This window comes from Paenibacillus sp. JT31N17 (assembly GCF_056269255.1).
In genome coordinates this window covers 1-107,414 of the sequence record NZ_JBWDNP010000021.1, presented here as the reverse complement: position 1 = coordinate 107,414, position 107,414 = coordinate 1, and the positions used below count along the sequence as shown (strand labels likewise).

Genomic DNA, 107,414 nt, shown 5'->3' with positions numbered 1-107,414 from the left:
CTGCTTACACGCACGCCAGCCCCTAGGTGGGGTCCTGTAAGCCGGAAAAACCTTATTGGGTGTACATACAGCCCCCTGCATATCCCAAATGGCAGCTCCAGCCGGGAAAAACCTGCTTACATGCACGCCAGCCCCTAGGTGGGGTCCTGTAAGCCGGAAAAACCTTATTGGGTGTACATACAGCCCCCTGCATATCCCAAATGGCAGCTCCAGCCGGGAAAAAGCTGTTTACTCGCACGCCAGCCCTGGTGAGGCCTAGTAAGCTGGAACCTTGTTGCGTATTCATACAGCCGCCTTCCCTCTTCCACGAAACATGTTGAGCCGTTACACGGCGCAGGGCAATACGGCCTCTGCTTCATCGCTCTAATGCTCACAAACCAAGCCAATCCTTCCTTCAATGAATTCCCTCATCCGGTATTCAGCCTTTTTCGGCAGAGCCTGTAGGGCGGGCTTCGTAACCCCATTCTTCGGCATCTTTTCACTTGTTGGCAGACTCCAAGTAAAGATTCCGGATACCTCTTCGCTTGTTAGAGATTGCGTGAATGCCCTGCACGCCGACCAGTACGAAGAAAGCTGGAGAAAAATGCACTTGTAATAATCAAAGGGCCTTCATGAGTTCGCATTGTATACCCTTCCCAAAGAGATAAATGGTCTATGCCATCGGACACCCGAATTAACGTTAGGGGACATGAGCAAATCTGAGACGGATAACGCCTTGATAAGACAAGCTTTCATTAAATTTCTTACTCCTCAATAGGTGGATAAGCCATGTTAAATTTATGTCCTTGAGAAGGTAGATTGGATTGTATGCCAGCCAGCAGACGCATGGAGGATGGCTATTAAACGGGATGAAGGAAGCTATAACGATGCCCCAGCAGTATTGTACGATGCGATAAAACCGCCGTATGCTTTCCCTTTACAGACATAAACGGGTTTGCTACAATGGCTTTACTTAATTGTTAACCACATTTTTAATTATGGTTAACAATTGAAATGCCTAATGGATGGTGATGTCTTGTGCATACGGATTACGAACGGCTTGCTGCTACAAGCCAGGTGCATCTATGGAATCCTTTTACCCAGATGAAAGACTATCATGCCTCGGAACCTCTCATTATCGAACGCGGCGAAGGCATCAGGCTGTACGATATTCACGGCAGGGCTTATTTTGACGGCTTCTCCTCGGTTTGGCTTAATATTCACGGACATAACGTGCCGGAGCTGAATCAGGCCATAACGGACCAGCTGGGCCGCGTCGCGCACTCCACCCTTCTTGGCATGGCCAATGTGCCCGCCATTGAGCTTGCCGGGAAGCTGGCCGAAATAGCTCCGCCAGGACTGACGAAGGTCTTCTACTCCGATTCCGGAGCAACCGGTGTCGAAATTGCCATCAAGATGGCTTTTCAATATTGGCATAACCGGGGTGTGCGGGGCAAAACGCAGTTTATCACGATGAATCAGGCGTACCACGGGGATACGATCGGCGCGGTCAGTGTCGGTGCGATTCCGCTGTACCATGATGTGTTCCGTCCCATGCTTTTTCCTTCCCATGTCATTCCTTATCCTTATGCCTACCGCTGCGAGGGCGGAGAAGCAGAAGCATTGGAAACTACGCTTACCGCCCTGCGCAGGCTGCTCCATTCGCAGGCGGCCAGCATTGCCGCTCTGATCGTAGAGCCGATTGTGCAGGGGGCTTCGGGCATCATCGTGATGCCGCCGGGCTGCCTGCGTGAAATCGCGAAGCTGTGCCGCGAGCATGATGTCCTGCTAATCGCCGATGAGGTGGCGACTGGCTTCGGCAGGACGGGAGAGATGTTCGCGTGCGACCTTGAAGGGGTTTCCCCTGATCTGATGATCATCGGCAAAGGTCTTACAGGCGGATATTTGCCTGTGGCGGCGACGCTTGCGACCGATGAAGTGTATGATGCGTTTTATGCCGATTACGAGGAGCAGAAAACTTTTTTTCACGGTCATTCCTTTACGGGAAACCCGCTTGGTTGTGCCGTGGCGCTGGCCAGCCTGAAGCTGTTTGAAGAGCGCAGTATGCTGTCAGGGGTTCGGGCCAAGGCATCTTTGGTGGAGCATAGGCTCGCAGCGCTTAAAGAGCGCCCTCATGTTGGGGACATCCGCCAGCAGGGACTGATGATCGGAATCGAGCTTGTACGCGACAAGAATACACGCGAACCGTACGAATGGGCGGAGCGAATCGGCGTCAGGACGAGTCTTAAAGCCAGAGAACTCGGCATGCTGACGAGGCCGCTCGGCAATGTGATCGTGTTCATCCCTCCGCTTGCCAGCAGCGAAGCGGAATTGGAGCTCATGACGGCTATTTTGGTGGAAGCGATAATTTGCGTCACCGAGAGCGGGCCGGCTGCATGAACCAAACGAATGCACAGCCAATTAGAGGACTATTCGTGACGGGTACGGATACCGGCGTTGGCAAAACGGTCGTCACAGCGGCTATCGCCGCTGCACTTCGCGCCGAAGGAAGGAATGTCGGCGTCTGGAAGCCGGTTCAATCCGGCAGCACTTTTGGCAGTGGAAGGACTGATGCCCAGCAGCTGTTGAAGAGCACCGGGATCGATGAACTGCCGGAGGCGGTGGCTCCCTTCTCGTTTGCCGCTCCGCTTACACCGCTGCTCGCAGCCCGGGAAGCGGGAGTTACCCTTACGCTGGAGAAGCTGATTGCATCCGGCGGACCGCTTGCCAAGCGTTACGAAGCGCTCCTTGTAGAGGGAGCGGGGGGCGTGGCTGTTCCGCTGGCAGAGGATGCCCTCGTCGCGGACCTGATGGTAGAGCTTCGTCTGCCCGCACTTATTGTGGCCCGATCCGGCCTCGGCACGATTAACCACACGCTGTTGACGGTGTCATACCTGAAGCTTCGATTAATTTCCATTGTCGGTATCATTCTGAACGATGGCGAATCGGCAGAAACGCATGACGATCCGAGCCTCTCCACAAATGCAGAGCTGATCGAACATTACAGCAGCATTCCGGTGCTTGGCCGTCTTCCCCGGATTCATGCCCCTGAGGATACGAACACGCTGGTACATACTGTACGGCAACATATTCAATTCGCACTGGTCAAAGAGGCGCTTTTGGCTGGAAATTAAGGAGATGACCGAGATGAACACAATTTCACTTCAAATGGAATGGCAATCGTTCGCCCAAAAGGCGTTAAATGGGGAATGCTTGACACTGGAAGAAGGGCTCGCCGTTCTGGAAGCCGGCAATGATGAGCTGCTGCCGCTCATGCATGCCGCGTTCAGTGTGAGGAAGTTCTTTTACGGCAGGAAGGTTAAGCTGAATATGATCATCAATGCCAAAAGCGGGTTGTGTCCCGAAGATTGCGGCTACTGCTCGCAGTCCATCGTATCGACGGCTTCCATACAAAAATACAGTCTGCTGGATAAAGATACCCTGCTCGCCGGAGCGCGCGAAGCCATGGCGCGCAAAGCCGGAACCTACTGCATCGTAGCCTCGGGAAAAGGACCGACGGACAAGGAACTGGAGCAGGTCGCGGACGCGGTACAGGAAATCCGCAGAACCATGCCGCTCAAAATATGCGCTTGTCTGGGCTTGTTGAAGGACGGCCAGGCCGAGCGGCTGGCAGAAGCGGGCGTGCATAGGTACAACCATAACCTGAATACAAGTAAAGCGAACTACCCGGCAATCACCACTACCCACACTTATGGACAGCGTGTAGAGACTGTGGAAAAGGTGAAAGCCTACGGCATGTCTCCCTGCTCCGGAGTCATTATCGGCATGGGCGAGACCCATCAGGAAATTGTTGAAATGGCTTTTGCGCTCCGCGAGCTTGATGTGGATTCCATTCCGGTCAATTTTCTAAATGCGATACCGGGGACACCACTGGAAAAAGCGAACCGTGTGCCGGCCTTAAAAGCGCTGAGGGTGCTGGCCTTGTTCAGATTTATATGCCCCTCCAAGGAAATCCGCGTGGCCGGCGGCCGCGAGGTCAACCTTCGTACGCTGCAGCCGCTGTCGCTATATGCAGCCAATTCCCTGTTTGTGGGCGATTATTTGACGACAGCCGGACAACATGTATCTGAAGATCATCAAATGATTGAAGATATGGGCTTTGAAATTGAAATTAGTGCTCTGTGAGGGCAGGGCGGAATGATCATGAACTGGATGGAAAAAGAGCTTGAGATGATGACTGACGCTTCGCTGGAACGCACCTTGCGAGCCAGCGCTCCGGTGCCCGGATGCCCGGGTTATATCATGCGCGGGGGAAGAAAGCTGCTCGATTTGTCTTCCAACGATTATCTGGGACTTGCGCAGCATTACGCGATTAATGAAGCGATGCGCGAAGCTCAGTCCGCCGAAGGGGCCGGCTCCGGCGCTTCCCGCCTGGTGACGGGCAACCGGCCGTCCTTCGGCCGCCTGGAAACTGCGCTGGCCCTGTGGCAGAACTGCGAAGCAGCGCTTGTTTTTGCCAATGGCTACATGGCCAATACCGGCGTCATCGCCGCGCTGGCAGGCAGAGGCGATGTTGTATTCAGCGATCAGATGAACCATGCGAGCATCGTGGATGGCGTCATACTAAGCCGCGCGGAGCATGCCCGATACCGCCATAACGATATGGAGCATTTGCGGGCCTTATTGAATAAGCACCGGGATAAAAAGAAGAAGCTGATCGTGACAGATGCCGTCTTCTCGATGGATGGCGACCAGGCTCCGCTGCGCGAGCTCGCAGCGATCAAGCGTGAATACGGTGCCATGCTGATGGTGGACGAGGCGCATAGCGGAGGGATATACGGCAGGCGCGGCGAGGGATTATGCCATGAGCTTGGCGTGCAGGCGGACGTGGATGTACATATGGGAACATTCAGCAAAGCGTTTGGCGTCTACGGCGCTTATGTCTGCGGCAGCCGTACGCTGATCCGATGGCTGATAAACAAGGCTAGAACCTTGATCTATTCGACCGCCCTGCCCGCATCCATAGTAGCTGGTATCGCCAAAGCGCTGGAGCTGGTTCAGACCGAGCACTGGCGCCGGGAACGGCTTAATGCTGCGGGCAGGAGACTGCGCTCTTCGCTTGGCGCCGCCGGTTTCAATATCGCTGCGGGAGATTCCCCGATCATCCCCGTCATTATTGGCGATAATGCAGCTGTCTTGCGTTTCAGCAGCGCTCTGGAGGCAGCGGGTATTGCATCGGCGGCAATCCGTCCGCCTACTGTGCCCAAGGGCACGGCGCGGATCCGCCTCTCCTTGTCCGCCGCCCACACGGAACGGGAGCTGGCCGATGCCGCGGCACTCATCTGTGCCGCTGCCCTTCAATCAGGGGTGGCAGGTGGATGAGGCATTCGGGTAGCGGGCCGCCCTTGCAGCAGAAGTCCAGGGGCACGATTTTGTGGCTGGCTGGATGGAGCATGCCGGATACGATTTTTGACCGGCTTCGCTCGCAGCTGCCGGATTTTCAACATCTTTCCGTACAGTACAGCGCTGCCGATTCCGAGGAGGCGATACTGCTTTTGACGGAAGCGGCAGTCAGGAAGGCTCTGTCACCAGACCGGGCTGCCAGTCAGACTGAAATTCACTGCGGCCCCCTTCTGATTGGAGGCTGGTCGCTTGGCGCTTTGCTGGCGCTGAGACTGGCGGCTGCGGGCTGGGCCGATGGTCTCGTCCTGTTTGCGGCCAACGCAAGATTTATCCGCTCCAGGGAAGAGTCTGACCGCGGCTGGGCAGATATCTACCTCAGGCAGATGATTACAGGTCTTGCGAAGAATCGGGATGCCGTAGAGGCCCGATTTCGACAGCTTCTGCTAACGGAGGCGGAATGGAAAAGCGGACTTGGCGCCAGCCTCCCGCCGGCAGGCAGCTGGACTACTCCTGCGCTCCTTGCAGGTCTTCAGATTCTGCGGAACGGGGAATGCCAGTCTCAGCTTCCGGCAATCCTTTGTCCGGCTCTGCTTATACATGGAATAGAGGATATAATTTGCCCATACGGCGCTGCGTCAGAGCTTGCGGCACAATTGCCGCGGGCAGAGCTGCTGGCCCTGCCCGCTTGCGGGCATGCGCCTTTCCTGGGAAGGGAAGCTGATCTGGCCGATGAAATAAGGAGATGGTGGTATGAGCAGCGGCAAGCAGGCAATCCGGCACCAATTTAACCGCAGCGCGGCGGGTATGTATGATATTCACTCCCGAGTTCAGCGCGATATGGCAGACCGGGTGGCGAGATCCCTGGTCCGATGGAAGAGTGAGACGGAGATGGCCGGGTTGGATATTCTGGAGATCGGCTGCGGCACGGGCGCGCTGACTGAAAGATTGGCCGGCCAATGGCCTCGCGCATCGATAACGGCTCTTGATATTGCGCCCGCTATGATCGATGCGGCTAAGCATAGGCTTCAGTTGGACAAGGCCAAACAGGAGGACGGAATTCGCAACCGGCGGGATCCTGTACGTTTTGTTCAGGCCGATGTCGAATTATGGGCGGCTGATGCACCGAAAGACGCATACGATCTCATCGTTTCCAACGCCTGTTTTCAATGGCTGGACAATCCAGGGCAGACGCTTGGCCACATTCAGCGGCTGCTCCGATCAGGAGGGCAGTTGACATTCGCCACCTTTGGGCCGGATACCTTCAATGAGCTGCATGCGTCCTTTCATGAAGCTTATACAGCCAGCGGGCATGCGCCGCAGCGGCACGGGCTTTCCTTTCAATCGGCAGACGGCTGGGCTGATATTCTTGATGAAGCGGGATTTGACAATATTCGCTGTGAGGGTTTTATTCAAAGGGAAATCTACGCCTCCCCCAGGGAATTTCTCCACTCGGTCAAGGCGATGGGGGCCAGCACATCCCGGGCCGACACAACACGCAGTATCGGGACGCGCCGCCTGTTTGCCGATATGTATAAGTCATATGAGGACAAATTCAGCATACAGGGGGGCATTGCTGCCACTTACGACGTTTTGATCATTCAAGCAGAAGCCTCCCGTTAGTGCCATGGTCACGAATTAGGCCCGGATTTTTCATGTAGCTTTCATGTTGGTTTCATATTTGCGTGCTACACTGGGAAAAAACAGTGAGGAGGCGAATGCATGAGGCCGTGGGCTGAGTTTGAAGATGTCATTACCCCGCATCTGAATCATTTACGGACCTATTGTTTTTATTTGACGGCATCTCATTGGGAAGCGGAGGATTTGCGTCAGGAGACGCTGCTCCGGGCTTTCAAGCATTACCGCAGCAAGGGTGATGTCCAATATCCGCGATCATTATTGTATAAAATAGCCCGAAACGTTTACATAGACGCATATCGCAGGCGCAGGGGCATTATGGTTCCTATAGATGAAGCAGGTGAGCAGTCCTATTGCGATGAGAATTATGCCTCCGTGCGAGGGCTGCTGGAGTGGGTAACGGAGCATTTGTCGGAGCGTGAAGTGGAAATGCTGCTGCTAGCCGAGGTATTTCGTTATTCCTATCAGGATATTGCAGATGAACTGGATTGTACCGTGCCTGCGGTCAAAATGGTGCTCCACCGTTCCAAGCAGGCTCTGCGCAAACGAGGCGCCCAGCATAAGGCTACGGGTGAACTGATCTCGCTCAAACCGCAGCTGAAGCCTCCCATGCGCATGCCCAGACGATCCTTCGTCGTCGACAGATGGACACGCGCCGTGATGAATTACGAAAGCAGATGAGCCGTAATGTCCGCGTAACATAAAGCGCGGACGGTCTTGCTCTGATCTGTCGAGCATCGTGTGAAGCTACCCATCTTATTCTTTTCATTCGAAATCATTGCGAAGCTACCTGTCATATTCTTATATTTCGAGCATCGAGCGAAGCGCGATCGATCTTGATCTATCGAGCATCATGCGAAGCTATTCGTCTTATTCTTATCATTAGAAGTCATTGCGAAGCGCTATCGGTCTTATTCTGAAAGGCTGGTGCAAAAGGCCTGGCTGCGCATGAGGAAATGTCTGATATTCGCGGGGAGTTAAAAAGGCGATTTAGCCTTATCATTAGATGAAATAGCGGTTGTGGCGCTGAATCGGCTAATAAAGCGCGTCAGCGCTCTTCTTTTTGTTGTATGGGTGGTGAAGTGCCATTCGGCTTGGCTTTGAATCTTGAGCGCGGAGCGGGCGGAATCGTTCTGGAGAAACGATAGTGGTCGCCTTTGTCTTTCGAAATTTACCGCTAAATGTTTTATCCAATCAAGAATTCCGAAGGACAACAGCGATCGTAAGAATGATCCGCCCGCGCAGCGTGCCTTTATCAATATAGAATGATCCGCACGTGCAGCGTGCCCTTATCAATATAGAATGATCCGCACGTGCAGCGTGCCCTTATCAATGTAGAATGATCCGCCCGCGCAGCGTGCCCTTATCAATGTAGAATGATCCGCCCGCGCAGCGTGTCTTGATCGATGAAATTGATCCGTCCGTGCAGCATTCCCTTAATAGTTTCGCCCCAAACCACCTTTCAGCGAACAATCGCGAAAAAGGTGGTTTTTTGTTCGTTCCTATCCCATTTTATCGCCAGTTGTAAAATATAATTTATTTTTATTATAAAAATGTAATAAAAAGGCGATTCAATTTATAATTATTGTTTATTTATCATAGTTGGCCTCTGATGTAAAACTCCTTGTGCAGGATCATACTGCAATATACGAGAGGAAAAAGGAGGATGGGGCGGATGAGGGTGGCTCTGCCTACGAGAGCCAAAAATAAGCAATTTTATCCTGAAATACTGGAAATGACCTCCTGCGGCAAAGATGTTAGCCTTATATAAGTCTTCTTAATAAATATAGACGAAGGGTTGTGTAAGCATTTGAAGAAGGTTTGGGCGATCGTCGTTTTGCTGCCAATGCTTTTATTGGCGGCATGTGGTCAGAACAGCAATGAACCGGCTGCCGGCAACAATACGGCTGGGACATCACCGGCAAATAACAATGCCAATGCATCCGGGGGGAACAGCGAGGCGACAGGGACCTTGGCTGACGCGCAGAAAAAAGGATCGGTAACAATCGGTTTTGCCAACGAGAATCCTTATGCATATAAAGATGCCGACGGAAAGCTGACCGGTGAGGCGGTGGAGATCGCCCGCGTTATCCTGGATCGGCTGGGCATTAAGGAAATAAAGGGAGAATTGACCGAGTTTACTTCCTTGATCGCTGGTCTGCAGGCCAAACGCTTCGACATGATTACGGCGGGGATGTTCATTAATCCCAAACGCTGCGAAGCGGTGCTGTTCGCTAATCCCGAGTACAGCATCGGCGAGGCGATAGCGGTGAAGCAGGGAAATCCGCTCAAGCTGGGGAGCTATAAGGATATTGCCGATAACGACAAGGCCAAGGTTGCCGTTATGGCCGGTGCCGTTGAGCTGGATTATCTGAAGGCGTCCGGCATTCCGGAAGATCGGATGGTTATTGTACCGGATCAGGATGCAGCCATCAGCGCGCTGCAGTCCGGACGCGCCGATGCCATGACGATGACGGGCCCGGCCCTGCAATCCAGACTGGACAGTGCGAAGGACGCCAAGCTGGAGCGGGTCATGGACTTTGAACAGCCAACGGTGGATGGCAAAGATGTTACGGGCTACGGCGCTACGGCCTTCCGTCCGGAGGATACGTCTTTCCAGGAGGCCTATAACGCAGAGCTTGAGAAGATGAAGGAATCCGGCGAGCTGCTGGAAATTCTCAAGAAATTCGGTTTTACGGAGCAGGAGCTGCCTGGAGATATGACCTCCAGCCAGTTATGTGAGGGATAATCATGACTCCGACCTGGTCGGCTATGTTTCCGCTCCTGTACGAAGGGATCAAGATTACGATTCAAGTTACGGTAATGGCCGGGATTGTCGCATTGATCGTTTCTGTGGCGGCTGGTCTTTGCCGGGTATCGAGCTATGCGGTTGTACGCGGTATTTCCCGCATCTACGTTGATCTGTTTAGAGCCTCCTCCCTTCTTGTACTTATGTTTTGGATCTACTTCGCTCTGCCGTTTGCGGGAATAGAGCTGAGCAAGATGGTTACGGCAGTGCTGGCTATCGGCTTGAACTGCGGGGCATACGGCTCGGAAATCGTACGAAGCTCCATATTGGCTGTTCCTTCCGGTCAGTATGAAGCCTCCTTGGCGCTGAACCTGACCCCTCGGCAGCGAATGTGGCGGGTGGTCATTCCGCAGGCCGTTGTCCGCATGCTGCCGCCTTTTGGGAATTTATTGATCGAGCTGCTGAAATCGACCTCGCTGGTCTATTTTATTACGCTGAGCGATCTAACCTATGAAGCCATGATTCTCCGCAATAATTATTTATCATGGACCCCGCAGATATTTGGTCTGCTGCTTGTGATCTATTTTGCCCTGTCTGCATGCATCACGGTCACGATCCGGCTGCTGGAACGCAAATTTGCGGCTTGGAGGTGAATGAGAAATGTGGAAATGGGATTATGTCTGGGAATTATTGCCTGAGCTGCTCGGCGCTCTGCGGGTAACGCTTTATGCGACCTTGTGCGGGTTTCTGGTTGCGGCTGCAGTCGGCTTGCTGCTGGCGGTTGGTTCCCGCTCCAGATTTGCCGTGTTGCGGTATACGATCCGCGGCTTCGTGGAGTTCGTGCGCAGCACGCCGCTGCTGGTGCAGGTGTTCTCGCTGTTTTATATTTTGCCGATGCTGTTTCCTTCGGCTTCCTTGTCCGCGTTCACGACTGGGGTAATCGGGCTGGGGCTGCATTACAGCACGTATTTGTCCGAGGTTTACCGCTCCGGCATCGACGGAGTGCCCCGCGGTCAATGGGAAGCGGCCAGCGCGCTTAATTTTACGAAAACGCAAACGTGGATCAAAATCATACTGCCTCAGGCTTTCCGGCCGATTGTGCCGGTGATGGGCAACTATTTGATTGTTATTTTCAAGGAAACTCCGATATTGATGGCGATTACGCTCGTTGAGCTGCTGCTCACCGCGAAGAATGCCGCCTCTGATTCTTATCGGGTGTTTGAACCCTATACCGTTGTAGGAGTGCTGTTCCTGATTATCAGCCTGATCATGACCGTGCTGTTCCGGTTTCTGGAGAAGAAGCTTAACGGGAAATACGCAGGGTAAGGAGTGAGGTCCGAATGAGCATGCAGTTGGAGAAACAAACAGAGGAGCTGGACGCACGGGAAGACCGGAACGGAAGGTTCGCGGATGTCCAGCCGATTGTGAAATATAACAATATAACGAAATCCTTCGGGGAGCTGGAGGTAATCAAGGGTGTGGATCTGGAGCTTTATCCGGGAGAGAAGATCGCTATGATCGGACCGAGCGGATCGGGCAAAACCACGCTTGGCCGCCTGCTCATGACGCTCGAGGAGCCGACTGGCGGAACAATCGAGCTGGATGGCGAGCTGCTGTGGCATATGGAGGTCAAAGGCAAGCTGGTCCGTGCGGACGAGAAGCATCTGCATCGGATGCGGGGCAAGGTGGGAATGATCTTTCAGCATTTCAATCTGTTCCCGCATATGAACGTTCTGCGCAATGTGACGATGGCTCCGCGTACCGTGCTGGGCTTGTCCAGGGAAGAAGCGCATGACCGCGCCATCACGATGCTGCGCAAGGTGGGGCTGGAGGAGAAGCTGGAGGTGTATCCTTCACAGCTCTCCGGCGGACAGAAGCAGCGCGTCGCCATTGCCCGGGCGCTCGTCATGCAGCCCAAGGTGATGATATTCGACGAGGTGACCTCTGCGCTTGATCCCGAGCTGGTCGGCGAGGTGCTGGAGGTCATTAAGGAAATCGCCCGCGAAGGCGAGATGGCGATGCTGCTGATCACGCACGAGATGGAGTTTGCAAGAGACGTGGCCGACCGGATCATCTTTGGCGCGGAAGGCAGAATTGTGGAGCAGGGAACGCCTGAGCAAATATTTGAGAATTCACAGAGCGAGCGCCTGCAGTCCTTCCTCGGACGCTTCGCCGGCGCTGCTTCCCCATCATCATGACAAAGGGGCAAGGGCCGATGGGAGGCAATCCGCCCCTCGATGAGGTTGTGCCAGGAAGAAATGACTGTCGCCGTCCTTTGGCGGAATTTCTTCCCCGGAACTTATAGAACACGGTAGAGGTGAAGCGTTATACAGCTTATAAATTTGAATAAACCGTCGGCCTCCGACGGCAAGCAGGTATGGCAGCTGGTGAAGGATGCAGGGACGTTGGATCTCAATTCCGTATACAGCTACATCATGCTGTGCGATGTTTTTCGCGATACCTGCGTCATCGCTGTCCAGGAGGAAAGAATCGTGGGGTTTATGTCCGCTTACAAGAGACCGGATCAGCCGGATACGCTGTTTATCTGGCAGGCCGTGGTCGGCAGCGCTTGGCAGGGTAACGGATTGGGCAAAAAAATGCTCCGCGAGCTGCTGAATCGGGAAGAAAATGGCCCGATCCGCTTTGTTGAGGCGACGATTGGACCGGATAATATGGCTTCACAAAGGATGCTCATGGGAATTGGCGAGGAAAATGGCGGACAATGTCATATTACGGAATATTATCCGGCCGCTTATTTTCCCGAAGAATCCGATCATGAGCCGGAGCTGCTGTTTCGTATCGGACCGTTTACAAATAATTCTCTAGGAGTGATTCGGTGAGCGAAGTCAAGAAGGACGCAGCGGATTTAAGGGTGTTCGACAAGATGGAGTCAGAGGTGCGCAGCTACTGCCGGAGCTTTGAGAAGGTGTTCCATAAGGCCAAGAACGCCAAGCTGTGGGATATCGAAGGCCGGGAATATATTGATTTTTTTGCCGGTGCGGGGGCGCTCAATTACGGTCATAACAACCCGGCTATCCGCACCCGGCTGGTTGACTACTTGCTGGAAGACGGAGTGACCCACAGCCTGGATATGGCGACAAAAGCGAAAGAAATGTTTCTGAAGCGGTTCACTTCATCCATTCTGAAACCGCGCGGACTTGATTATAAAATTATGTTTCCCGGCCCGACAGGGACGAATTCTGTGGAGAGCGCCATGAAGATTGCCCGCAAGGTTACGGGACGCAGGAATATTGTCTGCTTCACCAATGCCTTTCACGGGATGAGTCTGGGATCGCTTGCCGCTACAGGCAATGCGTTCAAGCGCAAAGGAGCCGGCGTCGATCTGCCCAACACGAATTTCATGCCTTATGACGGCTATTTCGGCGAAGGCATCAATACGGTGGATATGATGGAGAAATATCTCGATGATCCGGGAAGCGGGTTCGACCTGCCGGCAGCCATCATTCTGGAAACGGTGCAAGGCGAAGGCGGATTGAATGCGGCCAGCCCGGCCTGGTTGAAGAGAGTCCAGGAGCTGTGCCTGAAGCGGGACATTCTGCTGATTGTGGACGATGTGCAGATGGGCTGCGGCCGTACGGGGACTTTCTTCAGCTTCGAGGAAGCGGGCATTAACCCGGATATCGTATGCCTGTCCAAGTCGATTGGGGGTTACGGTCTGCCGATGGCGCTGACGCTCATTAAGCCGGAATACGATCTGTGGCATCCCGGCGAGCATAACGGGACCTTCCGCGGGAACAACCTCGCCTTTGTCGCCGCAGCCGAGGCGCTTTCCTACTGGGAGGACGGGGCGTTCGAGACGGAGCTTGCCGGGAAAGCCAGCCGTATTGAAGAGGCGCTGAGCCAGCTTCTGAAGGAGCATCCCGAGGTTAACGCCTACAGGAAAGGGAAGGGTCTGATTCAGGGCATTTCCTTCGACCCGCCGCAGCTGGCCGGACAGCTGAGCGCAGCCGCCTTCAAACGCGGCGTCATCATGGAAACATCAGGTCCGCATGACGAAGTCGCCAAGCTGATGCCCCCGCTTACCATTGAATCCTCCGTTCTGGAGAAGGGGCTGGCCATTCTTAAGGAAAGCTTTGAAGAAATCGTACAGTCGGAGCGCATTGGGGCGCTGGTATAAGTGCTTGCGATATGCAGGCAAATTCGAGAGGAGAGCGATAAATATGATTGTCAAGCATTTAGAGGACATTGTAGACTCCAAGTATGATATCGATACCGAAACCTGGAACGCCCGCAGGCTGCTGCTCCGCAAGGACGGCATGGGTTTTTCCCTGAATGATACGATTATCAAAGCCGGAACGGAAACGACCATCTGGTACAAAAATCATGTGGAGGCCGTTTATTGCATCGAAGGAGAAGGAGAGATTGAAATCGTCGCCACCGGCGAAAAGTTCCTCATCCGTCCGGGCATGCTGTATGCGCTGGACGGTCATGAGAAGCATTATTTGCGGGCAAAAACGCAGGTGCGGACGATATGCGTATTCAACCCTCCGCTAACCGGCAGCGAGGTGCATGACAAGGACGGGGTTTATCCGCTGATTGAAGAGGCTGAATTGGAGGCGAACCGCTAATGAGCATAAATCTGGCAAATTCCAAGGAGACTAGAGCAGATAAATATCCATCCCGGATATCCGACAAGCCTGCTATCGCGGAGCGCGCGGACCCTGTCGTCTACAGCACCTGGAAGTCAGGCAGCCCATTGACCCAAGAGCAATTTCGGTTCTACGACAGGAACGGCTATCTGTTTCTGGATCAGTTCTTCTCCGGTGAGGAGGTCGCCGATTGGCGCTCCGAGCTGAAGAAGCTCCAGCAGCATTACGGGCAGCGTGAAGCCGAGCATGTCATTCGCGAGCCGGGCGGGACGGAGGTACGCTCCATCTTCGCGGTCCATGAGCATAATGAACGCTTCAAGGAGCTCTCGGCCAATAAACGTCTGACCGCAATCATCAACGAGCTTCTCGGCTCGCAAACCTATATCCACCAGTCCCGGATCAACTTCAAGCCGGGTTTTACCGGCAAGGAATTTTACTGGCATTCTGATTTTGAAACCTGGCATGTGGAGGACGGAATGCCTTCCATGCGCGCGCTCAGCTGCTCCATTGCCCTGGAGGATAATTTTCATTTTAACGGTCCCTTGATGGTGGTGCCCGGCTCGCATAAGAAATTCGTTTCCTGTGTCGGGCAGACACCGGACGATCACTTCAAGCAGTCGCTCCGCCGCCAGGAATACGGCGTGCCCGATGACGGCAGCCTGGCCCGGCTAGTGGAAGAAGGCGGAATCGAAACGATTGTTGGCGGTATAGGCTCCATCGTGCTGTTCGATTGCAATATTATGCATGGCTCGAACAGCAATATCACGCCTCTGCCGCGAAGCAATGTGTTCATGGTCTACAACAGTGTGGAGAATGCCTTGGAGAAGCCGTACTCGGGGCAAACACCCAGGCCGAAATATATTGCTGCGCGCGGGTAACCCGGCGTGAGCGGTCTTATGCTTGTTCTCTCTATCATAGCGATCAACGTCGTCTATGTTTCGATTTTTACGCTGCGCCTGATTCTCGTGATCAAAGGGAGAAGAGGCGCAGCTTCTCTTATGGCGATGGCGGAGGTTTTTATTTACTTGGCAGGGCTCAATCTCGTACTCCAGAATCTGTCCAATCCCATCAACATGGCGGCTTACTGCCTGGGCTTCGGCATTGGCGTGTATGCGGGCAGCCGGATTGAGGAATATCTGGCACTGGGCTATTCGGTCGTACAAGTTATCGCCGATTCCGCCGCAACCGGCCTGCCGAACAAGCTCCGCGACTTTGGCTATGGCGTTACGTCCTGGATGGCGGAGGGACGCGACGGCAAACGGCTGGTCATGCAGGTTCTGGTTAAACGCAGCAATGAGAAACGGCTCATGCGGAGCATCGGCATGGTTGCGCCCAAAGCGTTTGTGATTTCCCATGAGCCTAGGCAGTTCAAAGGCGGCTTTTGGACGAAAATGATCGAGCGGTGAGCGTGATTTACTGCATTCATAACCCAAGCGGATGTCTTCTCAGGCAGCTGCTTGGGTTGTTTGAATTCGGATATTTTTTGACTAACCGAATGCATAACCACGGGCGGGGATAGCCTATTTTTTATTCGGCTTCAAAGCCAGAAGCAAGGCCAGCATACATAGAAACCGGAATGCTGCCGGCTGCGGCAGCCAGATTGCGGGAGAAGGTGCAGGAGGAGCGGGCATGGCTGCTGGATCTGATTGCCCGTAAATTTATGCCGTTACGTCCACTTGGCCGCCCAGAGCTTCATTTCCTTGAGGATTTGATGCAAATCAACGCCTTTGGGTGTAAGGGAATATTCAACGGTGACGGGGACGGTCGGAAATACATGGCGTTCAAGAACGCCCTGCTCTTCCAGATGGCGCAGGGTACTGGTCAGCGCGCGGGGACTTACCGCAGAGATGAGTCGCTGCAGCTCTCCGAAACGCTTCTTGCCGCCGAACAGCTCGCGAAGGACGAGAAAAGCCCATTTTCCGCCGATAACGTTAAGCGTTTTTTCAATATTGCAATCGATGCAGGCAGGTACTTTCGGAATATAGTTGTTTACGGACATGAGAATAAGCGCACTCCTTCTATGAAAGATTGATAGTAACTATTAGTATAGTATATATAGATAATATAATAAAATGATTAATATTTCACTACTTTTAAAATGATAGAAGCATGCGTACAATAGAAGAGGTACCAAGCGCAGGTAGAATCGAATAAAAATGGACAAAGCTTCGGCTTTGCCAAATAAGAGGAGGATTTTCCTTACATGAATTATCGTAAACTTGGTGGCAGCGGATTAAAGGTAAGCGAGATCAGCCTCGGCAGCTGGCTGACATATGGCGGTTATGTAGAGCGTGAGAATGCGGTGAAAGCCGTTCAGAAGGCTTATGAGCTGGGTATCAATTCATTTGATACGGCTAATGTATATGAACGGGGAGCGGCCGAGACTTTGCTGGGCGAAACGATCAAGTCGTTCCCGCGTGAATCCTATGTGCTGGCAACCAAGGCATTCTGGCCGATGGGAGACGGACCGAATGACCGCGGTCTTTCCCGCAAGCATGTGATTGAGCAGTGCAACGCCAGTCTGAAGCGTCTGGGCGTGGAATATGTAGATATTTTCTACTGCCACCGCCATGATCCCGAAACGCCTCTCTACGAAACGCTTCGCGCAATCGACGACCTGATCCGCCAGGGCAAGGTTCAATACGTCGGCGTCAGCGAGTGGACGGCAACGCAGATGGCTGAAGGATTGGGAACGGCAGACCGTTACCTGCTGGACCGCATCGTCGTGAATCAGCCGATCTACAATATGTTCGAGCGCTACATCGAGAAAGAGGTCATTCCGTTCGGCGAACGCAATGGCATCGGACAAATCGTGTTCTCGCCGCTTGCGCAGGGACTGCTGACAGGCAAATATACCTCGCTTGAGGATGTGCCCGCAGACAGCCGCGCAGCCAAGCTGGATTGGGTCCGCAAAGGAATTACTGAAGAGAAGCTTGCCAAAGTGCGCGCCCTCTCGGAAATTGCCTCAGAGCTGGATATCAAAGTCGGCCAGCTGGCTTTGGCCTGGATTTTGCGTCAGCCTAACGTGGCAAGCGCACTTGTCGGAGCAAGCAATCCTGATCAAGTGGTGGAGAATGTGCAGGCAGTTGGAATTGTGCTGACTGAGGATGTTATTGAGCGGATCGAACTGATCCTGAAATAAGAATGCTGTTATAGCAGCAGGGCAGCATGAACCGCTGAAAGCAGAAGCCGGGATTTACGATCCGGGCTTTGCATTCAGCGGTTTTTTAAATCTTATAAAATTTATAAGTTTTCACGCCTATAAATTTCTATAAGGTTGATGGAAGAAACAAACGATGCCGCTAAAGGACGGAGCCGCCGTTTCTTCTTAGCTTCAGATTTATAGAGATGTTTACAGGCTCGGGTCTTTTAAAGCGGCTCATCTTCGCTTGCGTTTGATCAACGACGGCAAAAACAGCATTCTCCCGCTGGTGCTGGTGATGAGAATCGTGGCAATAGCGCCTGCGGTTATCGTCAGTGCCGATAGGATGAAGGAGGTCGCGGTAATGAGCATGCCTCCAAGTCCAATCACGACAATATCCACCGCGAAGATCAACAGGCCGACATTGATGGAGGTATCCTTGGCTACCAGATGCGCCAACAGATCCGTGCCCCCTGTGCTGACCTTATGGCGCAGCATGATGCCAAGCCCCGATCCTACGAATCCGCCTCCAATAATAGCGCTGCTGATCGGCGGCAGGGGAATTTGATAGTGGTAGGGCTCGAACAGGTCTGTCAGAAAGGAAGACATCAGCATGCCAAGCAGGCTGCCGAGCGGAAATTCACGCTCATTATACCAGGAGACCAGAAATACGGGGATGCTGCATAGTATGATGACATTCCCTATCTTGAACCCGAAAAGATAGTGGAAGATGAGTCCGACCCCGATAAAGCCGCCGTCCATAATGTGGTAGGGGACCAGGTAGAAATCGATTCCGGTTGCGATCAGCAGACTTCCAACAATAATGGCCAAGCATTGTGCGAAGGACGGCACTTTATCAACTCCCGGGGATAGGCATGTCTAATATATATGCTCTATCCCGGGATAGCTTGCTTAAATTTATTATATATTTTAAATATAGAGAAAGGTTAGTACCTAGTCCTAACCTATTCTCATATTTTGTAGGAAGAAACCTGCTGTCACCGTCAGAAGGACGGAGCCTTCGATTTCCTCTTACTGGGCTTCAATAGAGACCGCATGGGCGATGCTTGGAATGCTCTCTCCCTGTTGAAAAGACAGCGGCGATAACAAGGCGCCTGTCGCAACGACAAGCAGCCGTTTCAGGTCCCCCTCGCGTATCCGTTTGAGCAAGTGTCCATACGTTACAGTAGCTGAGCAGCCGCATCCGCTCGCACCGGCCTGAACAGACTGGGTTTCATAATTGTAAATCATCATGCCGCAGTCACCGAAGACGGTCTGATGGATGGGGAAGTTATGCTTCTCGAATAATTTGGTGGCGATATTATGGCCAACCTTGGCCAAATCCCCGGTAACAATAAGGTCATAGTAATCCGGCTCGATTTGCAAGTCCCGGAAGTGAGCTTCAATCGTATCTACAGCGGCTGGCGCCATTGCCGCGCCCATATTGAATGGATCAGTAATACCCATATCAATGACCCGCCCGATCGTTGCCGACGTGACCACGGGTCCGGTGCCATATCTGGAGACAACGGCAGCGCCTGAGCCCGTAACCGTAAATTGGGCGGTAGGCGGCTTCTGCGAGCCGTATTCCGTCGGATAGCGGAACTGCTTCTCTACGCTGGCATTATGGCTTCCGGTCGCAGCCAGGACATGATGGGCCGAGCCACCATTGACAAGCGTAGCGGCGAGCGCGAGACTCTCCATAGACGTTGAACAGGCGCCGAACACGCCAAGATACGGAATTTCCATCGTACGTGCGGCAAAGCTGCTGCTGATGATTTGATTCATCAAATCTCCGCCGATATAGAACTGAATATCTTCCTTCGAGAGTCCCGCATTCTCAATGGCAAGCTTGGAGGCTTCCTCAATCAGTACCTTCTCGGCCTTCTCCCAGCTCTTTTCCTTCAGCATCAGGTCGCCGTGGATGATATCAAAGTCATTGGCAAGCGGACCCTGCCCCTCGAAGGGACCGACTACCGTAGCGGCTCCCCGGATGACCGGCCGATTCTCAAATACCCAGCTTTGATGTCCTTTCAACATATCAGGATCCCCCTCCCGAGCCTTCGATTATCCATGTCAGCACGCCCACCACAAAAGCTGCCACGGTGCCGAAGACGATGACAGCTCCCGCGACTTTAAACATATTCCCGCCAACCCCCAGCACCAGTCCTTCGCTGCGGTGCTCGATTGCGGCTGACGCCATGGAATTGGCGAAGCCGGTAACCGGCACGGCTGAACCCGCCCCGGCCCATTGGGCGATTTTATCGTACACGCCGAAGCTGGTGAGAATCACTGAAATCAGAATCAGAATAGCAACCGTGGGATTGGCGGCCTCCTCCTTGTCGAAATCGGTCCATCGGACGAACATGTCCTGTATGAACTGTCCAAGGATGCAGATGGCTCCTCCTACCAGAAAAGCGCGCAGGCTGTTAAGGACCGCAGGCCGCTTGGGCTCCAGCTGCGAGGCAAGCTCCTGGTAATCCCGCTGAACGGGCGTGGCATCTTTCAATTTCTCTTTAACCATCGGGTGATGTCCTCCTTTATTGTTAAGCCTTGGCTCCCATCTTATATAGAGAGCATCCAATGCGGGTCAGGCGATAGGATGTCAACGGGTCAAGAAAGGCTTGAGCTCGGCAATCGTGTTCTGGAGAGCATAGGAGCAGTCCTCGAACATATTTTTCGCCTGTGGATCCTGTGTGGAGAGACTGAACATTTCGATATCCGCTTCGCATTTTTTGAGCAGCGCAAAAAGGGCAGCTTTCTTGCTCGGCTTCGGAACGACAAGCGCATCGTCGAACAGGTCGACGTAAAGCTGCTTATCGGCGTCTACCTGACCGAGGAACACATTTTCAGGCGTAACGCCAATCGCCTCAAGCTCCGTATTCAACCATTGCCGGTTGAGCCCGATCGTGGCGAGCGGCTCATCCATGATTTTGCCGTCCATAATGACAGCCTGCGGCTCCTGCTCGGGGTTGACCTTCACGCCGATGTGCTTGGCTGTAAGCGGCTGGTTATCCCGGGTGAGCAGCACATTGATATCGCCGCTCGGCTCCATGATGGCGAATTCAACGTCAGATGCCAGGAACACATTTTTTCTGCGCAGCTGCTCCATCAATTCGTCCGTGGTGAGCCTTTCCTTCATCAGGTTCTTCTCCAGAACTTTGCCATCCTTAATAAGAATGGTTCCCTTCGTATCGATAAAATCCCTGACAGCCTTGCTCTTGAGCTGCAAAAATTCGATGCCAAGCGATACGCCGACCCAGACGCACAGCGAGACGATTCCGAGAAACCATTTGGTATCGACATCCAGCGATATATAGGCGGCCAAGCTGCCGATGGTAATTCCCGTTATATATTCGAATAAGGAGAGCTGGGAAACCTGTCTCTTCCCGAGCAATTTCGTCATCACAAAAAGCACAACAACCGCTAATAAGGTCCTTAACGCGACCAGCAACCATTCCGGCATATTCCCGCTCCTTTATAAGATCTGTCGTCTTCCATGGCAAATGTTTCTTTGTTAAATAGTCCCCCATGTCCTCCTCCTTAATTCCTTAATATCATTAATTAAAAGCTTGATTCCGGTGGGAATAAACCTATCCATATGGGGTAGAATACTCAGGGTAAAAAATGACTAGCCGTATGGAGGTGAAAAAGATGACCGTATCATCGGATGTAAAAACCTGTGTCGCTTCGCTAAAAAGCGCTCAAGCCAGTCTTGAGCAATTCGCGCTGAGCACAGAAAACCAGGACGCCAAAACCATCTACACCAATGCCGCAGAAACGACGCAGCAGGTCCTTCAGCAGCTGGAAAGCCGCGTGCAGCAACTGGAGAATGAAGAGCCTCAATATAAAGGGTTCTAGGCAAAACGGGCACATTTTTCATTGACCTGATGAGGGGTTCACGTTATGCTAGCCGAGTAGTCTTACTCTACTTCGGCTAGCCTAACGATTCCTACTAGAGGTGAATGATTTTGAATGCTGTATGGCATAAGCAATGGACAACCCATGTTAAAGTAAATGTGCTCGCGGGAATGACCGCCACGCTTGCGCTTGTCCCGGATTCACTGGCCTTTTCCCTGATGGCTGGAGTGCCGCCTACGGTCGGTATTTACGCCTCCATCTGTATACTGCTCGTTACCACCTTCCTTGGCGGAAGGCCCGGGATGATCTCGGCGGCCGCCGGCTCCATGGCCGTGCTGATGCTGACGCTCGTGAAGGAGCATGGTATTGCCTATTTGTTCGCCGCTACGATTCTTACCGGCATCATTCAATATTTGATGGGGGCCTTCAAGCTTGGCAAGCTGATGAATTTTGTTCCTCACGGAGTGCTGACGGGCTTCGTCAACGCTCTGGCGATTCTGATTTTTATGTCGCAGCTGCGGTATTTCCAGGGCGCAGCGTGGACGATGTATGCGCTCGTGGCTGCAACGCTTGCTATCATTTATGTGCTTCCGCGTTTTTTCAAAGCCATTCCATCGCCGCTCATTGCCGTAGCCGTGCTGACTTTGGCCGTATGGGCATTCGGGATGGGCGATGTTTCGCGTATCGGCGATATTGCCGTCATCGATGCCTCTCTGCCTTCCTTCCTGATCCCGGATATACCGTTCAACTGGGAGACCTTGATGATCATCCTCCCCTATTCCCTGTCCCTTGCTGTCGTCGGGTTCACGGAAACGCTGTTGACGCATAATTTGCTTGACGAGATGACGGAGGAGCGGACAGACAAGAACAAGGAAATGCGCGGTCAGGGCATTGCCAATTTTGTCGCCGGCTTCTTCGGGGGAATGGCAGGCTGCGCGCTGGTAGCCGAATCCGTGCTCAATGTGAAGATGGGCGGGCGCAACCGGCTGTCGACGCTGGTTGCCGCTCTGTTTCTCTTTCTGTTGGTGGTCATCGCAGGCGACTTGCTCGCGCTTGTTCCCATGGCTGCGCTGGTTGGAATCATGCTGATGGTTTGCGCGGCAATCTTCGATTGGCGGTCGGTATTCAAGCCGCGCGCCGTACCGGCAAGTGAAACGGTTGTCATGCTGGCAACGGTGGCCTCCGTTGTGGCGACTCATGACTTGGCGGTCGGGGTGCTGGTGGGGGTTCTGATCAGCTTTATCTGGTTTGCGGTCCGGGCCTCCCGCGTGCATGTGCACAGCGAATGGGAGGGCAGCAAGCGCACTTACCGGGTGGAAGGACAGCTGTTCTTTGCTTCCGCAGCCGAGCTGGACAATCGGATCGAGCATGGCTGTGCGGCCGAGGAAGTGCATATTGACCTGAGCGCGGCCAAGATCTGGGATCATACGGCGCGGATGTCGCTGCAGAAGGTGGTTGACCGGCTTACGAATGCCGGCAAGCGGGTAACCGTGCGTACCGATGAGAAGAAAGCTTTATAATACTGGCGGTGCTTCCCAAGGTTCGACGCCTTGGGCGGGCCGCCTTTTTGATCTTATAGAATGTATTAATTTCACATGCATCCATGTCTATAAGATCTGAGGGAAGAAACTAACGATGCCGCCAAAGGACGGCCAAGCCGTTGCTTCTTAATCGTGAGGAGGGCATTAATGGAGAATCTGTACAGCTTATTCAATCCCAAATGGGCGCTGGAGGAATATCGGCCGCAAATTCTTGCTTACTACTATAAACAGTGGATTGATTTCCATATGGGCTTTCACGCGCATCAAACCATTGAGATTATGTATGTCATCAGCGGCACCTGCACGGTTGTGGCCAGAGATCAGACGATTGCAATGCGCAAAGGCGACCTGATTATGCTGGACAGCGGCGTGGAGCATCGGCTGAGCGTGGACGGGAATCCCTGCCGGATGCTTAATGTGGAATTTGTTTTTGCCGAGTGCGGGGGCAGCTATCCGTCACTGGGCCAGCTTGCAGCCGGGAGCCCTGCACTGCGGCAGCTGCTGGACCGCGGGGAGCCATATCTTGTTCTCCGCGATCCAAGCGATGTCTACCATACGCTCAAAAATCTCGTTACAGAGCTGGATACCGGCAGCGGGGAACATACAATGATGGCCAATTTGCTCATTTCGCAGCTGCTGATTCGGGTTGCGCGGCTTGCCGCAGAGGATCGGAAGGGTAATTCCGTCCGCCAGATCGACCGTTATGTCCGCAAGGCGGCTGATTATATCCATCAGCATTACGACGGCGATATTCAAACCAGGGACATTGCTGCCGCGGTTAATCTGCATCCGGTCTACCTGCAGCGGATTTTCAAGGCGAGCATGAGCATGACCATGACGGAATATTTGTCAGAGCTGAGGATTGAGAAAGCGAAGATGCTGCTCGCAAGGACGGATGTTCCGATTATCGAAATCGCCGATTATATAGGGCTAAACAGCAGGCAGTATTTCAGCGCCATGTTTAAGAAGCATACGGGACTATCCCCGGCAGCCTACCGGAAATCCCGGGAGACGGTGCATGGATTCCATAATCAGGTTGCAATAGTTGACATACGCTAGCCGAACCTGTTGCAAAATTGAAAACGCCTTCCTTGGCGTCCTGCTACAATGGGGTCAAAAGGTTATGAAGCAAACCGCAAGCAGCGCAAGAGCTGATGGGCTTCTTGCGGTTTTGACCAGCCGGCGGGTCCGGAAACGATGAGGGAGGTTTTTTTTCATGACTTTTAAAGTTGCTTTTATCGGTGCGGGCAGTATCGGTTTCACACGCGGATTGCTTAGGGATTTGCTGGCAGTTCCGGAATTCAACCAAATGGAGGTTGCTTTTACGGACATCAATCCGCATAACCTGGATATGGTGACCAGGCTGTGCCAGCGGGATATTGATGAGAATGGCTTGTCCATCAAGATTCATGCGACTCCAGACCGCAGAGAGGCGCTCAAGGATGCCCGCTATGTGTTTACGGTTGTCCGGATCGGCGGCCTTGAAGCGTTTCAGCATGATGTGGATATTCCGCTCCGGTACGGGGTGGATCAATGCGTCGGCGATACGCTGTGCGCCGGGGGAATCATGTACGGCCAGCGCGGAATCGCAGAGATGCTGAATATTTGCAAGGATATCCGCGAGGTTGCCGACCCTAATGTGCTGCTGCTGAACTATGCGAATCCAATGGCGATGCTGACCTGGGCCTGCAATCAATATGGCGGCGTGCGCACGATCGGCCTCTGCCACGGCGTTCAGGGCGGCCACCGGCAGATTGCCCGGGCGCTGGGCCTGGAGAAGAAGGATGTCGATATCATCTGCGCGGGCATCAATCATCAAACCTGGTATATCAGCGTCAAGCATAACGGCGAGGATATGACGGGCAAGCTGCTGGAAGCGTTCGAGAATCATCCCGAATTCTCCAAGACGGAGAAGGTGAGGATCGATATGCTGCGGCGGTTCGGCTATTATTCCACGGAATCCAACGGCCATCTCAGCGAGTATGTGCCCTGGTACCGCAAGCGTTCGGATGAAATTATGGACTGGATTGATCTGGGCTCGTGGATCAACGGGGAGACCGGCGGTTATCTGCGTGTTTGCACGGAAGGCCGGAACTGGTTCGAGACGGAATTCCCGAACTGGATGAAAGAAGACCCGTTCGTCTATGCAGCCGACAAGCGCAGCGAGGAGCACGGCTCGTACATTATTGAAGGGCTGGAGACCGGGCGGGTCTACCGCGGTCACTTTAATGTGGTGAATAACGGCGTCATCTCCAATCTTCCCGACGATGCGATTATTGAAGCGCCGGGTTATGTGGACCGCAACGGCATCAACATCCCGCATGTGGGCGCTCTGCCGCTGGGCTGCGCGGCCGTATGCAATGTAAGCATTTCCGTTCAGCGTCTCGCTGTGGAAGCGGCGGTTCATGGCGACGACAAGCTGCTCCGTCAGGCGATGATGATGGACCCTCTTGTAGGCGCGGTATGCAATCCGAAGGAAATTTGGCAGATGGCCGATGAAATGCTCGTAGCGCAGGCGCAGTGGCTGCCGCAATACGGGCAGGCTGTTGAAGAAGCGAAGGCGCGTCTTGCTTCGGGCAATCTTATCCCTACCCGCGAGGGCTACAAGGGAGCGGCCCGCCTGAAGACGAAGACCGTCGAAGAGATGTTGGAGAACCGTGAAGCGGCTAACCGCAATGCCGGTGAGGCGGATAAAGCTCAGGAACGTCCCGCAGCGGCACATTAAAGTAATACCGCACGGATACCTGTAATGGTACATGACCATCCCCGCGCAGCGGCGGTTCCTGCTTCTGGAGCTGCGCGAGGTGCGAACGTGAGCAAACAACCCCTGAACGGACTACCGTTCAGGGGTTGTTTTGATCGTGCAGCATTCTGGCCTGGAGCGGCCGCTGTCCATATTAATGGACGCCGGCGGCATCAAACTCGGAGCCGCAGGGTCCGCCGCCTTCATTGCTTTCGATCTCGAATTCGCTGCCGTCAGAGCGGAACAACGGCTTGTAGCCTGCGCTGATCTTCGTGTCTTCAACACTGGCATAATGGCAGATGAGCGCTCTGCGGAACCGGTCCTTCGATACATTCGGGTAGGAGCCGTGAATAATGCTGCCGTTGAAGAACAGGACATCGCCGGCTTTCATATTTGTCTGTACAGGGCTGTAGCCCTCGGGTACATCCACTTCATGGCGGGTAAACGAAAGAGCGGGATCCGCTTCATGCGGGCACTGGATTTCCAGTTGATTGGACTTGGGCACGACGAGCATGCCGCCGTTATCCTGATCCGCATCGTCAAGCGCGATCCAGGCCGCAATGCAGGTGCCCGGTTCAACAAGCAGGTAGAAGTTATCCTGGTGCAGGGCCTGGCCTTTGGCTCCCGGAGGCTTGAAATACAGCATCGATTGGGCGGCCAAGGGATCTGTCCCGAACAGATCGGCCAGTATATTCATTAATTTCGGATGCAGCATATACGATTTGGACAGCTCGTCGAAGCGGTGGGGATGCATGATCCGCGGATACTGCTTCAGAATGTCGCCGGCTGCTTCCTCTGCGCTTGCCGCCTTGTAGAATTGGGGCGGCGCTTCTGTCCGCAGCTTCATATAATGCTCGCGCAGCATGGCCGCTTCCCCGGCAAACAATCCCGGTAGCAGCAAAAATCCCTCTTGATCAAACTGCTTCTTCTGATCGGCATTCAATACGTTTCCAAGCTTCGCTGACGTCATGGAAAACCCTCCTGATTTTACGGATTCATTGAATTCATGTATCCTTATTATAAGTTGACGATAATGATGGAGGAATATATAGAATGGCTGATAATCTGGTTGATCCTGCTGCGGACTCCTATTCGCTTAACTCCCGTATCATACTTGCGGGCGACTTTGAGCAGCCTGTCGGCTATCGGATAAGACGCCCGCAAGGGACGCGGGATTGGCTGCTGACCTTTACTTACGGGGGAGCGGGAAGTTTCGGGTTCGATGACGACCGCCATCCATGCGCCGCAGGTGATGTGGTGCTGATCAGACCGGGAGACCGGCATGATTATGAAACCCGCGAGGGTGAAGTGTGGAAATTTGTCTGGGCCCATTTTCTCCCGGAGCCGGGGTGGATCGATCTGCTGCAGTTTCCCAATAAGAAAGGGGAGCTGTTCGTGCTGCATATCGAGCAGTCCACCGTCCGGGAACGATTGCTGACCGCCTTCCGGCGCGTTGTGAGAGATAGCGTGAATGGGGATGTGCTGCAGCAAAGACTCGCGAATAATGCGCTCGAAGAAGTCATTTTGCTCCTTGGCCGTTATACCCGGCAGTTCGAGGGCGGGCTGATGGACTCGCGCATTGGACAGACACTGGATTACCTGAGCGAGCGGTTCAGGGAGCAGCACACCATCGCATCCCTTGCCGAGCGGGTGGCCCTGTCGCCTTCCCGGTTCGCCCATCTGTTCAAGCAGGAAACAGGGGATTCGGTGATCGAGACGCTGCTGAAAATGAGGCTGAATTACGCGGCCCGGCTGCTTGAGCGGACGGCGTTGTCCATCGCCCGGGTAGCGGAGGATGTCGGTTTTGCAGACTCCTTCTACTTCACGAAGCAATTCTCCGCCTTGTACGGGAAAAGCCCCACCGCGTACCGCAAGTCGATCGATTACGGATCTGCTGTGCAGGATGGTTCGGGGGACGAACCGGTGTAAAACCTGCCCTGCACAGGCATATTTTATTTTACCATTGACATTAAATGAATGATCTTTTATTATAGTGACATGGAACGAAGGCATGAGATTAAATGACGATGATCAGAATCGGGGGATATGAACGTTTTCGTCCGGGTAGATCTGCATAGGAACACATATCTATTTAAGTGAACGTTCATTATTCAATTAGGAGAGGTGGTGCTGCTGAAAGAGGAGTCTAATTTATAGGGAGCGTTCCGGATGTGATGTCGATTTTTTTTGATTATTATAAGTGTACGTTCATTTAATAATAAAGTTTGTTTGCTCCAAGGTAGGAAGAAGATGCACCATATCTATTGGTTATCTGCAAATAACTATATTGGACTAAAGAAGAGGAGAATGAACCCATGTCTGAACAAAAAGTATGGCTGGTAACAGGAAGCTCCCGCGGTTTGGGCCGCAGATTGGCTGAAGAGGTATTGAAAAAAGGTGACAGACTGATTGCGACTGCCCGCAAACCCGAGCAGCTGGCGGATCTGGTTGACCATTACGGCGGGCAGATCCACCCGCTTGCGCTCGACGTCACGGATCCGGAGGCCGTACAGGCTGTGGTGAAGGAAGCTGCCGCCTTGTTTGGCCGGCTGGATGTTGTCGTTAATAATGCGGGCTACGGCGATGTGGCTTCCATCGAAGACGTCACCCTGAGCGATTTTCGGGCTCAGATTGATACGAATTTCTACGGGGTCGTCTACGTTACCAAGGCGGCTGTGCCGATTTTGCGGGAGCAGGGTTTCGGCCATATCATCCAGATTTCTTCCATCGGCGGACGTATCGGGACGGTCGGCTTGGCGGCATACCAGAGTGCAAAATGGGCCGTAGAGGGCTTCTCCGAGGTTCTGGCACAGGAAATCGCCCCGTTCGGAATCAAAGTTTCCATTATCGAGCCAGGCGGGCTGCGCACCGATTGGGCAGGGTCTTCCATGACCATTCCGCCGGTCAGCGAGCCGTACGATCAGACCGTCGGCGCATTGGTGCGGATGTTCACCGGACATGGCGGACAAGCGCCTGGCGACCCCGTCAAGGCTGCGAAAGTCATCATCGGCATCACCGGGCTCGATGAGCCGCCGCTGCGTCTGCTGCTCGGAAGCGACGCCGTCGCCTTTGCGGAAACCGTCGGGCAGGCCCGGCTCCAGGCTGACGCCAAGTGGCGCCATCTTAGCGAATCCATCGGCTTCGACGAATAAAGAACGCTTTACGGCCGTTCAGGCTGCCGGACTTGCTGATAAAGAGGCAAGATCGCCCCTTTGTCTGGGATCAGGCTGAGGAATTAACGTGACAAAGTAGCTGTTTCTTGAGGTTGTTCCGACTCAAAGACAGCTTCTTTGTCATATAGGGCAAAGGAAGACAGTTTACGTGGCGGGCGGGGAGTCTAACAGGCCGGTGGTTAACCGCATGAACAGCCAGTATTTTTCACGTACCCGTCAAAGAATAGTCCGCACGCTATCGCGTTTTACGAGCTCCGTATTAAGCACAATATAGCGGTTGACATTGCGTCCCTCCAGCAGATCAACCAGCAGCTGGGCGGCTTGATAGCCTGTCTCGTATTTATGCTGATTGACGGTTGTAATGGCGGGCGTATGGTATGCCGCTATGTCAATGTTGTCGAATCCGACGATAGAGATATGCTCCGGCACGCTCCGTCCCAAGCCTTTGACGGCTTGTATCGCCCCTAGGGCCATCAGATCGCTTGCGCAAAATACCGCCGTCAGCTCCGGATAGAGCGAATGCATGCGGTACATCGCTTCTTTGGCGGCAGCCTCGGAAAAGGAACCGTCCATCACGTAAGATTCGTTGTACGGGATGCCGTAGCTTGCAAGCGCATCGATATATCCTCTCAGCCGGTGGCGGCTGACGTCTGCCTGTGTATGCCCGTTAATCATCCCGATATGGCGGTGGCCATTCTCCAGCAAATGGAGCATTGCCGTGCAGGCGCCCTTCACATTATCGGAAGTTACGTAGCCCACATTGGGGCCCTGCATCGGAATGTCAATGAGAACGCATGGAATTTCCGAGGATACGATTTCCTCGAGATAAGGATCGTCGAGGCGGATGCCCATGATAATGACGCCGTCGACGCCTCTTTCATTACAAAGCTTCTTATAGGATTTGGTTTTCTGCTTCTGCGGCGTTGTGCTGAACAGCACCAGATCGTAATCCAGTTCCCCGGCGCGGTCGTTCATGCCGCAGAGCACCTCGAAAGCGATGTTGTCCTTGGAGCTGTCTCTGGTCACATTGGAGAGCAGCAGTCCGATCGTTTTTGATTTCTTGGAAATAAGCGATCGCGCCGCTATGTTGGGGCTGTAGCCAAGCCGGTCGGCTACAGCCACAATTTTCTTGCGTGTTTCCTCGTTTACGTCACTGTAACCGTTTAACGCGCGCGAAACAGTGGTAATGGATACTTGAGCGGCTCTAGCGACATCTTTAATGGTTACCAATATAGGATTCTCCTTCGGTAAAAATATATAAGGCGGTAGATCGCGGATTGTGAAATGAACTTTAAAAAACAGTTGTAAATGCTTACAAGGCAAATTATAATACTTAGTATAGTCGATCCGAATCGTTTCGGAAAGGTCTCCGTCAAAAGGAGATATTTTTTTGGTAAAAATCCGAAACGTTTCGGAATAGCGATGGCATCATGACGACAAGAGAAATGAGGTTTTAAATTGGATTACCGTGTTATCAAAGAGAACAATTTATTTCTGATTACCGACAAGCTCGGCAATATTTCGCCAGAGAGCGGAAACGGCCTGTACACATCGGATACGCGCTTTTTGAGCCATCTGGACATTTTTGTCAATGGGCAAAAACCGATCCTTCTTTCCTCATCGGCAGATGAAAATTTCGTCGCTGTTATCCGGCTGACGAATCCGCATATGGAGCAGGATGGAGAACTGATTTTATGGCGCGAATCGGTAGAAATCGTAAGAGAGCGCTTTATTTACGCCGGAATTCTCTACGAAACGTTTCGGATTACCAGTTATTATCCAAAACCAGTCGATTTTGAATTTTCTGTTCGGATGGATGCGGATTTTGCAGATATGTTCGTTATACGGGGTTTTCAGTATGGGGAGCTCGGAACGGTTACCGGCCGTCAATCCGGTCCGGGAGAGCGCACGATTTCGTACATGGGCGCGGACCGCGTAACCAGAGAAACCCGAATCCGCTGGAAGGGTCCCGGGAGTGAGGTGGACGCCGACGGGACCGTTCATTTCCGGATCGGATTGTCCCATGCGGAATCGACTGAAATCTCTTTTGTCGTCATGCCTGTGATCGATGGAGCGGAGCCCAGGCTGCACGAAGCGCCGGAAGCTCTTGCGAAGCTGAATGCGTCCTACGGGGACTGGAACGCCAGCTCCACCTCCATCCACAGCGACCTGCCGGCATTTAACAATCTCATTGACAGGAGTCTGCAGGATTTGCGGGTGCTGCTGACCGATCTCGGACACGGGCCGTTTCCCGTCGCCGGTCTTCCGCTGTTCGCGGTGCCGTTCGGACGCGACAGCCTGATTGCAGCGCTGCAGATGCTTCCGCTGAATCCGGAAATCGCCAAAGGAACGCTGCTGACGATGGCTTCTTATCAGGGAACGAAAGTGGATGAGTGGCGGGACGAACAGCCAGGGAAAATTATGCATGAAATCCGCTATGGCGAGCTTGCGGGGACGAATCAGGTGCCTTTTACGCCTTACTATGGCACGATTGACGCTACGCCGTTATTCCTGCTGCTGGCTGCCGAGTACTTCCATTGGACGGGAGATGCCGCATTGATCCGGCAGCTGATGCCGAATGTGGATGCCGCACTGGAATGGATCGACCGCTATGGCGATGAGGACGGCGATCTCTTCGTCGAATATGTCCAGAAATCGTCCAAGGGCATCGCCAACCAAGGCTGGAAGGATTCTGCGGACTCTATCGTCCATGCCGACGGTGAATATGCGAAGGCCCCCATTGCTCTGGTTGAAGTCCAGGGCTACGTCTACCAGGCGAAAACAAGACTTGCCCCGCTGTTCCGCAGCTTCGGAAGCGCTGAGCGCGCTGACCGGCTTGAGAGCGAAGCTGCCCGGCTCAAGGAGAGGTTCGAGCAGCAGTTCTGGATGGAGGATGAGCAGTTCTACGCCATTGCTCTTGACGGCGAGAAGCGCCAGGTGCATTCCGTTACCTCCAACGCAGGCCACATCCTGATGAGCGGCATTGCTTCGCCAGAACGGGCGCGGGCGGTTGCCGGTCGTCTGGTAGCCGGCGATATGTTCAGCGGATACGGCATCCGCACGATGAGCACAGACGCTTCGGGCTACAACCCGATGAGCTATCATGATGGCAGCATATGGCCGCATGACAATTCGCTCAGTATAATCGGCATGAGCTGCAATGGTTTTCAGAGCGAAGCGCTCACCGTAATGGAAGGGCTGCTCAAGGCCTCGCAATCATTCGAGTATGCCCGTCTGCCTGAGCTGTTCTGCGGGTATGGCGAATCGCTGGGGCAGCCCGTTCCCTACCCGGTCGCCTGTTCGCCCCAGGCATGGGCAGCCGGCACATCGCTGGCATTTGTTCAGGCTTTGCTGGGAATTGTGCCGGATGCGCTGGAGAAGCGGATTATGCTGAAGCCCGCACTCCTGGCGGGCATGAACGTGCTTGAGATCAAACGCCTTCATATCGGCGATGGCCATCTTCACCTGCTGATTATGCGTGAAGCGGGAAGCGATGTTCCACAGGTTCGGGTAATGGCGAATGAAACCGGATATCAGTTGAACATCCTGTAAATGGGAACCTTCAGGTAATACCGGAAAGGGAGAGCCGCTTGAATCATGGAGAGGCTTTAGCTTTCCGAGCTATATATACTATATTTTAAGGGGATGTTATTCATTATGAAGAAAAAAGGATTATTGAGTCTGGTTTCTGTCCTGATTTTAACCCTGCTGCTTTCTGCCTGCTCTTCGGGCGGAAACAGCTCCAATGCCGGAAACGGGGAGGGCTCCGGGAACAGCGCCGAGAAAGTGAAGCTGACCTTCACCCTCTGGGGAGATGTAAACAGCGGCGCCAACGAGCAGACGCTGGCTGACGAATTCAATGCGGCGCATCCCAATATTGAAGTCAAATTCGAGCCGGTACCCGGTGACGGCTATGGCACGAAGCTGACTGCATCGCTTGCCGGCGGCACCGCGCCTGACGTATTTCTGGTCGGAGAAGGGGATTTCCGTTCTTTTGTGGACAAAGGGGTAATTGAACCTCTGGACGATTATATCGCCAAGGATGATGCATTCGATATCAACATTTTCCAGAAGAGCCTGATCGACATGGAGAAATTGGACGGCAAGCTGTATTATCTGCCCAAAGATTTCAATCCGCTGGCCTTGTGGTACAACAAAAAGCTGTTTGACGATGCTAAAATCGAATATCCGAGTGCGGACTGGACCTGGGATGACATGACCCAGGCAGCCCAAAAGCTGACCAAGCAGGAGAATGGCAAATTCACGCAGTTCGGATTTAATGCAGGCACATGGGAATATCCGATCTATACGTATTTGTGGTCCAATGGCACGGACATTGCCAATGAAGACGGTTCAAAAGCCGAAGGCTTTATGAATGGCGAGAAAACGGTTGCCGCGATGGAGAAATATGTAGCGCTCTCCAAAGGCGAGAACCGCGTATCGCCGACGCCTCAGGATACACAAACGCTGGGCGGCGACTCCTCGATGTTCATGACCGGCAAGCTGGCCATGATGATTACCGGCCGTTGGGTCAAATCCGATCTCGACAAGTCGGATGTGGAATATGGATCAGCGCTTATCCCTACCGGTGCAGACGGAACACGCGCCGGCATTATCGCTGCCGCAGGCTGGGCGGTCAATTCCAAAAGCAAACACAAGCAGGAAGCTTATGAGCTTGTGAAATGGCTGTCCGGCACGGATGCCCAGAAGCTCCGTTCCAAAGACGGTCTGGTGCTGCCGGCGACGGTTACGGAATTGGAAGCGGTCAAATCGGCGGAGCAAGCCGACAAGGCAGTCATTGAGATGATGGATTACGCCCAGAAACCGGTAACCATGCGCTCAGGCAACGGTCCGCTGTTCAAGGACGAATTCACACAGGCACTCGAAAAAGTGCTGCTGGGCCGCCAGGATATGAAGGCCGCTTTGGATGAAGCAGCCAAAAATGTGGATGCCAAAATTAAATAAATTCGTGGTTCAAAATAAAATAGGCGAAGGGTGAAGCGTTGTTCGCGCTTCACCTTCTTTTATCAAGGAGGTCATTATGAATAACGCCAAATCTGAACGCACAGGATATCTGTTTATTCTCCCGTGGCTGCTCGGGCTTGTGATTTTTACGCTTGGTCCGATGATCTTCTCGCTGGTGCTTTCTTTCAGTAAGTGGGATGTCATTACCGGTGTGGAATCGATCCAGTTCGTCGGCTGGGATAACTTTAAAGCTATATTTCAAGACGATTTGTTCTACCAATCTTTGAAGGTTACCTTTATTTTCGCCTTGGTTTCCGTGCCGCTTTTTCAGATCATGTCCATTCTGGTTGCGGTACTGCTGAATATGCGTTCACGGGGGATGAAGGTGTTCCGGCTTGTCTTCTTCATGCCGTCCGTCATTCCTGCAGTCGCAATCTCCATGATGTGGGTCATGATTTTTAATCCGGAGTATGGAATATTGAATCAGGCATTGGCCTGGTTTGGGATACAGGGTCCCGCCTGGCTGCAGGATCCAAGCTATGCGCTGGGCGCATTGATTGTAATGGGGCTGTGGGGCATTGGCAATACGGTCATTATTTATTTGTCCGGCCTGCAGGGCGTTCCCGAGGATTTGTATGAAGCTGCCGAGCTGGATGGCGCAGGTCCCTTCCGCCGGTTCTTCGGGATTACACTTCCGCTCATCTCGCCTACGGTGTTCTTTAATGTGATTATGGGGATTATCGGAGGATTTCAATATTTCACCCAGGCGTTCGTCATGACCGAAGGCGGTCCGCTCAATTCGACGCTGTTCTATAATCTGTATTTGTATAACAAAGCGTTCAAGGAATTCGATATGGGCTACGCGTCGGCGCTCTCCTGGATTTTGTTCCTGATTATAATGGTTTTCACGATGCTGGTCATTCGCAGTTCCTCCCTCTGGGTCCACTATCAGGGCGACGATCAACGAGACTAGAAAGGGGATTATATCATGCTGCTCAATAAATTCAATCCGCTGCGGCTTCTTGCTCTGGTTCTGCTCCTTGCCGGCTCGGCCGTGGTGCTGGTGCCGATGCTGTGGACACTGTCTACGTCGCTGAAGACGCCGGCCGAAGTATTTGGCACCCAATTCTTTCCGAAAAAATGGCTGTGGTCCAATTATGCGGATGCGATAACGGCCATCCCGTTTTTTTTGTTTCTCCGCAATACGCTGATTATCCTCGTGCCGGTCATGATCGGAACCGTCCTGTCGGCGGCAGTCAGCGCATATGGCTTTGCCCGCTTTAATTTCAAAGGGAAACGCACGCTGTTCCTCGTTCTGCTTGCGACCATGATGCTGCCAAGCCAGGTGACGATGATTCCTACTTTTCTCATGTTCAAGGAGGCGGGATTCTCGGATTCGTTCCTGCCGCTTATTCTGCCGGCTTTCTTCGGGGGCGGAGCGTTCAACATCTTCCTGATCCGGCAGTTTATGCGCGGAATTCCGCGGGAGCTGGACGAGTCCGCTTTCGTGGATGGAGCCAAAAGATGGCAGATTTTCACCAGAATCATGATTCCGCTCTCCAAGCCGCCGCTCATCGCGGTAGCGATCTTTACCTTTATGGGCGTGTGGAATGATTTTCAGGGTCCTCTCATTTATTTGAATTCCAATGATAAATATACGCTGGCGCTCGGACTGTCCATGTTCAAGGGCATGTACAACATCGAGTGGAATATGCTGATGGCCGCGACCATTCTCATTATGCTGCCGGCGCTCGTTGTATTCTTCGTGGCACAGAAATATTTCATAGAAGGCATCTCTATCTCTTCTGCCGTGAAGGGTTGAGAATGCCGCTTAAGGAGGCATCATTATGATCAATACAACGAGCAAGCATCCATTCAATCTCTATTATAATGCAGGCGAATATGTGAAAATCTGCGGGACGCAGGATGGCTATTTTCCCGATTTCGGGCATCATGTCGCCAATGAGATGGGCGGGGTATGGCTCCATCCCATCAAGCTGCTGGACGGCTTCTGGCTCAAAGTGACGGACATGGACAGGGGCATCTCCGTGTGGTCCAGAGCGGATGCCTTCACGAATGAATCCTGGGGCAGCACATTTGACTATGGCCACGGTCTGAGCCATATTCCGCTGAATATCAAACGTACCCAATTTGCGCCGGAGCTTGCGAAAGGCATGGTTGCCGGATACAAGCTTCATCATACAAGACAAGGAGAGCTCCGGCTGAAGCTGGAGCTGCTGGCGCGCACCGATCTGCGGCCGGTGTGGTTCTCCGATGAAATCGGTATCCATGACAGCGTGCAGGATGAAGCGGTGCAGCCCGGCAGCCGGGAGGTGCTGGTGAAGGACAGCAGCCACGATTGGTATGCGATGATCGGTACGGACCTGCCGGGGGACGGGATGGAATGCCGGCCGGATCTTTACGGTCCGGAGTTTACAGCCGGCAATGGCTGCGGCATCAAATTCAGCGCGGAGATCATCATTCCTGCGGAGGGGGAATTCGAGTTCCATTTGTTTGTCGCCGGCTCCTATGCCTCTGCGGAATCCTGCCAGGAGACCTACCGCAGCCTGGAGCTTGATCATGAACGCATGCTAAGCGATAAGAAAAGCGCTTATGACAACGTAGCCCGGCGGGCTCAGCTTACGATAGAAGGAGAAGCCGTGTTCAACGATGTCTTCACCTGGGTCAAATGGAATAATCAATGGCTCATTCAGCAGGTGGACGGCATCGGACGCGGACTTACGGCAGGAGGACCGACTTATCCATGGTGGTTCGGCTGCGACAATACTTATTCCCTTCAGGGCGTGCTGGCGATCGGTGATCACCGGCTCGCCAAGGAGACGCTGGATTTGCTGCTGCGCAAGTCCGAAGAAGTGAACGGCAATGGGCGCTTCATCCATGAGGCCACGACCATGGGCGCCGTGTCCAATCCGGGAAATACGCAGGAGACCGCACACTATATCGCGTTCGTATGGGAATTATTTCTTTGGACCGGAGATGAGGCGCTGCTGCGCAGGCATTATGACTATTGCGTGAAAGGCATAGACTGGCTGCTCGGTGAAATGGACCCCGACGGCGATTTATTCCCCTCCGGCTATGGAATCATTGAGATCGCCGGGCTCAACATGGAGCTGATCGACAGTGCCGTCTATACGGCCAAAGCGCTGCAGGCCATGACGGAGATGAGCCGCTGGCTGCAGGATGAAGAGGGTCATCACCGCTATAGCCTCCTGGCGAAGAGAAGCGCGGCCGCCATAAACGAACGGTTCTGGATGGAATCGGAAGGATTATATGCCGATGCGGTTGCGCCCAAAAAGGAGATTGAGCCGAAGCTCGATTATATGACAGCGCTTGCCCAAGAGCAAGGAATTACCGGATATCGCGAATACTTGACAGGGCTGCTTGACGATGTGGAGGATGAGGCGGAGGACCGCGGCTGGCTGCTGAACAAGAACTGGGTTATTGTCACGCCGATGGAGACCGGGATCGCCGATCCGGCCAAAGCGCAGCTGGCGCTTGAACATATGCGCAATGACACGTTTATCGGTGAATACGGTACTTATTTGTCCGGCATCTATCAGCAGGGCACGATGACAATTTCGACAGGGGTTCACGCGGTGGCGGAGGCGGCCAGCGGCAATCCGGACGCGGCGCTGGATTTGCTGGAGAGAATGTTCAGGAGCTTCTCTTATGTGCTGCCGGGTTCACTTTCCGAGATGTCGCCGGACTATGGCTGCGTGGTTCAGGCGTGGACGATCTATGCGGTTGCGGTTCCGGTCGTGAGGCATTTCTTCGGGATCACCCCGGCTGCCGCCCGCAAGGAGCTTGTGGTGAAGCCGCAGCTTCCCTCGGCCTGGAAGGGCAAACGCTGTTCAATGGAGCGGCTGGTGATCGGCGAGGCGGAATTCGATATCCACCTGGAAGAAAGAGAAGCTGCCCGCATCGTGTCCATCCGCAACGAAGCCTGCTGGAACGTGACGGTCGAGTGGAACAACCGCAGGGTGCAGAGCTCAGAGGCGCTCATTGAGCTGGAGCTTTAGGGTAAAGCTTATGCAGGGCCGTACCTGGAGGGAAGCCCAATGAGAGGAAATTGAATGGGCAAGGATGTAATTGAATCAGAAAGTAAATGAACAAGGCAGCAAATGAACAAGGCAGCAAATGAACAAGGCGGCAAATGAACAAGGCATGAAATGGATGAGGCAGTAAATGGAGCTTGTGGTCCTTGACTATATTCCTTGGCGGTTGTTTTTCCCGGCATAGCATGTTTTGGCGCTTCCGGTCAGCGTGCATTCTCTTCGAGAAGATTCGAGTCTGATTGCCGCACATCATTTGTCGGAGGACAAGAACAAATATTTATTAAAATCCGCGCGTTGCGCGGATTTTTTTGTCTTAAGGACCTCTGTTTGCTTTCTCTTCCCCATTATTTGCTCAAGAAGGTGGAAACCGGCAATGGCGGTGTAGGGAGGACCCAGCACCGCCATTGCTTTATTTTTGCAGGATGATTTGACCAAGCAAGCGATCCGTCAAGTGCGCAAACTTACTTTTGAGACATCCCATCTCACTAAGCAAAGAAGTTTATCCCATGTTTTTCGATATGACGATTTTTCCCCGTTTCGGCAATTCTTCGCTTTTGCGATACGCCTGAAGCAGGCCTTGAGCAGTAAAGGGATAGGTCCCATCGATATGGATACTCAATTTATTCTCTTTCATATGGCGAACAATGGATTCAAAATCGGTACGGTTAGGTCTTGCCTGGAAGAAACGTGCGTCAATGTCGCGGACCTTCGGATATTGATTGATCGCGAATGCCACCACTGAAATATAGGTTCCGCCATCCTTGATGACCGAGTAGTTCTTCTTTCCGATTTCTCCCGGCAACCCGGTACCGAAAGTGGATTGGTCCATAGCGGAATCCAATACGATATCAACAGGATCTGTTATTTGGGCGGCAAAGTCGGCTTTTGTGTAGTCGAACACCTCGTCCGCACCGAGTCCTTTGACGAAATCATGATTATAGTCCCTCGCGGTTGCGATAACATATGCTCCATGCTGCTTGGCCAACTGGACCGCCGCGTGTCCCACGCCTCCGGCGCCGGCTTGAACAAGGATGCGTTGTCCCGGTTGAAGACGGCCATGCTCAAAAAGCGCTTGCCAAGCTGTCAGGGCGACCGTAGGCGCGGCGCCTGCTTCTTCGAAGGAAAGACTCTCAGGGATAACAGCAAGAAGATCTTCCTCCACCGCAACATAGTCCATGTAGGAACCCCTCTGAACCATACCCATGACACGATCCCCCGGCTTGAAATGACGCACTTTTTCGCCAATCTCTTTTACGATGCCGGCTACTTCATTACCAAGAAAAAGCGGCAATTGAGCTGGAAATTTATCGGCCATCGGACTCTGAAGAATCGCGCCGCTGCGAAATAGAATATCTGCGGGATTGATGGAAGAGGCACGCATTTCGACGAGAACCTGTGTATCGGTGAGTGCGGGAATCGGCACTTCCAGTTCCTCTAGCACTTCGGGGATTCCAAAGCTTGTCAAAGCTATAGCTTTCATGATTATGCCTCCTCTTAAATTGAACATACGTTGATTTTTCAACTGCCGCTGTTTCTACTATGTTAACTGTGTCTTTCCTCGGGCCAGCATTGGGGCGTCCAGTTCCGACTGTGCAAATCTGAGTGCGTATATTGTCAATCACACCGGCGCCAACTATCAAAAGTCTATATTTGAAGTTCAATATTGTCCTTCTAACTAGTCACAGTTGTTTAAGCAACATCTGTCTGATACGATCATAGTACGGCAGTATGAGGATTTCAACCGGCAAAGTAAGTAAAACGTTGCATAGACAACAAATTTTGATATTTGATGTTTAAGAAGGGAAATATAGAATGACCGCCCCGCTCGTTTGCCCGAGCCGCGCCCGGATGCGATTCAATCCGTATTTTTTTTCCCTTCGCGGAATTTGCCCTCCACTGCATTGCGTTCGCTCGCATCTTGCTTCGCAATTCGCTTAATTTCAAGCTTTTTTTGAAAAGAGTTCTCCCTAATTATGGAAATATGCCTTGATATATCATTGTTATTGCTGTTCTTTCGTTACTAATTAAGAAAATACACACGAGGGGGATAACCGGGGTTAAGGCTGGTTGTTCCATGGAACGAGCGGTCCGTGCCCGTATTAGCGGCGTCGGCTCACCGGGGAGGAGAGCCGACGCCGCCTCTTGTGTTTGTCGATGGTTGTCCATGTCAGTCCATGGATCCTTGGCGGCAACCCCTGCTGCTATCGCGGCTAGAGCATCCTGACGAAACCTTCGCAGCGGACAGTCCACGACCCGTCCTGCGGAAATCCGGGAGCATGCGTATCCGGTCCGTCTTCCCAGCCTGAAGCCATCATGGCGACAGCGGTCAGCAGGCCGCCATTGCCGGGCAGATAGACGGACAGATCCGGCCGCTGATAATTATGTCCGTTGGGAAGATAGCTGTTTTTCCCCCGTTCCATTAATAGAGCCTCGACTGCCAATCGGCCTTCTCCAAGTCTGGCCGCTGTCATGGCAGTCATCGGATAATCCCATCCCCATGTATGATCCCAGTTCCAGTTCTTCCAGACCTCATGAAGCGTAAGTCTCATCGTTTCATGGTCAACCATCAGTCCCGGAAGCATACCGAGGGGGGCCAGCATCGTCGGGTGGTCGACAACGCCCGTTTTGTCCCGGAAGGTGTTCGGGGCGGTCTCCGCCGCTGTATATACCCCATCTACTACCGGCAGTCTGGACAGATGCTGCAGAATATGATCCCAATTCTCGTCCCTGGGCAGGCCAAGCCGCTCTCTCCACGTATTTGCGACCGATAGCCCGAATGCCCAATAGCCCAGCTCAAAGGTCGGATTGAAGGTGACGGCATGGTCGTAGATCTCCTGCGCGGGAGCAACCGGCGGACCAAGCACGTAGCGGCTGTGCTCCTCATCCCACTCCGCAAAAGAGGCCATGAAAGCGGCGGATTCCAGCACGATTTCGCGGTAGCGCGCAAGCGCCCCGTCTCCGCCTCCGCTCTTGTAGATAAGCTCGGCATAATAAATCGGATGGGGCTGCTGCCAAATTAGAAAAGGTTCAATGTAGCAGGGGCCGTTAACTCCATCGGGAGCGATGCATTTGGGCCATCTGGCGCCGTTGTAGCCCTGCGAAGCGGCCAGTGCCTTCGCCTGCGGCAGGATATCACTGTACCAGCCCATGTTATTTTCCAGGAGCTCCGTCCGGTTCCATAATGCAAAATGAACAGAATGCCACCAATGCATCTCCAAATGGAATTTCCCGTACCAGCTGTTATGCGTAAGGCCGGATTCCTGGGGAGGCAGCGACCCGGAGGACTGGATCGCGGTCAAATATTGGGATAATACGATGCGCCGCTCCAGCTCATGCGCCCGCGTGTCCGCGCTCCCGGCCAGCTCCACGGCGGCTCCGCTGCTCCAGAACGACTCCCAATGGCTGCGGCAGGCAGTCTCTGTCTCCCCGAAGGCGGGCAGCGGGCCCTCGTTGGCTTCAAGCCCGAAGCGGAAGCAAAGCTCGAATTCGCCGCCATGATCCTCCGCGGACGGCGTAAGCAGAAACTGATGCGGATCCGCTGAATCGCGGACGAATGATCCGCCGGACCAGGCCGCCGTCATATAATGGACATCCGCATCAAGCATCCGGCGAAGACGGATGGAAGAAGGCGTCTGCGCTTCAATCTCCGTTCGATGCGCGTCCGGTACATCCCACACCGGGCTGCCGGAGAAGGCTCCGCTTGCGTAAGGGAAACGGAAAGCGATGCGCAGCGCGCCATCTGCAATCAGCTCCGAGCCGATGCGTACGGCGATCAGATCGATATCCGGATGGCAGCAGGTCTCCACGACCGTCCGGCAACCGGCTGCGCTGAAGCGGCTGGTAATTTTCCCGGACCAAAGATCCAGCTCCTGCCGCATATCGGTCAGATCTCCGCTAGCGGCTTCGGCGCCGGAAGGCAGTGAGATCCGGAAGCCGATCTCTCCAAGCTGCAGCCGGTGCGGGTTGGCTTGAAGCCAATTGTATTCGGCGCTCCGCTGGCCGCGGGGCGAATAAGGGAAGCCGACGCTTCGTCCATTGAACGTGTCGTAATACGTAAGCGGATAATGATCCATGCGGTAGCCTTCCGGATTGGGCAAGGTATGCCAGGCCCAGTTGGAGAGATGACCGAGCGGAACGCCACCGTCCGCATAAAGCGCCGGAAACGACTGAAGGCCGGTGGCATCAACGGTGAAGGCATAGTTTCCATTGCCGACCGAGAGCGAAGCGTTTTTGTCAAAGCCTTGTATAACGGGATGATGGCGTCCAACGAGAGCCTGCCGGTTGATCATCTGTGTCGCATCTCCTTATCGGATGAAATGATTTACGCCACTATTATACGCGTGAAATGCCAGGATAAAAGGCAAAATCCCTATCTCCATAGCAATTGCACATTTCCCGGCAGAAGTTTATCGTCATGCGGCAAAGGTTATAAAATGCTGCACCATCCCGGTTTGCTGCACATTAGCTTCAATCTATTCCGGTGCACATTCCTTGGCACATTCATCTTGCGGATGCTCCACCCGTTTTTCTATACTTTGGTTGTCACGGCCGACGACAGCAGCTAAGGCAGCAAACAGGAGGGTCATATCCGCTTAAGAGGAGGGAGGGGTTATTGCAATGACCGGCATGAAGGCAACGGGAAAACATACATTCAAACAGATGGCCAAGGTATGGCAGCTGTATCTGCTTATCTTACTGCCTGTCATTTACATTGTTATTTTCAAATACGGCCCCATGTACGGGGCGCAAATTGCGTTCAAGGACTTCTCCGTGTCCAAAGGGATTATGGGAAGCGAGTGGGTTGGCTTCGCCCATTTCAAGGAATTCTTTCATTCCTATGAGTTTACGAGAATTCTGAAGAACACGGTCGGATTGAGTCTTTACACGCTGCTTGCAGGATTCCCGCTGCCCATTATTTTCGCATTGAGCCTGAATTATGTCGGCAACCGATCCTTTAAAAAATCGGTGCAGATGATTACATTCGCCCCCTATTTTATTTCGGTGGTGGTGCTGATCGGGATCATGCTGCAGTTTCTGGCGCCCAGAACCGGTATAATCAATATCATTATCGGCTGGTTCGGAGGCGACGCCATTAATTTCATGGGAACGCCGGGTTATTTCAAGACGATCTATGTCGCATCGGACATCTGGCAGACGATCGGCTTCAACTGCATCATCTATATTGCCGCCCTGACGGGCATCGATCCGTCCCAGCATGAGGCGGGCATTGTAGACGGGGCGACCAAACTGCAAAGAATTTGGTATATCGATCTGCCGGGCATTCTGCCGATCGCGATCACGCTGTTTATTTTGAATACGGGCCATGTTCTGGATGTCGGATTCGAGAAGGTGCTGCTGATGCAAAACCCGCTTAATATGAGAACCTCGGAAGTCATAGACACCTATGTGTACAAGCAGGGATTGACGTCCATGGTGCCCAATTACGATTATTCGACGGCAATCGGATTATTTAAATCCTTCATTGGTCTGGTTCTGCTGCTCACTGTAAACAAGATTGCCAAGAAAGTCGGACAAACCAGCTTATGGTAGGAATAGGAAGGCGATAACATGGAATACAAGTTTTCGCAGCAATCATGGGGTGACCGTTTGTTCTCCATTGTGAATTATGTGTTTCTGGCATTCATGGCGCTGCTCGTGCTTTACCCGCTTATCTATATTGTGAGCGCATCCTTCAGCTCCTCCAATGCGGTCATCTCGGGACGCGTCTGGCTGTGGCCGGTGGAGCCCAATATGGAAGGCTACAAGGCGATTTTCAAGAACAGCATGATTACGACAGGGTTCACAAATTCCATTATTTATACGGTCGCAGGCACCTCCATCAATGTCATACTTACGGTATTGGCTGCATATCCGCTGTCACGGCATGATTTTGTCGGGAGAAATTACTTTATGTTTCTGTTCGTCTTCACGATGATGTTCACCGGAGGACTCATCCCGACCTATCTGCTCGTTCAGGATTTGGGCTTGACGGATACAAGGTGGGCGATGCTTCTGCCGACCGCGCTATCCGTCTGGAATATGATTATTACCCGGACTTATTTCCAGACGACTCTACCAACTGAAATGCTGGAAGCGGCGCATCTGGACGGCTGCAGCGATCTCAAGTTTTTATGGAAGATCGTGATACCGCTTTCAGGTCCAATCCTCGCCGTTATTACGCTGTTTTATGCGGTGAGCCAATGGAATCAGTATTTCAATGCGTTAATCTATTTGAAGGACCGGGATTTATATCCGCTGCAAATTGTGCTGAGGGAAATTCTCGTGCAGAACCAGGTGGATCTTAACATGCTGACAGATGTGGAGCAGGCTGCGCAAAGAGAAGGACTGCGGGAGCTGTTGAAGTATTCGCTGATCGTGGTATCCTCCGCGCCGCTGCTGCTGATTTACCCGTTTGTCCAGAAGTTTTTTGTCAAAGGCATTATGATTGGATCGTTGAAAGGCTGATTCATTGAAAAGCGGGCTCGTCATCAAGTAAACGTTAACTGCCGCAAGGCAGCCATTTCTCTCATCATAGGAGCGTGTAACATGAAAAAGGTCGTCATGTCCGGAATTCTGGCTTTACTGTGCCTGGCCGTTATTCTTGCCGGATGTTCGAGCAATACAAACAGCAGCAATAATGCGGCGAATCAGCCGGCGGGATCGGATAACGGAACAGGTGAAAGCGCTAACGTCGTGACAGCGGCGGGCGAATTTCCGATTGTAAAAGAAAAAACGACATTAAAAGTAATGGTTATGGGCGACGCCAACGTGGAGTCGTTTGATGATAACGAATTCACCAAATGGTACGAAGAAAAAACGAATGTCCATGTGGAATGGGAAGTCGTACCCCCGATGAACGCGCAGGACAAATTGAATTTGACGCTTGCCGGGGGCGATCTGCCCGACGTTATTATGAACTTCAACGTGCCTGCGGCCCAGCAGATGATTTACGGACAGGATGGGGTTTTCCTTGAACTGTCGGACCTGATCGATAAATACGGCACCGAGACAAAGAAGATGTTCGAAGCGAATCCCTTGATCAAGCAGGTTTCTACCGCTTCAGACGGTAAAATCTATTCGCTTCCGTATGTCAGCGATTGCTACCACTGTACGGTTGTCCAGAAAATGTGGATTTACCAGCCATGGCTGGATAAATTGGGCTTGAAGATGCCGACCACAACGGATGAATTCTACAATGTGCTGAAGGCATTCAAGGAGCAGGATCCGAACGGCAACGGAAAACAGGATGAGATTCCGTTTGCGGGCTCCATTGCGACACCGGGCAACAATATAGACAGCTTTGTTATGAATGCGTTCATTTACGATAATCTAACGCATGATAACTTCGGCTTGCTGCTCCAAGACGGCAGTATCGATGCGGCTTTCAACAAGCCGGAATGGAAAGAAGGCTTGACCTACCTGCATAAGCTGTACCAGGAGGGACTTATTTCTCCTGAATCCTTCACCATGGATAATGACCAGCTGAAGCGTATTGGCGAAAACCCCGATGTGCCGATACTTGGAGTCGCTGCAGCTTTTCACATGGGCAACTTCACGCAGTTCAACGGGGAAAGCGGCCGCTGGCTGCAGTACAAGGCGGTTCCGCCGCTTAAGGGACCGGGCGGTCTGCAGGTTGCCAGCAATACGCCTTACACGGCTGTCAGCGGACGCTATATCATTACCAACGCCGCCAAGAATCCCGATGTCGCCATGCGCTGGGCAGATGCTTTCTATACGCAGGAAGTGCTGCTGAACGGGAAATATGGAAGAGAAGGCATCGAATGGAAGTACGCTGACGAAGGGCAGCTGGGCATTGACGGCAAGCCGGCGCTCTTCCAGGCGGTGACCCCGACAAGCGGAGCGCAGAGGATCAACTGGTACAACAGCTTCCCGATGAACGAAACCAATGAATTCCGCCTTGGCTGGGCTGTGACAGATCCGGAGGCTTCGGTTGAGCCGATTCTCTATAAGGAAACGCAGAAATACGAGCCGTTCAAGGTACCGGATCAGGATGTCATTCCGCCGCTGTACTTTACGACCGAGCAGTCCAATGAAATTGCCAATTTAAAAGCGACAATCGATGGACAGGTCCGCGAGATGAATGCCCGCTTTATTAGCGGCGACGCCGATTTGAACAAGGAGTGGGACGCCTACATCAAGCGTCTGGACAGCATGAATTTATCCCGGTATATCGAGATTTACCAGGAAGCGTACGATACGATGACCAAAAAATAAAGCTCCGCGAAACTGCGCAGGCATAAGCTCCGAGAGAAGAAACTTGGCTGGTGGCCGCTTAAAGAACGGCGCCAGCCCGTTCTTCTTTATCTTGTAGCAATGATTATTTCATTCCAACTAAAGGAAGAAACCGACTTTACCGCCGCAGGGTGGCGAAGCTATTTCTTCTTATTCAATATTCCATGGATATGAGGCGAATATGATGGTCGAACCCAGATCAAGCTCCACCTTTGCGCCAGCCGTTCAGGCTGCCCTGCATCCGATCGTCTGCAACCGGATCGCGCCGGATTTTTTCTCCGGGGCTCTGCTCGGCAACGGCGGCATGGGAGTCGTCGTCACGACCCGTCCCGATGCGGTTATTCTTCATTTTTCCCACAATAACGTATGGGATCAGAGAATCGCCGAACAGGATGCGGGGAAGGTTGGCACATTCAGCGAAGTATTCGAAAGATTGAAGCGGCTGCCCGATAACATCGGATCCTTGGTAGAGGACGAATGGTACCGGGAATACTGCCTGATGCTCAAAGAAACCTATAACAACCCGTACCCCCGGCCGATGCCTTGCGGTTCGGTTTTGCTTGGCTATGACCGCAGAAAAGCGGAGGTGCTCGGTCATACGGTTCATATTTCAAGCGGCTTATGCGAGGTGCGCTTCCTGGTGGAGGGCATTCCCGCAACGCTCCGGATTTTTGTCGAGGCTTCGCGGGACCGGCTGTGGATGAGCTTTGTGAATGAAGCCGGAATGCCGATTGCCGCTCCTTTCGACCGGGTGCGGCTTATTCCCGATCCGTCCACACCGCAGGAATTCCCTCCGACCGGATGTACGGCGGATATGGAGGCGGCATTCCTGTCCATGAGGCAGCTCCTCCCTTATCTGGAGAGCGGCACAGAGCGTCACAGCAAGGACAAGGCGTTCCGCCTGACACTGGGCTTGTCCGGCGGATCGCTTGCGCCGTTGTCGGTGAAGAATGAGACCCGCAGCGGCATTGTAGCGACGCATCTGGACGATTATATGAGCGGAGATAGCGCGAATATGCTGGAGTATAAGATAAAACCCGACGGTCCATTCCTGGCGGCAGTCGACCTGGAAGAAGGAATGGACGTGCAGGTTTCTTATTCGGCCGGCTTTTCCGGGGACATCCGGGAGGGGGAGATGGCTGCCTGTTTCGATAGAACCGGGGAGGCTTATGCTTCTTTCTGGAACCGCTCCGGCGTTCTGCTCGGCGACAAGGAGCTGGAGAAAATCTGGTACTGGAACCTGTACTTCTTCCAATGCGGCGTAAAAGAGGGGATTACCTGTCCGGGATTGTTCGCAAACTGGACCTATGACACTATCGGCTCCGCCTGGCATGGCGATTACCATCTGGATTACAATACCCAGCAGCCGTTCTGGCTGGCTTTTTCCAGCAATCATGTGGACCGTCATCTGCCGTATGTGGAGATGGTGCATCATATTACGCCTGTCAGCAGGAGATGGGCAGAGGACTATTACGGGCTGCGCGGCGCCTTCTATCCGGTCTCGGCCTTTCCCGTCGATATGGAAATCAATCCCAGTTCCGGACCTCCCTTCGGATGGGTCATGTGCACGACTCCGTGGGTGGTGCAGAGCTTGTGGTGGCATTATGTCTATACGATGGATAAGGAGTTTCTGCGGGATAAAGGCTTCGAGCCGATCAAGCTTGCCGTACTGTTCATGGCGGATTATATGAAACGCCCGGATGCCCGAAGCGCCCGGTGGGGAGATGACCGCTATCATATATTCCCGACGGTTCCTCCGGAGCTGTACGGATTGATGCCCGGATTCAAATATAATGCCGACAGCCTGACGGATATTACGCTGTTCAAATTCGTCTTTCGTGCCTATATAGAAGCCTGCGCGGCACTGGATATTGAAGGCGAGGAAGCCGCGCTCATCAGCGAGGTGCTGGATATACTGGAGCATCTGCCCGATTATCCGACAGCTCTGTCGCAGGAGCGGGGAGAAGTATTCGTATCCGTACGGGGAGAGGATCCGGAAATGGTGTACAACACCCCGAACAGCGCGTTCACCGTATTTCCGGGGGAGGATCACGGGCTGCATTCGCCTGAAGACATCTATGAGATCGCCTGCAATTCATACCGCAACCACCGCAACGAAGGCGGCAATGAGCTTGTTTTCCAAAATCTGCAGGGGGCCCGGCTCGGCATTCTGGATTTGGAGAAGTTCAAGCGGCAAATCGAATACTGCATGATGCCGAACGGGACCTGCACGGATATGGTGCTTCAGGTCGGCGGCCGCTATAAAGACACGCTGAATTTCGATTTTATGTCGCGCATGGGCATATGGTTCGAGAATACCGCCCTGCCGGTCGTGATTAATGAATGTCTGCTGCAGAGCTACAATGGCATACTCCGTCTGTTTCCCAATTGGCGGGGAGGGCAATATGCGGAATTCCGGACCCTGCGCGCCGCAGGAGGATTTCTGGTCAGCGCGGCATGGGAAAACGGGGCTGTGCAATGGCTTGAAGTGCAAAGCGAGGCGGGCGGGAAGCTTCGCATATACGCGCCATGGGAGAATGGGGCTGCTTGCGTCAGAGATATGAAGGAAGAGACGCTGCTGGGAGATATTGCACTGGATACAGTGGCAGGTGAAGTTATCCGCTTTACAAGGCATGGATAAACACGGATGTATTAAACAACTTCGGGGGGATCTTCAATGAATATTGCGCCTTATTTGACTCCTTATAAATATGGCAAGCCGGTGTTGACCGGATCGGGTCTGCCGGATCAATTTGACCAAAATGCGGTCGACTGCCCGTTTGTCTTTCAGCACCGGGACCGGTTTTATATGATGTATGTCGGGTTTAACGGCATCGGCTATCAGACCGCGCTGGCGGTTAGCGAGGATCTCCTGAACTGGGAGCACCACGGTGTCATTCTGGAGCGGAACGGACGGGCGGACTGGGATTCCAAAAATATAGCCGGCACCTGGATTCTCAGGGAAAATGAGCTGGAGGCGCCGCCCGTATTGAAGAAATGGGATAATAAATATTGGCTTGTCTATCACAGCTACCCCGAGGACGGTTATGAGGAAGGCTCGGCGAAGATTGGGCTGGCCTATACGGAGGACGAGAATTTACTGGTATGGAACCGCCTGCCTGACCCGATACTGACCCCCGAGGAGGGTGAGGACTGGGAGAAGGGCGGCTTGTACAAGGAATGCCTGGTTGAACATGAGGGCTTGTTTTATTTATTTTACAACGCCAAGAACAACAACACATCCGGTTGGGTGGAGCAGACCGGTCTTGCAACCTCCACGGATTTGAAGACCTGGACCCGGCATGGGGATAATCCGGTGCTTCGCGTATCGGAAGAAGGCTGGAAAAGCGCTTTCGTCAGCGATCCATGCGTTCTGCGGAGCAAGGGCGAGTGGGTGATGTTTTTCTTCGGTTATGATTACAGGCGCGCCCAGGAAGGGGTGGCTGTCTCTTCCGATCTGTTCAACTGGGAGGCTTATCCGGAGCCTATTATCCGTATCGGCGCCGAGGGAGAAATCGATTCGACCTATGCGCATAAACCAACAGTTATTACACATAACGGCGTGTTGTATCATTTTTACTGCTCGGCAAGACCCTCGCAGGACGGCGACCGGACACGCAACAACAACGGCAAGGAATTCCGCACGATAACGGTTGCAGCCTCCCGGGATGTATTTCAGCAAGCTTTACCGGGAGGGATGAGCGATGAAGCTTCATTATAACCATCCCGCGCGAAAGTGGACGGATGCGCTGCCGGTCGGCAACGGCCGGCTGGGGGCGATGATTTTTGGCAGCGTGGAGGCGGAGCTGATCCAGTTGAACGAAGATTCGTTATGGTCGGGAGGACGCCAGGAATGGGAAGCTCCCCATGCCCGGGAGTCGCTTCAGTCAGTGCGGGAGCTGCTGAAGGCCGGCAAATATGTGGAGGCGGGTCTCGGCTGCAAAGAGCTGATGGGTCCGTATAACGAAGCCTATATGCCCTTGGGCGATCTGCGCATTCAGTTCGAGCACGGCGATCTTGCCGCTTCTTATGAACGGTCGCTGGATCTGCGGGACGGGATTTCCCGCGTCAGCTACATGATCGGCGATGTCCGGCATACGCGGGAAATCTTCGCTTCTTACCCGGATCAGACGGTTGTCGTCCGTCTGGAAGCGGACAAGCCGGGGATGCTGAGCTTCCACGCCCGTATCGGAAGCCAGCTCCGCTGCCGGACTGCCGCTGCCGGGAATACCCTGATTATGCAGGGCAGCGCGCCGGAGTATTGCGGGCCTAACCATCAGAACCCGGACAATCCCATTCAGTATGGCGATTGGGATGAAACCGATGCGGTTCGCTTTGAAGGCAGATTGGGCGCCAGACATGAGGGAGGCTCGATGACCGCTGATCATGATGGCCTGCATATTTATGGAGCAACCTCTGCAACGCTGTATTTCTGCGCTGCGACCAGTTTTAACGGCTTCGACCGCCCGCCGCGCACGGAGGGGAAGAACCCTTCTGGTCTATGCGGGGATTATTTGACAAACGCGCTGCAGAAAAACTACGATCAAGTCCGTGGCGATCATATCGCCGATTATACCGCCTTGTTCAACCGGGTGGAGCTGCATCTGGGAGAGCCGCTTGCTCCTGCGGATATGACGACCGAGCAGCGGATCAAAACCTATGGCGGGCGCGACCCAGGTCTTGTTGAGTTGTTGTTCCAATATGGCCGCTACTTGATGATCGCCAGCTCCCGGCCCGGCTCCCAGGCTGCCAATTTGCAGGGGATCTGGAACAAGGACACGCGCCCGACCTGGAGCAGCAATTATACGATTAATATCAATACGCAGATGAATTATTGGCCGGCTCTGGCGGGGAACCTGGAAGCCTGCCATGAGCCGATGCTGGATTTCGTCGCGAATATGGCGAGAAGCGGGAGGAAAACGGCGGAGATTTATGGTGTACGGGGTTGGATGGCCCATCATTGCACCGATATCTGGTGCCTGACCTCGCCAAGCGGCGGCTACGGCAACGGCGAGGCCCATTGGGCAAGCTGGTCGATGGCGAGCCCATGGCTGTCCCAGCATCTATGGGAGCATTACGCTTTCTGGAAAGACGAGGCTTATTTGCGCGACACGGCCTATCCGATTATGAAGGAAGCCGCCTTGTTCTGTCTGGACTGGCTGTTCGAGGACGAGAGCGGTTATCTGGTTACCGGTCCGTCGACATCGCCGGAGCACAGATTTCAGACCGCGGACGGTTTGGCTGGCGTCAGTCTTGCCTCGACCATGGACATGCAGCTGATCTGGGATTTGTTCTCTAACTGCATCGCCGCATGCGAGGCGCTGGAGGCCGACGATGAATTCAGGCGGGAGCTGGCTGCCGCCCGCGACCGATTATATCCCATGCAGATCGGCCAATACGGACAGCTGCAGGAATGGTTTCGGGATTTTGAAGAGCAGGATGTGCATCACCGTCACATTGCCCATATGTTCGGCGTTTATCCGGGACGTCAGCTGACTCAGCGGGGCACGCCTGACTTGTTTGCCGCAGCCAAGCGTTCACTTGAGAGGCGCGGAGATGACGGGACGGGCTGGAGCCTGGCCTGGAAAGTTGGTCTGTGGGCCCGTTTCGGCGATGGCAACCGGGCGGCATCCTTCGTTCACAAGCTGCTGCAATTTTGCGAAACCGAGGAGAAAAACTACCACTCGGGCGGTGTTTACGCCAATCTGTTCGACGCGCATCCGCCGTTCCAGATCGATGGGAACTTCGGCGTCACGGCGGGTATTATCGAGCTGCTGATGCAATCCCATCAGGACTTTATCGAATTTCTTCCCGCTCTTCCCGACGAATGGCCTGACGGCTATATCAAAGGCTTAAGAGCGCGGGGAGGCTTCGAGGTCAGCCTGAATTGGAAGAGCGGCAGGCTGACGGAAGCGGAAATCGTCTCCCATGCCGGGGGGATATGCAGCATCCGCTGCGAGAACCCGTTCATTATCACGGCGAGAGACAGATCGGTTGCGACGGTATCAGTGGAATCGGATATTGTCGCATTCGCGACAGAGCAGGGCGCAACTTATCGAATTTCCCGGGAAATGGCGGAGGTGGGGCTCTGACGGAAACCGCAGAAACCGCATCACAGTTTCATACGGCTAATCCGGACTTCGGTCGGTGATATGCTGGATCCGGGATATGCTCGCGGTAAGGCGGAGGTAGTGGTGAATGGCATGCCAGCCAGCCGTGGAGAAGATAAGCTATTACCGCTATTCGCTGGGCAATCTGTCTTCGCAGGTCACCATCTATGGATCAGGCTCAAGAATATACCGGGACCTATTATGAGGAAGGATGCCCAATCAGTTTCGTTAACGGCAAGCCGGCTGTTAGCTACCGGGGAAATTGGCCGTCTCGACATTGGGGCAGGATATCTATCCCTCGGGTGGGATCCAGGGACCGTCCGAATCGGTCTCAAAAACGATTGAGGCATCTGCCTGCTGACAGGCAGGACAAGAAAAGGAAAGAGGCTGTCGCTCGTGCGGATTTCATCCGCGGGAAGCGGCAGCCTCTTGCTACTATCAGGCCAACTTGAGATTCCTGCCAGGCCCTTGCAGGAAAAACCGGCATAGTGGGGGAAGCGAACGGTGAAAATAGCTGCATGCCCATGCAGCAAGGTTTTTCCTTGCTGGAGCGTCGGGATAGAGCGGGAAGCACGCTGCAAGCAGGAAAAACCGGCATATAGGGGGAAGCGACCGGTGAAAAGAGCTGCATGGCCCATGCAGCAAGTTTTTTCCTCGCTGGAGCGTCGGGATAGAGCGGGAGGCACGCTGCAAGCAGGAAAAACCGGCATAGAGGGGGAAGCGCCCGGTGAAAAGAGCTGCATGGCTCATGCACAAGGTTTTTCCTCGCTGCAGTGTCGGGATAGAGCGGGAGGCACGCTGCAAACAGGGAAAAACGGCTTAGAGAGGAAGCGACTGGTGAAAAGAGCTGCATGGCCCATGCAGCAAGGTTTTCCTCGCTGGAGCGTCCGAATAGAGATCGAACTCGCTGCAAGCAGGGAAAAACGGCTTAGAGAGGAAGCGACCGGTGAAAAGAGCTGCATGGCCCATGCAGCAAGGTTTTCCTCGCTGGAGCGTCCGAATAGAGATCGAACTCGCTGCAAGCAGGAAAAACCGGCATAGAGGAGGAAGCGACCGGTGAAAGGAGCTGCATGGCCCATGCAGCAAGGTTTTTCCTCGCTGCAGCGTCGGGATAGAGCGGGAGGCGCGCTGCAAGCAGGAAAAACCGACATAGAGGAGGAAGCGACCGGTGAAAGGAGCTGCATGGCCCATGCAGCAAGGTTTTTCCTCGCTGCAGCGTCGGGTTAGAGCGGGAGGCGCGCTGCAAGCAGGAAAAACCGGCATAGAGGAGGAAGCGACCGGTGAAAGGAGCTGCATGGCCCATGCAGCAAGGTTTTTCCTCGCTGCAGCGTCCGAATAGAGGCGAAACGCGCTGCAAACAGGAAAAACCGGCATAGAGGAGGAAGCGACCGGTGAAAAGAGCTGCATGGCCCATGCAGCAAGGTTTTTCCTCGTTGGAGCGGCTGAATAGAGGCCAAACTCGCTGCAAGCAGGATCAACCAGCCAAGAGGATGGTGAGGCATTGGCCTTCGGTGCAAAATAACCGCCCTGTCTTTTTTGAAAAGGACAGGACGATTATTTTACTGCAACCGTTCCGTTTCAACAGCCAATTCACAGCATAAGGCGTGCTCAAACCGCCGATTCAAAATAATAAGTGCCGGAGTTCACCCGCAGCACGGCGCAGCCGCCCTCGTAGGCGACAACCTTGATATCCTGCGATTCCTCTAGCGCTGCATGGCTTTCGCTTACGCACGCGAGGGAAACCGCAGGCACATACAGAGTGCCCGTGCAGTTGACGGGAATCGAGATTTCGAGACCGATCCGGCGACCGCCGAGGAGGTTCCAGCTGATCCGCGCTTGCCCGCCAGGCAGCCTGCCTGTAACTTCAAGATGATCAAGCTCCAGATCAATGTAAGGCTTGAAGGTAAAATCATAGGTCTGCGCAGCGGAATTGAATTCGTAATCCAGACCGCCCAATCCCCGGTACAGCCATTCCTCCAGATGACCCAGCATAAAATGGTTTTGCGATTTGCCTACTGTCGGCCCGTCCCATGCTTCCGTCAACGATGTGGCTCCGTGTTCGATTTGGTACCCGTAGCTTGGATAGTCCGTCTGGGCGGCCATCTCGCAGATGATGTCGGACCGGCCATGACTCGCCAGCGCCAGCAGAACATAGCGGTGTCCTACATCCCCTGCAGTCGTATGGTTATGGCGGCTGTGAATATCCGCAACCAGATTGGCCAGCACCCTGGAGCGGTACTGCTCCTCGACCAGCCCGATAGCCAGCGACATCGCGTTGGAGGTCTGGCTGCCGGTTGCGTACTGGCAGGTCTCCGGATTGAAGAATGTTCGGTTATAGGCGTTTTTGATGGACCGGCTCATCACACGGCAGCGTTCTGCATCCTGTTCCCGGCCCAATTCACCGGCAATTCGGGCGAATACCGAGACAATCTGGTAAAACATGGCCGTCTCCGGCAGCGCAATGGGGGTGTTCTGCGCATAACCTGGGCCATTCTCGCCAATATCGTACCAATCGCCAAGGCCATCCTGGATAATGAACCCTTTCGAATTTGCCTCCAGATAACGGATATAGCGCTCCATACCGGTATAGTGCCCGGTTAATACCGTGGTGTTTCCGCAGGTCCGGAACAAATTCCAGCAGTTCATGATATAGGCGGCACCCCAGGAAACAGAATGGCGGTACTTGCTCAGCTTTCCGTCGAATACGACATATTCCGGTGCGGTAGTAGGGACCAGGCCGCTTGGGAGCTGGGCTTCGCGAATATCCTCCAGCACCTTCAGCATCAATGATTCAACCGGATAATTGTACAGGAGGGAAGGACCCATGAGATGGGTTTGCTCCAGCCAGCCGAGCTTCTCCCGGTGAGGGCAGTCCGTGAACACACTTTTCATATTGCTGAGGATCGCCCAGTTAATAATCTCGTGCGTTTTGTTCAGCATAGGATTTGAGCTCATGAAGCTGCCTGATGCCTCGATATCCGGATAGATCATTTGTCCTTCTGCGGCAATCAGAACGGGAAGCCCGCTGCCTGCCGGCTGCCCGCCTTCGACGGCAATATTCTCAATTTGCAGATACCGGAAGCCATAATACGTAAACCGGGGGCTCCACACCTCGGTTCCTTCCCCCTTGAGGATATAGTTGAATTCATAGGGGGAACCGGAATCCCGCTGATCGGCCGAACCGTCGGGATACAGCAATTCAGAAGGGAGCATACGGATCGAGGCGCCACGAGGACCTTTCACGGCAATTTGTGCCCAGCCCGAGAAATTTTGGCCAAAATCGATCGTATAAACATGGGGACGCTGCGGCACGATTGAGACGGGATGAAAAGTCTTCATGACCTTTAATGGCGGGAATTGCTGAGCCTTCAATACGCCTGCGGGAGCTTCCGCATTGGCTGCGCGTCTCCATCCGCTGCCGGGGATGAATCCGGGCAGATCCCAGCCGTCTTGCTCCAGCCGGGCATCATAGTCTTCTCCCCCATACATGCAGGAGAAGGTCAGGGGAGCGCAGGCGGTCATCCACTCGCCGCTGCTGGTAACGAATGCTTTGCTGCCGTCGGTATAAGAAAGCTCCAGCTGAATGAGACATTTGGGCTGGCCGAATGAATGCGTGAATTTCGTGTATCGTCCGCCGGTTATGTTATAGAATCCATTGCCGACTATCGCTCCAAGGGCATTTGGTCCCTGCCGCAATAGACCGGTGACGTCATGGACCGCATACAGACAGCTTTTATCATAGTGGGTCCAGCCCGGATCGAGCACGCGCTGCCCAACCTTCATACCGTTGAGCCGCAGCTCGTAATGACCTAATCCGCATATATATAGAACGGCTCCAGCCAGAGGCCTGTCCACGGTAAACTCATTGCGGAACAAAGGGATGCTCCCTGCATCCGCGCCCGGCCCAATTTCGGGCCTGCCGATCCATTGGGCAAGCCAGTCCGAAGAGCGGAGCAGGCCCATTTGCCACCAGGAGACAGCGCTCTCAGACAGGACATTGTCCTGATCCCGGACCTGAACCTTCCAATAATACCGTTTACGTGATTCCAGGGGTTTTCCTTCATAGGGAATGTGCACATTTCTCGCACTGCGGATTTCGCCGCTGTCCCATATTCCAGCTTTGCCGTCCTGCACTTCTTCTCGCGTCCCGGAGACGATGATCCGGTATGCGGTTTGCTTCACGGAGCGTCGCTGCGAAGAGCGGAAGCTCCATCCAAAGTCTGGATGACCGACATCCAGTCCAAGCGGACATTGCTGGCCTTCAACAAACAGGTCCTCTATCATCTGCTTATTCCTCCTTCAAACCCTGTGGATTTTCGACTCTGCTTATAGGGTGGAAACTTAACCTTGCTTATATTTTAAAAAATAAGCGCAGCTCAGGGATATATGGAAATGCTGCGAATGGTGCACATTCCCTGAATGCCGGATATGCAATAATTCGGGAATATACACGGCATACAAAAGGAATTTGCATTTGAAAATTAATGTGCATTACCCAATAATCGGGTTCGCCTCGCTATCCGGGATATGTTATTCTGGGTTCACAGAAAAAGAAGAGCCTGTAGAAGTATCAGAAAGCGCTTACTTATTTTCAAAGGGGGAGACAAAGAAGTGCTGAGAACAATTAGAGAGAACAATAAATCCATATGGCTGCGCTTTTTTGTTCCATATCTGATTATTTTGATCGTACCATTGCTCATAGGCCTGTTTGCCTATTCCAAGACATCCACGATTATGTCGAACGAAGCGGCCAAATCGAATCTGCTTCTGCTGGACCAAGCGAAAACGACCATAGACCGCAGACTATCCGATGTGGAAATGCTGGCCCAGCAGCTGATCACCAATACCGGCGTGCTCAGTTTTCAGGGGATCCGCGAACCGTTCAAGGATACGAATCTGATCCGGCTGCTGGAAACCAGGAAGAGCATCGCCGACTATAGCCTGTACAATAATTTCATACTGGACTATGCCTTGATGTTCAAGAACAGCGAGATTGCGCTAACCCCGCATAAAACCTATACGCTGCCCAAGTTTTATCAGGACTATATGACCTATACGGATATGGATTACCGGACCTGGTACGATCAATTTCTGAAGCCTTATCACAAAAGAGAATATTTCCCGGCTCAGCCGGTTCGTTTGGCGGGCAAGAATGTGGATTTGGTCACTTATATCCAATCGATGGGGCTCTCCAGCAATCCACAGGGTGCCATCATGGTGCTGATTGACAATAAGGAGCTTATGCAGCTGCTCAAGGGGGTGGACGTTTCCGGCGGGGGATGGGCATATATCGCCGATCAGAACGGAAACATCATCACGGGGGCCTCGGGCGCCGGAGAAGAAGGGGTGAAGCCGGTCAGTCTTGACTCCAGGCGGCCGTCCGGATTTTTCAATCATCAAATCGGTTCCAAAACAATGAGTGTAACGTACACGACCTCAACCTACAACGGATGGAAATTCGTAGCCGTTCAGCCCACTTATGTGGTCATGGACAAGGTCAATTATATTAAGCGGATCACATTGATCGTACTTGCGGTTTCCTTGCTGCTGGGCTTGTTCTGTGCGCTGTATCTTTCGTACCGGAACAGCAGGCCGGTGCAGACGATCATCGCCAGAATTTCCGACAAGCTCTCCTTCGAGCATATTCGGGGCAAGGACGCATACGGCTTCATTGAGAATACGATCGCCCGGCTGATCTCCAACAATGAGGAGCTGGAGACCGAGATTGAAGCCCACAAGCCTTTCCTCAGGGCGGCTTTCTTCCAACGGCTGCTTGCAGGAAGTTTTATGACACTGGAGGAAATCAAGGCGCAGCAAAACCATATACGAATCAACCTGGACGGCAGGTTTTATATGGTGGCGCTGCTGCAGTTCGAGAAAAACGATCATTTCGATAACGCGGATCTGCTTCAGGAGCTGGATATCAAAAGAGTTGTGGCCAAGGAGGTCATTCGCTCTTTGTTTGAATCGGATGTCTATTTTCATGACGCCGGCGAGAATAAAACCGCTATGCTGTTTGTATGCAATTTTGATGATCTCGATGAGTGCCGCCGGAACATTACGGGGAACCTCATGAAAGCGGAAGAACTGCTCGGTCATCAATTCCAGGCGAAATCAGATTTTGCCGTAGGCGGAAGCTACAGCAATCTTCTGGAGGTATCCCGTTCCTACGAGGAAGCTATGCGGGCTTTGAATTATAAGGTCTCGGAGCTTTCCGAGGGAATCGTCTGGTACAGCGACCTGCCAAAAACAAATGAAAATTATGTTTATCCCGGCGATGTCGAAATCCGGCTGATCAACTATGCGAAGGTGGGCAACAAGAAGGAAGTCAGTGAAATTCTCGAGCAGCTGTATAAGTGGAATTTTCGGGACCGCAAGCTTTCCGCCTATATGTTCAGGCTGTTTCTATATGAATTGTCGGGCAGCTTCATCAAGCTGATTGATCAGGCTTCCATATCCGAGGCGGAAATAAGCGAATTTGTTGACAATATGATCAGCCAGGATCAGGTACACAACCAGAGCCGGATGTTCGAGTCCGTGACGGATACGTTTCTGAAAATATGCGACACGGTGGAGCTTCGCAAAAAAAGCCATAACAACGAGATGATTCAGAATATCACTGCTTTTCTGCAGGAGGCTTATGTGGATGAATCGCTGAATTTAAGCGCTGTTGCCGACCGGTTTCACATCTCGGAGATGTATCTGTCCCAGTTCTTCAAGGAGCAATCGGGCGTCAACTTCTCCAGCTACATTGAGGATCTCCGCATGAATCAGGCGAAAAATCTGCTCGGCGCAACCAAGCTCTCCGTGAACGAAATCGCAGCTGCGGTCGGCTATAATTCCTCCAATACATTTTGCCGCGCATTTAAGCGCATACATGCGACAACGCCGTTGGTATACCGCAAAACGCTGGGGAAGAAGAAGGATATTCTGATTACCCAGGACCGGATACAAAAAGCTGTACAGGATAAATAGATATGATGTATATTGTTAAATGTTTAATTCATCACATGAATATCAGCAAGCGGTTTTCGTTTGGGGAATCATAAGGAGGAACGAAAGTATGAAATTTGGAGTGGATTATTATCCCGAACATTGTCCAAGCGATATTTGGGAATGGGACGCGGATCAGATGCGCGGCATGGGAATCGATCTTGTCCGCATGGCTGAATTTGCCTGGTCGAAGATGGAACCGGAGGAAGGGCGGTACGATTTCGGGTGGCTCGACAGATCTATCGAAATCCTGAACAGCCGGGGAATCAAAACAGTGCTGGGGACGCCTACCGCAGCTCCCCCCGTCTGGCTGATGGAAAAGCATCCCGATATTTTTCCCGTGAATGCGAGCGGAATGCGTGTGAGCTTCGGTGGCCGACATCACGATTGCCAGTCGAACGAGACATACCGCACGCATATACGCCGTTTTGTACGGGAGATGGCTCTGCATTACAAGGACCATCCCGCCGTTATCGGATGGCAGACGGATAATGAATTCGGCAACAGCCATCAGCAGCTGTGCTACTGCGATTCCTGCCGCAGCCGCTTCCAGCAATGGCTGGAGCTGCGGTATGGCACGATCGAAGCGCTGAATGAAGCCTGGGGCACCGTCTTCTGGAGCCAGACCTACTCACGCTTTGATCAGGTTCCGGCTCCCATGCCGACGCCGAATTCCCATAATCCGTCGCATCTGCTCGCCTGGAAGCGGTTTTGCTCAGATTTGATTGTCGATTTTCAGAAGGTACAGGTCGATATTTTGCGGGAAATCTGCCCTCATCATTTTATAACGCATAATTTTATGGGTTTCTTCGATAAAACCGATTATTTTGAGCTTGCCAGGGATCTGGATTTCATCTCACACGATCAGTACCCGATGCTGTTCCTGGAGGAGCGCATCAAGCGCAGTTCGCCGGCGCATCTGGGAATGGCGCTTGATCTGATGAGGGGAACCAAGGAGCAGTCGTTCTGGATTATGGAGCAGCTGGCAGGTCCGACAGGCACGGAAATTCTCGGCTCCACGCCCCGGCCCGGACAAATCCGGCTGTGGACCTACCAATCCATTGCGCATGGAGCGGATACAATCGTCTATTTCCGCTGGGATACGGCGCTTGTGGGCAGCGAGCAGTACTGGCACGGCATACTGCCCCACAGCCGGATTCCGGGGCGGCGCCATGCGGAGATCAAGCAGACGATTCAGGAGCTGGCCCCCCATATGGACGCGTTCAAAGGCGGTCTTCCGGGGTCCGAAGTGGGCATCGTGTTCAGCTACGATCAGGAATGGGCCATGCAGATTCAGCCCCATCATCCGGATCTGCACTACGTAAAGCATTTGTACAGCTATTATCAGGCATTCTTCGATAAGAATGTGCCGGTCAACCTGGTGTCCGACAAAGCGGATTTCTCTGCATACAAGGTGCTTATCGCCCCGCTGATGTTTCTGTCCAATCCGGGGCTCAGCTGCAAGCTTCGCGATTATGCTGCAGCCGGCGGCCATCTGGTGCTTGATATCCGGGCTGGCGTGAAGGATTGGGACAATGCGGTTCATGCCGCGACGCTGCCCGGCGATTATGCGGAGCTCGCCGGTGTGAAGATTGAGGATTACGATTGCCTGCGTCAATTCGGCCAGGGCATACGCTGGATCGGAAACGGGGAAGTCACGGAGAGCGCCAATCTATGGTGTGATATCATCACGCTTGACGGAGCTGAGACGCTTGCCGAGTATACGGAGGAATTTTATGCGAATACGCCGGCGATTACCAGAAATTCATATGGTAGCGGATTTGCCTATTATATGGGTACACAGCTTGGTCCCCTGACGATGGAAACGCTCGTCGCAGAGCTGGTCCGGGCGTCGGGAATTCGCGGCATTGCCAAATCCGTGGATGGAGTGGAGATCACGCGGCGCAAAGGGGACGCAGGTGAATATCTGTTCGTCCTGAATCATAACGCCTCAGCAGCGGAAATAGAAATCCCGGCCGGCTGGCAGGCTCTCGTGTGCGGCGCAGGACAGCTGCAGGATGGCGCATTGAAGCTCCCGGCCTACGGAGCTGCTTTATTTCATTCTGATAGCACAGAAGAGACGGCATAATTCTATCATCAGGGCAGGGTTATCTCCCCGGGGGACAGTCATTCAGGCTGCCCTCCAGGGAATAATCCTGTCCTTTTGCCTTGCTTGCTGCGATTTGCTTTCACCTCGCACGAATGCGTATATTTACTATTTTGGATGGGAGCGGGTAAAATAAGATATGGAAGCAATCTTGGATTATAAGGAGTTGGCATGATGACAAACAAGGAAACAATGAAAGCGGTAGGTCTTTATAAATATTTGAATATTGAGCATCCAGACAGCCTGATCGATATGGAGCTTGAGAAGCCGGTACCAACCGGGAGGGATATATTGGTCCGGGTTAAGGCCATTTCTGTCAATCCGGTCGATACCAAGGTGCGCGCTCCGAAAGACAAGACGGAAGACTCGCCAAAAATTCTGGGTTGGGACGTGGCTGGAGTCGTAGAGCAGACAGGGCCGGAATGTGCGTTGTTCCAACCTGGCGACGAGGTCTATTATGCCGGCAGCATTACCCGGCCAGGGGGCAACAGCGAGTTTCATCTCGTCGATGAACGGATTGCCGGTTCCAAGCCGGCATCGCTGGATTTTGCCCAGGCGGCTGCGCTGCCCTTAACGGCGATCACAGCCTGGGAAGGGCTGTTTGACCGGATGGGGGTGTCGCGGAATAAGGGCGATAACGCAGGCAAGTCAATCCTTATTATCGGAGCTGCGGGGGGTGTAGGGTCCATCGCCGTGCAGCTGGCCAAATATGCGGGGCTGACGGTTATTGGAACGGCTTCACGTCCGGAATCGGCGGAATGGGTCAAGAGGCTTGGGGCTGATTATATCATCGACCATTTCCAGCCATTCACCGACCAATTGAAGGCCAGCGGCTTGCCGGAGGCCGATTATATTTTCTGCTTGAACAGCACGGAGCAGCACTGGGGGAACATGGGAGAAGCGGTAGCGCCGCAGGGCAAAATTTGCTCTATTGTGGAGACGAAGGAGTCATTGGACCTCAATGTGCTTAAAAATAAAAGCGCAGCGTTCGTGTGGGAATTCATGTTCACCCGTGCGATGTTCCAGACGGCGGATATGATTGAACAGCATAGGCTGCTGAACGAGTTGGCCCAGCTCATTGATGCCGGCATCATCCGCACCACCTTGACTGAAAGAATGGAGCCGATTAATGCCGCCAACCTGAAAAAAGCCCATGCCACGATTGAAGCCGGCCGGACCGTTGGCAAGGTTGTTCTCGAGCATTTCCAATAGTCTATGTTTCTTTAAAGGCAAGAAAGGTTGAAATTCCATCAGACTTTGTTTATGCCCAGAAGGGAAGAAGCTTGACTGTGCGTCATAAGACGGCGACCGTCAAGCTTCTTTTTGAGCCTTTCCAGCCGTGCTTCTGAGGGCTGGGGCTGTCAGCTTGCAGCAATGATTTTGCTTGCCGTATGCCGGCCAGCGCCGTTCAGATCTGCGGGCCAGCTTTGGAAAACTTGCGTTTGGCCCAGTCGTCCAGCTGCTTGATTTTCTTGCGCCCCAGCGTGGAGCCATAGAGAATCAGGAGCACAATAACGAAGGTAAAGAGGTCCAGCTTCTTTTCCACAATGAAATTCACAATGCCGAGCGTAACCTGAGGCAGCACGCCTGTGAGAACGGTCAGTATGGCTCCGATCCGGAACAGAGGCTTGGAGCCCAGCCGGTATCTGGCAAACACCATAAAGAAGGTGGATGCCCAGGCGAGCACCTCGAGCATAAGCAGGATAAACCACTTATTATCCAATATAAAATTCATCATAAACCTCACTTTCTCTCCCGCAATCGTGGTGGACGTCTCCCTTTAGTATGGAAAGAAATCACCTGAACAAAACAAAAAAGCCTGGAAATATCGATCATAACGATATCTCCCGGGCTTTTATCCCTCCGTGTCGTCACGCGCACCGGTGAACCGGCTTACGTGGGTTTCCCTCGGTCCAGTCCGGCCGAAACGATGCCGCGGAACCCTAGAAACCTTACATATAAAGTTATATTGTTTTTAATATAAACGATCAGGACTGAAAAATCAACCCGGAATCTTCAGCCGGCATGCAGACTCTTTTCCCTCAGGAGCGTCCGAACAGGTTTATGAATTTCATATTGCGGACCCCGAAGGAGAAGATAAGCAGGCTGATAAGAAACAGCTGTGTATGTTGGATTGACAAATAAATAACCGGAAGCAGCAAAACAACCAGTAAAGCCAGCCGCATGACATTCATATCATCCATCGTCCTCTCCAGCACTCGTATGTTAGTTAATATAACATGTTAAAGAGCTTTAGTAAATCGGAGAGGAGATGGAAGGATACTTATTAGGCTATAGTCTTGATCTGATGACAGTTAATATTACTTCTATACTCAGCGTTTGGGGTGCAGCGGATAGTCAACGATCGTCGGGACCTCAATCAGAATGAGCCGCAGCGGCTCGGTGCCCTCACTTGCCGTTATGAGGACGTTCAGCTCCTCGTCAGCACGCACTACGACATAATCCTTATGCTGAAAATCCGTGTTTTTTGCTGCATCCTCTGCATAGGACCAGCTGCCTCCGCTCCGAATGGCAAGCGCTGATAAAGTACGTTCGGCAGGGACCTGATGGCGGTAGGATTGTCCGGCCGGTACGGTAATATCCCACATCCGGGCATCGGCAATGATGGAGATGGGCGATCCTTCGCCGATCACAGTTTTTCTGATAACGCCGTCCGCCTCCACAATCGGAAAAGCCTCATGATCATACTGATTATAGGTTGGCGCGGTTTTGTAGGCCGTCTCCAGGCTTGGCTCGAACCAAATCTGGAAAGCTTCCATATCCGGGCCTACAAAACGCTCCTGGTGGCTGACGCCGGAGCCGGTCTGCATGATTTGGACGCCGCCGGGACCAACAGTGCTTTTGGTGCCCAGAGTATCGCCATGCTCGGCTTGGCCGTTGACTACATAGGTCATAATTTCAAAGGCTTGATGGGGATGCAGCGGAATGTGCCCGCCTTCGGCCGAATGCGCCCATGCCCAATAGAACAAAGGGCCGAGTCTGCGGAGCACCGAGCCGTCCCCGGTAAAGCCGATTGGTTTCTGCTCTGTAATTTTGCCGCCGTCAAATGCGCCTCTGCCTTGTAAAGTTGGACCGTATATTAAGGTTTGCATAGAAATGACCTCCATTATTCGTTTTATATAAATAGGGTATAGCCTCAATATGGCAATTGAATCGTCTCAAAAAGCTGGATATCATACCGCGTATCAGGCGGAAACAGTCTGCAACGGGTTTTTAGACAAGTGACAAGCAGTGAACACGCTCATCACCCCTCGAATATCTGAAGACGGTTCCGCTCGCGCAGACGGTCTTCTTCACTGAAGCTCTGAATGCAAGCAGCTAACTAGATGAAGCTTGCCTGGGCTGCAAGGCCCAGCTTCTTAAGCAGTTGAATGGCCTGTGTCTGCTCTTCAGCCGTGAGACCGGCTACCGCCTTCTGAATCGCCACGGTATGCTCTGGAAAAATCCGCTCAAGCAGCTCGTTTCCCTGCTCCGTAAGCTCTGCGAAAATTACTCTCCTGTCCGTGGGACATGCCTTGCGCCGCGCTAATCCTTTGGCCGTCAGCTTGTCGATGACGTAGGTAATATTGCCGCTTGTCATCAATATTTTCTCGCCAATCTGCTGCAGAGGCTGCTCTCCCTTATGATACAGCAGCTCCAGTACACCAAATTCAGTTGGGTTCAACCCGTATTTGCGAATATCCTGCTGTATATGCGCGCTAACCCATTGATTCGCCCGTGATAAAGTAACGAATAGCTGTAAAGAAGTATTTGGAGGTTGACTCACGCTGCTCACCTCATTTTCTTTTAATTTAAATATCTTAATTTAAAGATAAATCAATTCGACGACGTTGTCAAGCGGCTGCATTCCGTTACAGGCAGGGAAATGCCAATATCTCCTCCAGATGACATGAGTAGCCGTTTCTTCTGGACCTTGTTTCTGCTATAATGACAGCATTGGAATAAGGGTCGCGTGCAACTGGCGCAGCGTGGATTAACCACGAGGAAGCAAGCGACTAAATGAGCGTATCCATGCTGACCTCCGCTATCAGTAAATTGGGGTGCAGCGGCCGCTCTGTCATAGCCGTACGCCTGGGCAAAGTATTTGAAGGAAGATGTGCTAAAGAGCACGGGTCCTTTCAGATGCTTTTTTTTGTTTACCTATTGCATGAGGGAGGCATTCGATCATGGCCAAGCTGTTGAAGGCAAAACCGCTCGCTGATGAGGCAGGCGGGCTCATCAAGACACAGGTTCAGGAATGGAAGGAAGCAGGGATTGCACCGGCAATAGCGGTCCTGATGGTAAATGGAGACCCGGCCTCGGCAGCCTATGCCAACGCCAAGGGGCGGCTTGCCGGGAAGCTGGGGATCGGCTTCGAGCTTCTGACTTTCGAGCAGAACGTCACGGAGGCTGAATTGCTCCGGGAGATTCAGCGGTTGAATGGGGATGACAGCATTCATGGCATCCTGATCGAGCTTCCGCTGCCAGCGGGATTGGATTCCAGCCGGCTTGCGGCTGCGCTTGATCCGCTGAAGGATATTGACGGTATTACCCCGGCCAATAAGCTGGCCTGCATGATGAATGAACCCGGTCTGCGGCCAGCCACCCCGCAGTCCTGCATCCGATTGATTGAGGCTGCGGGAATCCCGCTAAGCGGCAAGCATGTTGTCGTTGTCGGCAGGGGAGAGACGGTAGGCCGGCCTCTGATGCAAATGCTGCTGCACCTGAACGCAACGGTGACCGTATGCCATTCCCGTACGACTGATCTGGCTCGAATGATCAAGGGTGCGGACGTGCTGGTCACGGCTGCGGGCCGATTGAACCTGATTACCCCGGAGATGGTTCATACCGGGCTGACTCTCATTGACGCAGGCATCAATGTCAGTCAAGATGGCAGTGGAATTGCCGGTGATGCGGCTCCGGAAACGGCCGATCATGTAGCGGCTTCTTCACCGGTCCCTGGGGGTGTGGGCACATTGACCACGACGATATTATTCGAGAATGTCCTGCATGCATTAAAGCTGCAGCAGGATGCGGGGAGGCTGCAGATATGAGCGATTCATGGAAGCAATCGATCCATGCTTTTTTGGAGAAGGCGGGCTCCGCTTCTCCTACTCCAGGAGGAGGAAGCGTGGCTGCCCTCGCCGCGGCGCTTGGCGCATCCATGGGCTCGATGGTAACCCGGCTGACGACAGGAAACAAGTATGAAGATGTGCAGGCGGATATGAATTTCATCACCGGACAAATGACGGGGGCTGTATCGGCATGCGAGGCGGTCATGCTGCAGGATATTGAGAGCTTCGGGGAGTTTATGCGCGTTCTGGCTCTGCCAAGGACTACTGAAGAAGAGCGGGAGCTGCGCAAAAAGGCCCTTAGCGGAGCTGCTGTCCGCGCGGCCGAGGTGCCATTAGGCTTAATGGTGCTGTGCCATGAGCTGCTGCTGCTGCTGCATGATGCGGTTATGAAAGTGAACCGCAATGTCATCTCCGATTGGGGAATCGCCGCCCTGATGCTCGAAGCGGCGATCCAATCGGCTTGGCTCACAGTGGAAATTAATTTGAGCTCCATTCAAGATCTGGCTGCCGCAGCGCGCATTCGTGAACAGGGCGAAGCGCTTGAGCTTGCGGGTGCGAAGCTGAAGGCAGCGATCCTGACGGCAGTCAGATCTCGATTGTAAGCTGCTCCTTCTCATTTGAGACAAGATAATCTTGAGACCGCTATTCCAGATCGCGTACGGACTGGCCGATACCAACTGATTGGCCAGCGCCAACTAACTGGCTAATGCCAACGGACTGGCCAATACCAACTGACTCTGACGGGCTGCGCGTATGGGGTGAGGAGTTTGTAAATATAGACCTGATTTATCCTGATCAGGTCTTTAACACTATCAGGTCTTAATAGACCCGGTGAACGATTTCTTCAAAGTCGGGCTCCTCCATATGAACATCCTCGATCTCGCCCAGCTGCTCCAGCATCCGCAGCGCCTCCATGGCGCTGAGCTGATCGCGGTTGCACTCTACGGTAAGCGTATGACCGTCACTGCCCGTAAGCCGCAGGGGCCAACGGCGGTCCTGCGGTTCCTCAGCGGCGCTTCCCGGCCAGTCGGCCGGATTAAACTGGCCGTCTATCAGCGGAGAAGCCATACTGAGATAGGTTACCCGAATGATGGTCGGCAAGCCGATCCTCCGCCTTAACCCGCCGGTTGTCCCGTCGAATCCGAGACGGCCGTCATTGATCACAATGACGCGGCTGCACAGCTGTTCAATATCGTCCATATCATGAGTCGTGAGCAGGATCGTCTTGCCCAGCTCGCGGTTGATGGAATGCAAAAATTCACGGATGCTTCGTTTGGCGATTACATCAAGTCCAATGGTCGGCTCATCGAGAAACAGAATGTCCGGATCGTGGAGCAGCGCCGCCGCGATGTCGGCGCGCATCCTTTGTCCGAGTGACAGCTTGCGCACTGGGGTCTCCATGAACGGGGCAAGAGCCAGCAGTTCGCTCAGCTCACCAAGACGCCGCGATTTCTCTTCATCGGGCACACCGTACATGGCGGCCAAAATATCAAAGGAATCCCGTACCGGCAAGTCCCACCACAGCTGTGTCCGCTGTCCGAACAGCACGCCAAGTCTGCGTGCGACAGTGCGCCGCTCGCGGTGGGGGCTCATGCCGGCAATCCGCACTTCGCCCGCTGACGGATGAAGAATGCCGGATAGCATCTTGATCGTCGTTGATTTTCCCGCTCCGTTAGGCCCGATATACCCGACGAATTCCCCCTGATTAATCGTAAAGCTGATATCACGGACGGCTTCCTTCACCGTATAATCCCTTGAGAACATGGTGCGCAGCCCGCTGAACCGCCCCTCCTTGGGGACGGCTGATTTGAATTCCTTGGATAAGTGCTCGACCGTTATCATATGAGCGCTGGTCCTCCTATTTGAGAATATACGAATAGTGATGCTTGTTTAGCTGCCTGTACTCTGATAACGGGATAAACCGACCCGCCACATAAACAGACCAGCGGCAAACACCAGTACAGCCGCAGCGAATGCGGACAACAGCAGCCAGACTCCGCCTTCCCCGCGCAGAATAAACAATGAGGGGACATAATTGGCGAATGCGACCGGAATAACGCTGAGCAGCATGACCTGCATCCACTTGGGATAAATCGAAACAGGATACTGGACGGCTGTCCGCGCTGCGTCCTCTGTAATATTCTGCAGCTCTTCAATCCTCGTAATCCAGAAGCCCGCCGTAGCCGTAAGCAGTCCGATTCCGAATAATAGCAAAGCGCCTGAGAGGATAACCAGCAGCGTCAGCGGGATCGAAACCCAGGAGATTTGCCCGGAGGAAAATAAAGCCTGTATGCTGACAGCAAGCACGGCAGCGCCTTGAATGATCTCCCCGATCCGGAAGGATACATTGAACGACATCAGTCCGAGCAGCACGGGGACCGGCCGCAGCAGCAGACTGTCCAGGTCGCCGCTGAGCAAATATTTTTCCAGGTGATGCACATCAGAGGCTACCGTCCTGTATATCGCTTTGGACAGAGTCAGGATGGCATACAGATAGCCGGCTTCTGCCAGAGACCAGCCTTTAATATGGCCGAATTTCAGCAGAATAATGGCCAGCATGGCGAATTCCACGACATTGATCAGGGCAGCCATCAGGGAAGAGAACCAGAAATTGAATTTGTACTGCATTCGGCTGCGAAGGCTGGCGACTACCAGCAGATGGTACATGCGAAGCCATTTCATCCGCCCTGCACCTCCACTTTGCGCCGCATCGTCCGGGCAATCATCAGGCAGATGCAGGTGAGTCCGGCGCCCCAGCCAAGAGAGCCGAGCAGTGGGACGGGGCCGTCCATGCCCAGATAAATCCGGGTTGGCACATAATGCAGGAACGGGTAGAACGAAGCCCGGCTGATCAGCTCGAGCCAGTTCGGCAGCCACTCAATGGGAATGAGAAAGCCGGACAGCAGCATACTGAAGGCATAATTGACCCAGTACAGCCAGCGTGATTCGGTTGTCCAGAGCGCCAAGGCTCCAATCAGGAAATTGATGCAGATGGAAATATAGGCGGCGAGCATCAAAGCGACAGCGGTCCAGATGAAAGTAAGCAGGGATGAAGGGACATGAAGCGGAAGGACGAAGAGGTACAGCGTGTAAATCGGGAGAAACTTGTAGACAAACTGGTAGGCGATCTGCCCCCATTCCTTGCACATCAGCTGATAGAACAGGTGAACCGGACGCATGAGCTCAATGGCGATTTGACCGGTTCGGACGGATTGCTCCAGGCCCAGGCCGTTGTTCAGAAAAGCGGCGACCCACAAGCTGACCTGATTGAAGGCGACATAGCTGATCATGCCGCTCATTCCGTAGGCGCCAAGCGATTGGCTTACGCCAATGCCGGTCCAGATGGAAATGTAGATGAAGCCGAAAAGGGCGCTTGCGATATTATGTACCATATGTGCGCCGCGGTACTGCAGATTCCGTAAGTATGTCTTACGGGCCAAAACGAGGAAAAGCAAAATAGCACCTCCATCATGATAAGCTGCGGCGAAGAGCCGGACTGCCTGGATGCAAAGGTGAAATGCTCGTAGAGAGAGCGAGAGACCATCATATCCTAAATGGTGGAGGAAATGCAATGTTTTTTTATTCAGCCTTGGTACGGAAGCTCCTTGGAGCATCTCCAAACTTCCGTTTGAACATTTTCTCAAAATGGGTCAGCGTGTTGAAGCCGGAAATATAGCTGATTTCCGAGATCGGGAGGGAGGAGGACTGGATGAGAGATTTGGCAAAATTAAGCCTGAGGCTCTGCAAATATTGCTGAAAGGCAGTGCCTGTCGTTTTGCGGAAGCAATCGCTGAAATAATTGGGGGAAAGCCTTGCCTGTCTGGCGGCGGCTTCCAGAGAGAGCGGTTCGCGAAAATGATGGTGGATATACACGAGGCTATCCTGGATGCCGGCTGAATGGGCATGGGGCATTGGCTGCTGCTTCCTCTCCGCTTCCCCGGCTTCAGCCTCGCATGCGCGCAGCAATTCGATCAGTATGCGGTTCAGAGCGCTTCCCACCATGAGACGCCTGCCGGAGAATTGACTGCCTGATTCCTTCATAATAAGGGAGAAGCATGCAATCAGATCCGGGGTCATGCTCTCTGTCATCACTGCAGAAAGTTCAACGGGATTATGAAACAGCAGCTCGCGCATCTGAGGCTCCATCCACTCATCGGAAAATATGAGATTGTAAATCTCCAGGGAGTTCCCCCGCGAAGGGCCGATTATATGAAAATCCGCCGGCGTCAGCAGGAAGAGATTGCCTCTTGCGATCGTCATCGGAACTCCGTTGACAATATTATAGCCTTCACCTGACACGACGAAGGAAATCTCATAAAACTCATGCCAATGAAGATCCACCTGTTCCTCAATGTGCTGATGAAAGATACGGAAGGTCGAGGAGGAGAAATACTCGTCATTGGTCAGTCTTGTCGGCAGCGGGGGATAGACCATTTATTTCCTTCATCTCCTTTCATCTAAGTAGATTATATAGGAATTTATCATCAATCTGAAGATATGCGTATTATATCTGAATATAAAAGGAGAATTCGCAGGCCGAAACATTATAAAATAAGGACAACAGGCAAGGAAACACCAACAAAGGAGGCATTTTTAATGCAATTGTCTACGCTTTCAAAGGAACAGGTTGACTATTATCAGGAGAATGGCTATTTGCTCCACAATAAACAGCTTTTCAGCCCGGAAAAAATGCGTACTCTCACGGAAATCTTCGAGGAGCAGCTGGCTCAAAAAGGCAGCAAGCTGTCCGATGAGCTGGATACGCCGCATTTTCGCGATGAACGGCTGTTGGATTATCTGCTGAGCGAGGAGGTACTCGATCTGGTTGAGCCCATAATCGGGCCCAATATCGGACTCTGGTCGAGTCACTTTATATGTAAGGATCCTCTAGTTGGCCGCCCGACTCCCTGGCATGAGGATTCTACGTACTGGAAGGGACGTCTGAGCTCCTTCGATAAAATCATCACGGTCTGGCTTGCCATCGACCGCAGCTGGAAAGAAAATGGATGCATGCGCGTGATTCCCGGCACTCATCGAAACGGGTTCTCCGAATACGAGGATATCGACGCGGCCAAGAATCTGTTTGCCACCCAAATCAAGAACGTTGACGAGTCTGAAGCCGTTTATTTCGAGCTGGAGCAAGGAGAATGCTCGCTGCATGATTCCCGTATCATTCACGGTGCAGAAGCGAACAAGAGCCCTTACCGGCGCTGCGGCTACACAATGAGGTATTTCTCCACGGAAGCCAAGGTCGTGCCGGAGAAGAATCCCGGATTCAAGGTGTGGCTGGCCAGGGGCAAGAATATTGCGGGCAGCAAATTCGTGAACGAATAAACTGCCCGGGCCGGGTGTATCAGGCGGGGCAGCGTAATCTTATTGCATATATTATAGAAGAAATAAATTCACAATCGGCATTTTAAGCTTGCAGATCAAGACGGGGAAATGTGCGTCAGCGCATTCCTCAGTCTTGATCTTTATTTTGTTTGTGCGCGGCGGATCTGCACATCCAGCGGCTCGGGAACATCATCGCCGCCAACAAACTGATGCTTGACCAATTTGTTGAAGGAGTCTGTCCAAGGGGTGAGAGGGTGTCCTGCCCATGCTTCCTGGGCATACTGGACAAGGTGGTTTACAAACTGCTGGTTGGCCGATATATGAACTTCCTGAACAGCAGGCGCCAGTCTGCGTATATGAACGGCTATGGTCTGCTTGAGCTCGCCTGAAATTTCATTATGGTCATTGACGGACAACTGGGAATTATAAGGACCGACAATCCGCTGGTTGTTCCAGTACGGACTGCCGTTATCCGAATTATATACGCCGGAGTTCGACCCGGTATTGTTCTGCTCCCGGGTGCCTCTGCCGCCGGTTTTACGGGTATGGGTTGCGGTCCAGTCCAGCGTCATGCCTACATATGCGTTCTTGTCCGTCAGAAATACGAGCGCGGCTGCAACGCCGTTGATGTTGGACACTTCGGTCGAGAGCATGTTGCTGTATTCGAGCCACTGATTGTCATGCTGACCCGGCAAGCCGCTCATCGTCCCGTACATGCGGCTGCCGAGCATTTTCGGATCGTTCTTCTGCTGAGTGCCGTAATCGTAGGTGCTGTTCTCGGTTTGTCGTCTGTAATTGCAGCCGCTTGAGACGGTTAGAATGACGGCAATTGCGGTGAATGACATAAGAAGCTTGCGCAGCTTTTCCACGGTGGTTCGCCCCTTCCTTTAATCTGTTCTTAGCATGGGCGTCGAAACTTGAAATATGCATCACAATTTCATACATAAAGAACCATGGTTTAAGCAAACAATGAAGGATAGACATGGAGCTTCAAGAGGGTTACGGAGCAGGCTGTTGGCAAGCAAAAAAAGCGCTAAAATCGAGGTTTTTTCAGCTTTGAGAACAATTTGTGAACTCTCTTGGGAACATTGACAAATAGCACCTCCAACTTTATATTTAATAAAGTGATTAGATTGCGGAAGTTTGTCTATACACCTAGGAAAATCACGCAGCAGGCCGTATTTCCGCCATCCAAGGCTGCTGCGAAAAAGTCAAAAGTGGGGTTGATTGATGATGAATCGGTGGCACGTTCTAAAACGGCTTATGCCGCTTCTTGCGGGGATGGTATTGCTCCTGTCAGCATGCGGACGAGCTGACCTGTCGACTCTTAGACCGCAAGGACCGGTAGCCGAGGAACAATTCGGACTAATGAAGTTGACTATTATTATCATGGTAATTGTAGTCGTGGTCATCTTCGCAATTGCGTTCTATGTTATTATTCGCTATCGCCGTCGTCCAGGCGACAAAATTCCGGTTCAGGTTGAAGGTAACCACAAGCTGGAAATTATTTGGACCGTTATTCCGATCATTCTTTTGATCATTCTCGGTGTTCCGACAATCAAGACGGTTTTTGGACTCGCACAGGATTATTCCAAAGATCCCAACGCGATTCAGATCAAGGTTACCTCTCATCAATACTGGTGGGAATTTGAATACCCGAAATACGGATTGAAGACGGCCCAGGAGCTCTTGATTCCTAATGATGCCGTTATCTCCATCGAAGCCAAGACGGCTGATGTGCTTCACTCCTTCTGGATTCCTTCACTTGCGGGTAAGATCGATACGAACCCGGGCGGCAACGTCAACAGAATGTATTTTGAAGCGCCGAAGACAGGCGTGTACTTAGGGAAATGCGCCGAGCTTTGCGGACCTTCCCACTCACTGATGGATTTCAAGGTAAAAGTAGTCGACCGCGCTTCTTTTGATCGCTGGGTTGCACAGATGAAAGAGCCTGTTGCGCTGCCTGCCGATCAGGCAACTGCGGATCTCATAACGAACCAGTGCTTGTCATGTCATGCGATTGGCGCCAATGGCGGACAAACCTATCCGAACCTGACAGGTATCGGAAGCCGCGATGCGGTTGCGGGCATATTGGTCAATAGCGACGAGCCTAAATACAAGAATGAAGGATCGGTTGAGGATAATCTTAAGAAATGGATTTCGGATCCTCAAGCCGTTAAGCCCGGATCACTAATGCCGAAAGTAGAGCTCAACGATCAACAGATTGATGCCATTGCCAAGTACTTGGCTGACTTGAAGCTTAATTATTAATACTCGCGGATTGAAGGAGGTACCAACTTTGGCTCACGCACATGCGGTTAAACGGTATAGCGGCTTAATGGATTGGCTGACAACCGTTGACCATAAGAAAATTGGCATTCTGTATTTGATTTCAGGTGGCTTCTTCTTCCTTGTTGGCGGTTTGGAAGCTATTATGATTCGGATTCAGTTATGGCAGCCGCAAAATGATTTTGTCAGCGCTGATACATATAACCAGCTGTTGACCATGCACGGTACAACTATGATTTTCCTCGCCGCGATGCCGATGATTTTCGCGATGATGAATGCGGTTATACCGCTCCAGATTGGCGCGCGCGACGTTGCCTTTCCTTTTGTAAACGCACTTGGATTTTGGACATTCTTCGCAGGCGGAGTGCTGCTGAATGTCAGCTGGTTCACAGGTGGAGCTCCGGATGCGGGCTGGACATCATATGTACCGCTTGCAACCTCGACCTATAGTGCGGATCATGGCGTTGATTATTATGTCATCGGTTTGCAGATCGCTGGTATCGGAACACTGGTCGGCGGCATCAACTTCCTGGCGACGATTATTAATATGCGCGCTCCGGGCATGAGCTTCATGCGTATGCCGATGTTCACCTGGACCGCATTCATTACCTCGGCGCTCATTCTGTTCGCTTTCCCGGCACTGACGGTTGGTCTGGTGGCGCTGATGTTTGACCGCTTGTTCAGCGGTAATTTCTTCGAGGTCAATAATGGCGGTAACGCCGTTCTATGGGAGCATATCTTCTGGATCTTCGGACATCCTGAGGTATATATCCTCATTCTGCCGGCTTTCGGGGTTATATCCGAAGTCATCAGTACGTTCTCGCGCAAACGGCTGTTTGGATACAGCTCCATGGTTTTCGCAACGGTTCTGATCGGCTTCCTCGGCTTCATGGTTTGGGCGCATCACATGTTTACAACCGGTCTTGGACCAGTTGCCAACGCTTTGTTCTCAATCGCAACGATGCTGATCGCTGTACCTACCGGTATCAAAATCTTCAACTGGCTGTTCACGATGTGGGGCGGTTCCATCAAGTTTACAACAGCCAATTTGTTTGCCATCGGATTTGTGCCTACGTTCGTAATGGGTGGAGTAACCGGTGTTATGCTGGCTGCCGCTCCGGCCGATTACCAGTACCATGACACCTATTTCGTTGTTGCTCACTTTCACTACGTTATTGTCGGCGGTTTGATCTTCGGTATCTTCTCAGGTCTTCATTACTGGTGGCCGAAAATGTTCGGCCGCATGCTGAATGAAAATCTTGGCCGCTTAACGTTCTGGACCTTCTTCATCGGCTTCCACTTGACGTTCTTCCTGCAGCATTTCCTTGGACTGATGGGGATGCCTCGCCGGGTCTGGACATATTTGGATGGCATGGGCTTCAATAACTTGAATATGATTAGTACAGTCGGAGCCATGTTGATGGGTCTTGGCACAATATTCTTCCTGGTCAATATCGTCGTTACATCAATGAAACCGCAAAATGCCCTCGGCGATGCGTGGGAAGACGGCCGTACGCTGGAATGGTCGATTCCATCGCCTCCGCCAGAGTATAACTTTTTGCAGACGCCTCTTGTGCGCAGCTACGATCCTTTCTGGAAAGAAAAAATGGACGGCAATACCGGCATGACGCCGGCTGAACCGGTTGGACCGATTCATATGCCTTCACCATCTATTCTGCCGTTTATTATGTCGATTGGCTTGTTTATCGCAGGTCTTGGATTTATGTATCACCAAACGATTGTGGGTATCGTGGGCTTGGTTATCACGTTCGGCTGTATGTTCCTCCGCTCGGTCTTCGATGATCATGGCTTCCATATTGAACCGGAAGAACTGCATGACAAGGGGGTAAAAGCATGAGCGCACACTCGCATGTAGACGGAAAGCTGCCGCACGAGCCGGAGAAGGCAACTCTTGAGGGCCGCAATAAAGTGACCGGCTTCTGGCTCTTCCTTGGCGGGGAGACGGTCTTGTTCGGAACCTTGTTCTCCATGTTCCTGGCGCTTCGTCACCAGGTGGGAGACGGAAATCCGACATCGCAAGAGCTGTTCCAGCTTCCGACGGTTGCCGCGGCAACCTTCATCCTGCTGGTTTCCAGTTTGACAAGCGTGTTCGCGATTCAAGCGATGCACACCAATAAAGTTAAAGCGATGATCAATTGGCTCATCATTACGATTGTTCTGGGTCTTGGCTTCCTTGGACTTGAGATTTATGAGTTTACCGAATATGTCCATGAAGGACATAAATTCTCAACGAGCGCGTTCAGTACATCGTTCTATACACTGGTAGGCTTTCACGGTGCTCACGTAGCTTTCGGGGTATTGTGGATCGGATTGCTTATCGCGCAAATTTTCAAAAAAGGGTTAACTGTTGTAACTGCGCCGAAGATTTATGTTGCTGGTATGTACTGGCATTTTATCGATGTCGTGTGGGTTTTCATCTTCACTGTCGTTTATCTGATGGGAAAGGTGGGCTAACCAAATGTCAAGCCAAGACACAACTGTTGAAGAGCATGGCAAACGCCATAAGCATGAAGGACCACAGAAGCATATCGTCGCTTTTATTTTCTCTATCCTGCTTACGGTAATTGCCTTCTCCATGGTAGCCGCCGGTGAAATAAACGGAACGTTTATTTATATCATGCTGGTGTTTATGGCCATACTGCAAGTTATTATCCAAATGTCATTTTGGATGCACATGAAGGATCGCGGACATATTTTTCCGATAGTTGGTATCCTTATGGGAGTGTTCGTTGTGTTCACCATTGTTATCATGGCTGAGTATTGGGCATGGTGGTAGTACACGGATAAATTGAAAAGAGGGTGGTCCTTGCTGGCCCCCTCTTTTGTTGTAAATATGGGTAATGCTGGGAAGGGGGATCAAGGCATGCTAGGTTTGCAGTACTTCACCTTTGAAGAGCTATGGAGCCCAATCTTTTTCTTTTTTATTGCTGCGATTGTTATTCTGTTTTTCTATCTGGTGGGACCGTGGAAGCTGAAGCACGCGCCGCAGGAGCCGCCAGCGACTTGGCTCCAGAAAAGTTTATTTGTTTTCGGTGCCGTTTTGTATTATTTGGCACAAGGCGGGCCATTTGAGATGCTTGGTCATATGATGTTTACATTTCACATGATGAATATGTCCATCTCTTATCTGATCGTTCCACCGCTGATTTTGCTGGCTGTACCTGGCTTTGTATGGCGGAGGATGTTTAGCGGGGCATTCTGGAAGAAGTTGAATCCGCTGATGCACCCGATTCTGTCATTGGTTCTGTTTAATATGCTGTTCTCGCTGTATCATGTTCCTCACGTGCATGATTTTGTCATGACGCATTATACGGTTCATCGTATCTATTATTTGGTTATGCTGCTGGCAGCCTTTATGATGTGGTGGCAAATTGTCTGCCCTGTTCCGGAATGGAACCGTTTGACGGATCTGCGCAAAATGGCCTATGTATTTGCCAACGGGATCTTGCTCACGCCGGCTTGTGCACTGATTATCTTTGCCTCCTCACCCTTGTATGCAACTTATAATGATCCTGAGGTATGGGCACAGGCAATGGGATACTGTGTATCGGGCGATCCTACCCGTCTGCTTACGATGTTCGACGGCCCTTCCTTCTTTAATCTGATGAAGCCCGTTGAAGATCAGCAGCTTGGCGGAATCGTGATGAAGCTGGTTCAGGAGCTGATGTACGGCAGTATTCTCGCTTATGTCTTTTTTCATTGGTATAAGAGAGAGCAAGGCGATACAGAGGATGAGCTGCCAAGAACAGGTAGCGCAGGCCCCGCAGGCGCAGGGGTTTAACCTGCAGGAACCGCCGCTTATGGCAGTGTAAATCGGTTTGGGTTTGAATTGAAAGAATTGGTGGGATGTTCCTTGTCAATGTATGATTTATTGCCTGCAATCAGCACGTCGTTTATCTTTATAAGCGGAATATTGGTAGCTATCGGTTGGCGTCTGGCGATTAAGAGAAGACTTGAGACGCATAAGAAGGTCATGATTGCGGGCTCCATAGCGGCGCTTCTCTTCTTTATTATTTATGTGTCCCGCACGATCTTCGTAGGAAATACGGAATGGGGCGGACCGGATGATCTGAAGACCTATTATATGGTGTTCCTGTTCTTCCACATTACGCTTGCCACAGTAGCGGCTGTGTTTGGCATCACGACGCTTACGCTTGCTTTTCGAAACAGCTTCGTCAAGCATCGCAAAGTAGGCAGGATTACATCGGTGATCTGGCTTGTCACCGTTGTTACAGGTGTTATCGTTTATGTGCTGTTATATTTAATGTATCCGGGCGGTCATACCAAACCGGTGCTTGATGTTTTGTTTGGCTAACCCGTATTAACCGGGACAATGGAATTAGATTAGGTCAAAAAGAAAGAATCGGAGCCTGCTTCGGTTCTTTTTCTATTTTATGCGGATATACACTAGACCCGCCGCCTCATGTTTATGACTACCTGTTTAATAGTATAATGAAGATATATCTAAAGAACCAAGGAGGGATCCGGATGACTATACCTCCGTTAAACCAGGATCCGCATTTTGGGCATATTTATCACCATGCGATGAATGGTGTTGCCATATTAGCTGCAGAGGATTTAGCGGTGCTGTATGCCAACCCTGCTTATAGAGATTTGACAGGCTTCTCCGAGAGCGAGCTGCTTCACAGAACGTTCCCTGAGCTGATTGAACGGATAAATGGTGAATCACCTCTCCCCGAGAAGGAGCTTGACCGTCTGCTGGCCTCAGGCGACGCCTTTTATGATACCGATCAGATCGTTCGGCATAAGCTGGGCTATGGCATCCGTACCCATCAACGATGGGCGCGCTGCGCGGCAGAAAATGATGTGGAGCAGCCGGCTAAATTAGTAGTTGAACTGTCTGCGAAGGTACCGGATATGGCTCTTGAGGCGATGGTTCCATCGATGCCCGACTATCAGGATTTATACTCGTTGATCACTCGCAATGCACAGGATCTGATCTCGATCAGTACGCCGGATGGCGTCTTGATCTATCTTTCTCCATCCTCCTGGAGCCTGCTCGGCTACAAGCCGGAGGAGTTTGTCGGCAGAAAACGCATGGATTATTATCATCCGGAGGATGCCGCCCAGATGGAGCAGCCCGGCATGCTGTATTCCGATAAAGAGCGTTTTATCCGCAGGCTGCAGCATAGGGATGGGCGTTATTTGTGGTTTGAGATATGGTCGCATGTCGTAAGAGACAAGAATGGAATCCCGGAAAAAATCTTATCTGTCGGCAGAAATATAACGGAACGGAAGAAGTATGAGGATAGGCTGACCAAAGCCAAGCGAATTGCCAATATGGGCAGCTGGGAATGGGATTTGATCAAAGGGGAGCTGTCATTCTCGGAGGAAACACGCCGTATTTTCGGCTATGCGTTCCAAGCGGTTTCCAGCAGTATTGAGGTTGTATTGGAACGAATTCATCCTGATGACCGTCAGCAGGCGAGGAATGTCGTGGAGCAATCTCTTCTTGATGGGCTGCCGGCAGCTTATAAATGCCGGATTGTGCTTCCTGACGGGAGAATCAGGATGCTCCGCAACCAGTGGGAAACGGTAGTGATTAAAGACGGGAAGCCCCTGCAGATGATCGGCATGGTGCAGGATATAACCGATCAAACCCGGATGGAGGATCGTCTGCGCGAAAGCGAGCGCAATTACCGCATTATATCCGAGCATTCACTGGACTTTATCTCGCGTCATGCCGTGGACGACGCCTTGACGATCCTGTACGCTTCTCCGATTTGCCACCATATGCTGGGCTATGAGCAGAAGGAGATGATTGGTGCAAGCTATATCGATTATATTCATCCTGATGACAGAGTCCAAGTAAAGGCGGCTTTGGAAAACAATAAAAACGGGCGCTATCTGGAAACCTATGTATTCCGGTTCCGCAAGAAGGACGGGACATATGTCTGGTTTGAGACAAGCAGCCGATACACGTATGATGAAGATGATCAGATAAGTGAGCTCATTTCCATTTCCCGTAATATTACGGACCGTAAAATGTTCGAATCGAAGCTGAGTGAAAGCGAAAGCCGCTACAAATCGCTGTTCGATTATAATCCGTCGGGGATCAGTTCCTTTGATCTGGATTTTAAGTTTACTTCGCTTAATCCCAGTATGGAGAAGCTCACTGGCTACTCCAGAGAGGAGCTGCTGGCGAAGCCGTTCAATGAGCTGTCACATCCGGATGATGCTGCGGAAACCGTCCGCCGCATAAAGCTTGTGATGCAGGGTCAACCGCAGTCCTATGAAGCCCGAATGATCGGGAAGGACGGCAATGTACGGGATCTCAGCATTCATAATGTGCCGATCATGGTAAACGGACAGATCGTTGGTGTATATGGGATTGCATCGGATATTACGGAACGCAAGCAGTATATCAATCAAATCGAAAAGCTCAGCTATGAGCATGCGCTTATTCTGAATGCGGTATCTGAAGGGATTTTTGGCCTGGATATCACGGGCAGGCCGACCTTCATTAATCCGGCCGGAGCGCAGCTGCTGGGCTTCAGCTCCAGTGAATTGCTGGAATCGCTGGATCTGACCATGATTGAACAGTATGGCCCGCAGGGCTTGTCATCGGCGGATACCCCCATCTACCAGGCGATTCATAGCGGCCGTTCCCATCAGGAGAAGGAGGCTGTGCTGTGGAAGAAGGATGGTACCAGCTTTCTGGCGGAATATCAGGTGACTCCGCTCTTCGATAAGGGTGAACGCAAGGGTGCGGTCGTTGTGTTCCGGGATATTACCGGCGAGAAGGAAATCCTCAAGGCCAAGGAATCGGCGGAACGCGCGGACCGGGCCAAATCAGAATTTCTATCGGTGATGAGCCATGAGCTGCGGACGCCGATGAACGGCATTATCGGCATGACGGATTTGCTGCTGCAAACCTCATTGGATGAAGAACAGCGCGGATATGCGGGAATTATCAGCCAGAGCAGCGAAGCGCTGCTTCTGATTCTCAATGATATACTCGATATCAGTAAAATCGAAGCCGGCAAAATGGTGCTGAACCGGGAGCCTTTTCCGATTCATGAGACCATGTCCAATCTGCTGGATCTCTTTCTCCACCGCGCGGTGGAGAAAGAGATCCAGCTGACCTGTGAAATAGCGGATGACGTTCCGGCGATCATTGTCGGGGATCCCGTCAGGCTGCGCCAGGTGCTCGTTAATCTGGTGGGCAATGCGATCAAGTTTACCGATTCGGGAAGCATATCCCTGACGGTTGATGTGAAGAGCAGAGCTTTATCCCAAGGGATACTGCTGGAATTCAAGGTGACCGATACAGGGATCGGGATTCCGCTGAATAAACAGAATCAGCTTTTCCAGTCCTTCTCCCAGCTGCACACAGCTATTAACCGCAAATATGGGGGAACGGGACTGGGCTTGGCTATTTCAAAAAATTTGGTGGAACTGATGGGCGGCATAATCGGGGTCGAAAGTGCGGAGTCAGAGGGAGCTACGTTTTATTTTACAATCGCGGTTGGGCTTGCGGAGGATGAAGGAGAGCCTGTCTAGAGGTGAGCATACGCTGCAAAAACGAATATTGATACAAGTGTTAGATTTAAGCCGGTCCGGTAAGGGCCGGTTTTTTTTTGACCTTATCGAATTTATAAGTTTCACGCCTGTACATTTCGATAAACGTCTAAGGGGAAAAACGGAAGGAGCAGCAAAAGGATGGCAACAGCCGTTTCTTCATGACCGTACAGAATTATTTACGAGTTTTGCTATTAGATGTGTAAAGCTTTGTGGGGAAACTAACTCTGCAGCGGCCGAAGGAATGTATCAGCCTTGAAATTTTTTACAAACTAGGGATTGACAGAACTGGCCCTCTGTCATTATACTGTGTATAAAGATATATACAGTATAATGAGTGAAGGAGGAAGAGCATGACCAGCTGGCGGGGAGCACTTGTATTATTCCAGCATGAAATGCGCCGATCCTGGATTGGATTAATTGTTTCGATTTTATTTTTTCTATATGTCAGCTTATTTACATTCCCCTTGCTGCCTGTTTATGAGGAACCGAATCCTGCCTTCTCTTTCGATGCGTGGCTGGGCGATTTCTTCTACCTGAGTCTGATTCCCTGCCTGGGCTTTCTGATGGGGCAACATTCCTTTAAATTTTGGAAGAGGGATTACCTGAAAGAAAAGATCGCCTATTGGCGGACGATGCCGATTCAGATGAGCTCGATTGTTATCTTTAGAATCATTCAGATGCTCCTGGTCTTTCTGATAGTAGGACTGGTATTCTTTGCTTCACAGTATCTTGTCTCCGGTGAGCTTCGTCAGGCGCTCAGCCTTAGTGAGTACTTGGGATTCTTGCTGATCTGGCTGGGATATGGACTTGTGGTCGCCTCAACCTATATTTATTTCGAAATGGCGATCGGCGGGAGGATTTATCTCATTGTATGCTTCCTCTATATATTTATCTATGCCTTCGCCGTCCTGCTGCTGTGGTTAAATCACTTCTCGGTTCTGGAATATACGCTGAATGCGGCCAGACAGCATGAGCTGCTGCTGACCATCTGCATGCCGGTTGCCGGCATCCTGTCCATCCTTGTCATCGGATCGCTGGTCAAGAAGCGGCTGGATGTCAGTAATCTGGCGCAATAAGCAGTTCAAGCTGAAGTAAGAATAAAGAAGGTGTGCAAGGTGTGGATTCCCATTCAAATTAATGAACAAAGCGCAGAGCCCTTGTACCACCAAATCGAAGTGCAGCTGCGGGCTTTGATTGTAAGCGGACAGTTGGCTGAAAATACGCTTCTGCCTTCCATCCGGGAGCTCGCTCAGCATCTCAAATGCAGTGTGATTACGATCCGCCGCGTGTATCAGGATCTGGAGAACGAGGGTATTCTGCGGACACGGCAGGGTACAGGAACATTTGTCGCCAAGGTGGAGGAAGAGCAGCGCGATCTGCAGCGCCGCAGTGCGGTAATGGAGGCACTTGAAGCCGCTGTCGATGCGGGTCTGCGGGTGCAATGCTCGGATGAGGAGATGCTGGATATGCTGCGGGACATATTGAAGCGCAAGCGGCAGCCCGGCGCCACTGACGAATGAAAGGAGGTGAATCGTGTTGGAGCAATCGGTCATACGATTTAAAAAGCTCGTTCAAAAGAGAAAGCATTTTGAGCTGGGACCTGTCAATCTGGATATTCCCAGAGGTTATGTAACCGCTATAGTGGGTCCCAATGGCTCGGGAAAAAGCTCGCTGCTGCGCCTACTGCTGGATATTTCCAAACCGGATTCGGGACAGATCGAGGTGCTTGGCGAGAGAGTCGGCTCCGGCAACGATCAGCTGCTGAAGGAGAAGATCGGTTATGTGCCGGAGCAAAGCAATGAAATCGACGATCATATGACAGCGGACCGGAAAGCGGAATTCATCCGGAAATGGTACCCGCAGTGGGATATTACCCTGTACCGCGAGCTGCTTCGCCGCTTCGATGTGGAGACGGACCTGAAGCTGGGCAAAATGTCCAAAGGGATGCGGCGGAAGTTCGATCTCGCCATCGCCATGGCGCATCAACCGCAGCTGCTGCTGCTGGATGAACCCTCGTCCGGACTTGATCCCATTGCCTGGAAGACGATGATCGATGTCCTGCATCGATATATGGAGAGGGGAGAGCGGACGATTCTCATGGCTTCGCATATCGTTGATGAGGTCAGGCGCCTTGCAGACTATATCGTGTTCATGGTTCATGGGCGTATGCTTGGCCTGTACGAGAAGGATACGCTGCTGGAATCCTGGTATGTGCTGTATCTGGATGGCGGCAGTCAGGAGCGTCATGGAGTCAACTGGAAGTCGGTCCCGGGCTATTGCAGCATGGAGCATACCGGAGGAACCACCGTTAAGATTACGACAAGCGAAGCAAGGGAAGCGGAAGAGTGGTGTGCAGCACAGCAGGTGCATATTGTCGGAAGGCAGAAGCTGGAGCTGGATGATATTCTGGTTCTGCTGACGGAGAGAGAACGGCTGCGCATGCAGACTTGAGGCAGATCAACCCGAAATAGGAGAGGGGCTGGAAGGATCAATGAAGGCATTGAAAGTAAATCAGTTGATGAAGCAGTATGGGGACAAAACAGCCGTTAACGGGATCAATTTTGAAGTGGAGCAGGGAGAGATCTACGGGCTGCTGGGTGCCAATGGCGCCGGCAAGACGACAACGATGCGCATGGTGCTGGGACTCATCTACCCGGATGGAGGCAGCATTCACTACAGCGATAAGCCATACGATCTGGAGCAGCTGCGCCATCTGGGTTATTTGCCGGAGGAGCGCGGGCTGTATCCCAAGGTTAAGGTCAATGATCAGATCATCTATCTGGCCCAGCTCCGCGGCATGTCCCGCAAGGATGCCGACCGCAATCTGAAGAGATGGCTGGACCGGTTCAGCGTACCGGAGTATTACGGCAAGAAGGTGGAGGAGCTCTCCAAAGGAAATCAGCAGAAAATCCAGTTCATTGCGGCGGTTATCCATGAGCCGAAAATTGTCATTATGGATGAAGCGTTCAGCGGCCTTGATCCTGTCAATGTGGAGCTGCTCAAGTCGACAGTCAAGGAGCTGCGCGATGCGGGCACCAGCATCCTATTCTCTACACACCGGATGGAGCATGTTGAAGAGCTGTGCCGCAATATTACGATTTTGCATAAAGGCAATCAGGTGCTGCAGGGCAATTTGAAGAGCATCAAGAATCAATTCCCGCGTGAGCGCATTATTCTTTCGACAACCGGCGAGGTATCGGGACTGGAAACGCTTGAAGGCGTACAGAAGGTGAATCGTCATGAATATGGTTATGAATTGCTGATATCGGGCGAAGCGGCAGGCAGGCCGGTTCTGGAGCTGGCGATGGGGCAGACGGATGTCACGCGTTTTGAAGTCATGGAACCAACGCTTAACGAAATCTTTATAAAGACGGTAGGTGATAATCATGAGTAACGGATTCTGGACAGTTGTCGGATTTACGGTCAAGAACAAATTCAGAGGAAAAGCTTTTCTGATTACAACCGTTATTATTGCCATCATTCTTAGTGTGGTCATTAATCTTCCTTATCTCTTCGCCAAATTCAGCGGTGAGGACCAGCCGACGGCGGTTGGTTATCTGGACAGCACGCAGGATCAATTGAGCTCACAGATGTTTACCCCCGGCCATATCGCGGCGCAGCTGGGCGATTATTACAAAGCCCAGGAGAAGCCGGATATCGAAATGGTATCCATTCCCGATGCAGGGTCGGAAGAAGCCAATGAAAAAACTCTCAAACAAGCAGTCGCCGATGGGAAGATTGACGGCTATCTCGAATTTGAACCAGGTGCAGAAGGCGCGTTCCCGAATGTCGTGTACAAGTCGGAAGCGCTGCTCGATACAAGCTCGACGCAATCGCTTCAGGTTGCGCTGCTGTCGATCAAGAATGATGCCATATTAAGCGGTGTGGGTCTAAGCGATGAGCTGAAGCAGGTGCTGCAGGCTCCGGTGGTCATCGATTCCGTCCAAATCTCCACATCCGAAGGCGCGGGCTCGGTGGGGCAGGGGAAAACGGCCTCGGAGCAAGCGATGGATATCGGTCTTGTCTATGTCATTATCTTCATGCTGTTCATGGCTATTATGATTACGGGGCAGATGATTGCCAGTGAAATAACCGCCGAGAAAAGCTCGCGTGTCATGGAGATTCTCATTACGAGCGTATCGCCGCTTAAGGGGATGTTCGGTAAAATATTCGGCATGTTCCTGGTCGGGATGACTCAAATCTCGGTATATGTTATCGTCATTGTTGTCAATATGACGCTGCCGCATAATCTGGAGACTCTGAAGGACATGAATATCTCGCTTAGTGAAATCGATCCGGTGCTTCTGGTCTATTCAATCCTTTTCTATCTGCTCGGGTACTTCCTGTTTGCTACCATGTTCGCGGCGGTTGGTTCCATCGTCAGCCGTACCGAGGATCTCGGGCAGGCGGTACTGCCGATTACGATGCTTTCACTGGCAGGCTTCTATATCTGCATATTCGGGGGATTGAACAACCCCAACACGATGCTGGTCAAAGTGACGTCGTTCATTCCGTTCTTCTCGCCTTATGTCATGGTCACCCGCCTGGGGCTGTCCGATCCGCCGGTATGGCAGCTCTGGATCTCGATTGCGGTGCTGATCGTGTCGATACTTATCGTCGGTTGGCTGGCTGCGAGGATTTACCGCGCCGGGGTTCTGATGTACGGCAAGCGTCCGAGCATTCGTGAGCTGCGGAAGGCTATGAGGGCGTACAAAGGGTAAGGGACTGCGGTGCTGGAATGTAGGTAAGCTTCATGGTAAAATGACGCTAATTATATAGTATGATGCCGGTAATTTTATATTTAGAATGGCGGTCCAATGACGACGGATGCTTGTCGTTATTGGACTTTTTTTACTATTAATATTGAAAACTAATTGCCGGGCAGTTGGATGCCGCGCCAGCCGCTTACATCGCATTGGCCATATTCATTATCACCTACAGCAACCACCGTGCCGTCCGATTTAAGACCGACGGTATGAGCGCAACCCGCCGCAACCGCCACAATATCGCGCCAGCCGCTTATATTGCATTGACCTTGCTCATTCCAACCCACAGCCGCCACAGTACCGTCCGATTTAAGGCCGATGGTATGATTACTACCCGCCGCTATCGCCACAATACCGTGCCAGCCGCTTACATCGCATTGGTCATGCTTATTCCAACCCGCAGCTATCACCGTGCCGTCCGATTTAAGACCGACGGTATGAAGGTAACCCGCCGCTGCCGCCACTATGCCGCGCCATCCGCTTGCATGGCATTGGCCATACCGATTATTGCCCACAGCCGCCACGGTGCCATCCGATTTAAGCCCTACGGTATGCCAGTCACCCGCCGTTACCGCCGCCATATCACGCCAGCCGCTTTCATTGCATTGGCCTTCATTATTTCGACCCACAGCCACCACCGTGCCATCCGATTTAAGCCCTACGGTACGACGCCAACCCGCCGCAACCGCTACAATATCTCGCCAGTCGTTTACATTGCATTGGTCATGCTTATTCCAACCCACAGCCGCCACCGTGCCGTCCGACTTAAGCCCGATTGTATGGGCATTACCCGTGTTCACCGCCATATGAACATTACCAGCCGCGACCGCCACAATATCACGCCATCCGCTTACATCACATTGGCCATATTTATTATCACCCACAGCCGTCACCGTGCCGTCCGATTTAAGACCGACGGTATGACGGCGACCCGCCGCTATGGTATCTTTAGGCCACCTTTTCACCATGTCATTCCTCCTCGTATTCTTGTCTTTCCATCCGCTCATATTTGATCATACAACATTCATGCAAGATTTCGTTTCCTATTCCTTGAACCCTTGTGCAGAAACCTAATATTTCGTTTAATATTGTTGTAGAAGTTTAAGGTTGATAGGGAATAAGTGGGGATTCCATGGGCATAGTTATTATCTTTGCGTGCTTAGTAATCAATTTAGGCATACTCAGTATCGATGGGAAGTTGAAGAAAAATTTAGAGAATGATGAACGCATCATTAAAAGGCTTGATATTTTAATTAATATTCAAACCGATAAGGATTAGATGGATTGAACGAAAACCAGCCAATAGTTTGTCAACATTTCTCTCTTAAATTAAAATGACGATGGTAGTATACTAAATTGGGTGCACTAAAGAACCTTCCGTATGAACGTTGGAGGGTTTTTTGTTTGGATGATAATTATGGTAACTGGTTAAAGTCCATAAAGCATGCTCTCTTCACTAAAACAACGCGGTAGGGCTTTCCAGCTTCACGCTTCTTGCCTTAGAACTCACGGAGCAAATACACCACACAAACAAATGGTGGACCAGTAAAAACTGGCTGGCCTTATAATATGACGGAGAACGATAGTTGATTAATGACAACCTCATTTTCAAAATCTGCCGGATACCCTCTTGTTATGCGGGATTTTATCGTCTCATATGTCTCTCATTAAATTCTAATGTGCTTGCAAAGTCTTTCTCATCCGCTATGTTCTATGATTAGACCGATCAAAGAATATAGGAGGAATGAGAATGAAAGTTTTACCAAAAGTCATGTTGATAAGTGTTTCCCTAGGTGCGATACTGATTAACTCGGGATGTGGAAAGAATGATGGAGATATGAAGCAATCCGTGCAACCCTTGTCCATGCAAGCGTCGTCCGTGCAGCTTTCGTCCATGCAACCGTCGTCCGAGCAAACAGTTACCCCGCTTCAACAGGTTCAAACTAAGATGCCCGGATTATCTTTTGATAAAGGTATTACCCGTGTCAAGCCAGGAAACAGCACCCAAACGGTTTCGGTTTCGAACCAGGACGGTGCGATCAATATCAGGCAAGGGCAAGTCAAGGATATCGAAATTCAAACAACGGTGGTCGTGGATCATGCTGAAAAGAAGGAAGCAACGGCTGTCGCTAATAAAACTGCATTGCAAGTTACGGAGGGCGCGCATCTGGACATCAAGACACATAGCGAGCCTTATGGAGAGGGCAAGCGACTCAAGCCGAAAGTCTACTTGACGATTACATTGCCTCAAGGAATCAAGCCTGACCTGAAGATCAATCAGCAAAATGGAGAATTATCTATGTCAAGCGTTACTGGCACTGGCAAAATCAATATGTCAGTATCGAATGGCAACATTACGGCAACCGGCATCGGCGGAGAAATATCGTTACAAACGACAAATGGTAATATCCGTGTGTCCCATGTGAAGAAAAGCGTTCGAGCCTCCGTCACTAACGGAAATGTGCAAGCTGATCATATTTCGGGACCAATGGATATTAAAACAATAAACGGCAATTTGTCCTCAAAGGGCGCTGTTTCATCTATCAGAGCGGTCACCGCAACGGGAAACATTAATATCGAAACGGAGAAGGTTGGAGGTGATTGGAACGTATCCTCAACTGTAGGTGAAGTTTACTTGGCTTGGCCCGAGAAAGCGGCTGTAGAGGTAAACGGGAGTACGTTATTTGGAAAAATCCGAACTGACTTTCCGTTAGTGATCAAAGGTAAGAGTGTAAGCGGGAAAGTCGGTGATGGCATGTATCATATTCGCGCGGATTCCAATGCCGGGTTATCATTTATGAAAACGAGCTAAACTTGTTAAGAGGTGAATAAGAGTTTGAAGGAACGCGTCTTACTTATCGAGGATGAAATCGCAATGATACGCCTGCTGGAATTGGAGTTGGCTTATGAGGGGTATGAAATTGTGGTCGCGGGCGATGGCCTCGTTGGTGCAAATATGGCTCTTAATGAAAACTTTGATTTGATTCTCTTGGATTTGAATTTGCCTGGCATCAATGGAATAGAAGTGTGCAAGAGAATACGTACAGCGAAGCAAACGCCGATTATCATGCTAACGGCCAGGGATACGGTAAGGGACCGGGTGCGGGGACTTGATACCGGCGCGGATGACTATGTACCTAAGCCTTTCGCGATCGAAGAGCTTCTTGCCCGCATGCGATCCTTACAGCGACGACTTCAGCCTAAGGAAACCGAAGATGTGTTATATGCAAAGGATTTGACGTTGAACGTAACGGCGCATCGCGTCAGCCGCGGCGGGGTGGGAATTGAATTGTCGCAACGCGAATTCGAGCTTCTTCGGTGTTTGCTTACCAATAAAAATCGTCTGATGAACCGCGAAGCGCTGCTCAATAGCGTATGGGGCTATTCCTACGAGGGAGAAACGAACGTGGTGGATGTCTATATTCGGTATGTGCGTTTGAAAGTAGATGACGGGTTCGAGGAAAAACTGATTCATACCGTCCGCGGTAGCGGTTATATCTTGAGGGACTGAAGGTGATGAGAATGAACGCATGGACGTTCTCTCGCAAAGTCAGTGCATCCATTGCTGCAGCGACCCTTATAGTAGCGATCGTTGCTAACGGATTTGTATATGTGACATTCAAGCAATGGACAGAACGTCAAGAGGTCGCTTTGCTTGATTCAAAACTTAAGCAATTCGAACTTCAGCTTGGCGATGTGTCGTTTCTGCCCTCCTTGCTTCAACCGGGAACGGGAGAAGGCAGTGATACAGGAAACGTATTCAAGCCGGATTTATCAGCATTTCTCGCGGATCTTGAGGTTGGGCAGCGACTTGAAATGTTGGATCAGAACGGACAGGTGTTGGCTGAGGTTGGTAGTGAAAAATCCGGAAAGAAAATCGGATATATGGCTGAAAGAGATCTCACTTTGCCTGCATACGGCTCCGTAAAACTACTCCTTACAGAAGAGAGTGAGCATTCTCGCAGCGCAGCCGCCGAACGGGTGGTAGGCAGACTTCTTCTGTTTGGTTTATTGATTGCAGCCGGAATGGCTATCGTTGTGGGGGGGATCGTAGCCCGTTCGACGTTGAAGCCGATTCGGCGCATGATTAGTGAGGTACGGAGCATTAGGGCGAACGATTTGTCCCAGCGGCTGCATTTACCCGCAGCCAAGGATGAGCTTTATCAATTGGGGGAAACCTTCAACGTTTTTCTTCATAAGCTGGATGCTTCTTTTGACCAGCAGCGGCGTTTCGTCGCCGATGCCTCGCATGAGCTGAAAACGCCCATCGCCATCATTGAAGGGCATACGCATATGATACAGCGGTGGGGGAAAAAATCGCCGGAAGTGCTGGATGAGTCGTTGGCGCTCATGATGAATGAAACCAGAAGGATGAAGGAACTGATCGCACAGCTTCTCCTGCTTGCCGAAGCGGAAGAACCTCTGCCAGTCGAAGCTGCGGAGGTATGCGATCTCAAGATGACATTGGGTGAATTGCTTCCCCAAACCGTACACGTCAATCCCGAAGTTAAACTCGATTATGATGATAATCCGCGCGGGGTTGCCACTCTTATCAGGATGCCCGTCAGCGCCAGCTATCAGGTGCTGCGTAATATTATAGAGAATGCGCTGAAGTACACTCCCAAGGGCGGCACGGTAAGCATTAGAATTCAAGAAAAGGAGGGGCAGATAACTGTGTCAGTAGCCGATACGGGAATGGGGATATCCTCTGAACAACTGCCGCACATCTTCGATCGATTCTACCGTACGGAGAGTTCGCGGAACCGGACTCAAGGCGGATCGGGTCTTGGACTTGCTATCGCCAAAACAATCATGGAGCGTTATGGAGGTTCGATCACGATCGACAGTACCCCAGGACAAGGCACCACAGTGACGCTGCGGTATATCAAGGGTTAAAGGGAATTCACAACTTGATCATGCACAAATAGGGAGATTTCGGTGCGTATCATTTCCTTCCGTAGTCACTGTTATCTGTCAAATGTTGAGATAACAGATTGCGACATTGCTGGATTGAAAGTAAACGGTATCTTGATTGCAGATTTAATCAAAAACAAATAAAGGCAAGTGACAAAGTATATCAATAGTATAGGTAGAAATTGTTCGACTAACTGGGTAGCGCAGTCTGGGACAGATCAGTCAATTAACCGCCTCGTGTTGAGGCGGTTTTTCTTGTTGCATTCGCGGTCAAACCACAAAAATATTAAGAGGTTCTTCATAATTATCGTAAATGGATAATTATTTTGTGCTCGTTGTTGATGATGAAAAGGAAATACGGGACGTAATCGAAATTTATTTGAAGAATGAAGGCGGGCGTTAAGTGTTAAAGGCAAAGGATGGGATTGAAGCGTTAGAGATTATAAAGGATCACCAAATTCGTCTCATTATTATGGATATTATGATGCCCAGGCTTGACGGAATTGCCGCTACATACTGACTTGGTGAATCAAAAAATAATATCGAGAATCGGCACTAACGGATCACGATAGCTTAACATGCTTCCTCGCAAAGTTAGGCTTTTTTTATTGCATAAATCCCAGATTTAGGGAATTACGCAACCTTTCCCGTTTCGTATCGTCTAATGATTCATTGAATGCTCATTACGAACAGGGGGACGTATCCATGCTTCGCAAATTGCATCTGTTTTTCTTCCTCATCGCCATCGCCGTTGGGTTGACGGCGCTTACAGCGTCGGGGTTCCCGAAGTTCGCTTCGGCGGCCGCCGTCGACACAAGCGGCTCCACCTCGGCGAAAGGTATCAAAGTGGTAATGAACGGCAAAGTCTTTCAGCCGAATTCTTCGCCTTTCATCGATGTCGGTACCGTCTACTTGCCGGTGCGCGATATCGGGGGGCTGCTCGGAACGTCGGTGTCCTGGAACGCTTCGGCCAAGACTGTGGCGATGTATTACCCCGAGCTTACGGTCAAACTCGTTTACGGCGCGTCGAACGCGTCCGTGAACGGGAAGCCGGTCGCCTTGACCGCGCCGCTGCGCATCGTCGACGGCCGGGTTTTCGCCCCGCTCCGATTTTTCTCGGAAGCGACCGGCGCCGACGTTAAATGGGAGGCGTCGACTCGAACGGCAAACATCGCGCGAACGGATGACTTTATCCGTTCTTACGCGTCGGGTATTCTGTGGCTGAACCGGGAAACCGGCGATCTGTACTCGGCGAAGGACGACTCGTCCCCGGCTGTTGGCATCGGCCGGCTGGATATGATGCTGCAGGGCGAGGTGACGCTGCAAGGCGGATGGGGTCAAGGAGGAAATACGGTTCTGACCGTCGTCGACCATTTCGGGGAGCCCGCCGACCGATACGATGCGTACGGCATTCTCTTGCATGGCGGACGCGTCGTCGCGCAGACGAAGGCGAGCTATGAGGGGCGTTACGAACCGACCGCGACCGGCTTTCAAGTATACGATCCGGACGGCTGGATTCAGTATGCGGTGCTGACGGACGGCAAAATCGTCACGGTATACGACGACCAAGGGAAAGCGGTCAAGACGTACGACATGCCGAAGCTTACTGGGGCGGACGATAGCTACTTCGTGCAGGGAATCGGCGACGATTATTTGGTCATCCGGCCGAACCGGACCGGCCTGCTGACGCTGGTCGACCTGAAGGATGATTCCGTCGTCACGCTGGCGGATAAACTTCTGACCGGCAAGGATCTTGCAAACGCCCGCGGCGGCGAGACGCCTGTCCGCGGCGACGGGCTTCTGTATGCCGGCAACGATGAGAATGGCCAGTTGTATTTCTATTACGCAGATCCGGCCGGAAACGGAAACGGCGACTCGATGCGGTTGACCTACGAGCGGCCTTCTTACCAGGAAGAGCGGGACGCGCTGCCCAAACCGCGAACGTTAAATGAAATGGCTGCCGGCTGCTCGGCGGATACCGTCGCAACGGTCAATTTTCAGGAAGGCGATCAGCTTTATGTTCCGTACGTCGGCGCCGACAAGGAAGACAAAGACGGCATCGCCCTCGCCTGTGGCATTTTGAAGAAATTCGCGTCCAAAGGCGTCGAAGAAACGTTGCCGGCCTACTTTCTCGATCGGTTTTTCCATGGCATGTCCATCGACTTCAAGGAAGGCGACGGCGTTCAAATCTATGGAATCGGCGGGGGGAAGATGGCCATCGGTGCGGGCGAAGGCGGCAAAACCATCGTATTGAAGGACGACGACGCGGTCCGGGATTACGGGCGGCTGGAGGTGCTGCCGACGGAACTTGCCGTCACGCCCAATCCGGCGCATTTCGGAGAAAAGCTGCATTTCGAAGGGGATAACGGGGATTCACAGGCCTCCGCCTCCTTCGTCGTCACCTGGCAGCCGATTCTGGATCATTACTCAAGCACGGATCCCGATCCCTCTCTCGTCATCTACACGGGAACGACGACATTCGGCCGATACGATGTGACATTCGCCATACCGGCTTACGGCAAGGCGGCGGACGGCACGTTGAAGCCGATTCGGCCGGGCAAAGGCGAAATCCGGATCCCGAGCCTGAACGGCGGGCCATTTTCCACAACCAACATCGACCTGCTCCCGGCGGGCAAGCCGTTCCTGTCGGTCGACGGCGTGCCGGCGGCCGATCCGTCGCTTGCGCCGATCACGGTATCGGGCCATGTGCTCGTCCCGGTGCGCGGCGTCGCGAAGCTGGCCGGTCAACCCGTCGTCTGGGACGATGCAAGCGGAAGCGTGCTGATTCGCACGAAGCCGTCGGACGCGGCGGCTGGGGGCGCGCCCAAGGGCGCAGCGACGCTGTGGATCAACGGAAAGAAGGCAGCCTCCGATCTGCAGCCGGTCGTCCGCGGCGGCATCGCCTACATGCCGATCCGCGCGGTGACGGCCGCCTTCGGCCTGCCGGTCGTTTGGGACGGCGGCAGCCGGAGCGTGAACGTGACGACGACTAACGGGGAACGTTAGTTCAACACAAGTAGTGGCAGTCGACGATCATCAGGGACAGCTCGGTACACCGCCGAAGCAGGCAAAGCTGAGCGATAAGCCAGCTCCATGGGCGAAAGGGGTCCACTGCGTGGTAGCCACCAGAATGTACGGACCGGAAACAGCTACCGATACTGCCGGTGCAATCGATTACGATTCGGAGAAAGAAACCGATGCTTCGGCAGGAGGCCGCTGCGCTGCTCGCTAAATTCCCGAAGAATTTGCCCGGCATGTAAGATGAACAGCCGTACATCCTTCACTGTGATTTCCAGTGAAAGCTGTACGGCTTGTTTTTTTGCGAAAAACTGGTAGTTCTGGAAAGGCGCCGTGACGTTGCAGGCGCTGAAGGATCCAAGCTGGCACGTGTTCGCCTAGTATCCTGCGAAGCGCCGCCGTATGAACGGGCACGATAGCTTAATAAAGACTATTTGACGAAGAAGCTGCTCGCGGAAGCTCCTTTTGCCTTTTGCAAGACGTCTACTGGGCATTGAGATAACAGGTGTTTAGTTAAGTGGTATAACTTGTTGTGATTTCATATAAATATCAACTTAAGGGGGGAGGGATATGTACATATTGGTGTCAGCAATCGCATTCTCGACTTTAATCGGAATTGTAATTCTTTTTCAACTTGCATTAGCTGCAGGAATGCCTTGGGGAAGTTATGCAATGGGCGGGAAGTTTCCTGGCAAATATCCGCCTGCGATGCGTTTCACCGCTTTATTTCAGGTCATCATGCTGGCATTACTAGCGTCAATCGTGCTAAGCAAGTCAGGCTTCATGTTTACTGACTGGTACCCCTTTGCAAATGCGGCTATCTGGTTTGTTGTGATTTTTTCGGTGATTGCTGCTGTATTGAACATTATTACGAGGAGCAAATGGGAAAGAAGGATTTGGACACCTGTATCTTTGTTGCTGCTTATTACAAGTATAACTGTAGCCTTCGGATAGGATAGTTGATTATTCAACGATCTGGGCACGATAGCACAATGTGAAGGGCTGCCGCGCGGCAGCTCTTTACTGCGCTAACTGGCAGGATAATAAAGTCATTAGACGAATATTTATATGGAAATTAATATGTCAAAGGGGGCAGGATTATATGAAAAGAGTAGATGTTGCATATGTACTTCTCTACGATGAGATTGGCGAGAATATATTGATGGTAAAAAATAAAGGAGATAAATCTTCATACTACACACTCCCTGGAGGAGCGGTGGAACAGGGCGAAACATTACAACAGGCTGCTATTCGGGAAGTTAAAGAAGAAACAGGATTAGACGTTGAATTAGATGGTATCTTAACAGTGAGTGAAGCGTTTTTTGAGGAAAATGGACATCACGTTATTTTCTTTACTTTTAGAGGAAGGATAGTGGATGGGGAAATAAAAATTTTATTTCCGGAGGAAATTGAGGAAATTACTTGGCTGAAACCCCAAATAGCAGAAACGCATATGCATATACCTAGTGAATTAAGGGGGGAGATTAACAAATGGTCAGCCCCATATATCTTTAGGGGAACTGTTCTTCACAAATCTTAAATATTTGTTTCTTTGACTGACTGGGTACGATAGCGCAATCACGAGGGCATGAAAAATAATGATTCAGCATGGCGGAAGGGGAAATTGAAATTTCAGAAGGAGAAGAAGATGGGCTTGTTTTTTACGAAAATTTATGATGGTGCCCCTATATCTGCAGAGATGATTAAAATCTTAAATCCTGATTGTGATGTAAAGGATGTTCTTCATGAGTTAGAGTCACTAATGGTATAAAATGATTACGCTCCCTCGGTACGATTCCTTTCAACTTCAAGTATTCTCTCTCCACACATCCAACCCAAAGGAGCAAAACGATGAATAAAAACACATCGGGATATAAACAAAATAAAGCATCTGCCGAGAAGAAAGTGACCTGGCTGGAGCTATTTTATGATCTGCTGTTTGTTGCAGCAGTTTCAAAAGCGAGTCATGTCCTGTTACATGTCGAATTTGGTTCAATTCCAATTGAATACTTAACCAAATTCCTCCTCATATTTGTTCCGATCTGGTGGGCTTGGGTCGGGCAATCTCTTTTTGTCAATCGATTTGGAAAAGATAACTTATCACACCGAATATTTCTGATTATACAACTATTTTTTGTATTAATAATGACAGCCAGTCTATCAGTTGATTTTGATCAATACTATGTTCCTTTCCTAATAGGCTATGTTGGTTTAAGAGCTATGACAGCCATTCAATATATGTCGGTACATAAAAAAGAAGAAGCACATAGAAAAATCACTGCCCGTTATTTGGGGAGCCGCTTTTGGATCGGATTGGTGATATCTTCTTGCTCCCTTTTTTTTGACTCGTGGATTCGTTATGTCGTTTTGTATGCAGGAATCACAGTAGACATTTTACTCCCATTAATTGGTCGAAAATACTTAGTGAAAAGCCCAATTAATACCCATCATTTATTAGAACGCTTCTCTCTATTTACACTCATTCTTCTTGGTGAATCAGTAATCAGTATACTTGCAGTATTGCAGTCCAGCTACTGGACGTGGCAATCTATTTTATTTGCGTCTCTCACTTTTTTATTAATTATTGCTATGTGGTGGCAATATTTTGACAATGTCGAAAAGAAAGTGAACAAGACAATAGAGACTGCCGGGCAAATCATCATCTATGGCCATTTGTTCATTTATTTATCCATGTGCATGATTGCAGCCTCGATCCAATTGTTATTTTTGGAGCAATTAAATTATTCATTTATGTTAAGTTTTATTTTCGGATCTGTACTGCTTTACTTTTTTTCAACCACCTTGGTCTTTCATAAATACAGAAATTTTCATCAAAGATTGGGGATATATCATTTAGCGTTATTATTAGGGTTGCTTGGCGTTTTTTTCGCGGTGGATTTGTTTAGTCTGATGCCAAATTACATAATCATTGGAGAAGTGATGCTGTTCTTTGTTGTATATGCTAAATTAACGACTTGAAATCGAAACAGAGAGAAGGCAGATCCTCGGAGGGTCTGCCTTTTGATTCCAGCCGACCTGAGCAAGTAATGTCCCGCGACTCAGGTTTTAATGAATGCGCCGCTTTATTTTAATTTGAAGAAGATATGGGTAACATGTAGGAATGCAACATGATCGCAATTACAGGAGGAATTTAAAACAATGAAGGAGCTTTATTCGACAAGCGTCAAAGCGATTGGAGGCCGTGACGGCAGGCTGGAGTCGAGCGACGGCATGCTGACCCTTAATGTGGTACATCCGAAGGAGCTGGGAGGACCGGGAGGGGCAACCAATCCAGAGCAGTTGTTTGCGGGCGGATACGCGGCATGCTTCGAGAGCGCGCTGAATGTAGTGTGCCGGGAAAGGAAAATCAAGCCGGACAGTACGGATGTGACGGCGCACGTGACTCTTGGTAAAGATGAAGCAGACCATTTTAAGCTTGCAGTCAAGCTCGACATCGCCTTGGCTGGCGTGGAACGGGACGCGGCTCGGGAGCTCGTCGAAGCGGCGCATGACGTGTGTCCTTACTCAAGGGCGACTCGCGGCAATATAGACGTCCAATTAAACGTGATGTAAAAAAATCCGCCATCAAACCGCAATACTGATTGGGTTAGGGGGGCATGTCGCTTGTGTTGGCCTTTGCGATTTGGGCTTCAGTCCTGTAAGAATTAAACCAAATATATGCATGAGGTGATTATGACAGATGGCTTTATTCAACAATCACGGCGAAGAACTTCTCACGGAGTTCTGGGCCAAAGTCTACAACCTTCCGCAGGACCTCGACGCGATCGACCGTCTCTGCACCGATGACTTCATCCTCTCGAACCCGGATGGTGAAGTCGTGGGTCGCGCTGCCTTCAAGGAGTGGGCACGCACCTTCACCTCGAAGATCCGCGACATAAGGCTGGTGAGCCTCGACATGTTCAGCGGCGCCGACGGCACGCGCGTCGTTTCGCGCTGGATAGTCACGGGGTACAACCAAGGTGTACTCGGTTCCCCGCCCGACGATCGCCCGATTCAAATCTCCGGCATCGCGGTATGGGAGGTTCGCGATGGTAAGCTCGCCCACAACTGGGTAGAGCGAAGCGCATATGAGCTCTCGCAGCAGCTCGCGAAGCCCGTGAACTAGCAAGGCTGCGGACGCGGCCATTCCTCTCTAAGAGGTAAGAATAATTCGGAGCAAGTCTTTAATCATCTGGCGAAGCTCCGACGAGTTTCTGGCGACAATTTTAAAGCCGCGTAATGCGCTTGTTAAAAGATGCGCCAATTTCCCTGGAGAAAGGCTGCTTGGGCTAACGGCGGATTTCGATCGCGATTCCAAAATAGAGGTCAGAACAACTTCAAGTTTATTGTAGCTCGCGTTGAGTGCCTCCTGGGCGAATACGTAAGAGCTGTCGGTCATTTCTTTTACTTCCGGCGAGTTCAACGACTGATCGAAATTGTTTATAGACCACACTTCGAACGCATATAAAATTTTGTCTTCAGGCATTTTCCTGGAAGAAAGTCCTTCCATTATTTCTTCAATGAGAGTGTCGCCATAATGTAGAATCGTTGCGTTAAAAACTTCCTCCTTGTTCTTGAAGTGCAAATAGAGACCCGCACGCGAAATACCGGCGGCCTCTGCTATTTCATTCATTGACACTCGCTTATAGCCATACTTGAAGAACACGTCCAACGCAACGGATAGAATATGCAGCTTCTTTTTGTCGTCCATCATTTCATTATTATACACTTTACAAACTTTGTCTAGTCGTATAATATAGACGAATAGACAATTAACGTTTATTGTCTAAATAACAAAAAAGGGAGACCTGTTAATGATGACAACAATACAAAAACCTCTACATTCGGGGCTCGGACCGCAAACGACCGCCCAAGAGGCGCTTGCAGGCCGCGATCTCCGAGGAAAGATTGCGATAGTAACAGGCGGTCACGGAGGAATTGGACTTGAAACGACGCGAGTTCTTTCCAACGCGGGAGCCACCGTCATCGTCGGGGCCCGCGATGTTAAGAAGGCACAAGACACTCTTTCGGCAATGAAAACCGTCGAAGTCATCCACCTCGATCTTGCCGATCCCCAATCCATTGATCAGTTCGCCGCCGATTTTCTGAAGTCCCACCAGGCGCTTGATATTCTTATCAATAACGCAGGTGTCGCAAACCCTCCGGCGATTAAAGACGCTCGCGGATTTGATACCCAATTCGCGACGAATCATTTGGGGCATTTTCAACTGACGGCCAGGCTATGGGATGCACTAATAAAATCCGGAAATTCCCGCGTCATCACTCTTTCTTCCATCAGCCACATGTTGGGGCCAATCGATTTCGGTGATCTGAATTTTACCCAGAGGCCGTACAACAAAGACATTTCCTATGGAGAATCGAAGACCGCGTGCTCGCTCTTCGCGGTTGAACTCGATAAACGGGGCCAAGAGCACGGCATTCGCGCGTTTGCTGTCAATCCCGGCGCTATTCTTACCGGTTTGACCCGTCACCTGACTGATGAGGAATTAGCCGCTTGGGGTGTTCGACGAGGAGAAAACGGCGAATTTATATCTCCCGAAGGCTTTAAAACCGTTGAGCAGGGCGCTGCCACATCCATTTGGTGCGCAGTGAGTCCGTTGTTAGAGGGAAAAGGCGGAGTTTACTGTGAGAACTGCGACATCGCGGCTATTGTTCCTGCGGATAGCAAGCTTATGACTGGCGTACGTGAATGGGCCATCGATCAAACAGCGGCCAAAACGCTTTGGACCGTTAGCGAGGATCTCTTGCGCATTGGATCAATTCAGGGACTCTCCAAATAAACATTTAAGCAAGGCGAACGGCGCACGGGTGGTCAGAGGATGAATTTGAAGCTGCTCCCGGAACGAGCGTCGTGGTTCTCCGCGCCGTACCTCATGCGTGGGTTAACGTCGGATCTGAAACGGGACGTATCCTTTTTTTTACCTTTGCACCTGGCGGTATTGACGATTTCTTTCCTGAAATCGGCCGATATTCACTCGAGGAAATGGGGCGGCTGGCCGAGCAGAATGACACTCTGATTATTGGGCCTCCAATGCTTCAGCAATCCCGTTAACATTTGGAACCTGACTATTGGACTTCATATAATTAATCAAACAAAGAGAAACGGGACAGTCCAGGACTAAATCTGCGCTGTCCCGTTATTTATTGTGAAGACTGCCGGAATTGGAATAGAGGGAGAATTATATATGTTTCAGCGAGGATGAAGAGTTTAGAAATATGAAAGAACAAACTAAGCAATACGGGGCTTCTGGACCCAGGATCTACGGCAACAAATAAGTCTGGGCTGCCTGGATATTGCAGGCGGGTTGAAGCCAATCGACCATCCAACTCTCGGCAAAACCATGTCCCAGAGGTACGTTTTTTTGCCATTCAAATCGGTCTGTCGAGTTCGTTTTCCTAAAAAAGAATAATTGGTAATTCATGCGTACACAATACGGAAGACATATGGTCCAACCAATGGAGGCGTTCATAAATGGCAATGAAAGTACGCTACAGCTTATCGGATATGACACTTAAAGTTAGCAATGTCCATCCTCGCGAGACCCAGAGCAGTTATGTGCTGATTACAGCTTCAGACAGCATGGATAACGAAATCGTTCTTGAGTTATCAAATGATCAAGCTGAACGTCTCGAGGCGGAATTATTCGAAGCAAATAAGCGCCGAAACGATAACATCGCCGTGTCATATACAATGCATAGCGAGGAAAGAACGAGCGATCAGCCTCCAAACTAATGAAGGAAAGACGGAGAAAGAGAAAAGGAGCCATTTTATGCGTGCAATGTGGAAAGGCACGATCAGCTTTGGTTTGGTGAACATTCCAGTGAGTATGTATAAAGCAACGGAAGAACAAAAGACTCATTTCCGAAGTTTACATGTAACTTGCCAGCAGCCTATCCAGTATCGAAAATGGTGTCCCGCATGCCAGCGCGAAATCGGGCAAGGCGAGATCATTCGAGGCTACGAGTATGCGCAAGGAAACTTCGTCACATTGACCGAAGAGGAGATGGACAAGCTCCCGCTTCCCACGCTGAGGACCATCGGGATTCTTCACTTTACGAAGCAGGATAACATCGACCCGGTCTATTTTGAAAATGCTTATTATTTGGGGCCGGGAGAGTTTGGCGACAGAGCTTACAGGCTTCTGCATGCTGCCATGAGCCAAACAGGAATGGTCGCTGTGGCCAAAATCGCCTTTCGAACCAGCGAGCATTTAGCCGTTCTTCGACTGCATCAGAACTGTCTCATGCTCAATTTCATTTATTACCCCGCAGAAATACGGCCCGTGAGGGAAGTCCCCGGACTTCAAAGCGGTACGCCTTTTAACGAGTCCGAACTTCAAATGGCCGTACAATTAATTGACCAAATCAGCGCGGCTTTCCGAAACGACTACAGAAGTGACTATGAAGCTGCACTGCAAGAACTCCTAAATGCAAAGATACAAAACAGACCGGTCCAGCAACAACCGCAAATGACGCCGATTGTAGACCTCATGGAAGCACTTCAGCGAAGCCTCGCCGCGACGGGCCAGCCAGCTGCGGTGACTCCGGACAAATCCGCCTCCCCGGTTCAAACCTCTATGACTTCCGGAACACCGCCCGTGTCGGTGTCAGCAGATTTCATTAGCCCGGCAGGATCACCAGCCACTATTTCGGCCCCAAGGAATAGACGGCGGAGGCAGCGGTAATCGGGTATACAACTTGATGAGCGGAGGAGCCTTTTGGAGTGTGTACTATTAATAGGGATACATGTAACGTAACAAAAACATTATCTCATTACAGGTCGCGGCAATCGCGGCCTTTTTATGTACGGGATCAAGTTCTTGGTCAAAATAAATGACAAGAACTTTGTCTCATTCCCGACGTTTTTCAATTCGGATGTCGCAATTGAAGAAGACTTGACAGCACACAATATGATGAGTATATAATTATATAAAGGTTGTATCATTACAGTACTGAACTTATTTTAAAAAGGAGAGATATCGATGACAGTCTTAAACGATCAACAATTTGCCAGAATTTCTCGTGCGCTTGCTGAACCAAGACGCTATGAAATGTTAAAAGAAATCAGTGCATCCCATGATCCGTTGCCCTGCAGTGTACTGCAAGAAACCCATAATGTAAGTCCTGCAACCATCTCTCATCATCTCAAAGAGCTTGAAATCGCAGGATTAATTCAGAACATCCGTGAAGGTAAATATATGAGTCTCGTGTTTCAGCCTGACATTTTACGTGCTTATTTAGATAAACTTTCGGAACTCTCCGGTAAAGAACTTTCGTAACCTTAGAAAGTTCTTTCTTATTCCCGCGAATTTTTTAATGAGTCCAAGGTCTTTTTTACTCCTTGCCATCGCTGTGCTGGGGCAAGATGCCGCTTGAAGTATTCCAAAATAAACAGTTTTTCAGAATCATCCGCGGAATATCATCGCAATACCCTCCCATAGTTCAAATTCCAATGTATGCGTCCGAAAGACTCTCATTGCGTAGAATCTTGTGCATACACGGTTACCGTGATGCAAAATAGTTGGCCTCTTCTCCTTTTTGACAGAAAATACGTTTTTTGTTGGATATCGAAAATACCTTAAATTTTCTCCAATCCTTTTTCAATTCGTTATATTGCCTCCGTACTAAAAGAAAATAACAAATAAATGGCTCCTTACAGCAAAAGCTCGAAGAGGATATGAGTTTCCCTCTCTTGCTTTTGAAAGGAGCTATTTCGATGAGAACTCCGACAACTAAAAGCATCGTCTTCTTGCGGCAAAAACAGCCGGAAATAGCTATAGCCAATGCGAATAAACTAACAAGAATTCTGCCCAAGATACGATTCATTAACAGTTATACAATTTTCGAAGTATCGTATTGACAAATAGGAGTGAACCATGCAAAATAGTGACTACGACACTTTTATGATTGTCGAATTGAATGAGAGGTGGATTGGTTGAATGGGTAAACTGACTGGTAAAGTTGCCATTGTTACTGGTGCATCGAAAGGCATTGGCGTTGGGATAGCAAAGGCATTAGCAGCGGAAGGAGCAGCGGTTGCCGTTAACTATGCTTCCAGCAAAGAAGGAGCCGACCAGGTTGTAGCGGAGATCACCGCTAATGGAGGCGAGGCCGTTTCAATTCAAGGGGATATGACCAAGGCAGCGGATATCAAACGGCTGTTTGTGGATACGAAGAATGCGCTCGGAACACCGAGCATTCTGGTGAACAACGCGGGCATCTTCAAATTCGGCCCGTTCGAAGAAGTGACGGAAGGGGAGTTCCACCGGCATTACAATATTAACGTGCTTGGGCCCATGCTGGCGATTCAGGAAGCTGTGAAGTATTTTCCCGCAGAGGGAGGCAGCGTCATTAACATCGGCACGATCGCCAGCGCTAACCCTGTACCGTATTCGATGTTGTATGCTTCGTCCAAAGGCGCGATCGATACCTTGTCAATGGCGTTGGCGAAGGAACTTGGTCCTCGGAACATCCGGGTCAACATCGTTGCGCCTGGCTATACGGTCACGGAAGGGAACATGGAATCCGGCTTTGTTGACAGTGAGCACGGAAAAAACCTGGCTGCCGCCACGCCTCTCGGCGGACGGTTCGGGAAACCGGAAGATATCGCGCCTACCGTGGTGTTCCTCGCATCGGACGACGCTGCCTGGTTGACGGGCGAAAGAATCAGCGCATCCGGCGGTGTACACTAAGAAAATCAGCAATTAAAAATATTTATCTCCGCCTGTTCGGGGACAAGAACTGAAACCTTACTGAATCAAAGCGAAACCCACCGTTAGGCGACCAACCTTACGCGGTGGGTTTTCGCTTTTTTTAGCTTCCTTTCATCCATCGATAGAGCTTCCTGAAAATTGTAAGCAATAGGTAATCGTTTGAAGTGATCTCCGAATTTTCCCCTGTGCCACACGAAGTCGTGAGTCTTTCCACGCACGTTGCGTCTATCTATAAATCACATTCTATTGATAAAATCCGGAAACATGGGCCGCTCCCGCTTTTCAAGTAAGTCTTGTTGTTATCTTTGAGAACAGCAAAATAGCATCTCCTTAGACTTTGGGGCCATAATTCTTCATGTTTTATGAAACAGGCAACTTTTACTTATTCAAATCAAAGTTACATAAAGAATTAGTCCAAGGTAATACTAGGTCAGTCAATTGGTATTAGAAGCTAAAGGTTTAATGGTAAGGGTGGAGCAAAATGAACTCGGAATTGACTTATGGAGATGATTATCACTTCCTGCCTTTAACTTCAATCCAAAGTGGTGAAGATCAGGAAGTCGTTCCCGAATTATGCTGCCATACCGTTCAAATTGTGAATATCTGCTTTGTGGGCTGCCCAGTGAAAAGGACTGGGCTCTGGTGGATGCGGGTATGCCGAAATCGGCAGATCATATTATAGCTGCATCCGAGAAGCGGGTTCGGTTCTCACAAACCGAAGGGTACCGCAGCTTCCGGAAATGCCGAATGAGCATAGTCCGGGATTAGTCGATATGAGCAGATAGAAGGCGGCATGTGTTGTTGAATGTCAAGAAGTAGATGATTTTTGCATGTTCCGCACACTGGCCGGGAGTACCCAGTCTGATAATCAAGGTATAGCAAGGAGGATTCACATGGCAGAGAAAAGCATTCTGGCTTATTTTAGAAGTCCGGATCAAGCGGAGAACGCTTTGGCACGAATAAAGGTGCTGCGGTTGGTTGACAGTGCGATTGAGCGGTTTGACGGGTATGCCGGTGATGGGAACGATAGTATCAATAACCCCATAAATGGAAATTTCTCCAGTCTTGGTAATCTAACGCTTGGAGGCGACTTTTCTGATCGTGATGCGGGTGTTCTGGCTGCGGCCAATGTCAGTGCCAGCGGATACAGTTCAGGCGGTCCAGAAAACAGGGTATCAGGTTATGACATTTTATTGACCATGATTGTTCAGGAAGAAGATTACGAAGAAGCTCTGAAAATCGTTCAGGACGAGGGAGCTTTATAAGGTTGGCTGCAGAAAATCGGCCTACCGGCCGGCGCCGCAAGCATAAGCGCCGGCCGGTAATTCGCTAATTAGAAAGGAGCCGGAGCAATCAATGAAAGAAGCCATTCAAACGGTGCTTGATAAAATTCAAACGCTGTCTCAGCATTTAACGGGTATGGGCGAGAAGGAGCCCGTTCTTCAGCAGTTTAGCAGGAATTTGAATGATATGCCTCAGATTTTACAACAGCTGTCAGATGATTCAAACACCGATAAAACCAGAGAAATGTTAGCGGGATTCCGGTTTGATCTTTCCGGAATGATCAAAGAAATCGATAGACTGATGACTGATTCCGCTGAAGCATACCGTCTGTCGATAGGTGCTCGAAAAGATCAATTTGAGCTATTGTCAGACATCGAGCAGCAGAACGTTGACCCGCAAGCGTATCGTACTAAAAATGTATTCCGGCAGCTCGCAGACTGCAAAGATCACATTCGTTTGCTTACGGCCGGCATTATGGATCTCGAAGGCAGTCTGGAGCATGCGCAATTAGCTCAGAAAGGCTTAACGCCAAGCGACAGCATCAATGCCGATAATTTGGGTGTCCCCTCCGATCAACCTTCATTAAGTCCTTGAACAAGAGGGATGGTTCAAGCAGGGCCGATTATTCGGGAGCAGCAGTATAGGGACTGCTCTTGAAAAAAGAAGCAGTCCCTTGTCGTCACTTTGTATGTGAACCAGCCATTCCAGTTTTAGTGCCAGAAGTGGAGCCCGTGCTTGTCCTGGTGGTGGAAGCTTTTTTAAGGATATAACTTAAATCTTTGGCCAGCGTGCTCGATTGGGTTCGGAGAGAAGCACTGGAAGAAAGATTGCGGTTCACGCGATCGATCGCCTGCACCGCTTTTCGGTCAGATACTTTCAAAATTCGAAATTTCAAACCAAATTGGGTTTGCAGCGATGACATTGAGCTTCCGGAAAGATTTGAACCTGTGAATCCTGCAGAGTTCCTATCCGGGCGGCCCAATTCTGACGTCCCGCCAGTGCTGCTGTTCACAGGGCCCATACCCTTGGTGCCGAAGCCGCTGCTTGTACCGATGATCAATAAATTACCAAGAAGAAGAACATGGGAATTAGAGGCGTTCAGACTGCTAAGAGGACTGTTCACACTACCCGTTCCAGAGTTTGTACCGGAAGAATGGCTGTTCCCGTATGCGGATGTTCCGGAAATGTCATTCACGGATGTCCCATAACCCGTCATTCCGTTCCCGGAAGTGCCATAACCCGATCTGCCGTAGCCGGTCGTTCCGTCCGTTGGCCCCCTCGTTCCATCCGTCCCTGCCCCCATGCCTGATCTCGCTAAAATACCTGAATGCACGCGACTTCCATCTTTTTGAGTGTTGTTGCCGTTGATGATGTATTCGCTGCCTGTGTTCCTGGTTCCGACTCCGTTGTTGTTGTTATTTCCGGCACACCCGGTAAACAGGAGTGTCGACATCACTAACACACAAGCGATCCAAAGCGAATGATGCTTCAAGTATGATTCCTCCATTTTATTTTATAGCCCTTAATGGGCTCGATAATTATTTTTCGCTGTTAGACCGAACATAACCGAGTTAACTCCTGCAAAAGATGGACAATCTTCGGGCAATTAAACACCCTCAGCTATATAGATGAGAATATAGAATGAACGAGTTAAGGAAGCGAAGAACAATTGGAACCGCCATATCAGCTATTCGAAAGGATTAAGCGACAGGAACTTGGATGTATAACAGAAGTGTCCCAATATGCATGAAATTCCCTGTTGAAAGTAGATGAATAAGGGAGTAACCTATATTCCTGTACAGATTGACTTGCTTTTGGCGGTCAGCGGCAACAAGATTTATCGTAATTCTGACTAGCTGGGAATATAAAACAGTTGCAAGTGTCTAAGAGAATGTGATATATTCTTATTCCGGCCGCAAAATGGCCTGCAAGAAGAAGCATTTGTTCTTTGAAAACTGAACAATGAGCGACCTGTCAAACAGGTTTTAAAGAATGAGCTGTTTTAGCTTATCTGTAAGTAATGAGATCTTCGGATCTCTTTTATGGAGAGTTTGATCCTGGCTCAGGACGAACGCTGGCGGCGTGCCTAATACATGCAAGTCGAGCGGATTCTGTTGAAAGCTTGCTTTCAAC

At 51.6% G+C, this 107,414-nt stretch carries 93 protein-coding genes, 1 rRNA gene, 1 pseudogene and 2 riboswitches; of the genes and pseudogenes, 73 read left to right on the top strand and 22 right to left on the bottom strand.

Translation table 11 applies throughout. The annotated features are described in order from the left end of the window. Window positions 1-1,017 precede the first annotated feature (1,017 nt). The 16 genes from bioA (at window position 1,018) to AC0YOB_RS34955 (ending at window position 15,743) form a co-directional block, all read left to right on the top strand. Entirely contained in the window at window positions 1,018-2,379 is a 1,362-nt protein-coding gene (bioA, locus tag AC0YOB_RS35030; protein ID WP_475796724.1) for an adenosylmethionine--8-amino-7-oxononanoate transaminase, read from the top strand. Beyond that, window positions 2,376-3,113: a dethiobiotin synthase gene (bioD, locus tag AC0YOB_RS35025; protein ID WP_475796723.1), complete on the top strand. Its 738-nt coding sequence runs from the start codon at window positions 2,376-2,378 to the stop codon at window positions 3,111-3,113. Before bioA ends, bioD begins: the two co-directional genes overlap by 4 nt. A 13-nt stretch (window positions 3,114-3,126) precedes the next feature. Continuing rightward, the gene (bioB, locus tag AC0YOB_RS35020; RefSeq protein WP_475796722.1) at window positions 3,127-4,125 is read left to right on the top strand and encodes a biotin synthase BioB; all 999 of its coding nucleotides are present in this window, start codon (window positions 3,127-3,129) and stop codon (window positions 4,123-4,125) included. Window positions 4,126-4,143: 18 nt separating this feature from the next. Beyond that, entirely contained in the window at window positions 4,144-5,322 is a 1,179-nt protein-coding gene (bioF, locus tag AC0YOB_RS35015) for an 8-amino-7-oxononanoate synthase (RefSeq protein ID WP_475796721.1), read from the top strand. Further along, window positions 5,319-6,131 (top strand): alpha/beta hydrolase, encoded by an 813-nt coding sequence (locus AC0YOB_RS35010; RefSeq protein ID WP_475796720.1) that lies wholly within the window; start codon window positions 5,319-5,321, stop codon window positions 6,129-6,131. Before bioF ends, AC0YOB_RS35010 begins: the two co-directional genes overlap by 4 nt. Continuing rightward, window positions 6,094-6,963 carry a malonyl-ACP O-methyltransferase BioC gene (gene bioC / locus AC0YOB_RS35005; RefSeq protein WP_475796719.1) on the top strand — a complete coding sequence of 290 codons (870 nt, stop codon included), beginning with the start codon at window positions 6,094-6,096 and terminating at the stop codon, window positions 6,961-6,963. The genes AC0YOB_RS35010 and bioC overlap by 38 nt, the downstream gene beginning before the upstream one ends. Before the next feature lie 99 nt (window positions 6,964-7,062). Next, window positions 7,063-7,659, top strand: a complete 597-nt coding sequence (locus AC0YOB_RS35000; protein ID WP_210038836.1) for an RNA polymerase sigma factor — start codon at window positions 7,063-7,065, stop codon at window positions 7,657-7,659. 1,129 nt (window positions 7,660-8,788) lie between these two features. Beyond that, entirely contained in the window at window positions 8,789-9,727 is a 939-nt protein-coding gene (ehuB, locus tag AC0YOB_RS34995; RefSeq protein WP_475796718.1) for an ectoine/hydroxyectoine ABC transporter substrate-binding protein EhuB, read from the top strand. 2 nt (window positions 9,728-9,729) lie between these two features. Next, window positions 9,730-10,380, top strand: coding sequence for an ectoine/hydroxyectoine ABC transporter permease subunit EhuC (ehuC, locus tag AC0YOB_RS34990; RefSeq protein ID WP_475796717.1), 651 nt, complete (start codon window positions 9,730-9,732; stop codon window positions 10,378-10,380). 7 nt (window positions 10,381-10,387) lie between these two features. Continuing rightward, entirely contained in the window at window positions 10,388-11,053 is a 666-nt protein-coding gene (gene ehuD, locus AC0YOB_RS34985) for an ectoine/hydroxyectoine ABC transporter permease subunit EhuD (RefSeq protein WP_475796716.1), read from the top strand. Between the two features lie 14 nt (window positions 11,054-11,067). Next, entirely contained in the window at window positions 11,068-11,925 is an 858-nt protein-coding gene (ehuA, locus tag AC0YOB_RS34980) for an ectoine/hydroxyectoine ABC transporter ATP-binding protein EhuA (protein WP_475796715.1), read from the top strand. A 144-nt stretch (window positions 11,926-12,069) separates the two neighbouring features. Next, window positions 12,070-12,567 carry a diaminobutyrate acetyltransferase gene (ectA, locus tag AC0YOB_RS34975; protein WP_475796714.1) on the top strand — a complete coding sequence of 166 codons (498 nt, stop codon included), beginning with the start codon at window positions 12,070-12,072 and terminating at the stop codon, window positions 12,565-12,567. A 44-nt stretch (window positions 12,568-12,611) separates the two neighbouring features. After that, entirely contained in the window at window positions 12,612-13,865 is a 1,254-nt protein-coding gene (gene ectB / locus AC0YOB_RS34970) for a diaminobutyrate--2-oxoglutarate transaminase (protein ID WP_475796727.1), read from the top strand. A 43-nt stretch (window positions 13,866-13,908) separates the two neighbouring features. Further along, complete coding sequence (locus tag AC0YOB_RS34965; protein WP_475796713.1) at window positions 13,909-14,316, top strand: ectoine synthase; 408 nt, start codon at window positions 13,909-13,911, stop codon at window positions 14,314-14,316. After that, a complete protein-coding gene (thpD, locus tag AC0YOB_RS34960) occupies window positions 14,316-15,215 on the top strand; it encodes an ectoine hydroxylase (protein ID WP_475796712.1) in 900 nt (299 codons plus the stop codon). The genes AC0YOB_RS34965 and thpD overlap by 1 nt, the downstream gene beginning before the upstream one ends. An 18-nt stretch (window positions 15,216-15,233) precedes the next feature. Continuing rightward, window positions 15,234-15,743 carry a DUF2179 domain-containing protein gene (locus AC0YOB_RS34955; RefSeq protein ID WP_379113550.1) on the top strand — a complete coding sequence of 170 codons (510 nt, stop codon included), beginning with the start codon at window positions 15,234-15,236 and terminating at the stop codon, window positions 15,741-15,743. Window positions 15,744-16,003: 260 nt separating this feature from the next. Here AC0YOB_RS34955 and AC0YOB_RS34950 read toward each other — a convergent pair whose 3' ends face one another. Next, window positions 16,004-16,336 carry a winged helix-turn-helix transcriptional regulator gene (locus AC0YOB_RS34950; RefSeq protein ID WP_188994965.1) on the bottom strand — a complete coding sequence of 111 codons (333 nt, stop codon included), beginning with the start codon at window positions 16,334-16,336 and terminating at the stop codon, window positions 16,004-16,006. A 204-nt stretch (window positions 16,337-16,540) separates the two neighbouring features. Between AC0YOB_RS34950 and AC0YOB_RS34945 the strand changes: the two genes are divergently transcribed. Then, entirely contained in the window at window positions 16,541-17,479 is a 939-nt protein-coding gene (locus tag AC0YOB_RS34945) for an aldo/keto reductase family protein (protein ID WP_475796711.1), read from the top strand. A gap of 237 nt (window positions 17,480-17,716) precedes the next feature. On the opposite strand, the gene AC0YOB_RS34940 is transcribed toward AC0YOB_RS34945, so the two are convergent. From AC0YOB_RS34940 to AC0YOB_RS34925, 4 genes are all read right to left on the bottom strand, one after another. Then, window positions 17,717-18,331: a YitT family protein gene (locus AC0YOB_RS34940; RefSeq protein ID WP_475796710.1), complete on the bottom strand. Its 615-nt coding sequence runs from the start codon at window positions 18,329-18,331 to the stop codon at window positions 17,717-17,719. A 180-nt stretch (window positions 18,332-18,511) separates the two neighbouring features. Then, entirely contained in the window at window positions 18,512-19,519 is a 1,008-nt protein-coding gene (gene spoVAD / locus AC0YOB_RS34935) for a stage V sporulation protein AD (protein WP_475796709.1), read from the bottom strand. 1 nt (window position 19,520) lies between these two features. Continuing rightward, on the bottom strand, window positions 19,521-20,003 hold the full coding sequence (gene spoVAC, locus AC0YOB_RS34930) for a stage V sporulation protein AC (protein WP_210038848.1): 483 nt from the start codon (window positions 20,001-20,003) through the stop codon (window positions 19,521-19,523). An 81-nt stretch (window positions 20,004-20,084) separates the two neighbouring features. Continuing rightward, complete coding sequence (locus AC0YOB_RS34925) at window positions 20,085-20,945, bottom strand: DUF421 domain-containing protein (protein WP_475796708.1); 861 nt, start codon at window positions 20,943-20,945, stop codon at window positions 20,085-20,087. A 188-nt stretch (window positions 20,946-21,133) separates the two neighbouring features. Here AC0YOB_RS34925 and AC0YOB_RS34920 point away from each other — a divergent pair, with 188 nt between their 5' ends. The 4 genes from AC0YOB_RS34920 (at window position 21,134) to melA (ending at window position 25,606) form a co-directional block, all read left to right on the top strand. Then, window positions 21,134-21,340, top strand: coding sequence for a DUF1657 domain-containing protein (locus AC0YOB_RS34920; RefSeq protein ID WP_210038850.1), 207 nt, complete (start codon window positions 21,134-21,136; stop codon window positions 21,338-21,340). 110 nt (window positions 21,341-21,450) lie between these two features. After that, a complete protein-coding gene (locus AC0YOB_RS34915) occupies window positions 21,451-22,860 on the top strand; it encodes a SulP family inorganic anion transporter (RefSeq protein WP_475796707.1) in 1,410 nt (469 codons plus the stop codon). 168 nt (window positions 22,861-23,028) lie between these two features. Further along, the gene (locus AC0YOB_RS34910) at window positions 23,029-23,940 is read left to right on the top strand and encodes an AraC family transcriptional regulator (protein ID WP_475796706.1); all 912 of its coding nucleotides are present in this window, start codon (window positions 23,029-23,031) and stop codon (window positions 23,938-23,940) included. 157 nt (window positions 23,941-24,097) lie between these two features. Next, a complete protein-coding gene (melA, locus tag AC0YOB_RS34905; protein WP_475796705.1) occupies window positions 24,098-25,606 on the top strand; it encodes an alpha-galactosidase in 1,509 nt (502 codons plus the stop codon). A 172-nt stretch (window positions 25,607-25,778) separates the two neighbouring features. Here melA and AC0YOB_RS34900 read toward each other — a convergent pair whose 3' ends face one another. Next, a complete protein-coding gene (locus AC0YOB_RS34900; protein WP_475796704.1) occupies window positions 25,779-26,594 on the bottom strand; it encodes a phytanoyl-CoA dioxygenase family protein in 816 nt (271 codons plus the stop codon). An 83-nt stretch (window positions 26,595-26,677) separates the two neighbouring features. On the opposite strand from AC0YOB_RS34900, the gene AC0YOB_RS34895 reads away from it, so the two are divergent. Then, window positions 26,678-27,553: a helix-turn-helix domain-containing protein gene (locus AC0YOB_RS34895; RefSeq protein ID WP_475796703.1), complete on the top strand. Its 876-nt coding sequence runs from the start codon at window positions 26,678-26,680 to the stop codon at window positions 27,551-27,553. A 386-nt stretch (window positions 27,554-27,939) separates the two neighbouring features. Further along, a complete protein-coding gene (locus AC0YOB_RS34890; RefSeq protein ID WP_475796702.1) occupies window positions 27,940-28,776 on the top strand; it encodes an oxidoreductase in 837 nt (278 codons plus the stop codon). Window positions 28,777-29,013: 237 nt separating this feature from the next. Here the strand turns inward: AC0YOB_RS34890 and AC0YOB_RS34885 are convergent, their stop codons facing one another. Next, window positions 29,014-30,027 carry a LacI family DNA-binding transcriptional regulator gene (locus AC0YOB_RS34885; RefSeq protein WP_475796701.1) on the bottom strand — a complete coding sequence of 338 codons (1,014 nt, stop codon included), beginning with the start codon at window positions 30,025-30,027 and terminating at the stop codon, window positions 29,014-29,016. Between the two features lie 228 nt (window positions 30,028-30,255). Here AC0YOB_RS34885 and AC0YOB_RS34880 point away from each other — a divergent pair, with 228 nt between their 5' ends. From AC0YOB_RS34880 to AC0YOB_RS34860, 5 genes are all read left to right on the top strand, one after another. Further along, window positions 30,256-32,349: an amylo-alpha-1,6-glucosidase gene (locus tag AC0YOB_RS34880; protein ID WP_475796700.1), complete on the top strand. Its 2,094-nt coding sequence runs from the start codon at window positions 30,256-30,258 to the stop codon at window positions 32,347-32,349. Window positions 32,350-32,454: 105 nt separating this feature from the next. Beyond that, entirely contained in the window at window positions 32,455-33,762 is a 1,308-nt protein-coding gene (locus AC0YOB_RS34875; protein ID WP_475796699.1) for an ABC transporter substrate-binding protein, read from the top strand. A gap of 76 nt (window positions 33,763-33,838) precedes the next feature. Then, window positions 33,839-34,735 carry a carbohydrate ABC transporter permease gene (locus AC0YOB_RS34870; protein ID WP_475796698.1) on the top strand — a complete coding sequence of 299 codons (897 nt, stop codon included), beginning with the start codon at window positions 33,839-33,841 and terminating at the stop codon, window positions 34,733-34,735. Window positions 34,736-34,750: 15 nt separating this feature from the next. Further along, complete coding sequence (locus AC0YOB_RS34865) at window positions 34,751-35,584, top strand: carbohydrate ABC transporter permease (protein ID WP_210038861.1); 834 nt, start codon at window positions 34,751-34,753, stop codon at window positions 35,582-35,584. A 25-nt stretch (window positions 35,585-35,609) separates the two neighbouring features. Then, the gene (locus tag AC0YOB_RS34860) at window positions 35,610-37,802 is read left to right on the top strand and encodes an alpha-L-rhamnosidase-related protein (RefSeq protein WP_475796697.1); all 2,193 of its coding nucleotides are present in this window, start codon (window positions 35,610-35,612) and stop codon (window positions 37,800-37,802) included. Between the two features lie 535 nt (window positions 37,803-38,337). Here AC0YOB_RS34860 and AC0YOB_RS34855 read toward each other — a convergent pair. Then, window positions 38,338-39,318, bottom strand: coding sequence for an NADP-dependent oxidoreductase (locus AC0YOB_RS34855; protein WP_475796696.1), 981 nt, complete (start codon window positions 39,316-39,318; stop codon window positions 38,338-38,340). A 730-nt stretch (window positions 39,319-40,048) separates the two neighbouring features. Then, entirely contained in the window at window positions 40,049-42,127 is a 2,079-nt protein-coding gene (locus tag AC0YOB_RS34850) for a glycoside hydrolase family 65 (protein WP_475796695.1), read from the bottom strand. 328 nt (window positions 42,128-42,455) lie between these two features. Between AC0YOB_RS34850 and AC0YOB_RS34845 the strand changes: the two genes are divergently transcribed. The 9 genes from AC0YOB_RS34845 to AC0YOB_RS34805 all read left to right on the top strand — a co-directional run bounded on the left by AC0YOB_RS34845 (window position 42,456) and on the right by AC0YOB_RS34805 (window position 53,802). Then, a complete protein-coding gene (locus tag AC0YOB_RS34845; RefSeq protein ID WP_475770079.1) occupies window positions 42,456-43,388 on the top strand; it encodes an ABC transporter permease in 933 nt (310 codons plus the stop codon). Window positions 43,389-43,406: 18 nt separating this feature from the next. Beyond that, window positions 43,407-44,303 carry a carbohydrate ABC transporter permease gene (locus AC0YOB_RS34840; RefSeq protein WP_475796694.1) on the top strand — a complete coding sequence of 299 codons (897 nt, stop codon included), beginning with the start codon at window positions 43,407-43,409 and terminating at the stop codon, window positions 44,301-44,303. 81 nt (window positions 44,304-44,384) lie between these two features. Next, window positions 44,385-46,073 carry an ABC transporter substrate-binding protein gene (locus AC0YOB_RS34835; protein ID WP_475796693.1) on the top strand — a complete coding sequence of 563 codons (1,689 nt, stop codon included), beginning with the start codon at window positions 44,385-44,387 and terminating at the stop codon, window positions 46,071-46,073. Window positions 46,074-46,275: 202 nt separating this feature from the next. Next, window positions 46,276-48,732: a glycosyl hydrolase family 95 catalytic domain-containing protein gene (locus tag AC0YOB_RS34830; protein WP_475796692.1), complete on the top strand. Its 2,457-nt coding sequence runs from the start codon at window positions 46,276-46,278 to the stop codon at window positions 48,730-48,732. Between the two features lie 36 nt (window positions 48,733-48,768). Next, entirely contained in the window at window positions 48,769-49,812 is a 1,044-nt protein-coding gene (locus tag AC0YOB_RS34825; protein WP_475796691.1) for a glycoside hydrolase family protein, read from the top strand. After that, window positions 49,796-52,183: a glycoside hydrolase family 95 protein gene (locus AC0YOB_RS34820; protein ID WP_475796690.1), complete on the top strand. Its 2,388-nt coding sequence runs from the start codon at window positions 49,796-49,798 to the stop codon at window positions 52,181-52,183. The genes AC0YOB_RS34825 and AC0YOB_RS34820 overlap by 17 nt, the downstream gene beginning before the upstream one ends. A 633-nt stretch (window positions 52,184-52,816) precedes the next feature. Beyond that, window positions 52,817-53,242: a hypothetical protein gene (locus AC0YOB_RS34815; RefSeq protein ID WP_475796689.1), complete on the top strand. Its 426-nt coding sequence runs from the start codon at window positions 52,817-52,819 to the stop codon at window positions 53,240-53,242. A 127-nt stretch (window positions 53,243-53,369) separates the two neighbouring features. Next, on the top strand, window positions 53,370-53,540 hold the full coding sequence (locus AC0YOB_RS34810; RefSeq protein ID WP_475796688.1) for a hypothetical protein: 171 nt from the start codon (window positions 53,370-53,372) through the stop codon (window positions 53,538-53,540). 52 nt (window positions 53,541-53,592) lie between these two features. Then, window positions 53,593-53,802 (top strand): hypothetical protein, encoded by a 210-nt coding sequence (locus tag AC0YOB_RS34805; RefSeq protein WP_475796687.1) that lies wholly within the window; start codon window positions 53,593-53,595, stop codon window positions 53,800-53,802. A 7-nt stretch (window positions 53,803-53,809) separates the two neighbouring features. On the opposite strand, the gene AC0YOB_RS34800 is transcribed toward AC0YOB_RS34805, so the two are convergent. After that, the gene (locus AC0YOB_RS34800; protein ID WP_475796686.1) at window positions 53,810-56,485 is read right to left on the bottom strand and encodes a family 78 glycoside hydrolase catalytic domain; all 2,676 of its coding nucleotides are present in this window, start codon (window positions 56,483-56,485) and stop codon (window positions 53,810-53,812) included. A 327-nt stretch (window positions 56,486-56,812) separates the two neighbouring features. Between AC0YOB_RS34800 and AC0YOB_RS34795 the strand changes: the two genes are divergently transcribed. The 3 genes from AC0YOB_RS34795 to AC0YOB_RS34785 all read left to right on the top strand — a co-directional run bounded on the left by AC0YOB_RS34795 (window position 56,813) and on the right by AC0YOB_RS34785 (window position 62,513). Then, window positions 56,813-59,176: a helix-turn-helix domain-containing protein gene (locus AC0YOB_RS34795; protein WP_475796685.1), complete on the top strand. Its 2,364-nt coding sequence runs from the start codon at window positions 56,813-56,815 to the stop codon at window positions 59,174-59,176. Between the two features lie 88 nt (window positions 59,177-59,264). Beyond that, the gene (locus tag AC0YOB_RS34790; protein ID WP_475796684.1) at window positions 59,265-61,283 is read left to right on the top strand and encodes a beta-galactosidase; all 2,019 of its coding nucleotides are present in this window, start codon (window positions 59,265-59,267) and stop codon (window positions 61,281-61,283) included. A 192-nt stretch (window positions 61,284-61,475) separates the two neighbouring features. Beyond that, window positions 61,476-62,513, top strand: a complete 1,038-nt coding sequence (locus AC0YOB_RS34785; RefSeq protein ID WP_475796726.1) for a zinc-binding alcohol dehydrogenase family protein — start codon at window positions 61,476-61,478, stop codon at window positions 62,511-62,513. Between the two features lie 196 nt (window positions 62,514-62,709). On the opposite strand, the gene AC0YOB_RS34780 is transcribed toward AC0YOB_RS34785, so the two are convergent. The 4 genes from AC0YOB_RS34780 to AC0YOB_RS34765 form a co-directional block, all read right to left on the bottom strand. Continuing rightward, window positions 62,710-63,039, bottom strand: coding sequence for a hypothetical protein (locus AC0YOB_RS34780; protein WP_210038875.1), 330 nt, complete (start codon window positions 63,037-63,039; stop codon window positions 62,710-62,712). A 104-nt stretch (window positions 63,040-63,143) separates the two neighbouring features. After that, a riboswitch (guanidine-I (ykkC/yxkD leader) is annotated at window positions 63,144-63,259 on the bottom strand. A gap of 84 nt (window positions 63,260-63,343) precedes the next feature. Further along, window positions 63,344-63,505, bottom strand: coding sequence for a hypothetical protein (locus AC0YOB_RS34775; protein WP_475796683.1), 162 nt, complete (start codon window positions 63,503-63,505; stop codon window positions 63,344-63,346). Window positions 63,506-63,634: 129 nt separating this feature from the next. Continuing rightward, window positions 63,635-64,414: a pirin family protein gene (locus tag AC0YOB_RS34770; RefSeq protein WP_475796682.1), complete on the bottom strand. Its 780-nt coding sequence runs from the start codon at window positions 64,412-64,414 to the stop codon at window positions 63,635-63,637. Window positions 64,415-64,644: 230 nt separating this feature from the next. Further along, window positions 64,645-65,088, bottom strand: coding sequence for a MarR family winged helix-turn-helix transcriptional regulator (locus AC0YOB_RS34765; protein ID WP_475796681.1), 444 nt, complete (start codon window positions 65,086-65,088; stop codon window positions 64,645-64,647). A 178-nt stretch (window positions 65,089-65,266) separates the two neighbouring features. Further along, window positions 65,267-65,406: riboswitch (ZMP/ZTP riboswitch) on the top strand. 82 nt (window positions 65,407-65,488) lie between these two features. Here AC0YOB_RS34765 and AC0YOB_RS34760 point away from each other — a divergent pair. Both AC0YOB_RS34760 and AC0YOB_RS34755 read left to right on the top strand, forming a co-directional pair. Continuing rightward, window positions 65,489-66,355 (top strand): bifunctional 5,10-methylenetetrahydrofolate dehydrogenase/5,10-methenyltetrahydrofolate cyclohydrolase, encoded by an 867-nt coding sequence (locus tag AC0YOB_RS34760; RefSeq protein ID WP_475796680.1) that lies wholly within the window; start codon window positions 65,489-65,491, stop codon window positions 66,353-66,355. Continuing rightward, a complete protein-coding gene (locus AC0YOB_RS34755) occupies window positions 66,352-66,978 on the top strand; it encodes a cyclodeaminase/cyclohydrolase family protein (RefSeq protein ID WP_475796679.1) in 627 nt (208 codons plus the stop codon). Before AC0YOB_RS34760 ends, AC0YOB_RS34755 begins: the two co-directional genes overlap by 4 nt. 217 nt (window positions 66,979-67,195) lie before the next feature. Here the strand turns inward: AC0YOB_RS34755 and AC0YOB_RS34750 are convergent, their stop codons facing one another. The 4 genes from AC0YOB_RS34750 to AC0YOB_RS34735 form a co-directional block, all read right to left on the bottom strand. Further along, window positions 67,196-68,218 (bottom strand): ABC transporter ATP-binding protein, encoded by a 1,023-nt coding sequence (locus AC0YOB_RS34750; protein ID WP_475796678.1) that lies wholly within the window; start codon window positions 68,216-68,218, stop codon window positions 67,196-67,198. A 48-nt stretch (window positions 68,219-68,266) separates the two neighbouring features. After that, window positions 68,267-69,058, bottom strand: coding sequence for an ABC transporter permease (locus AC0YOB_RS34745; RefSeq protein ID WP_475796677.1), 792 nt, complete (start codon window positions 69,056-69,058; stop codon window positions 68,267-68,269). Then, the gene (locus AC0YOB_RS34740) at window positions 69,055-69,831 is read right to left on the bottom strand and encodes an ABC transporter permease (RefSeq protein ID WP_475796676.1); all 777 of its coding nucleotides are present in this window, start codon (window positions 69,829-69,831) and stop codon (window positions 69,055-69,057) included. Before AC0YOB_RS34740 ends, AC0YOB_RS34745 begins: the two co-directional genes overlap by 4 nt. A 124-nt stretch (window positions 69,832-69,955) precedes the next feature. Beyond that, entirely contained in the window at window positions 69,956-70,810 is an 855-nt protein-coding gene (locus AC0YOB_RS34735; RefSeq protein ID WP_475796675.1) for a helix-turn-helix domain-containing protein, read from the bottom strand. 162 nt (window positions 70,811-70,972) lie between these two features. On the opposite strand from AC0YOB_RS34735, the gene AC0YOB_RS34730 reads away from it, so the two are divergent. Next, complete coding sequence (locus AC0YOB_RS34730) at window positions 70,973-71,710, top strand: phytanoyl-CoA dioxygenase family protein (RefSeq protein WP_475796674.1); 738 nt, start codon at window positions 70,973-70,975, stop codon at window positions 71,708-71,710. 140 nt (window positions 71,711-71,850) lie between these two features. Here the strand turns inward: AC0YOB_RS34730 and AC0YOB_RS34725 are convergent, their stop codons facing one another. Beyond that, complete coding sequence (locus AC0YOB_RS34725; protein ID WP_475770063.1) at window positions 71,851-72,579, bottom strand: hypothetical protein; 729 nt, start codon at window positions 72,577-72,579, stop codon at window positions 71,851-71,853. Window positions 72,580-72,940: 361 nt separating this feature from the next. Here AC0YOB_RS34725 and coxB point away from each other — a divergent pair, with 361 nt between their 5' ends. From coxB to AC0YOB_RS34665, 12 genes are all read left to right on the top strand, one after another. Continuing rightward, window positions 72,941-73,981: a cytochrome c oxidase subunit II gene (coxB, locus tag AC0YOB_RS34720; RefSeq protein WP_475796673.1), complete on the top strand. Its 1,041-nt coding sequence runs from the start codon at window positions 72,941-72,943 to the stop codon at window positions 73,979-73,981. Between the two features lie 67 nt (window positions 73,982-74,048). After that, window positions 74,049-75,857 carry a cytochrome c oxidase subunit I gene (gene ctaD / locus AC0YOB_RS34715; RefSeq protein WP_475796725.1) on the top strand — a complete coding sequence of 603 codons (1,809 nt, stop codon included), beginning with the start codon at window positions 74,049-74,051 and terminating at the stop codon, window positions 75,855-75,857. Next, a complete protein-coding gene (locus tag AC0YOB_RS34710; RefSeq protein WP_210038888.1) occupies window positions 75,854-76,474 on the top strand; it encodes a cytochrome (ubi)quinol oxidase subunit III in 621 nt (206 codons plus the stop codon). Before ctaD ends, AC0YOB_RS34710 begins: the two co-directional genes overlap by 4 nt. Before the next feature lie 4 nt (window positions 76,475-76,478). After that, a complete protein-coding gene (locus tag AC0YOB_RS34705) occupies window positions 76,479-76,796 on the top strand; it encodes a cytochrome C oxidase subunit IV family protein (protein WP_210038889.1) in 318 nt (105 codons plus the stop codon). 87 nt (window positions 76,797-76,883) lie between these two features. Further along, window positions 76,884-77,801, top strand: coding sequence for a cytochrome c oxidase assembly factor CtaG (gene ctaG / locus AC0YOB_RS34700; protein WP_475796672.1), 918 nt, complete (start codon window positions 76,884-76,886; stop codon window positions 77,799-77,801). Window positions 77,802-77,879: 78 nt separating this feature from the next. Next, window positions 77,880-78,335 (top strand): DUF420 domain-containing protein, encoded by a 456-nt coding sequence (locus AC0YOB_RS34695; RefSeq protein WP_379113533.1) that lies wholly within the window; start codon window positions 77,880-77,882, stop codon window positions 78,333-78,335. A gap of 173 nt (window positions 78,336-78,508) precedes the next feature. Further along, window positions 78,509-81,544, top strand: coding sequence for a PAS domain S-box protein (locus AC0YOB_RS34690; RefSeq protein WP_475796671.1), 3,036 nt, complete (start codon window positions 78,509-78,511; stop codon window positions 81,542-81,544). 371 nt (window positions 81,545-81,915) lie between these two features. Beyond that, complete coding sequence (locus AC0YOB_RS34685; protein ID WP_475796670.1) at window positions 81,916-82,641, top strand: hypothetical protein; 726 nt, start codon at window positions 81,916-81,918, stop codon at window positions 82,639-82,641. 39 nt (window positions 82,642-82,680) lie between these two features. Continuing rightward, window positions 82,681-83,085, top strand: coding sequence for a GntR family transcriptional regulator (locus AC0YOB_RS34680; RefSeq protein WP_475796669.1), 405 nt, complete (start codon window positions 82,681-82,683; stop codon window positions 83,083-83,085). A gap of 13 nt (window positions 83,086-83,098) precedes the next feature. Further along, window positions 83,099-84,016 (top strand): ABC transporter ATP-binding protein, encoded by a 918-nt coding sequence (locus tag AC0YOB_RS34675; RefSeq protein ID WP_475796668.1) that lies wholly within the window; start codon window positions 83,099-83,101, stop codon window positions 84,014-84,016. A 40-nt stretch (window positions 84,017-84,056) separates the two neighbouring features. Further along, window positions 84,057-84,959, top strand: coding sequence for an ABC transporter ATP-binding protein (locus AC0YOB_RS34670; protein WP_475796667.1), 903 nt, complete (start codon window positions 84,057-84,059; stop codon window positions 84,957-84,959). Next, window positions 84,952-86,286 (top strand): ABC transporter permease, encoded by a 1,335-nt coding sequence (locus AC0YOB_RS34665; protein WP_475796666.1) that lies wholly within the window; start codon window positions 84,952-84,954, stop codon window positions 86,284-86,286. Before AC0YOB_RS34670 ends, AC0YOB_RS34665 begins: the two co-directional genes overlap by 8 nt. 149 nt (window positions 86,287-86,435) lie before the next feature. Here the strand turns inward: AC0YOB_RS34665 and AC0YOB_RS34660 are convergent, their stop codons facing one another. Then, a complete protein-coding gene (locus tag AC0YOB_RS34660; protein WP_475796665.1) occupies window positions 86,436-87,299 on the bottom strand; it encodes an RCC1 domain-containing protein in 864 nt (287 codons plus the stop codon). Between the two features lie 782 nt (window positions 87,300-88,081). Between AC0YOB_RS34660 and AC0YOB_RS34655 the strand changes: the two genes are divergently transcribed. The 10 genes and pseudogenes from AC0YOB_RS34655 to AC0YOB_RS34610 all read left to right on the top strand — a co-directional run bounded on the left by AC0YOB_RS34655 (window position 88,082) and on the right by AC0YOB_RS34610 (window position 98,389). Next, window positions 88,082-89,143 (top strand): DUF4097 family beta strand repeat-containing protein, encoded by a 1,062-nt coding sequence (locus AC0YOB_RS34655; RefSeq protein ID WP_475796664.1) that lies wholly within the window; start codon window positions 88,082-88,084, stop codon window positions 89,141-89,143. 24 nt (window positions 89,144-89,167) lie between these two features. Further along, on the top strand, window positions 89,168-89,842 hold the full coding sequence (locus AC0YOB_RS34650) for a response regulator transcription factor (RefSeq protein WP_475796663.1): 675 nt from the start codon (window positions 89,168-89,170) through the stop codon (window positions 89,840-89,842). Between the two features lie 11 nt (window positions 89,843-89,853). Next, a complete protein-coding gene (locus AC0YOB_RS34645) occupies window positions 89,854-91,227 on the top strand; it encodes a sensor histidine kinase (RefSeq protein WP_475796662.1) in 1,374 nt (457 codons plus the stop codon). Window positions 91,228-91,558: 331 nt separating this feature from the next. Next, window positions 91,559-91,762: pseudogene (locus AC0YOB_RS34640) on the top strand (response regulator); the annotation flags it as partial. Between the two features lie 188 nt (window positions 91,763-91,950). Continuing rightward, window positions 91,951-94,251: a copper amine oxidase N-terminal domain-containing protein gene (locus AC0YOB_RS34635; protein WP_475796661.1), complete on the top strand. Its 2,301-nt coding sequence runs from the start codon at window positions 91,951-91,953 to the stop codon at window positions 94,249-94,251. Window positions 94,252-94,833: 582 nt separating this feature from the next. Continuing rightward, entirely contained in the window at window positions 94,834-95,217 is a 384-nt protein-coding gene (locus AC0YOB_RS34630) for a hypothetical protein (RefSeq protein ID WP_475796660.1), read from the top strand. 148 nt (window positions 95,218-95,365) lie between these two features. After that, window positions 95,366-95,803, top strand: a complete 438-nt coding sequence (locus tag AC0YOB_RS34625; protein WP_475796659.1) for an NUDIX hydrolase — start codon at window positions 95,366-95,368, stop codon at window positions 95,801-95,803. 311 nt (window positions 95,804-96,114) lie between these two features. Continuing rightward, entirely contained in the window at window positions 96,115-97,242 is a 1,128-nt protein-coding gene (locus tag AC0YOB_RS34620) for a low temperature requirement protein A (RefSeq protein ID WP_475796658.1), read from the top strand. Between the two features lie 180 nt (window positions 97,243-97,422). Continuing rightward, complete coding sequence (locus AC0YOB_RS34615) at window positions 97,423-97,836, top strand: organic hydroperoxide resistance protein (RefSeq protein WP_475796657.1); 414 nt, start codon at window positions 97,423-97,425, stop codon at window positions 97,834-97,836. Window positions 97,837-97,963: 127 nt separating this feature from the next. After that, entirely contained in the window at window positions 97,964-98,389 is a 426-nt protein-coding gene (locus AC0YOB_RS34610; protein ID WP_475796656.1) for an ester cyclase, read from the top strand. 27 nt (window positions 98,390-98,416) lie between these two features. Here the strand turns inward: AC0YOB_RS34610 and AC0YOB_RS34605 are convergent, their stop codons facing one another. Then, a complete protein-coding gene (locus AC0YOB_RS34605) occupies window positions 98,417-98,977 on the bottom strand; it encodes a TetR/AcrR family transcriptional regulator (protein ID WP_475796655.1) in 561 nt (186 codons plus the stop codon). Between the two features lie 100 nt (window positions 98,978-99,077). On the opposite strand from AC0YOB_RS34605, the gene AC0YOB_RS34600 reads away from it, so the two are divergent. The 7 genes from AC0YOB_RS34600 (at window position 99,078) to AC0YOB_RS34570 (ending at window position 105,875) form a co-directional block, all read left to right on the top strand. Next, window positions 99,078-100,064 carry an SDR family NAD(P)-dependent oxidoreductase gene (locus AC0YOB_RS34600; protein WP_475796654.1) on the top strand — a complete coding sequence of 329 codons (987 nt, stop codon included), beginning with the start codon at window positions 99,078-99,080 and terminating at the stop codon, window positions 100,062-100,064. Window positions 100,065-100,756: 692 nt separating this feature from the next. Then, a complete protein-coding gene (locus AC0YOB_RS34595) occupies window positions 100,757-101,017 on the top strand; it encodes a hypothetical protein (RefSeq protein WP_475796653.1) in 261 nt (86 codons plus the stop codon). Between the two features lie 37 nt (window positions 101,018-101,054). Next, the gene (gene ku, locus AC0YOB_RS34590; protein ID WP_475796652.1) at window positions 101,055-101,969 is read left to right on the top strand and encodes a non-homologous end joining protein Ku; all 915 of its coding nucleotides are present in this window, start codon (window positions 101,055-101,057) and stop codon (window positions 101,967-101,969) included. A 297-nt stretch (window positions 101,970-102,266) separates the two neighbouring features. Then, window positions 102,267-102,563: an ArsR/SmtB family transcription factor gene (locus AC0YOB_RS34585; protein ID WP_475796651.1), complete on the top strand. Its 297-nt coding sequence runs from the start codon at window positions 102,267-102,269 to the stop codon at window positions 102,561-102,563. Between the two features lie 660 nt (window positions 102,564-103,223). Next, entirely contained in the window at window positions 103,224-103,976 is a 753-nt protein-coding gene (locus AC0YOB_RS34580) for an SDR family NAD(P)-dependent oxidoreductase (RefSeq protein WP_475796650.1), read from the top strand. Window positions 103,977-104,890: 914 nt separating this feature from the next. After that, a complete protein-coding gene (locus tag AC0YOB_RS34575) occupies window positions 104,891-105,262 on the top strand; it encodes a hypothetical protein (protein ID WP_475796649.1) in 372 nt (123 codons plus the stop codon). A gap of 91 nt (window positions 105,263-105,353) precedes the next feature. Continuing rightward, entirely contained in the window at window positions 105,354-105,875 is a 522-nt protein-coding gene (locus AC0YOB_RS34570; protein ID WP_475796648.1) for a hypothetical protein, read from the top strand. An 85-nt stretch (window positions 105,876-105,960) separates the two neighbouring features. Here the strand turns inward: AC0YOB_RS34570 and AC0YOB_RS34565 are convergent, their stop codons facing one another. Next, complete coding sequence (locus AC0YOB_RS34565; protein WP_475796647.1) at window positions 105,961-106,773, bottom strand: hypothetical protein; 813 nt, start codon at window positions 106,771-106,773, stop codon at window positions 105,961-105,963. A 547-nt stretch (window positions 106,774-107,320) separates the two neighbouring features. Here AC0YOB_RS34565 and AC0YOB_RS34560 point away from each other — a divergent pair. Continuing rightward, a 16S ribosomal RNA gene (locus AC0YOB_RS34560) occupies window positions 107,321-107,414 on the top strand; the annotation flags it as partial.

Coding starts and splice junctions, on each gene's coding strand:
- spoVAD (WP_475796709.1), bottom strand. CDS start 19,519: ATGTTGAAAGGACATCAAAGCTGGGTATTTGAGAATCGGCCGGTCATC.
- AC0YOB_RS35010 (WP_475796720.1), top strand. CDS start 5,319: ATGAGGCATTCGGGTAGCGGGCCGCCCTTGCAGCAGAAGTCCAGGGGC.
- AC0YOB_RS34600 (WP_475796654.1), top strand. CDS start 99,078: ATGATGACAACAATACAAAAACCTCTACATTCGGGGCTCGGACCGCAA.
- AC0YOB_RS34595 (WP_475796653.1), top strand. CDS start 100,757: ATGGCAATGAAAGTACGCTACAGCTTATCGGATATGACACTTAAAGTT.
- ectB (WP_475796727.1), top strand. CDS start 12,612: ATGGAGTCAGAGGTGCGCAGCTACTGCCGGAGCTTTGAGAAGGTGTTC.
- AC0YOB_RS34890 (WP_475796702.1), top strand. CDS start 27,940: ATGTCTGAACAAAAAGTATGGCTGGTAACAGGAAGCTCCCGCGGTTTG.
- AC0YOB_RS34780 (WP_210038875.1), bottom strand. CDS start 63,039: ATGATGAATTTTATATTGGATAATAAGTGGTTTATCCTGCTTATGCTC.
- AC0YOB_RS34830 (WP_475796692.1), top strand. CDS start 46,276: ATGGTCGAACCCAGATCAAGCTCCACCTTTGCGCCAGCCGTTCAGGCT.
- AC0YOB_RS34910 (WP_475796706.1), top strand. CDS start 23,029: ATGGAGAATCTGTACAGCTTATTCAATCCCAAATGGGCGCTGGAGGAA.
- AC0YOB_RS34660 (WP_475796665.1), bottom strand. CDS start 87,299: ATGGTGAAAAGGTGGCCTAAAGATACCATAGCGGCGGGTCGCCGTCAT.
- AC0YOB_RS34870 (WP_475796698.1), top strand. CDS start 33,839: ATGAATAACGCCAAATCTGAACGCACAGGATATCTGTTTATTCTCCCG.
- AC0YOB_RS34825 (WP_475796691.1), top strand. CDS start 48,769: ATGAATATTGCGCCTTATTTGACTCCTTATAAATATGGCAAGCCGGTG.
- AC0YOB_RS34690 (WP_475796671.1), top strand. CDS start 78,509: ATGACTATACCTCCGTTAAACCAGGATCCGCATTTTGGGCATATTTAT.
- AC0YOB_RS34945 (WP_475796711.1), top strand. CDS start 16,541: ATGAATTATCGTAAACTTGGTGGCAGCGGATTAAAGGTAAGCGAGATC.
- AC0YOB_RS34865 (WP_210038861.1), top strand. CDS start 34,751: ATGCTGCTCAATAAATTCAATCCGCTGCGGCTTCTTGCTCTGGTTCTG.
- AC0YOB_RS34820 (WP_475796690.1), top strand. CDS start 49,796: ATGAAGCTTCATTATAACCATCCCGCGCGAAAGTGGACGGATGCGCTG.
- AC0YOB_RS34695 (WP_379113533.1), top strand. CDS start 77,880: ATGTATGATTTATTGCCTGCAATCAGCACGTCGTTTATCTTTATAAGC.
- coxB (WP_475796673.1), top strand. CDS start 72,941: ATGATGAATCGGTGGCACGTTCTAAAACGGCTTATGCCGCTTCTTGCG.
- AC0YOB_RS34895 (WP_475796703.1), top strand. CDS start 26,678: ATGGCTGATAATCTGGTTGATCCTGCTGCGGACTCCTATTCGCTTAAC.
- AC0YOB_RS34875 (WP_475796699.1), top strand. CDS start 32,455: ATGAAGAAAAAAGGATTATTGAGTCTGGTTTCTGTCCTGATTTTAACC.
- AC0YOB_RS34705 (WP_210038889.1), top strand. CDS start 76,479: ATGTCAAGCCAAGACACAACTGTTGAAGAGCATGGCAAACGCCATAAG.
- AC0YOB_RS34630 (WP_475796660.1), top strand. CDS start 94,834: ATGTACATATTGGTGTCAGCAATCGCATTCTCGACTTTAATCGGAATT.
- ku (WP_475796652.1), top strand. CDS start 101,055: ATGCGTGCAATGTGGAAAGGCACGATCAGCTTTGGTTTGGTGAACATT.
- AC0YOB_RS34570 (WP_475796648.1), top strand. CDS start 105,354: ATGAAAGAAGCCATTCAAACGGTGCTTGATAAAATTCAAACGCTGTCT.
- ehuC (WP_475796717.1), top strand. CDS start 9,730: ATGACTCCGACCTGGTCGGCTATGTTTCCGCTCCTGTACGAAGGGATC.
- AC0YOB_RS34665 (WP_475796666.1), top strand. CDS start 84,952: ATGAGTAACGGATTCTGGACAGTTGTCGGATTTACGGTCAAGAACAAA.
- AC0YOB_RS34755 (WP_475796679.1), top strand. CDS start 66,352: ATGAGCGATTCATGGAAGCAATCGATCCATGCTTTTTTGGAGAAGGCG.
- ctaG (WP_475796672.1), top strand. CDS start 76,884: ATGCTAGGTTTGCAGTACTTCACCTTTGAAGAGCTATGGAGCCCAATC.
- AC0YOB_RS34610 (WP_475796656.1), top strand. CDS start 97,964: ATGGCTTTATTCAACAATCACGGCGAAGAACTTCTCACGGAGTTCTGG.
- AC0YOB_RS34645 (WP_475796662.1), top strand. CDS start 89,854: ATGAACGCATGGACGTTCTCTCGCAAAGTCAGTGCATCCATTGCTGCA.
- AC0YOB_RS34855 (WP_475796696.1), bottom strand. CDS start 39,318: ATGAAAGCTATAGCTTTGACAAGCTTTGGAATCCCCGAAGTGCTAGAG.
- AC0YOB_RS34760 (WP_475796680.1), top strand. CDS start 65,489: ATGGCCAAGCTGTTGAAGGCAAAACCGCTCGCTGATGAGGCAGGCGGG.
- AC0YOB_RS34575 (WP_475796649.1), top strand. CDS start 104,891: ATGGCAGAGAAAAGCATTCTGGCTTATTTTAGAAGTCCGGATCAAGCG.
- AC0YOB_RS34605 (WP_475796655.1), bottom strand. CDS start 98,977: ATGATGGACGACAAAAAGAAGCTGCATATTCTATCCGTTGCGTTGGAC.
- bioC (WP_475796719.1), top strand. CDS start 6,094: ATGAGCAGCGGCAAGCAGGCAATCCGGCACCAATTTAACCGCAGCGCG.
- AC0YOB_RS34850 (WP_475796695.1), bottom strand. CDS start 42,127: ATGATCAACCGGCAGGCTCTCGTTGGACGCCATCATCCCGTTATACAA.
- AC0YOB_RS34925 (WP_475796708.1), bottom strand. CDS start 20,945: ATGCCGGAATGGTTGCTGGTCGCGTTAAGGACCTTATTAGCGGTTGTT.
- AC0YOB_RS34955 (WP_379113550.1), top strand. CDS start 15,234: ATGCTTGTTCTCTCTATCATAGCGATCAACGTCGTCTATGTTTCGATT.
- AC0YOB_RS34655 (WP_475796664.1), top strand. CDS start 88,082: ATGAAAGTTTTACCAAAAGTCATGTTGATAAGTGTTTCCCTAGGTGCG.
- melA (WP_475796705.1), top strand. CDS start 24,098: ATGACTTTTAAAGTTGCTTTTATCGGTGCGGGCAGTATCGGTTTCACA.
- bioF (WP_475796721.1), top strand. CDS start 4,144: ATGAACTGGATGGAAAAAGAGCTTGAGATGATGACTGACGCTTCGCTG.
- AC0YOB_RS34735 (WP_475796675.1), bottom strand. CDS start 70,810: ATGGTCTATCCCCCGCTGCCGACAAGACTGACCAATGACGAGTATTTC.
- thpD (WP_475796712.1), top strand. CDS start 14,316: ATGAGCATAAATCTGGCAAATTCCAAGGAGACTAGAGCAGATAAATAT.
- AC0YOB_RS34685 (WP_475796670.1), top strand. CDS start 81,916: ATGACCAGCTGGCGGGGAGCACTTGTATTATTCCAGCATGAAATGCGC.
- AC0YOB_RS34635 (WP_475796661.1), top strand. CDS start 91,951: ATGCTTCGCAAATTGCATCTGTTTTTCTTCCTCATCGCCATCGCCGTT.
- AC0YOB_RS34965 (WP_475796713.1), top strand. CDS start 13,909: ATGATTGTCAAGCATTTAGAGGACATTGTAGACTCCAAGTATGATATC.
- AC0YOB_RS34670 (WP_475796667.1), top strand. CDS start 84,057: ATGAAGGCATTGAAAGTAAATCAGTTGATGAAGCAGTATGGGGACAAA.
- ehuA (WP_475796715.1), top strand. CDS start 11,068: ATGAGCATGCAGTTGGAGAAACAAACAGAGGAGCTGGACGCACGGGAA.
- AC0YOB_RS34580 (WP_475796650.1), top strand. CDS start 103,224: ATGGGTAAACTGACTGGTAAAGTTGCCATTGTTACTGGTGCATCGAAA.
- AC0YOB_RS34775 (WP_475796683.1), bottom strand. CDS start 63,505: ATGGATGATATGAATGTCATGCGGCTGGCTTTACTGGTTGTTTTGCTG.
- AC0YOB_RS34625 (WP_475796659.1), top strand. CDS start 95,366: ATGAAAAGAGTAGATGTTGCATATGTACTTCTCTACGATGAGATTGGC.
- AC0YOB_RS35000 (WP_210038836.1), top strand. CDS start 7,063: ATGAGGCCGTGGGCTGAGTTTGAAGATGTCATTACCCCGCATCTGAAT.
- AC0YOB_RS34785 (WP_475796726.1), top strand. CDS start 61,476: ATGACAAACAAGGAAACAATGAAAGCGGTAGGTCTTTATAAATATTTG.
- AC0YOB_RS34900 (WP_475796704.1), bottom strand. CDS start 26,594: ATGACGTCAGCGAAGCTTGGAAACGTATTGAATGCCGATCAGAAGAAG.
- bioD (WP_475796723.1), top strand. CDS start 2,376: ATGAACCAAACGAATGCACAGCCAATTAGAGGACTATTCGTGACGGGT.
- bioB (WP_475796722.1), top strand. CDS start 3,127: ATGAACACAATTTCACTTCAAATGGAATGGCAATCGTTCGCCCAAAAG.
- ehuD (WP_475796716.1), top strand. CDS start 10,388: ATGTGGAAATGGGATTATGTCTGGGAATTATTGCCTGAGCTGCTCGGC.
- AC0YOB_RS34770 (WP_475796682.1), bottom strand. CDS start 64,414: ATGCAAACCTTAATATACGGTCCAACTTTACAAGGCAGAGGCGCATTT.
- AC0YOB_RS34620 (WP_475796658.1), top strand. CDS start 96,115: ATGAATAAAAACACATCGGGATATAAACAAAATAAAGCATCTGCCGAG.
- spoVAC (WP_210038848.1), bottom strand. CDS start 20,003: ATGGTTAAAGAGAAATTGAAAGATGCCACGCCCGTTCAGCGGGATTAC.
- AC0YOB_RS34710 (WP_210038888.1), top strand. CDS start 75,854: ATGAGCGCACACTCGCATGTAGACGGAAAGCTGCCGCACGAGCCGGAG.
- AC0YOB_RS34790 (WP_475796684.1), top strand. CDS start 59,265: ATGAAATTTGGAGTGGATTATTATCCCGAACATTGTCCAAGCGATATT.
- AC0YOB_RS34800 (WP_475796686.1), bottom strand. CDS start 56,485: ATGATAGAGGACCTGTTTGTTGAAGGCCAGCAATGTCCGCTTGGACTG.
- AC0YOB_RS34730 (WP_475796674.1), top strand. CDS start 70,973: ATGCAATTGTCTACGCTTTCAAAGGAACAGGTTGACTATTATCAGGAG.
- AC0YOB_RS34615 (WP_475796657.1), top strand. CDS start 97,423: ATGAAGGAGCTTTATTCGACAAGCGTCAAAGCGATTGGAGGCCGTGAC.
- AC0YOB_RS34585 (WP_475796651.1), top strand. CDS start 102,267: ATGACAGTCTTAAACGATCAACAATTTGCCAGAATTTCTCGTGCGCTT.
- AC0YOB_RS34840 (WP_475796694.1), top strand. CDS start 43,407: ATGGAATACAAGTTTTCGCAGCAATCATGGGGTGACCGTTTGTTCTCC.
- AC0YOB_RS34745 (WP_475796677.1), bottom strand. CDS start 69,058: ATGAAATGGCTTCGCATGTACCATCTGCTGGTAGTCGCCAGCCTTCGC.
- AC0YOB_RS34950 (WP_188994965.1), bottom strand. CDS start 16,336: ATGTCCGTAAACAACTATATTCCGAAAGTACCTGCCTGCATCGATTGC.
- ctaD (WP_475796725.1), top strand. CDS start 74,049: ATGGATTGGCTGACAACCGTTGACCATAAGAAAATTGGCATTCTGTAT.
- AC0YOB_RS34845 (WP_475770079.1), top strand. CDS start 42,456: ATGACCGGCATGAAGGCAACGGGAAAACATACATTCAAACAGATGGCC.
- AC0YOB_RS34860 (WP_475796697.1), top strand. CDS start 35,610: ATGATCAATACAACGAGCAAGCATCCATTCAATCTCTATTATAATGCA.
- AC0YOB_RS34750 (WP_475796678.1), bottom strand. CDS start 68,218: ATGATAACGGTCGAGCACTTATCCAAGGAATTCAAATCAGCCGTCCCC.
- AC0YOB_RS34920 (WP_210038850.1), top strand. CDS start 21,134: ATGACCGTATCATCGGATGTAAAAACCTGTGTCGCTTCGCTAAAAAGC.
- AC0YOB_RS34835 (WP_475796693.1), top strand. CDS start 44,385: ATGAAAAAGGTCGTCATGTCCGGAATTCTGGCTTTACTGTGCCTGGCC.